Here is a 115,343-nt window from a genome sequence, read left to right on the forward strand (position 1 = left end):
CAGTTTTTTTAGCTTCTGCTATTTTGGCTTTAACCTCCTTAACCTTCATCTCTTGATGTTGATTTGTTTCGGCTAAAGCTGTCATTTCCTCAACAATTTCGGGAGGAGTGGAACGCCGGGAAAGTTCAAATAGAATCGTTGGGTTGTATTTAGCTAAGGATGGACGTTCATTAATGATAGAAGCCAACCGCATTAAACCTTCAATGGTGTCTTGGGAACAGTTAAGAGGAAGTTCATATTTGCAGAAGTACATGAACTTATTTTTAAAGCTTTTCTTGGCTTGAATTAAAGCGTCTCCTGCTTCCTTGATTGCCTCAACGCTTCTACGGGAACTACTGAAGAAAGCTTCTCCTAAGTTCTTGCTCAGTTCTCGCTGTTTTGGGGTGAGCAGAGCATAATAATCGTCTTTTGTTTGAGGTTCAATAATAAGTGCGGTAGTCATGAATTTGCTCCCACAAAATGTGCGTTTTCTGAATATTTCAAAACCTCTTCATCTGGGAATTTCCATAAGCCTTGTTTACCTAAGACTTGAGGAATAAATAATGGCTGAACTTCCTCAAGTTTCCAGGCGTAAGATTGTTCCCACCACCCCGTCATTCGTTCTAAGTTGTTAGGGGTAAAGGATGTTGTCGGAATACAGTCAACGAGTTCGCATTTGCAGACGATCGCAGCTATTGGGTATTCGGTGATGGGTAGAAGTAAGTTACCAATCGGGCGAAATTTTTCAGAAAGCTGTTTGATCAGGATTTTTCCCTGACGTTTAACGGGAGTTACCCCGGCGTGAATTAATAACGGCCCCCGATAATGGGTGTACCAATTGCGGGTTTCAAATTCCTTGATTCCGAGGGCAACGAAAGTTGCGAAAGGCTGCTGTAAAGTTAGGGCGTACATTTTGTTACCTGGTTAGTTTTTTGATGATCCACCCCCCTCCACTGATTCACCAAGGGTGAAAAGAGGGCATCGAGGAGAATTTGCTAGAATCCCTTCTGTGCAAGGTTTTGGGAGAAATGAGCAAATTCGTCAAAAATGAAAATGTGTAAAATCCAAATTTTTTCATTTTTAGGTGGATCAGTGGATCATGATGGCTAGAGTGTCGTCTGCGTAAGGGAAAAGTTATGATCCACCCCCCCTGGGGACTACCCCTTAACGAGAGGGGGGTGGATCATTTTGTGGGGATTTTTATCCGTCCTCTCCCGTTGGCTGTCTAACTGGATAAACGGCCAAGTAACCTTTTTCGTAAAAGTTGATCTTTTGCTGTTCACGCAGGAAGAACAGGGCATACCAGAATTCAAGGGTTGTCAATCCTAGTTCGTGTTGAAGTTCTGACGGGTAAATATGGAACATTTTCAGCCGTTCCTTTCTGTCGCCTTCCTTAGAAAGCCAAACTTCTAATTTCTTAACTGCGGTTTCAAAGTTTTTAGGCATTGTTTCGTCTGTTGCCTCTGCAAGCAAGGCGTTTACATCTGCTTTGTCTAAAGTGATCGCTAATTTCTCAAGTTCATTTAGATTGGTCATGTTCGTCTCCCGTCGCCTGGTTTAACTTGTTCATCAGCCGGGGGAGTGTGGTCAGCAATTGCACGGCCACTCCCCCGATTGGGTAAGTAACTAATAAATAGAAGCAGTATTAGCAGGAACCATAGGGTTAAGCCCCAAGCTCCAATCAAGATGGGCAAATAGTATTGATGTTGCATGGCACAAAACGAGGGTATGACCCCCGATGGGTGTTGGGTGTTAGTAGGAAGAAGATAGTGGCGGGTATGGTGTGGGTATCTTTTTGAAGGAAGCGGGGGGAAATATTCACCCCCGTTTTTTTTGGCAATTTGGAAAACTTTCAGTTGACAAACAAATCCGCATTTTCTCTACATCGCTAAACCTCCTGTTACAACCCCTCGTAAAAAGGGGAAAATCTTGATTACACCAACTCAGCAAATCCTTAACGCGGCATGGCTGAGGGGGGTAATTGTCGTCTACGGAGTCTAGTAAACCTTACTCGTTATTTTTACTCGTAAGGTTTACTAGATTTATGCTACTATGGTTTCAAGAAAAAAACAAGCAATTCAACGGGAGGGTACTAAAACGAACTTAAGACAGTTGCGGGAAGCCCTGGAGATGACTCAAGTGGAGTTTGCTGTAGCGATTGGCATTTCTCCTAGCACTGTAGGCAAGTGCGAACAAGGAATAACTGAGCTTTCTTTAGAGGCGGGTTCCATCAAACGACTGCATCTATTAATGCTCAATAAATTGGGGTACGGCGTTGAACGGTTGCCTGAATCCCTTAAAGCTGTATCTCAAGAGGAAATTTTCGTTTAATGGCTAATCAATGAGGGGAATTGAATTATTTAGTTTAATTCCCCTTTATCAACAATCAAATCGGAGTTAAAGTTAAAGAATGAAAGCTAAAATCATTTCAATTAGTTACACTTTTCAAAAGAATGATAAACAGTTTTCTATTTCCTATCAAGCTGAATTAGAGGACTGGGAGAACGAGAAAGAAAGCATTGATTTCTTAAAACAGAAATGTTTACAGGCTGCCGAAGAAGCGGGATTTAATACTAAAACCGATAGCGGGGAAGAACTGGAGGGATTGATAAACCGCAATCAGGAATTAGCAGAAAAAATTGAATCTGCCCAAGATACTTTCAGAAAAATAGCTAATGAGCTTAACGTTTACGAAGAAGACATAGCAAGTGTGACAGCAATTCATAAAGCTATCAACAATTTTAATTTGTACGAGGTTGGGATAGCTGCAAATGATTTTAAAAATTCTTATGAACATTTGGCTGATCATCGTCAAAACCTGCAAGAGCAAATTAATGATTTCATTAATGCAATGAATCAGTTTTTGCAAGAGAACCAACTGGCTATTCCGGTTGAGTATCAATTTAAACAAGCCCTGGTTGAGTTGAAGAAAATCAATGAGTGTTTATAAAAGATGTTGCGATAGTTCAAATTATTGAGGAGGAGAGAAATGAACTCAGTTTTAAAGCCACAAGCAATGGCACTTCTAATTACTTTGAAAGATGTTTTGAAGGAGATGGAACAGAAAGAAATTCAAGATTTGACAGGTTTACTTGCAGGAATTAGACATTTCATTAAAACAATAGAAACAGGAGAAGTAAAGTTTTCCATTCCAGAATTAATCTATCTGATAGACAACATGATCGGAAGTTGTGAACGGTTAAAAAACAAACTTCTTGATATTCGATGGGCTATCACAAATCAACGCCAAGAAATTTATCGTGAAAACGAAAATGAATAATCCTATTGAGTGTAACACTGATTCAGAGGGAGTTAACCCTAAAGATTTCAAAGAGGAAACCAGTGATTATATTGACGCTCTAACCCAATATCTGGAAGAGGAACAGTTAGATATTCCGAATAAGTACAAATTGGAAGAAGTTATGGAATTGTTAACCGATGTTGTTGATTATTTGTAAGGGGGTTTAGATGCTGACAGACCGACAAAGAGTCGCCTTAGAACTTTTTAAATTTGCAGTTGACACACCTCTTGGGCTTAGTTACATGGCGAGAAACATTGAAGGAACCAAAAAGCTTATTAAAGACGCTTTAACCGTTACTGATTTGTTTCTGGATAATTCTAGTTCCGAAGAGAAAACCAATGAAATTATCAGCCAGTTCCAAGCTAATAACCAACGGTTACAAGAGATAAACGATGCGTTATTGGATACCCAATATTCAGAACCAACAACAGGAAACTAAAGGCAACATGAACGATGAAGACTACCTAGGCATTACAGCCCTCGCACTTTCTACCCTTGCAGAATTAATGGTTGATAGTATTGACCCCAAAGATGTTCGTCCTGTTTTGATGGAGGTTTTAGTAAACGCATCTCTTAAATGGGGTACTGATACAAATTCGACTAAAGAAGACTTTCTGATTGAGGTTAAAAAGTCAATTGATGAAGTCCGGGCCTGGAGAGAAAAATACAAATCAATTTGTGCCGACTCAAACTAACGAGGTAAATATGAACACTGACCAAATGACATTAGAACAGCAACATGATGAATCGGAGAATGTATGGGAAATTAAGTACAAGTTGTTAAAGAGCAACTACGATTACATCTCCAAAGAAATTGACCAGAAAAGAGACAGAATTCTTGAGCTATCTCAACAACTTAAGGATCGGGAAGCACAGATTAAAAAGCTTACAGAAACGGTAGCTGAGTCAGAAATCAAGATTAAAGCCGTTCACAGTATTAGTCAAGTAACCGGGAAAACCAGCCTAACCCACGCCCAACGGAGAGCTATTGCCTGGGTTCAGGAAAGTATCTTGGCTGGAGAGAAGGTAGCCAACCCCAGTTTTTACGACGAGTTCTAAAAAATGATCCACCCCCCTCTCGTTAAGGGGTAGTCCCCAGGGGGGGGTGGATCATAACTTTTCCCTTACACAGTAGTTGATTCAGCGTTCATGATCCACTGATCCACCTAAAAATGAAAAAATTTGGATTTTACACATTTTCATTTTTACTCTGGTTCCCCTAAGAATGATTAATACACCTCTAACCCTTACCCCTTCTCTGTTAGAGGTGTTTTAGCAAAAAGCACTTTATTTTCGCGTTGTGCATTTTCCAAGTTTTTTGAGTGGGGGGTGGATCATGGATCATTTTCAAATCTGAGGAGCTAAATCATGCCAATGGATTTAAACCGATACCCGAAAAATTGGAGAGCGATCGCACTCCAGGTTAAAGAAGCCGCCGATTGGACTTGCCAGAATTGCGATCGCCCTTGCCGTCACCCCGGTGAAACATGGGATGAGTTAGAGAAACGGGTTGAGAATAATTGGGAGGTTTATGTGGAAATCGATACAAAGGAATTTGGAGTTGTGGAGGTTTCCAAATTCAATCGTTTCACCCTCACCGTCAGTCATCTCAACCACAATCCGATGGATTGCCGCCCTGAAAATCTCCGGGCATTGTGCAGCGTTTGCCATCTTAAATATGATGCCCGCCATCATGCCCGTTCTCGTTCTGGTAATAAATTACGGCGGCGGGAAGCTGTCGGGCAACTACAGTTATTTTCTTAATTGAAAAGCGGCTAGTCCCACTCGTAAAAACTAGCCGCTTATTTCTTACCCCACTGTCATGAGGTATTTCTATGTTGACACAACAACTGGAAACTTTAATAGAAAACTTAATGCGTCGTCATAATGTCCCCATTCTTTATCCTGGGGAATTTGGTTACAAAATGTTAGCGGCACGACTGATCAAGAAGGAAGTAAACCACTGGCTTAAATCAAATGGAGCGACACCCGATGTAACGGTTGAAATAGTCCGGTGTTGGTTTTATCGTAAGTTTCCCAGTTGGGTGATAGCAGTCTTAAATTCAGGAGACAAATAATGGATAATTTCTGGAATCCTCAAGAATATCGTCAAAACCTAATCAGAGTCATGATTAAACTCCTGACAGAAAAACCTGAAACGTTACATACGGTAAATGTAGAAAATGCTTATGCAGAATTAATAGTAAACAGAGATGAAGAAGGCAACGTAATAGAAGACGATTTTCTGGAAATGTAATTTTAAAATCTTGTGCAATTTAAACAACTTTGTAGACCCTCCAGTACGGAGGGTTTTATATTCAGTACGGAACCCAATTTTTTAGTACGCGACGTTTACTAAACCTTTACTGAACCTTTACGGAGCCTTACGGAATGAACGAAACCGTTTACTCACCCCAAGATTTAAGCGACATTGTGGGGATGAGTGTAGCTCATCTCACCCGAACAAAAGATGGGCCGATCGCACGAATTTTAGAAACTCATTATTGGGAAACAGACCGTATTTCACCCGATGGAAAATCACTCACCGAATATGGGCTTGATATCCTAGAAAATTATCTTTCTGAAGTTGGGAAAAGTGGTAAGGGGATAAATTACGAAACTTGGCAAAAAAGCCGACAAGAAAAGTTTGCTCCTAATGAATCCACAGCGTTAACAACTGCGGATCAACTACCCTTAATTCCCGTTTCTTCTTACACTCCTCAAGCTGGGGAATTTCACTTAATGCCCTTTAATTTGACTCAAGAGTTAGAAGTTTGGGCTACTCAACAAGCTAACGTTACCAAACAGAAAACCCTTGACTTTTTCAGACAAGCCGTGACAATTCCTGCGGTTCAAGGGATTGCTGAAGGTCAAGCCGAACTCAAAGAAATTCTTAGCAAATTAGGAGTATAAAAATGGGCTTACTCGGACGTTTTATGGGTGGCGGTTCAAAATCTAAATCTTCAACTGAGGGTTTTGACTTTACTCCTGGCTCTACTCAATCCATCTCAGGTCAGGAGTACAACTGGAGTTCTTACTATCAAGGAAACTTTGATAACTTTCAACGGATTACACCGGAAGAAGTGGAAGCGGCAGAAGAAACCGCCAAGGAAATGGAACAACAGGTTGGGCTGTACGGCCGGAAGTTTCAGGCAGATACCAGTAGCGTTGGGTCGGTTCGACGGATTCACAACAGCGAACAGGTTCATACTCGCAACCGGATTACTCAGATAGTCGGCGCTCGTGATCAGGCGATCAAAACTCAGGAGCATTTAGCTGAAAAGATTGCACCTCAAATTCATGAGCAGAACGAACGGCTCGGACTATCTCAAGAAAAGGGTCAAAGAAAAATTGCACAAATTTCTGAGCAATTCTCTAAACGGCGGGAAGCACTCGCTAATTTACGGGGGGGAATGTAATGAAACAGGCACGAATTTCTGATCTATTTTGCTTAGGTTTAATTGCGTTTAATCTGGCCCTTGCCATTCACTTTGCGGTTAACAACTGGATATTTACCCTGTTAATTATTGGGGTGAGTGTTCCAATATCTATCATCTTTCTGGTAGGGGCTGAGAATAAAGAAAAAACCACTGATGATGAACAGACAAAAATAATCTTTACCAGTGCGACATCAATAGTGGGGGGATTGGTGGCATGGCTCTTAATTTAAAATCTGATCCGATGATCTTCTGGATCATCATTGGGGGAATTGTTTGTACAGGAATAGGTATAAGCAAATGGGTTAAAATTTCCCCCTATAAAGATGCTCTAATCCCAGTTTTCTCGGTTTCAAGTGCAGCGTTGGGAGTTTGGGGATATCGCAGAAACCAACGGAATAAAGATGTTGAAATTTATCTCCAGTTAGCCCGTTCTGCTACCGATAATCAAGTTGCTGATGAAATCACCACGATTGAGGTGATTAACCAGAAACAACAGGAAATCAACCTAGGAGTTGAATTAGCCAAGTTAGAGGAAATCCAGTTAAACGTCAAAGCACGGTTAGAGGAATTCCAGTAGTTACGGCGGTGAACGATATTGTACAAAATCAAATAACTGTCAATCCTTAACGATTCCGAATTATTCGGAATCGCTCTTTTTTAATCCACATTTAGCGAATTACTCAACGCCTCCTGAAAGTCCTTGTCAATGAATGAGAGTTTGACATCGTAATACAGTGGAATTTTTTTAATCAGTTTTTTAGGGTCTGGAACTGAGATAGCGCCACCTAACCTTTTAAATTCTTCATATACAATTGAATTAATAGATACTCATCAAGTTGGGTCAATTAAGCGATCGCTAATAAGCTTTAACTAAAAAAATTTAGTTAAAGCTTAAAGTTATCTTTTATCGCCGTCGAAATCATCCATAGTAGGGGGCTGGTAGTCAGTAGTTTTTTCGAGATATTTAATCAGGGTATTTACTTTGATAGCCCAAAATTTATCGCGTTGACGTATTTCTTGCCGGACAGATTCGAGCCCCCCATTAATATCTTTATGGTTTTGCGTAATCTGGGATTGTAATCTTTCTTCCCACTGTGAAGCCTTCCAGACTGCAACCAGAATTACCATAATATTTGAGGCTAAAAGAAAGATTAAGTTAAAATCAGAAATTTTCATCATAGTTTGGGGTTTTGAATTTAAATGTTAAAATTGGCACATTACTATTCTAATTTTAGCAATAATGACGGATTTAGATTGGCAGCTATTCTTGGCAAACAGTATTAAGCAAGCCAAAAAAGTCACCAAAACCCGCGATCCCAAAGGAAGAAAATGGGCTTTCGCGGAATCGCCTAATTATCGGGTTTTTGAGACCTCCCCGTCGCAAAAACTCGACAAAGGCAAAACCTACCTAATTAGTGGCAGTGAAGCCACAATTATGCTCCAAGCTTCACTGATAAAGGCAAGTCACGATATCTTGGGGCAACGATTGGGTTACACCATTGATTTTGATCAGTGGTTTGAGGATTTTTCCCTAGAATTTAAGAAAAATCCGATAACTGGAGAGTACAGAGAAGGAATTATTATTACAGACGATACAGATTTAGCAGCTTTAAAATATTGGGGGGTTCCTTATGCAGAGCGCCCCAAATTTACATGGATTGAGCCATCACCAACAGCAACCGATAAACAATTAGAAGATTTTAATAAATTAGGCTATTCAGTTATTAAGTTTTGGAAAAATAGAAGTTTAGATGATAAATGGAGATTTGTTAGTGGAACGTTAACGGAAATCAGACAGCAATTAATAGATTTAATGAGAGTTGTTAGTGTTGGCTCTAGTAGCGAATCGGGCTACAGAGCAGAAACCATTAGTTTTGTCGGGCTTCCTAAAGTAGTTTTATATTTTAAAGAATTATCTTCTGATGTTGAGCCAGGTTATCTTGCTTTAGAATCAAGAATGAGTTTTAGGATTGTTGACAAAACCGACAATCCTAATTCTCCATTGCCAAAAATAACTAAGCAAGATGTAAGAAATCTTGCAATAAAAATTAGAGACCTTTTTGTTCTTCCAACCCCTTATAAAATTCATAGGGGGAAAGAAACAGTAAGTGTGAAAGACAAGAATAGGGGGTATGATGGATATATTTATGTTTATTCTCAAAATGACGGAATACAACTTTTTACAAAAATGTATGAAGCGCAAAATTTAATAATTGATTTAACAAAAATATTTCATAGAATAACTATTGACTCAATTAACGCTTATCCAATAACTCAACCAGATATTACGGTATTAGGAAAAAACATAAAGCCTAGCCGAACTCGTCCAGTAGGATATGTTCAATTTCATGAGGCTAAACTTTTTCTGAGTCGGCTAGACGCCCCAATTAGATTATGTGACGATATAGGGTATTTGTACAATGAATCAGATTAGAATCTTGAAAAAACCGTTTTGTAAACTAAGTAAACTGGTACAAGTTTACATAAAGTTGATAGGTATATTTTTTAGATGCTAGGGTAAAAGAGTAAACAACCCCAGAAGAGGCGCGAAAATGCCAACACTAGCAAATACTTCACTATTTACTTTTAAAGCAGGGGGAACGGGAAGCGCAACGGACTATGTTGTCCGATTATCCAATCGTTACAGCGACGCAATCGCAGCCATTTTAGGATTAACAAAAGTTGCATCTGGAAGTGCAGCTACAGGAATGCCAGTAACAGTAAATCAAGCTATTAGTGCCGGATTACTTATCAAGCTACGAATGAATTATCGAAAAAGTGGTGGGAAAAAAAGGGGAGCAGTTAACCTGGTTTGTGACTTAGAAAAAGTTCAAAATGCAGTCAGTTCTTTAACTGATATGGATTATGACGGCGGGAAAATTATTAGCGTTAAGGGGGTTCCCAGAGTTAAATATCGGTAATTTTTTTAATTTCACACTTTGAATTAATAATAGGAGACAAAATGGCGAAAAAAAGTCAAATCATGTACGCAGAATCAGGGACCGAAAAATTTTATTTTAAAGCCAGTATTGCCGACTATACGACGGAAGTTGCGGCAGCCTGCGGATTCACTTTAGCTCCTGCGAGTCTATTGCCACGTCCTTTGGTTGACCAATCTGAATTAGTCCGATGTGGACTGTGTACACGTCTTCAGGTTCGACTAGCTAATGGAGAAAACCCACCGACTACGGCCAGCCTTTTAGTAGCAGTAACAGATGCTAGTGCAGCAATGGCTTATTTTAATGCTGGAGGGAAAACCTTGCATAGTAAAACTGTTTTAAGTGCTAATTTCAAACGCGACAAATTCTACGTTTAATTAATTAATGCCATTTACCGATGCCTACGGAACTTGGCTAGAAGTAGCCACAAATCACGAACCGAGTACAACTTGGGCAATTTTTGACGAACCCACCCAAGATCACAAATTATTTAGGTTTAAATTTTCAACGGATTGGGATAGATGGAAAAATCCTGATATTGGGTATCGGTCCTTTGGCATCTTTAGGCATCACTATCATGATGATGGAGGCAATTTCAATTTAATTGGTGACACTCGCAAAATTTACCCAACGCAAGAACCACAACTCATTGAACTCCCCATCTTAACTTCGATTGTTGATAACCCTTGGTTTATCCGAAAAGCCGGATTTGTTCGCAAATTTTATGCAAATCATCATTGGATCGAAAACAATCCTACATGGGATTTAAAATGGAGCGTTACAATTGAATTATTCTTGAATTAAAAAAAGGAAAAACGATGGATTTAGACCCGCAAGATATTATTTTAGCCCTACCTGATGCCAGTATTATTAAATCTGGACTAGAGGCAATTGGTACAAATGTAGATGCAATGCAGCCTACAGATGAATTGCTGTATTTTGTTAAGGCTTACGAAGAATGTCAAACGGCTTACAATACCGGAACATTACCAGACATGACAACTGTACTACCAATGACCACAATTAATACTACTGTTGTCGGAGACGGAATCGAACGAACCGTAAAACAAACATTACAGTTTAAGCAAAACTTTACGGTTAATTCAATTGACCCCATCATCCTCTAAAATAGTAGGGGTAATCGTTGCCCCTACTATCCAATAAAGCAAAAAACCATCCCATCCCCGTCCACCCAGAAAAACATTAACAGCAAGTATATTAAAAATAGTTTCAAACGGCAGCTTTTCACCACCATTTCTTTAGAAATATGCTTATTACCCCATCTCAATATCCTCAATTTGCTGACACAAGCCTAGAATCTTTAACATTAAGTTTAGCGCGTAAAACTTTAGAAATTCAGAAAAACCCGGCGCTAAACTTAACGAATGACACAATTATTGACATTAAAGAAGATTTAACCAAAGAAGTAACAACCGTCACTCTTAAGGATTTACAAGCGACAATTGATAATGGGACTTTCTTAATTAAAAATTATTTTAATTATGATTTTACGGACGGGACTGGGATTTATCCTTTTAATCGGACAAGCTTAGTTGACGCTTTAATTCATGTTTTAATGTTTCAGCAAAAACAAGAATTAATTATTGCCCAAAACCCCGGTAGTTTGATGTGCATTGATTTTGATTTTGCGAATGTAACCGAGATGAATATGGCACAACAGCTACTCGTTAACGCAACCCTAACCGATTATCCGATTACCGTAACCAATGGTACGACTAATGTTACCGCCGCCAAACCTTATTTGATATAATATAAAAAGCATTTCTAAGATTCTAACCTCTAGGAGCCTAGGGGTTTTCGTTTTCAATTAGGCGTAACGGAACTCGAAATACTCCTCAACATCGTCCTCTATTACGTCTTTCATCCCGTCCAACATTCCCTCCACAAAGGATTTAATTCGAGGATCGGCAATACTGTCAACTTTAGATTCAACCCAGGTACTAATCTTCCAGTCTTTAATCTCGTTCTCTTTAGTATTTGGGTTCTCCTCGTCCCCCCATCCTTCAATTAAGCGTACAAAATCAGGATTGATTTCTTTTAAACCGGGCATAGATGCCACAGCTAATTTAACCGCACTTCTACCCTTCAAAAATGAAAATAAAAATCCAATCCGTTTCGCTGCATTTAGCCCTACCCAAGAAAAATTGGTTATTCCTTGTAAAAGTTCCTTGCGCTTATCATCGGCATATTCAGAATAAGCCAGCGCCAAGCCATTAATGTCGATTGTTACTTTCGGCGGCGACATAATACCCGTCAATACAAACCGCATAAAACTAGAGCCCAAAAACTGACCTGCTTGACCATAAAGCGAATCAATTATTGCCGTGATCTGCTTCCAAATTTCACTATCTGGGATATCAAAATTGAAGTCATAGATAATATCTCCAAAATTTAATAGACCCGACACCATTTGAGGAATTGTAACCCCCGTAACTTGCTGAATTGCGAATGAAGCTGCAAGAGCACTTCCAGCTAAAGCAAGATTTTTTGTTGCATTTAAAGCATTGTAAATAGGGGCAATAGGGTTGCCATTTTGAAGAACATACCCCGCGAAAACAGTGCCAGCCGCAGCAAAACCTCCTCCTACCGCCGCACCGATAACTATGCCAGGAAATCCTGCGAACGAACCTATCAAAGCCCCCGAAAAAGCTCCTCCTGCAATGTTGCTGACCAAAGTTGCTGTTTTGACTAACTTTGCCCACCAGCTATCCGAATTAGCGATGGCTTTGACGGCATCCTTAAAAAATTGGCTAATGCCAGCGAAAAAATTTTCATCCGGCGCTCTTTCCTTATCTGTCAAAGAAGTGCTCAGGGTTTCCCCTCTGATTTTGCTAATGTCTTCCGGTTTTAGTTCTGCTGCTGTCATAATAGTTATATTGCTTTATTTATTAATTATGCCAATAATTCCTGCTGGTTGGTCAGGATTGCAAACAGTGAATGCTATAGATACAGGAGGAGCAGGAAGCGGTAGCCCTATCTATCAATTTGCTAAAAGTGTCAGTTTGACAATTTTAGAGCTTGACACTTTTATTGATTTAGTAGGGACAAGCACAGAGCCAATAAATAGAGAATTATCCTTAGATATTGTATCGGGTGGGATTAGGCTTTATTGGAAGAATCTTGATGATACCTACGCATTAATTGATCAAAGTGAATTAATTTCTGAAGATCGCTTTACAGATACTTCTCTAGGGAAATTAGGGCTAGCTATTAAAGCGATTGAACCTAGTGAATTATTTTTTGCGATAAAATGGGATACTGATTTAGATTTTTATATTTACACAAGCACATTACTAGAGGATCTGATGATTAATCCACAAGTACGTCTTCTGCTAGGAACAGGAAACAATTACATCCCTAGAAACGTTAATGATTTTGATAGTGATCCAACACAGTATTTAATAAATCTTAACAAAATAAAAAATAGTGACACTAACACTACAGGATTTAAAATGTTCGATATTTATTGCTTTTATCCTGGAAAACCCATCACCTTTAACATTGTTAGTGATTCTAGTGTTGATGGCCTGGCTATGCAATTATTTGATCCTGTTAATGTTGCTGAAGCAATATTTGATGTTGCCAATGATGTAATTAATGCAGAACTAAATGATCTATCTAGCTCTTTTGTCGGTAATGTTACTCGAAGCGCCTATTTTATACCTGTAATAAATGATCAGATAACTGTTACACCTAATTTTTCGATACACTTAGGACGGTTTATAGGAAAAAGTCAAGTTACACATCAAAAAGATACTGTAATTATTCGAGATTATCTCCCCAATTCTGACCCGTCGATTGGCGGGGCGTTTGTTCTTACAGGGGAATTTTAAAATGTTAAAAAACATAATTAAATCAATAATCAATAGATTTAATAATAAACTTAAAAATATATCTATTGATTATCCTAAAAAGACACAAATTAGTAATAATGTTTTTATTGGCAAGAATACGGTAATCAGAAGCAGGGGGGGCGTAACAATTGGCAAGAATACTGTTATAGCTTGCAATGTAACAATCCTTTCGGCGAATCACGATTATAATCATGGATTACCTTTTTCTGATGATTACATTCTTAAGCCTGTAATTGTTGGTGATAATGTTTGGATAGGCACGGGTGTAATTATTTTACCTGGAATAACAATTGGTAGTAATGTCGTTATTGGTGCGGGTACTATTGTAAACAATAATATTCCCGATAATTACATTATTTGTAATGAGACAAAAATAAAAATTATTGGTACTAGAGAGAGTAAAAACAATGGATAAATTAGAGTTTTTAGGTGAAATTAAGTCATTGTGTATTCACGGGGGAATGCAAGGGGAATCCTTACCATCACCAATTTCAGATGATACAGCAGACGGAGGAAGATTATGGGTAACAGCACAAATCTATGATCCCAGACAATTATTGTTAGAATCAATTCCATTAGAACATATTGATCTAAAAACTTTAGTAGCAAGTTTAAAAATCGAATATCTACAAATACATTATGACTTTCCTGGCTTACCACAAATACCTTCTTCAAAGTTGGAGGCACTTGGTAATAAACGGGATTCTATAATAACTCAGCAAGCGAAAACTGTTAATTTCAAAAGAGAATATAACCCATTAACAGGATATGCTGTAGAGATTAAATTAGTTAAAGGATTTGTGTTTTCAGCGAGTAATAGATTTCCTTACGGCAGCGATAGATCATCAGAAGCATTCCAGTATTTACTGAAATTAATTAATTATAATAATGATTATCTTAGGGAGATGTACCCTTTTGATTCAAAATATTATAATCCACACCGAAAATGGGAAGACGAAAGATTATCAAAAGGATCGCAATTTTTTCAGACTGAATTTGCAGAAAATTTTGATACAGCATATCGCAATCACCCGATCAATGAATATTTATACAATGGTGGATTAGCTGGATTTTTAGATTTAATTCCCTATATAATGCCTAATGGAAATCTGATATTCAACAATCTAAATGAAGCCTATTATATTTCTACTGATATCTGCAAGTTAGGTACTACACCTAACCCTACCTATGGTTCACCCGTAGAGAATCAAATTATTATAAACGGGGGATTCAGTGGAACAGCACAATATAAAGAAAGAGAAAAAAAAATAGTACATGATCAATTAAAATCGATTAATATTCCTTTGACTCCGACTCCAGTTAGGATATTAGAAGAAACAGACAAAAGAGCATTAATTTATCTAACAAATAATACTGATAAAAAATTATTTTTTTCATTTGGGAGTAGTTATTTTACTACACCATTATCGCCATATCTGAATCCGGGAGATAGTTTTACATGGGAGCATGGTGAAATTATTTCACTAGGCGGCGGATCGCTAGGGTATTTAAAAACTTACGACAAAAGGGCATTCTTTACACTACCTTTATACGTTTTAGGAGAAGCACTCGCAAAAGGAACCGTGAACTGCGATCAATATGTATTCGATTATTAATTAAAAACTATGGTAATAACATCGCCGAAACTATCAGCAACCCCCCCGCCTAGTTCTAGTAATAATCTAGGATCAGGAAGAACAGCATCACAAGCTAAAAATTTAGCATCAGGAAAAGGTTTTAGCGCAAGTAATTTACAGCCTAAAACGGCAAGTCAAGCTAAAAACAATATTGCACCTTTTAAACGCCCACCGTCTGGCAATAGTGGCGGGAGTAGTAGATCATCTTCGTCATCCCTTAGTTCAAGTGCCAAATCCTCATCAGGATTATCAGGAGTATCTAAAGCAGTAGGAGCAACTCGTTTAGGGGTAAATGCTAAGGGTGATATAAGTTTGGGGTTAGGCTTTGGTAGCGTAGGATTAGGTGTTTCTGCAAAAGGCGATATCTCTCTAGGTTTAGGGGTTGTTTCTGTCACGATTGATCCCCGCGATGCTAATAATAGCGCGATAGGTTTTGGCTTCAATACAATGACAATTACAGGCACAAAAGAAGGATGTACTACTACACTTTTTTATAAAATTTTAGGACAAGTTGTTAATACAGAAACACGAGTAGATCCGGCTTGTAAAAACAGCGAGCCCATTACAGAACCCGATCCAAAAACTAAGGAAGATATTAAAAAAAATGATAAAAATCAACCTGATCCGCCTAATGATTCTGGGTTGTCTGGGTTATCTGATCCGATAGAAATTCCTGTATTTCCTGGTAAAACTTATGCAATTATGTATGAGGGTTCGGGAGAGACGGATTATTATAAAATGCTATCAGGAGATAGTACATATTGGTTTTTACCAATTGATGGAGGTGATAGCGCGCATACTGATGTAGGCGATAAAATTATTCCTATTTTTAATAAATTATCGCCTGAGACAAAAGTAGCATTTTATGAAGCTTTGGGAACAAGTTATACTTTTGCACCCTGGACAACACAGATCCACCAAGGACAAGAAACCTTTGTCCCTGAAGGGCAAAACAACGAGCATCAACGATATTGGTATGGTGAAGGAATCACTCATTGGCTGAGTGATTATGGGGGAAATACAAGGGAACCTAATTTTATTACCCCTTCATGGAATACTAGAGTATTTATGGTTTATGATAATCAGAATATGCAATGGTTTCTCAAAATAGACAATTATGACGGAATACCGAATAGGGTGAAATGGCTACCCGGAACACCAAATTTAAAAATAGTTGAGATACCATCAATCAAACCAAGGCAAAAATCTAATACACCTACAAGGACACCTGTTATGGATGAATGCTGCGAAGAAACTAAAGAAATGATTAATGATATCTATGAAATGTTGGGTGGGGATGATTTCCTTGAAAAAGGAATAGAAATCCCTAATCATCTATTTATCCCAGGGGGAAAAGATGATACGCAAGCATTGACTTACAATGCAATCCTAAATATTTTATTCAGAACATTAGATCATCGTACTTGTGGAGAGGTAGAAGTCTCCATCGCCGATAACAACATCATGAAAGAAGGCGATCAGCCTTTAACAATGAAATTTATCAATAATACGGCAGCAACAGGTAAAATAATAGAATTAAGCCAAAAACAAAATTCTGATTTAGTTGCTGTGCTAAATTTGTTAATGCGATTAAGTTGGATTAGTGTCCAGTTACTGAAGTTAATAAATTTAATTAATGGAACGGTTAACGCTATTACTAAATTTTTAGATGTTCCTATTCGGGAGAAAATAGAAAATGTTGAAACGCCTTTCGATATTTCATTAGGTCAGAAAGTCGGATTTGACCAAAAAAAACCCTCAGAGGATCAGCTTATTAAAACTTTAGATCTGGATAACCCAGAAAAAACCCTTAGCATTTTAGATAAATTCATGAATAATGCTAAAATACCATTGAAAATCAAAACCTTTATCGGGACAAAGGAAGGAGGAAATTTCTGGTGGATGATGAACAAAAAAGGTTGAAGATAATAATAATAAGGAATAAAAATGCCTAGAAAGATTAAATTATCAAAAAAAGATGATGTAATCGAATCGATTGAATCTTCTACTCCCACCCCCAGTAGCAGACGAGGTGCTAGATTAGCCAAAAAAGATCCGAAGGCGGCTCTAGCAGAAAGTATTGAATCGAAGGTTAAAGAAGCTGTATTGAAAATTGAGAAACATCGCGCAAATCAACGGGAAGATACTGAAATCGCTAATGGAAAAGGAGGAGGTGAAAATTTAGAATTTTTTGCGGATGATATCTCGAATGATTACGGGTACACAAAGAAAGATAGTAAACAAGCGAAGGAAAAACCCACAACAGATTTTATATTGCGTCCTGTTTCGGAAATGGATGTATATAATAGTAGAGATTAAAGATATTTAAACACCAGAGGAAATAATTATGTGGACAACATTTTCCAAACAATCAACGACTACACCCCAGAAAAACCTAGTTCCCGGTGATTTTGGCGCCGCATCAACAATCACGATTTCTGATAATGCTGACGGGGTAGAAATTATTCCAGCAGATGCTAGTAACAATGTCCGATTTGCTAATTTAAGTCTTGAAAATAAAGCCGATAGCAATGGTGATCCAATTTCAATTTATATAGGGATTGGATTTGATCCAACGCCTACCCTTTACAGCTTTGAATTATTAAGCGGACAGCAGGAATACGCGATGCAGATTAACGGGCAACAAATTAAAACCATTTGTGAGAGTGGTCAAACCATTAAAGCTAATATTCAACTAGCTAATGCGATTATTAAAAATTTATGACAAGTTGGAATAATTTCAATAACAAATCAAATTCAATAACTCCCTTTATTTCTGAAATAAAGGGAACCGCTTTAATTGGGCAACCTTCTGAAATAACGATTAAAGGATCAAACTTCATCCCAGATTCTCAAATCATCTGTGGCGCTGGGGAAATATCAAATGTTAGAATCTCTCCAGAAGAAATAATTTTTGATTGTATTGCGACGACTTCCGGTAGTTATCCGGTTGAGATTAGGAATAAGAATCTATCTAGCAATGATTGGAATAGACCGGCTAGTCCTATTCTGATTGCTAGAAATTCGTTAAATATTACTAATGGTTGGTTAGATTTCAGAACAGCTAATAGTGCAGGTTTTGGGGGTGTGACCAGTCACATAAACCAAATTTTAAGCACCAAAACTTTTAGCAACTCTGGTTATACTTTGGATGCTACCAGAGGATTGATTTTTAATAATTTTACTTTTACTGCTAATAGCCAAAATAATTATATTCAATTTAATTCTTTTTCATTTCCATTGTCTGCCAGTAAGCTTGAGTTATTCGTGAATTTTGAAACTACCTTTACAACAGTTTCCGCAAACAGATTAAGAGTCGGAATTGGCATACCTGCTAATAATAACATTTTAGCAATGAACACAGATTTCACAACCGGAAATTTATTGTTTAGTCAGAGATTTATATCGCCCTATATTGGAAACTCTGTACTCTATTTTGGGAGCGTGAATAATAACTTGTTAAATAATAATTTTTATTATTTAAAATTTATTTGGGATTTTATTGCCAAAAGAATTGAAATCCATAAATTAAGCAATAATGATTTAGAAGCAATGAACAAAATAGAAGAATTGCCTATAAATCTTTTAGGGAGATCTACAGAAAATTTAGGAGTGCCTCTTTTCAATTTTTATAATTCAGGATCTTTGAGTTCAGTTGTTGCAATGAAAATTGATTAAATAAAAATCCCCCTTAAATTTAATAAAGGGGATTTAATTTATTTCAGTAGGGTTAAAGCTTGCCTGATAGCGTTTTTAATTTTTCCCCCAGCATTAGCTTTTAAGGTTAGGCTATCCTCTAGGATATCCTTTACTTGTTGATTTATACCTGTATTCAGGTTTGATTGTTCCGTCGTACATATACTTGTATTCAGGTTTGATTGTTCTGTTGTAACTATACCTGTATTCAAGTTTTGTTTACCCTTATTCAACTCGGTTTTTAGGGTATTAGTCTCAAGGGTAGTGTTCAGTTCTTCATTCTGTTTCCTTAGCTCCTCAATACTTGTATTCAAGTTTATTTTAACAATTGCGATCGCAATCCCCCCGGTGTCCCATTCCGTCAAAGGGGGTTGTCTGTTGGGGGTGATTTTTAGAGAACTTGCACCAGTTGCACCAGTTCTGCACCAGTTCTGCACCAGTTGTTGCACCAGTTGAAGCCTTATATATCAAGGGTTTGCACCAGTTGCACCAGTTAGATATACAAATGAATAAAATTTAAACTCAAAATTCAAAAAAATATTACTAATATTCCTACTGCTGTGGCTACTGTGATTAAAGCGGCGCCTAAAAACCTGGAATAAGCGGTGGCACTGAATCAGTGGGGTATTTGGGGGGTTAACAATCCAGTTATCTCTGAGGCAATCCGGGTATTAAATAGAGTCCTAAGCTTCCAGGGTAATACTGTGGGAAAATTTAAACCCAGAATCCGAGAGACGCTGCAACAACTCAGAGCCAACGACTCACCCAGTCCTGAAATCTGACCGCAGTGGTTTGGCAGAACCGTAGATATAAATGATAGGGGCCTGTTGTTCCAGGCTTACTTATATTGTGTGGGGTAGACATTGAAAGTCTGGCTCTGACCGTTTCCGTTATCAAGTTTCTTGGGGGATTGGGAGAGCGATCGCTGTCGTTGTTGTTGGGATTAAAAATTGGGGTGAGGTTGACTGCCGTTACTCCGGCTATTAAATAAGGATTGACCATTATTGGCGGTGTTGTGTCTGGGGAATGGTGATGTCTAAAGAGTTTGAAAACAAGGTTTAGGGATTACCTAAAATTTGACTCGTCAGCTTGACTCGTGCGAGTCAAATACGAGTCAAATTCTGAGAAAGTTAAATTGTTAATCCCAATAATTAAAAACCCCTACGCCGTAGATAGGGTAGGGGTTAGAGGGAATGAATAAATATAGTGTTTTGTAAAGCGGGTGGCGGGAATCGAACCCGCATTAATAGCTTGGAAGGCTATAGTTTTACCACTAAACTACACCCGCAGTGCGTTTCACAATTTCTAACTATAGCATAAACTCCAGAAATGTAAACCCAGTTCCCAAACTTTTTTTGAGGACTGGGGAACACAGAGGGGAAACAACCTAAGACACGGAGGATTCAACAGTTTGCTTGGGTTTGAATTGCACCGTAAAATAATTGATCGCCTGTGTCACAAAGGACTGTAATAAACTGGCTTGTTGATTTTGCTGAAAGACCGTTTGCAGGGTTTTCTTGAGGTTATCCCAATTCAGGCTTGGATTTTCAGGGGCTTCTAACTGGATATCCTGCGCTTGGAAATACTCAATTAAACTCAACCCAGCAATTCGGGTTAAATAAGCCGCGCTGACCCCCTGAACTAGGCTTCCGGCGATAAACGTCACGGTATTACTTTTCAACAATGAGGTTAAAGTTTGGGTGGAGATTTCCACAAACCCTAATTTCAACATCTGAGTGCTAATCGTCGTTGCAACTTCTTGACCTTGCTGAAGGGAGAATTTTTGTTGATAAATCGCCCCTAAATCCATGACTAATTGAGCATTAACCGCCGCCGTTGCTAACATATCTAAAGCTGGAACTGGATTCGCTACTGTTGCCGCCGCCGCAATCCATTGATATTGTTCAATCAAAGGTAACGCCTGTTCTCGACGTAATTGATTAACAATTTCTTTCGCCTCTTGTCGCAACCCTAATGCTTCCCGATAGGTTGTTGCTAATACTAAAGCTTGTTGTTCTTGACTGACAATAAAATCAAGGTGTTTTGTTAACAAATCCAGAATCGGTGATTGCGCTTCTAGCCATTCTTGAACGGTTCCATCCTCTTGATGTTGACGAACTTTCACCGGATTTGGAGACGCGGCGATCGCAATAATATCATCCGAGGATAACACCCCAGTTAATGTGGTTTTTAACTGTTGCAAAATTACAGGTTGATCACCGACTAAATATTGATCTTGCTTATTCCACACTAAAATAACTCGATGGTAATTTGCCACCAGTCCAGAAAGAATTTTAAATTCCGGGTCAGTTAAATCTCCCCCGGTCACAAACAAAACCACATCCGCAGTCGTTAAATTGGGGATAGGAGAATTGAGATCGGTTGCTGAAACTTCTGTCAAACTTAAAGTTTGAGACTGTTGAGTCAGCCAGTCCGACTGCAACCGTTGTAACAAAGCTGTTTTTCCCACGCCTTTGTTACCCACCAGGGCGATATTTAGGTTTGTTCGTTGCAGATGAGTCTTGAGTTGTTCTGTTTGCTGCTGTAGGGCTTCTAAACGGCTGTCCTGAGTTGCCGTTTCAGTGGCTAGACGTTGGATCAGAGCTTGGGTTTGGGCGATCGCTTTTTCCACTAAATCCTGATTTAACGATTCTGGAGGGGGCGACAATTGCAGAGGTTCTGTCCCTTGTTGCTTCCACCACCACAGTCCGGCGCTTCCTAACGCTAAACTAAACAGCATCATTTGTCCGAATTCGGACGCTGAATGCTGAAGACTTTGCAACAGCCACAGACCTAACGAAAGTCCAATCCCTCCCATTAAAATTGGGCGTTCCAATTTAACTGCCATCTCATCCTCCGCCAACGTCATCAAACCTTAGATTTTCAGTGGGGTTGGTTTGACATAAACCCTAATTTCTATGGTACTTCGACTGTGGCAAGTTGTGGAATTTTAGCTCAAGATTATTAGAATGGATCTGTTTGTCAGAATCCCAGATCTTAATAAATCAGGCTAAACCGATTGAGGAATAAATTAGACTCTGAGAAACCAGGAATTGATTTTGAACCTCTATGAACAGGGTCAAATTTATGATTACCTTATCGCCCGATTTATGTGCAACAGAATCCTCTATTTTAACCCTTCTCAGTATCAGCTTAGATTATCTAACAGATGCTTGCGTTTGGCTAACGAAAGAGGCTCGAATTCAAGGTTATAATACAGCCTTTAAAGAGTTGGTTTTAGACTGTAGAGAAAATCATTCCTTTGAATTCAATTCTCTTGTGGATCTTTCCTTAAATGATTGTCTGCCCTTCACCCAAAACGGAAAACCGATTTCAACATCAACTTATCTTAACCCAGAAATAGAAAAGGGCAATCATTGTCCCATCAATTATGAACTACAACGAGGAGAAGAACTATTTTTTTTAAGGATTTCAGGAAAGGTTTTAAATCTTCAGGGACAGGAAATCATAATTTTATGGATTCGTAAAGGATTAGTAGTTTTAGGACGGAATATTACTGAGAAAAAACAAGCAGAAGAAGCGTTAAAAGCACGAGAATCTCAATATCGAGATTTAGTCGAAACCGCAAATTGTATTATTTTGAGATGGGATGCAAAAGGTAATATTAAATTTCTAAATAATTATGGACAAAATTTTTTTGGATTCCAACTTGAAGAAATTATCGGTCAAAATGTAGTTGGAACAATTGTTCCTGAAACGGAAACATCAGGACGGGATTTACAGGCTTTAATGGATGATATTTGTCATCATCGTGAAAATTATAGTTTAAATGAAAATGAAAATAGTTGTAAACAGGGTGAACGCGCTTGGGTTGTTTGGTCAAATCGACCAATTTTTAATGCCAAAGGTGAACTGATAGAAATTTTGTCCGTTGGAACCGACGCGACGGAACGGCGACAAGCTCAAGATGCTCTTAAACATTCTCTATCCTTACAACAAGCGACTTTTGAATCAATTCAAGAGGGAGTTTTAGCGGTTGATAATCAAGGTAATATTATTACCTATAATCGCCATTTTTTAGAAATGTGGTCAATTCATCCTGAGCTTTTTCAGGAACCCAATCATTATAAAAGAGTACAATATTTAGCGAATCAAGTTAAAGATTCAGAGATTTTTTTTCAACAGGTTAAGGAGTTATATTCTCAACCAGAACAAGATAGTTATGATTTATTAGAATTAAAGGATGGTCGCGTTTTTGAACGTTACTCTTGTCCTCAAAAGTTGGGTCAAACGATTATTGGTCGAGTTTGGTGTTTTCGAGATATTACTGATCAAAAACGAGCCGAAGCGGATTTAAAAGCTAGTGAAGAAAAATTTAGACGAATTGTTGAAACGGCTCATGATATAATTTATTTAATGAATGCCGAAGGAATATTATTATATATCGCGCCTAATTTATTAACATTAACTGGCTATTTCCCTCATGAACTTGAAGGACAACTCTTTACACTCTTTATCCATCCACAGGATATATCGAAAACTTTTACTGTCTTTCAAACGGTCATTACAAGCGGAAAACAAGAATTCGATATTGAATTTCGGGTTAAACATCAAGATGGAACCTGGAATTGGTATAGTTCAAATTGGTCTGTTTCTCAAGATGCTCAGGGAGATCAATTAGTGGTCGGGGTTTCCCGAAATATTAATGAACGTCGCCGTTTAGAAAATGAATTTATCTCTTTAGTCAGTCATGAATTAAGAACTCCATTAACTTCTTTAGTGGGGGGATTAGATTTATTAGCATCGGGACAGTTAGGACTGCTAACAGAACAAGGGAAAAATTTATTAAGCATTGCGATTAATAATACAGAACGATTAATTCGACTGGTGAATAATATTCTGGATTTAGAACGAATGAAATCGGGTAAAATTTCCTTACAAAAGGTTTACTGTAATTTAGCAGATTTAATGATTAAAGCTCAAGAAGCAATGCAAGTCATAGCAGATCAATCTCAAATTAAATTTGAGGTTGATCCGTTTGATTTTTATCTGTGGGTAGATCCAGATCGCATCGTTCAAATTTTAACAAATTTATTAAGTAATGCCATTAAATTTTCTGAACCGAAACAGAAGGTTTGGATGAGCGCACAAGTGGTAAAATTAAAGGAAAATGGCTCACAAATTTCTTACATTTGTTTGCAAGTTAAAGATCAGGGTCGAGGAATTCCTACTGATAAACTAGAAATCATTTTTGAGCGCTTTGAACAAGTGGATGCTTCTGATTCTCGAACCAAGAACGGGACAGGTTTAGGATTAGCAATTTGTCGCCTGATGGTTGAACAACATCAAGGAAAAATTTGGGCTGAAAGTCATTTAGGACAGGGAAGTATATTTTATGTGATGCTTCCTATCTGTTAAACTCACTCCTAGAATTAACTCTAAACAAATTCTCGATATTTTCTCGATTTTGAGTTAAAATATGGAGTTAACTCTGTCACCAATAAGGACGCAAACTAATCAGATTACAGGGATAAATGTTATGCTGAACAAACAAATTTTAATTGTAGATGATGAACCCGATGTCCGGGCGATCGCTAAATTAGGATTAGAACTAGGGGCAGGTTGGCAGGTGATTACGGCTTGTTGTGGCGAAGAAGCATTAAGCCTTGCTGCTAACCATCAACCCGATGCTATTTTATTAGATATGATGATGCCTGATATGGATGGCAGGGTGACACTAGAATATTTAAAATCTAATCCCCATACCCAAAATATTCCGGTGATTTTAGTGACCGCAAAAGCTCAACAGTGGGAACGAGAAAATTTTTCAGGAATGGAGGTAGCGGCTGTATTTGCAAAACCTTTTCGACCCTTAAAATTAGCCGAACAAATTAGTCAAGCTTTGAATTGGCTGAACTAGCATTGATAAAATAGTGGGGATGAATTTTAAGTTGTAATATCTTCCTAAATTTAAACATTTATTAACCAGAATCTAACCTAGATGGATCTGGTTTTCTCAAGTCAACTTCATGTTTCCCCCTTTTTACCCTCAGAACTGACGTACTAACCCCAAAAAACTGAGCTTTTTATTCTCTTCCTGAATCTGCCATCACTTCATTCTCTTAAAAAACTGGGTTTTTGCGACGGTTCTGACCCTAAAGAATTACAATAAAGGTTAGGTTTACCCGATCTGAAATCTTCAATTATGTCCAAATCTAAAAAAACCGAGCCAAAAATTACCAAAGACATCAATCTTAAAGCTCCTCAATATTATCTCAGCCGAGAACTGAGTTGGTTAGAGTTTAACCGTCGCGTTTTAGCAGAAGCTTTAGATCCTCGAACACCTTTGTTAGAACGACTGAAATTTTTAGCGATTTTTAGTTCTAATTTAGATGAATTTTTTATGGTGCGCGTTGCTGGAATTAAGCGACAAATTGAAGCTCAAGTGAATAAAGTTACTCCCGATGGTCGGACACCCCAACAACAACTCAATGCCATTCATGAACGGTTGTTACCGATGGTCACGGAACAGCATCAATATTTTGAACAACAGATTAAATCCGAATTAACTAAAAATGGAATCCACTTATTAAATTATATTGATCTCAATCAAGAACAACGAACCTATTTACAGCGTTATTTTGAAGAGGGAATTTTCCCGGTTTTAACGCCCTTAGCCATCGACCGCAGCCATCCCTTTCCCTATTTATCAAATCTGAGTTTAAATTTAGCGGTTGTTCTCAAAAATCCCGAAACCAAAGAAGAATTATTTGCGCGGGTGAAAGTACCGAGTTCTTTTCCGCGATTTATTTCCTTACCTAAAGAATTACGAGGACAAGCCAATGGGGAATTTGCGGCTTGGATTGGGGTTCCCATTGGTCAAGTAATTGCCCATAATTTAGAATCGTTATTTCCCGGAATGGATATTCAAGATTATTACATTTTTAGGATTACACGGGATGCTGATTTAGCGGTTCAAGAAGATGAAGCGGATGATTTATTATTAGCCATTGAACAAGAATTGCGAAAACGCCGCGTTGGAGGATCTGTTGTTCGTCTGGAAATTAATAGTTCAATGCCCGATTATTTACGCAGTTTATTAGCCGATGAATTAGAATTAGAATCAGAAGATATTTATACGGTAGATGGGTTAATGGGACTCCGGGATTTAATGTTTTTTCTCAGTTTACCCTTACCCGAATTAAAAGATAAACCTTGGAGTGCGGTTTTACCGCGTTGGATGAAGGATAGTGAAGATATTATTCCAACGACATCAGGAGAAGATGAAAAAGATATTTTTGCGATTTTACGACAAAAAGATGTCTTAGTGCATCACCCGTATCAATCGTTTTCGGCAACAGTTCAACAGTTTATTAATCAAGCTGCCCATGATCCGAATGTCTTAGCGATTAAAATGACTTTATATCGTACTTCCGGGGATTCTCCGATTATCACGGCTTTAATTGATGCGGCAGAAAATGGAAAACAGGTTGCGGTTTTAGTCGAAATTAAAGCTCGATTTGATGAAGAAAATAATATTCAATGGGCGAAAAAACTAGAACAAACGGGGGTTCATGTTGTTTATGGATTAGTCGGACTAAAAACCCATACTAAAGTTGTGATGGTCGTGCGTCAGGAAGCGGACGGAATTCGCCGTTATGTTCATATTGGAACCGGAAACTATAATTATAAAACAGCTAAACTGTATACCGATTTAGGATTATTAAGTGCCCGACCTGAACTGGGAGCAGATTTAACAGATTTATTCAATTTTTTAACCGGATATTCCCGTCAACAATCCTATCGGAAATTGTTGGTTGCGCCTGTGAATATGCGACAACGATTTTTAGACTTAATTGATCGAGAAACCGAACACGCTCATCAAGGTAAAACAGGTCGAATCGTTGCTAAAATGAATTCCTTAGTTGACCCGGAAATTATTGAAGCTTTATATGCAGCTTCTCAAGCGGGGGTGGGGATTGATTTAATTGTCCGAGGAATGTGTAGTTTGCGTCCCGGTTTAGAAGGAATTAGTGATAATATTAAGGTGATTAGTATTATTGGACGATTCCTAGAACATTCTCGGATTTTCTATTTTAATAATGGCGGACAGGAGGAGGTTTATATTGGTTCAGCCGACTGGATGCCCCGCAACTTAAATCGCCGCGTTGAAGCGATAACTCCCATTCAAGATCCTGATATTGCTAAAGAGTTAGAAGAGATTTTAGGAATTATGTTATCCGATAATCGTAAAGCTTGGGATTTACAACCTGATGGTCAATATATTCAACGTCGTCCTGCTGAAAATGCTCCCGAATTATGCGCCCATGATATTTTAATGGAGACGGCTTTAAAAAGTTAAGGATGATGAATTATTGGTTACTGAAATCTGAACCGGATGTTTATAGTATTGAGGATTTAAAACGCGATCACATTTCCCTCTGGGATGGGGTTAGAAATTACCAAGCGCGAAATTTCCTTAAAGAAATGCAAATTGGGGATCTGGCGTTTTTTTATCATTCTAATACTAAACTTCCCGGAATTGTGGGACTCGCTAAAATTATTGAAAATCATCTGATTGATCCCACTCAATTTGATGCTCAGAGTCCCTATTTTGACCCGAAAGCTATGCCCAATTCTCCGAGATGGTATACGGTGAAAGTTGAATTTGTGGAGCAATTTCAGCGTATGATTAGTTTAAATACCCTGAAACAAACCTTTAATTCTGAAGAATTTGGCGTTGTAAAACGGGGAAATCGTTTATCCGTCATCCCAGTTTTACCCGCCGTTGCAGAAAGAATTTTAAGGTTAAAATCATCGTGATTTCCGCCTTTCCACCCTATCTCTTCCTAGGGAGGATTGAAGAAAATTCCCAAATCAGTTACAATGATGTAGTATGTCAACATTACACTTTTAAATTTTGAGGCATTGATTCAAACAGAAACCCTAGATCTATTAGAATGGGAACGGTTATGTCGCCATTTATCCACCTTTACGGCGACAAAACTCGGTGCTGTGGCGGCGCAGCATTTACAGATTCCCACGACTGTACACCAAACCCTGCAACTGTTAGCTCAAACTAAAGAAGCTTACACCTTAGAACTGCGACAAACGGGTTTAAAATTTGAAGGAATTGAAGACATTGGCGTTTATTTAGAACGGGTAGAACGCCTAGGAATGTTATCAGGAAATGAACTGCTTAATATTGCAACGACTTTAGCAGGTGCAAGGCAGTTAAGACGTAGTATTGATAACCAATCTGATATTCCTATTTTAACAGACTTAATCTCAGAATTGCGAACCTATCCTGAATTAGAACAGGAGATTCATCGCTGTATTGATGAACGGGGAGATGTTGCCGATCGCGCCAGCCCTAAATTAGGAGAAATTCGGGGACGGTTACGCAGTCTTCGAGATCGAATTTATGGGATTCTACAAAATATTATTCAACGAAAATCTAATGCAGTTCAAGAACAATTAATTACCCAACGGAGCGATCGCTTTGTTATCCCTGTAAAAGCGTCTCAAAAAGATGCAATTCCAGGGATTGTTCATGATAGCTCAACCACCGGTTCAACCCTCTATATTGAACCGAAAGCCACCATTGATCTCAATAATCAACTCCGACAAATTCAACGGCAAGAAAAAGCCGAAGAAGAAATTATTTTACAAGCTTTAAGCGAACAAGTTGGAGCGGTTAAACCTGATTTAGAACGATTATTAATCATTGTCACTACTTTGGATTTAGCCGTTGCTAAAGCTCGTTATAGCCTGTGGTTAGAAGCGAATCCCCCCAAATTTATTGATGTAGAATCCTCAGAAGAGGCAACTTCAAATCCTATTAACCTCCGACAACTTCGCCATCCTTTATTAGTGTGGCAACAGCAACAGGAACAAGGCTTCCCTGTTATTCCCATTGATGTTTTAATTCATCCCAAAATTCGAGTTGTAGCCATTACTGGCCCTAATACCGGGGGTAAAACGGTTACTTTAAAAACTATTGGATTAGCAGCATTAATGGCAAAGGTGGGGTTATTTATTCCGGCGAGAGAACCCGTAGAATTACCTTGGTTTGAGCAGGTTTTAGCTGATATTGGAGATGAACAATCCATTGAGCAAAGTTTATCGACATTTTCCGGTCATATTCGCAGGATTAGTCGGATTTTAGCAGCTATTAATTCTCAAGGTGAGACGGAAGAAAAGACTCGATCTTCGAGTTTAATTCTATTAGATGAAGTGGGGGCAGGAACCGATCCAACGGAAGGCAGTGCTTTAGCGATCGCCCTTTTACAATATTTAGCGGATCATAGCTTATTAACTATTGCCACCACTCACTTTGGCGAACTGAAATCGTTAAAATATGAAGATGAACGGTTTGAAAATGCCTCCGTTGAATTTGATGAACAATCCTTACAACCCACCTATCGATTATTATGGGGAATTCCAGGGCGTTCTAATGCGTTAACCATTGCCAAACGTTTAGGATTAAACTCAGAAATTGTCGAACAAGCGGCGAGTTATGTCGGGGAAAGTTCCGAGGAAGTTAATCAAGTTATTGCGGGGTTAGAAGCCCAACGTCGTCAACAGGAAACCAAAGCTAAAGCCGCTAGTCAGTTATTAAAAGATACAGAACGTTTGCATCAGGAATTAGCCCAAAAAGCAGCCGCATTAAAACAAAGAGAACGGGAGTTAAAGCAAGTTCAAGAACAGGCAATTCAAGACACTTTAATTCAAGCTAAATCAGAAATTGCTAAAGTGATTCGGCGCTTACAACAAGGAACCCCAACGGGTCAAGATACCACCCAAGCAACGGAGGCTTTAAATCAAATTGCTCAACAGTATTTACCCTCTCGAAAAGAACCCCCTAAACCGCCGCCAGAGTTTAAACCGAAAGTCGGAGATCGGATTAGAATTCCCCGGTTTGGTCAAACGGCTGAGGTGTTAAGTGAACCGACTTCTGATGGTGAAATTACCGTGCGTTTTGGCATCATGAAAATGACTGTAGGGTTAGCCGAAATTGAGTCCTTAGAAGGCTTAAAACCGACTATTCCTAAACTTCCAGAACGGAAAAAAGAACCCACTCCTGAAAAGGAACAAAAACCAGAACAACCTATTGTTAGAACGTCTAAAAATACAATTGATCTTCGAGGAAAACGTACCTCGGAAGCCGAAATTGAACTAGATCGAATGTTGGGTCAAATTCATGATTTTGGAGCAATTTGGATTATTCATGGAAAAGGAACCGGACAACTGAGAAAGGGAGTTCATGAATTTTTGACCAACCATCCGTTAGTGGAACGATTTGAATTAGCTCCACAAAATGATGGGGGAATAGGTGTTACAATTGCTTATTTAGTAAATCGCTAATTTTTGGGTTTAACCACTAAACCCCTGTAGAGACGCGCCATGGCGCGTCTCTACGGCGACCCTTTCATTAAAAGAGGTTGTTGTACAATTCTTTCCCTGAGTCCATGCTAAATTCTGATGCTAATGATGAGCAAAAATCAAACCCAAATAGAGACGATTTAAACCTTGATCCCCAACCCGAACAATGGGGTGAAATTACGGTTAAAATTCAGTTATTATTATTAGCCATTGAAGCCTTAACCGGAATAGCTTTAGAAACGATTTTACAAGTCGGAACTCTGCTAAAAATAGAGGCTTTTGTTCCTGATCAAATTCAATTATTACAAAAACATTCAGAACAAAATCCTCTATCTATTGAAGAAATGCGATCGCTGGTTCTGATTATTTGTTATATTGCTCAACAGGATCAAGTGTTAATTCGCCGTGCATTAGGGTTAGTGGAACAAATGGCACATCAAAAAACAGAATTTCGTCAAGTCACCTTGCTGCGGGACTATTTAGATACCTTTAAGGACAGTTATCAACAATGGATGACCTCAAACCCTAAAACCCCCTTAGACCTTGATACCCTAGCCATTAAATTACTGATTGATTTATTATTTTATAGTAAACCCGATAGCCATGAACAATTATGGTTAACATTGATAGAGTCGCCAGTCTAGTTTATCCTTAATGGTTAAGATATTATGATGATTATTCGACGCTATACCCCCCCAACTTGTACCTTGGAAGTTCAGGCGAAACGTTCTTTTCTATCTCGTCTGAAACAACAACCGATTTTAGAACAGTTTAAATTCAAACTTTGCTTTGATGATCCGCGTTTACCCGATGCCGATCATATTACCATTGAAGGCGATCGCACCCAACTAGAAACCCTCTATACAGTTATTAAAAATTATATTCAAAATTTTCTTAATTTTTCTCCCAAATCTACTCATCAATCTGAAACTTTATCCCTTAATTATTCCACTGAAAATACCCCAGCTTATGTAATTTTTGACGGCGAACCTTCAGAAATTACCATTAAACCCGATGGCTTATTATATCATAATTTATTTTTAGGTAATTTATCCGATAATTCTGCCCAATCTTTAGTTCATTTAAGCGTTTTACAACTCTTTGATCTCGCCACCGCCTTAGACGAATATGCAACGGAAGCCGAACAATTACCGAATCTAAAATCCTTAGAAAAAACCACACCGGAATGGTTCAAAACGATTTTATTTATTATCATTTCTATTGGTTGTTTAACAGGTTTAATTAAACTGATTAATCTCTATCGCCAACCCCAAACTCAAACCGCCACCCAACCGTCCCAAACCGTTCAAATTCCGCCCCCTAATNCATTGAATTACCCACTTTAAAAAATGCACAAACCCCGATTATTTTAGAAGTTCCTTCTCCTGAAAAAACGGCTGAAAAACCGTCAAATCTTTCTGCTGAAAATTCTAATACTGATGAAGAAAATTATTTAGCTCAATTGAATAAACGTCCGCAAACAATTGCAGCAACTCGTCAACAAGATACCACCCTATTTGATCAAATTCCGCAAGTAGCAGAAGTTAGAAACTATTTCCAAAATATTTGGTATCCTCCTAAAAACTTAAAACGCACGTTACAATATAGTTTAACCCTTAATTCCGATGGTTCTTTGCAAAGTATTAACCCGGTGGGTCAACCTGCGGTTAATCGTCAAAAACAACTGGATTTCCCAGAAATAGGGAAACCTTTTGTGTCTCCTTTGGAGTCAGGAAAAACTCCTAAAATTCGGTTAGTTTTACAGCCGGATGGGAGTGTTCAAGCATTTTTAGAATCCTTGAATTAGGGTTTTATAGGGGTGTTTCCCAAAATTTCCCCGTTAATAAACTGTCTACATCCTGGGGAAACGGACAAACATCAGGAAATTCTGCATCATATTCAATTCTCATATTTTCCAAAGCTTCCTGATAGCAATCAAGATAAATTTCTTGTAAATAATTCCTCAAACTCGGTGAATCCTTTAACTGTTTTTTAATATCCTGTTGCGTTCGAGAAATAGTTACTTCCCAACCTCGATAACAATCGGGTAACGGAACATAACACCGTTTCAAAGCGTGTTCAAACAACGTTGTTAACCGACTTTCTAATTCTCGTTTATCCCGCTTCCCCAAAGATTCAATCTCCTCAATTAAATTGTCCCAATCTAAGTTTTCAATATTTCGAGATTTTAACTGATTAACGGTATCTTCAATCCACAGTGCAAAATCAATATCATAAAGTGTTTTTAAGGAAGTTTGGGTCATGATGATAACCTACATCTTAATCATAATTTAATTTTAACGCAGTTGAAATGCGATCGCCTGTTGTTGGGCTTTAGCCTATCTTTTTAGGGGCTAAAGCCCAACAACAAACTGTTTTCTTGTTAGCAATACTTTAATCAGGCTCCGCCTGCTGTTTATCGGAGGCGGAGCCTCCTGAATATGGTTCCCAGGTAGAACCAGGGAACTAGACAAAACCGGGCAAAATTATTCACTCCATCGCAGTTATAATAAGTTGTCACTTGACAATTTAAACACAATAAACTATAATTTATACAAGCTCAAACTTTTATGTCTAGGAAAAAACATCCTAAACCAGATATTGAAGAAGAGGAGAATTAACAAATGCCAAAATATGATTTTATTTTAACCTTTAATCTTCCCGATACTCCGGTCAATCTCGATCATTATTTAGAGACTTTAGCAATAGAAGGTTGTGATGATGCCTTAATTGGAATTGGGAAAAAGGGGAGAATTGCTCTCAACTTTATCCGAGAATCTTCATCAGCAACAGAAGCGGTTTATAGTGCAATTCGGGATGTTAAACGGGCTATTCCCCAGGCAGTTTTGATTGAAGTTAGCCCAGATTTTGTGAGTTTAACTGAGGTTGCTAAATTGCTTGGATGTACGCGGCAAAATATTCGTAATTTAATGATGAAGGATGAACTCAAATCTCCACAGCCTATCTATGGGGGAACTCCTTCAATCTGGCACTTATCCGATATATTGCACTGGTTATGTAACGAGAAAAATTACCGAAATAGAATTAAGCCGAATTTATTAGAATTATCTAAGGTTAATAAAGATTTGAATATTGCTAGGGAGTGGGAAACAGTTAATTCTGAAGAAAAGCAAAAAATGATTAAATTGTTTAGCCAAATTTCTGCTTAAGGTGGCGGAGCCTCCTGAACAGGGTTCTGTGGTAAAACTAGGGAACCAGGCAAAATTATCGAAGTTGTTGGGCTTCAGCCTATCTTTCTAGGGACTCAAGCCCAACAACCATAATTTTTTTGCTAGTATAATAGTTTATGATTAAAAACAATTCATACTGCGGAGGTGAAGCATGGCAGTTTTACAATTAGAAGACGGAACAACCTACACCCAACTCGATGAAATTCAACGAGAATTAGCTTGTTTGAATATTCATTTAAACCATTGGTCTGTGGGAACCGATGCTCAAGTCGTAGAATTAGTCAATCAACCTGCATTAAACGATGAAGAAAAAGAAGATGTTTTGCAAGGACTAGATCAATATTTTGAAGAATTAAAACAAAAAGTAGGTTATCAATCTCGTGATTTAATTGTGCTTAACCCGGATACTCCTAACCTAGAAACCTTATTAGCAAAATTTGAACAATGTCATATTCATGCGGATGATGAAGTGCGTTATATTATTGATGGAGAAGGAGTTTTTGGCTTTGTCCGTCCCGATGGAAGTCAAGTAGAATTAACCGTTGAAGCGGAAGAATATATTAACGTTCCTGCAAATACAGAACATTGGTTTTACTTAACAGAAACTCGGCGGATTAAAGCTGTTCGTTATTTTACTACAACAAAAGGTTGGACTCCTGAATATACCGATACAGAAATTAGAATTTTTTCCAGAAGACCGAAAAAAACCTTAGCTTTGAATTAATTTGTAGAGACGTTGCATGCAACGTCTCTACTGCAATGATAATAATTGCCAAAATAGAAAACCATGACCATTGAAGTAGATTATCGTTTTCCTCCTAATATTGATGCGTTTCGTCAGGCGAAAGTGATTGCTATTGGACAAACCGCAGGAACCTGGGACGAAAGATTTAGCCATCGAGAAGATAGTTTGCGATCGCATTTAGCCGAAGTCATTAACGTTAAAACCGATGAACAAGGTTATAATATTGCAACGGTTCGATTTCCTGAAATTAACGTTGAAAATGATATTTCCAGCTTGTTAACCATGATTTTTGGTAAATATTCAATGGCTGGAGTTGGTAAAATAGTTGCGGTTAGACTCGATAATAATTATGGTCAGTTGCCTAAATTTGGGATAACCGGAATTCGTCAACAATTAAATGTTGTTGATCGTCCTTTAATTATGGCAATCTTTAAACCCGCTTTAGGACTATCAGCTACAGATCATGCGACTATTTTAGAACAAGTGGCAACGGCGGGATTAGATATTATTAAAGATGATGAAATTATGGGGGATTTAGACACAGCCCCCACCCTAGAACGGTTAAGAGCTTGTCGCCCAATTTTAGACCAAATTAAACAAGAAACCGGACGCACGGTTTTGTATGCTATTAATGTTACTGGAAACGCCCAAACCCTATTAGAAAAAGCTCGAATTCTGGTTCAAGAAGGGGCAAATGCTTTGTTATTAAATGTTCTCACCTACGGTTTTTCGGTCTTAGAAGCCCTTGCCGCCGATCCAGAGGTAAATGTTCCCATTTTCGCCCATCCTGCCTTGGCGGGGGCGTTATGTGCCTCTGGTGATACGGGTTTTTCCTATTCCGTCGTCCTCGGAACATTGATGGCCCATGCTGGGGCGGATGCGGTGTTATATCCGGCCCATTATGGCAGTTTACCCTTTGATCCAATCGAAGAACAGAAAATTAGGGATATTTTGCGATCGCGCAACGTTTTTCCGGTTCCCTCGGCGGGAATTCACCCCGGAATTGTCCCCCAAGCACTCAACGATTATGGCCAAGATGTGATTCTCAATGCGGGAACGGGAATTATGGATCATCCCGATGGCCCCTCTGCGGGGGTTCAAGCGTTCTTTCAAGCGTTAGATTATTATCAGGCTGATCAATCTTTCAATTGGGAAACCTTACCCGACAGTGCCCTGCGTCGCGCCTTAGAAAAATTTAACCAATCGTAATCCCTTATAGGGGCAGGTTGAAAACCCTATGATTTGATCAATAATAAAATACAGAACCCAACCCCTCCCTAAGTCAGGATAATTCATCAATTGTCCCGACTGATAACTGATAACTGATAACTGATAACTGATAACTGATAACTGATAACTGATAACTGATTTCATGAACGATCCACGTCAAGCTTTAATTCATGCGTCTCGCCAATTTTATCAACTGGGTTGGATGGCGGGAACGGCTGGAAATCTTTCGGCTAAAATGCCCGATAATAGTTTTTGGATTACCGCCAGTGGTAAACAAAAAGGTAAATTAGTTGTAGAAGATTTTGTGAGAATTTCTTTAACGGGAGAAGTCTTAGAAAATCCCTCTCCTCAGAATAAACCTTCCGCAGAAACCAGTATTCATCAAGCGATTTATTCTTTATTTCCTGAAGCCAATGCTTGTTATCATGTTCATTCGGTGGAAGCAAAATTAGTATCCAATTTTATTGATCATGAACAACTGCCTTTACCTCCCATTGAAATGTTAAAAGGGTTAGGGATTTGGGAAGAAAACCCTAAAGTTTATATGCCTGTTTTTGAGAATTATTTAGAAGTTCCTCGCATTGCAGAAAATATTATTCAACGGTTTAAGAATACGACTCCTGATGTACCCGCATTATTAATTAGAAATCACGGAGTAACGGTTTGGGCTGCTTCTCCAGAAGCCGCCGAAAACCATGTTGAACTAGCTGAATATATCTTTCGTTATATTGTCGCAGCCCGTCAAGCTGGATTGAATTTTCAACATTGATTAATCTCAAGGGTTTGGTTTGTAAACACTATATACGAGTAGCAAAAACTGTCTTTTACAAAGACAAATGCTCAAACCTATCTATAGGGCGAACTTTGTTTCTTTCTGTTCCCCGTTCCCTGTTCCCTTCTATACATAAAAATAACCGGAATTTTCAATAAAATTTTTGCCCAATTGGAAATGCCAAATTTGGGTTTAATAGAAGTGGGTAAAGCCGAAAAATCGACGGGAATAAACCCAAAACGAGTATAGAAATTAGCCAAGTTTTGTCCTAGACATTCCAAATAAAGAGGTTTTGTAGATTCTTGAATTAAATGTTCCACTAAAATAGCCCCTAAACCTTTTCCTCGCCAAGCTCGACTAACCACCAAACTCCCCAATTCTTCAACATCACTAAACTGTCGCAGTTGTCCACAAGCTATAATTTGTTTATGGGATTCTATCACCCAAAATTGTTGCCAGCGTAATTGAGTTGGATCAAGCATATCCTTTAATACTAACCACAAAATTTTCAGGCTATCTTGGGGGGTTGCTGGACGTAAAACACAACCATCCGGTAAGTCAATATTGAGGGAATTTCGGTTAATTTTTTCAGATGTCATAGAGGATTTTATTATGTGTGGACGTTTTAGTTTAGTCTGTTCAAAAACAGCGATCGCTCAAACCTTTAATGTATCATCGGTTCCTGATTTTATCCCTCAATATAACATTGCTCCAGCCCAAACCATTGCTACCATTAGACAGGATTTAGAACAGCAAGAACGACAGTTTCAACTCATGCACTGGGGGTTAATTCCTCATTGGGCAAAAGATGAAAAGATTGGATACAAACTCATCAATGCTAGGGTAGAAACCGTTACAGAAAAACCAGCATTTCGGCAAGCAATTCGTTCTCAAAGATGTTTGATTTTAGCGGATGGGTTCTATGAATGGCAACATCAAGGTAAAACCAAACAACCTTATTATTTTCAGTTAGAGAATCATCAACCCTTTGGATTTGCGGGATTATGGGAACGTTGGAACAATCCTAACGGAGAAGAAAATGTTTCTTGTACAATTTTAACCCAAGCTGCTAACGAAACAGTTCGTCTTGTTCATGAACGAATGCCGATTATTTTATCTCCTACCGTTTATTCTCAATGGCTTGATCCTACTCTCAAAGATTCTGAAACTATTTTATCCTTGGTTCAACACAATCCTAACTTAAGGGTTTATCCGGTGAGTTCTAAAGTTAATCGTGCAACCTATAATCAACCGGACTGTATTTTACCCCTTGATGAAGCCGTTGAAATATTGTGATATTTCTGATTTTTATATCCCCGATTCTTTTAGTTTAATTAGACGTGGATTCCTCCTCAGCAGCCGTTCGTTGGGCGGTACTTTCCGGTCGCATTTGTACAAGGGGTTGATTAGGATTTTTTAGATCAAAATACATCATTTTGCTTTTATCTAATTTTTGAGGAACATTTCTCATCCGATCAATCACTCGTAACTGTTCAGGAAATTTAGAACTATAGGGGCCTAGATGAACTGTACCAATTTCTGTTTCCAGAATTAAATTATTGGGATCTTCCCAATTGATTTGCTGAATTTTCACAGGACTGCGAATTAGAGCTTGATAAACAAGTGACCAGTAGGGATGATATTGGTTAATATTTCCAATCACTTTCAAACTCGGTAATTGTTTGGATTTTTCTAATTCTGTATAGTTCTCCAACGGCATCCAATCCCCGGTCGCATCTAACCATCCAATTTGCTGATTGTTTCTATTATCAGAAACGTTTGAGGTGGGATAAGCAACTGCAACAGGTTGTCGTTCTTGAATATTGATCATTAAACTCGGAGGAAATAACTGACGAGTCACATTAGCTGAGGCAATTTGTCCCCGTGATTCTAGGCTTTCTGCTAAGGCTTGGGGTTGAATTTTCCACAGGGATTCGGGATAAGATAGGGGCAATAAAGAGCGAACCATTTGATCCGATAACAGTTGATTTCCTTCAACTTTGATTTGTTCGGGTTGGCGAATAAACCAGATGGGTTGATTAATCAACCAAAATAAACCTCCGGTCAAACTACTGACCGCCATAACTTGCCAAAGCACTTGAACTAATTTAATCCGCCGTTGACGCCGTAACTGCTGACGCCGACGTCCTAATTCATTCGTTGAAACAGATCCCAGATTGGTCATTGCTTGTTACCCATTTGCCAGGATTTCCACCTTATCACTGGTTTTTGATTCCCCATCATTTCAAGGTTTCGCAGATAATTTAACATATTCGCTCTCGCTGTGTCTGTGATCGGTTGGAGTTGAGCGATCGCTTTCTACCCTGAGATTAAGGGTTTATTTTGTGTATTAACTTGATTGTATTGTATTCTTAATCCTTATTTTATCTGTATTTTCACGCAGAAATTATTATAAACCTTTCTCGATGTAACTGTCCCCTGTCCCCCCCAATGACTGATCCCCCTCATCCTAAAACCTGCTTGCTATCGGTAAACTAAGAGTAAGAGTTGACCGTTAAATTGATACAGAGGTTAAGAGTCTAATTGTGATTGAGCTTGATTTAAGTAGATTCTATAAAGCGTGTAATCCCAGTAAGACCATTGACATGGCAAACCCGGAAGATCGAAAATATTACATCGATTTTTCATCTGTCCGAGGGAGTGATATCATCCGAGAATTGAGCCGAACTATTACTTTACTCTCCCATGATGAACCCACCTGTCAATTGTTTAGTGGTCATATAGGATGTGGGAAATCAACAGAATTATTTCGTCTTAAAGATCTGTTAGAGCGTCAGGACTATCATGTCGTTTATTTTGAATCTTCTCAAAATCTCGATATGGCAGATGTGGATATTAGCGATATTTTATTAATGATTGCTCGTCAGGTGAGCGAAAGTTTAGAAGCGACTCAAATTCGTCTGAAACCGGGATACTTTGCCAACTTATTTACAGAAATTTCTGAGTTGATGCAAACGCCCATTCAGCTATCTGCGGAAGCCGAATTATCCGTTGGAATTGCTAAAATTACGGCCAAAACTAAAGATTCTCCAAAATTACGGTCTCAGTTACGGCAATATTTAGAACCGCGCACCAGTAGTATTTTAGACGCGATTAATGATGAACTTTTGGGACGAGCTAATAGTGCGTTACAGGCGAAAGGAAAAAAAGGAATTGTCGTTATTGTAGATAATTTAGATCGGATTGATAGTTCTCCTAAACCTTGGGGAAGAACTCAACCGGAATATTTATTTGTAGATCGAGGTGAACAACTCAAACGTCTCAATTGTCATGTGGTTTTTACCATTCCCCTAACCTTAATGTTTTCTAATGATTATGATCGGCTTTCCAGTCGGTTTGGAGTCAAACCTAAAGTGTTACCGATGGTTCCCGTCCGTCTTCGGGATGGAGTGCAGAATCCCAATGGCATGATAAAATTACAACAAATGGTTCTAGCACGAGCCTTTCCTGATCTGCCACCAGAAAATCGTTTATCTCAGATTTCTGTTTTATTTGATAGTCCTGAAACCCTAGAGCGATTATGTTGGATTAGTGGGGGTCATATTCGACGTTTATTGATGTTGATGTACAGTTGTTTACAACAAGAAGATCCCCCTTTTACCCGTTCTTGTTTAGAGCAAGTTATTCAAGAATATCGAGATGATCTTTTAGGGGCAATTAACCATGAAGAATGGGAATTATTGTTAAGAGTCGTGAAAACTCAAAAAGTAACGGGAGAAGATGAATGTCAAACTTTACTGCGGAGTATGTTCGTTTTTGAATATCGGGATCAAGACGGTCGTTGGTTTGGAATTAATCCTGCTTTAACTGAAAGCAGTCAATACAAATCCTTAGTCAATTCCCTGAGTAAAAAAGCTTAAAATATGACTCTTCATTAATATCGTTAGCTATAGCAATCCTATTTGATTTGTATCCAAAATTTCTGCTCAAAAGGGAACAGCTTAACTGGGAACAGGGAAAAGGGGTAATACTTCTAGCTGTTTCATATCAGTTTTAAATGATTACAACCTATCCCTCTTCTGTCAGTCTCCGAGGAGTAAAATTAGAAAATAAACCAGATGGGTAGCTAGAAGGGGGATAGGGTAATGGATGNTGGGATTGCTATATCATTCTTTAAGTTTAAATTCAGGAATGATAGCTATTGAGTTGGAGAAAATTCGGTACAATATTGACTTCCAACTCGGCTGCGGTGATTCCCCTCCTAAAAAAGCCAATCCTGCTTTATGATGAAATGAATTCCAGAAGCAAGATCTCAAATATGGCTAAAGTTGGTTTACGAGGACGTTTATTTTTATCCCATTTATTAGTGATGTTAATTGGGGTAACATCCTTAGTGATTATTGGAAAAATATCTTCTCCTCGCTTTTTTGTCAGTAATTTAGAACAACTTGAAGGCCCAGGATTTCGGTTACAATATATTCGTACTCGTCTAATAGAAGGCTTTGAAATTGCTTGGAACCGCAGCACCTTTTGGTCAGTTTTAGCGGGAACAACTGCCGCCGTAGGGCTGAGTTATTGGTTAACCCAACGCATTACTAAACCACTCACCCAAATGGAAGAAATTACTCAGAAATTTGCCTCTGGAGAATGGTCAGAACGAATGTCTTTCAGCGATATTCCTGAGTTAAATCAATTAGCCTTAAGTTTTAATAAAATGGCTGCTAGTTTACAAAATGTTGAGAAAGAACGAAGAGAATTAATTAGTGATTTAACCCATGAATTAAGAACTCCGTTAACCATTGTTAGGGGATATTTGGAAGAAATAGCCGATGGTCATATTGAACCTTCTCCATTAATTTATCAACAATTAGCGAAAGAAACTAAACGCTTAGAACGATTAGTCAATGATTTACAAGAACTTTCAAAAGTTGAATCCGGCTATTTACCCATTCATCAAAAACCCGTTAATTTATATCCTTTATTAACATCTTTAGTCCAACGTTTTTCAGATCAACTCTTAGAAGAAGGGCCGACTCTTCAGTTAGATTCTAAACCTGATTCACCGCTAGTATTAGCAGATTTAGACCGAACTGAACAAATTTTAGTTAATTTATTAGGCAATGCGATTCGCTATACTGAAACGGGAACCATTCTTGTTAAAACAGGTAATGATTTAAACTTTTTCTGGGTTGCTGTTATGGACACTGGAATTGGTATTTCTCCAGAAGATTTACCCCATGTTTTTGAACGCTTTTGGCGGGCTGATCGTTCTCGTTCTCGGAATTCAGGAGGAACTGGAATTGGATTAGCAATTACTCGCCGTTTGGTAGAATTACAAGGGGGAAGAATTGCCGTTTCCAGTCGTTTAGGAGAAGGCAGTACCTTTCAATTTTGCCTTCCCTTAGCTAAATAATTCGTCGATAAAGCAGGGTTTATTTTTTCCCTATTAACCAATAGGTTCGCATTTCGCCTTTCCCTTTAATTAAAATTATCCCCCGTTCTTCAAATAAATAGTTTTCTTGAAGTTTTTGATAGGTGGTTTGACTGACTTGAATTTGTCCTGATAAACCATGAGATTCCATCCGAGAGGCAATATTAACGGCATCTCCCCATAAATCATAACTAAATTTTTTTAATCCAATCACTCCAGCAACAACTGGCCCTGTATTAATCCCAATTCTAAGGTTTAATAATTGATTATCTTGTTGGCGAAATTGTTGAATAATAGATTGCATTTCTAACGCCATTTCTGCGATCGCTTCTGCATGATCCAATCGAGGCATGGGAATACCACCCACCACCATATAAGCATCACCAATGGTTTTAATTTTTTCTAACTGATATTTATCTGCCAAACGATCAAATTCAGAAAAAATTTCGTTCAAAAACGTTACAATTTGTGTAGGAGAACGACGAGAAGCCATTCCTGTAAAATCCGTTAGGTCTGCAAATAAAATCGTCGTTTCTTCAAATCGATCAGCAATACAACCTTGCTCTTTTTTGAGCTTTTCAGCAATGGCAAAGGGTAAAATATTCAGTAATAATTGCTCAGATTTATCTTTTTCTAACCGCAGAGCCATTTCTGCTTGATTCCGTTCTAGGGTGGCTTGATAAATTTGGTTAAACATCGTTTTAAAGGTAGCAATGACATCACCGAGTTCATCATTTCTTTGAATTAATTGGGAATAAAATTTAGGTGCAGGTTTGTTATTAACAATAGCTTTTCCCGCTTCCATTAAATCTAATCGTAGTTTCAAAATTGGGACAATAACCGTTTTCCCTAAAACAAATAAAGTTGTTGAGGTGACAAAAATAGCAATAATTAAAACCAACCCAGCAATTCTTAAAATATAAGCGTAAATATCAGCATTGATGCTGGAAGCGTCATGACGAATAATCACAAGATATTTATTTTTGATCAGAAGTGTATTACAAGCAACATCATAGCGATCGCCTTGTTCTTGACGCAAATATAATGTTTCACCTTTCACCGCCTGTGCAAAGCTTAGAAGGGGGGGTTCACCAAATTCACCGATTAATTCTCCGGTATTTCGATAAACAGCACCGCCTAAAATCTCAGGATTCAAATAATGTAAATGACTTAATTGTTGTAGAAGTTCAGCATCGGATTGATAAGGATAGGTTTCAATCATCCAGGCAATTTTACCCGCCGACATTGTAGGTAAGCGTTTCAACAATTCCTGCTGACGTTGATACACTGAAGGAATTAGAATTAAAATCTCGACAAACACCAAACTCAAAAATACCCAAAGTGTGATGGTTGCAGAAAGTCGAGCATTTAGAAGTTTAAAAAATAATTTAAGTTGTTCACGCATAAATTGATGGCTCCTCTAAATATCTGTTTTTTTACAGGTAGATTGATAACTTTCGAGCTAATTCATTTTCTGGGCTCTCTTTTAAACGAATTATTAACCATAATTTTAGTTGGCTTTATTGGCAATTTAAGGTACAATTAATCTATCAATGCAAAATTGTCTAATTTGTACCCTCTGGAGTTGAATATTAACTATCCACAAAACTCACATTCCCAAAGAATGATCCAATGTTAAGACAGATTTAGTTAAAATCAGGATAATTTAACTTGAAATTATTTGTCAGCTATCGGGTTTTTAACTGTTGAGAGTTGACCGTTAACAGATAACAGACACCAGACACTAGACAACAAAATCAATATAACTAAGGTTAATCAATGACAATGGATCCCAATTCATCCTCGTCTCATTCCCAAGAAGTTCAGGAGAACCCTGAAAGCCTTAATGGTGGGGTACTTCAGCCACACGATTCCCCCCATCTACCCCCCCCCATGGAGGAAATACAACTGAATTCTGGGGAATCTTGGGAGATCGAGACCCAAAACCCAATTTTGGAGGATCATCCCAGTTCTGTATCGGGTTCAATCGTCGTGCTATCAGCGATGGCTTTGATGATTTTAGGGCTAGGAATCGATAATATTACCCTAGGATATGTCAGTGCTTTGGCAACATTGGTAGTTTCCCTGCGCTTGATCTGGTCAGGTTGGGGTAAAGTTTGGACAACTTTAATTCCAGCAAGCTGGCGTAGTTTAATTATTGCTTGTTTTGGGATTTTAGGCTCTTTAATTGGGTTAGTTATTTTTAGTAATGCTAACACCGCAAATGAAGTCAGTAATATTACGATTAATTGGGATGCAATTGGCGCTTTAGGGGATTTAGGAGGAGCATTAGGTCAAATTTTAATTGCGATTCTTGCCGTTTATGTAGCTTGGCGACAGTATATTATTTCCAGAGATTTAACGATTCAACAAAACCGAATTACTCAACAACAAACGATTGATGCTTATTTTCAGGGAGTCTCAGATTTAGCATTAGGAGAACAAGGATTATTAGAAGATTGGCCCCAAGAACGAGTAATTGCAGAAGGACGAACATCGGCGATTATTAAAAGTGTTGATGCGGAAGGAAAAGCCAAAATTCTGAGGTTTTTATCCCAAGCTAAATTAATTACTCCATTACAACGCGATCGCCATTTAGGACGTCCAATGTTAGATGGAAATGGCAATTATGCAGAAGATCGAGATCATGGGGTACGAGTGATTGATTTAGGGGCGATGTTAGCGGGTGCAGATTTATCTCAAACTGACCTCCGACGCACGGATCTCAGTGATGCGAATTTAGTCAAAGCTAATTTACAGGGATGTGATTTAGTTCGCGCTAATTTAGCCAGATCGATTCTCTATGAAGCCAATTTATCTTATACAAATTTGCGTGCTATCAGACTGTTTTATGGTTCGCCAGAAACAGCTTCTCCTCGCAGTAAAACCTTAATTCCTAATTTTAATACCGGAGAACATACAGGGGCTGTTGTGGAAAATGCTGACTTTACTGGGATTGAAAATCTATCAGAAGAAAATCGCTATTATTGCTGTGCATGGTGCGGTTCTAAATCTCGAAAAACCATCCCCGGAGGTTGCGAAGGAATTCCAAATAAATTAGATCGATAAGTTTTGGGGGTGTCGGGTATTTTCGGGAATCTTTCTTATTTTTTAATCATTTTTGCTAAAAAAACTTCAATAACTTCAGTCAACATTAAAGCCAAGGTTAATAGAAGTTCAATGATTAAAAATAAGGGAAGGAAAATGACTTGAACGATCCAGAGTATAACTTTCTTGCTTTGTTTCATTTGAGTTTGGGCGGTCATCATTCGCAGCGCTCGAACTAAAATTCGGATTAAGCGAATTCTATAGCTAATCTTGAGATCTTTAAACTTAGGATTATCAAATTGAACTTGACCCGAATTAAACAGTTGATTTAATGTTAAAATAGAGTCTTGGGTATCAATTTTTGAAAAGTTTAAATGGAGCCAAGTTAAACCACACAGTCGCCCTAAAATAAAATCCTGTTCTCGATATTTTTTATCAAAAAAACCGCCAAAAGCGTTGAGAAAATCCGATGCTAATAGTTCATCTGCATCCTTGGGTTCTTCTACAATCGGAGTTTTAAACAAAGAACGGAATTTTTGATAAAGGGCTTCCAGTTGCGTTCGAGCTTCTATATCCTCAATCAAACTAATTTGATTTAAAATTAAAGGTGTAATAGGTGAGAGTTGAATATGATGATAGGGGATAGCTTTTTCTAGGTCAGCTTTAATTTGAGAAAGTGTGTCTTCCGGTGAATGTTCTGATAACGTTTCTAAACTCGATAATATCTTTTCTTTATAATCCACTTGTTCATTAATTTGAACAATTTGTTTTAACTGCATCGCATCCTGTTGAATGGAGGGAATTTTCAATCCTTTAAACAACAAATCCAAAAGATTAAACTGATTCTTCTTCAAACTAGGTTTACTATCTAAATTTTCTAAAGAATAGGGAGAAACATAAACATACAATCGATCATCTCGCTCTGTTTTAACTTTGCGGTTAAATTCATGACTAAACTTAAGAAAATCTCGACCTTCTTCTTGAAGGAAAGACTCTGAATTCGGCAAAGAACTTAATCGAATATTCGCTTCTAAATCAATGGCTTTTAAAATCGGTAAATTATCTAAAATTCCCCCATCAGTATACCAAAATTTCAGATTTTCCTGGGGACAAAACATCGGTAAAGTCGGATCTAACTGTTGTTCACCAGATTTAGAACAAATTGTAAAATAAGCTGGACTTAAATTTTTTAAGTTATAACTTTTAATATTTGATCGATCTTCAACGGGAGGAAAAGCCAGAGGAAAAGCCCCAGAAATTAAACTACTATCAACAACTTTATTCCAGATTTTTTGTAAGCGATCGCCTTGACGATTTAACTCAGAATGAAACAAAAAGCGACGAGTTTCTGCATGATTAATAGCGGGAATTCCTGAATAATTCCGACATTTATTTTCATAGGTGACTAATAAACCTTGTAAGTTCGTAACCGTCATCACTAAAGCCAACGGTTGATGAATCTTAAGTTGGTCTGTATTTTGAGTAATTAAATTGGCAATATTTTTAATTCCTTTTTGAGATAATAAACTTTCATTCTCACTTTTAAATACATTCTTTAAAGCTTGACGGTAATCTTCAATGGCGAAAACCGTATCAATATCTTTCATATCCGCCCGTTCAACCCACGCTTGGGCTAATAAATTCTGAGCTTCATAGTCACTATCTAAAATCTCTCGATTTAATAAATAATAAGCCGTAATTGCTCCTGTCATCGCTCCCGCAGAAGCACCTGTGATCAAATCAATTAACAACGGAGCATTGTCTTTTCTGGCTTGTCTTACTAATTCAAAACATACCCCCGCCATATAAGCTCCGAGTGCAATTCCACCTGATAAATTCAGGGAAATAGGAACAGGGTTAGGAGAGGAATTTGTTAAAACCATAACAACTAATTGAGGATCACCAATATAAGAAAAGCACCCTTAAATACTCTAATAGAAAAACTCCAAAAAGTCAAGGATTATCGAAAAAAAGAAAAAGTATCTCCTAGGGTTAGCACTATTAATAATTAATGAAATCAGGTCGGCTTTTGAGCATGAGGATATATAATGTTAAAGGCGATGTCTGATACTTATACTGTTATAATGACCAATACACTAACTAATATTAACACCTTTATTGACTACGCCCGAACTTTGAAAGGTGACGAAAAAGGGGAGGCACAAGTATTTTGCGATCGCCTGTTTCAAGCCTTCGGTCATCAAGGCTATAAAGAAGCAGGAGCCGAACTAGAATATCGGGTGAAAGCTAAAGGGAAAACTACAAAATTTGCTGATTTATTGTGGCGACCTCGATTATTATTAGAAATGAAAAAACGGGGTGAAAAACTAGAAAAACACTATCAGCAAGCTTTTGAATATTGGTTGGAATTAGTGCCACAACGTCCTCAATATGTAGTGCTTTGTAATTTTGATGAATTTTGGATTTATGATTTTGATCTTCAGCTTAGGGAACCTGTAGATCGGGTGAGTTTGGAAGAATTACCTGCTCGTTTTACGGCTTTTAACTTTCTGTTTCGTGAAAATAAAAAGCCTTTATTTAATAATAATAAAATTGATGTAACTCGAAATGCTGCTAATAAAGTAGCTCAAGTTTTCAATCGTTTAGTAGAGCGAGGGGAAACCGTAGAAACCGCTCAACGGTTTATTCTTCAGTGTGTAGTGGCTTTGTTTGCAGAAGATATTGATTTACTCCCCAGAGGTTTATTCACTGAATTTTTAACAAATTGCCAGACAAATAAATTTAGTTCTTATGATTTGATTGGGGGTTTATTTCGACAGATGGGAAGTAATCGCCCTGCTCCTCAAGACAGTTACTATCACAATGTACCTTATTTTAATGGGGGAATTTTCTCAACTGTTGAACCCCTACACCTTACCCGAAGCGAAATTGACTTATTATTAGACGCAGCAACGGAACGTTGGTCAAAAGTGGAACCTGCGATTTTTGGCGGGTTATTTGAGTCTAGTATGGGTAAAGAAGAACGTCATGCTTTAGGTGCTCACTACACCAGCGAAGCTGATATTCAAAAAGTAGTTTTACCCACGATTACCCGTCCTTGGCGAGAACGAATTGAAGCCGCAAATACTCTAAAAGACTTACTGGCACTGCGGCAAGAATTAGTTAATTTTAAAGTCCTTGATCCGGCTTGTGGGAGTGGTAATTTTCTCTATGTTGCTTATCGGGAACTCAAGCGACTAGAAGCCCAATTACTCAGCAAAATTCATCAAAATTTTACCCGTGCTGCTAATACCATTGGTACGATGTCGTTAGTAAAAACCAGCCAATTTTACGGGATTGATATTAAACCCTTTGCAGTAGAATTAGCAAAAGTAACCTTAATGTTGGCTAAAAAATTAGCCCTGGATGAAGAAAATAATTTGCTAAATGTGGTACAGATGAACTTAGCATTAGACTTAGATCAGGCATTACCTCTTGATAATTTAGATCAAAATATTCGCTGTGATGATGCTTTATTTTGTGATTGGGAACCTGTTAATGTAGTCGTTGGTAATCCTCCATTTTTGGGTGGTAAACATATTCGTTTAGTTTTAGGGGATGAATATGTTGATCGCATTTTTGCCAAATTTCCTGATGTTAAAGATGTGGATTTTTGTACTTACTGGTTTCGTCTTACCCATAATCATTTGGGGGAAAATTGCCGTGCTGGTTTAGTAGCAACTAATTCTATTTCTCAGGGGAAAAGCCGTAAAGTTTCCTTAGATTATATTACTCAAAATGGGGGCTGTATTTATGATGTTATTTCTACACAACCTTGGTCTGGTGAAGCTAAAGTACATATCAGTATTATTAATTGGCTGAAAACTTCTGACAATCAAGAATTAACTTACCGGATAGATCATAAAATTGTCTCAAACATTAATTCTGCTTTGAAAGCCGAGGTTGATGTTTCTCAAGCCGTGCGACTGAAGGCAAATCTTAACTTGTGTTTTCAAGGTGTGATTCCTAACGGTAAGGGATTTATTGTAACAGAAAAAGAAGTACAACAATGGATTAAAACCGATCCCACAAATCAAAAAGTTCTCAAACTCTTTTCGATGGGTGCAAACTTAGCACAAAATCCTCACGGTAAACCTGATCGATGGATTATTGATTTTGATGATATGAGTTTAGAAGATGCTAATGAATACAAACTTCCTTTCAACCATGTTAAAACCAATGTAAAACCAGAGCGAGATACTAATAGAGACAGTAGGGCTAAACAACTTTGGTGGACTTTTCACAGAACTCGTGGCGAAATGCGAAAAGCTCTAGCAATTTTACCTTATTGTTTCGCAGTTCCTAGAGTATCGAAATGGGCAATTTTTATTCCATTTCCATCAAATTGGTTAGCCGGTGATAAATCAGTTGTTGTGGCTTCTGATGATTTTTATGTTCTTGGTATCCTAACTTCTAACGCTCATCGTATCTGGATGCACGCACAAAAATCCACACTTAAAGCAGATATTGCCTACACTCACAATACCTGTTTTGAAACTTTCCCTTTTCCTCAAAATTGCCCTGCAAAAACTAAAACTGAAATTCGAGTAGCAATGCAGGCTATTCATGACTATCGCACCGAACAAATGGAGCGCAAACAGTGGGGAATTACCCAACTCTATAACCAGTTTTTTAATGAATCTGCTAGTCAACTTGCTAAACTCCACGCTCAATTAGATCAACTTGTTTGTAAAGCCTACGGTATCAAAGCCAACGATGATCCCTTAAAGTTTCTATTAGAATTAAATTTAGAAGTCGCAAATCGGGAATCTCAAGGTTTATCTGTTGTCGCTCCAGGTTGACCACCTATTGTTAAATAAGGTGTTTGACAATACTAAACCTTGTAACAAGGGTCATAACTTACTGTTCCCTGTTCCCTGTTCCCTTCAAGATTGAAGTTTGGCTTTCGGACGCAAAAACTTCACAATCCCATATAAATCCGGGTCAGTTTTAGCTTCTTCTCGATAACGCGGATTAAAATCAATCGCCTGTTCTAAATGTTCAACGGCTAATTCCGTTTGACGTTGTTGAGCATAACTAATGGCTTTATTATAGTAAGCATCCGCATAATCAGGCTTTAATTCTAAGGCTCGATCTAAACTTTCTAACGCTTCTTTTCCCCGTTTTAACTTAATTAAAACATACCCTCGATAATTCCAAGCTTTAGAATTATCAGGATCAAATTCAATGGCTTTATCAAAAGATGTCACCGCATCAGAATAACGTTCAATGGCTTGTAACGCCATCCCCCGATTTAACCACGCCACCCCATCTTCGGGTTTTACTTTCACCGCTTGATCAAAGGCTTCAAAGGCTTCTTGATGTTTTTGTAATTTACCATAAGTTACCCCTAAATCCACCCAAGCTTGATGATAATCGGGTTTAATTTCTAAAGCTTTTTTATAGGATGCGATCGCTTCATTTTGTCGTTTTAATCGACTTAAAGCCATACCTCGATTTAGCCAAGCTCGATAATCAGTAGGTTGCAATTCTACGACTTGATGAAACGCGCCTAAAGCTTCTTCATAACGTCCTTCTGCAAATAAAACATTTCCCTGCTGAACAAAATCTTCAACATTTAAAAACAACTCTGGTTTGTTGGATTTTAACCGATCTAATTGCTCCGTAATCGTTTCAATTTTTTGCATCATTTCTGATACCGCCGATTCGACTAAATTCGTCGGAGAAATTGCGGCTAATTCCTTGAGAATTTCATCTTTTCTTGTTAAGGCTTCCGACTGCATGGCGACTAATTCTTTGTAAATTCCCGCTTTTTGAGTATTAGCATCCGCTTGAACTTCTGTTAACTGTTCGGTTAACATCGTGTCAAATTTATCTAATTTCTTAAAGGTAGAATCCTTGCGGGTTTGCAAATCTTCTCTTAACTGTTCAATCACCCCATTCACATCTTGATCAAACTTCTCTAACCGTTGGACAATACGTTCTTTTTGGGTTTTCCATCCCGCCTGACTATCGGCAATAATCGCAGCATAATCTGCTTCTAATTGTTGTAATCGTTGTAACTTTTCATCCACCTGGCTTTGGACTTGTTGCTGATAGGTTGCGAGTTGGGTTTCCGCTTGTTGTTCTAACTGTTGAATGCGTTGGAGTTTCTGCTCCATTTGTCCTTGAATTTTACCTTGAGAATCAGAAAGTTTCGTAACGGCATCATTGCCAAATTTCTCTAAATTTCTCAGTGCTAAATCAATTTGTTCCTGGGCTTTTTGTTCAGATTTAATCCGAACTTCCTCTAATTGCGGTGCGAAATCCGTTTCATATCGTTCTAAACGCGCAAATACCCGATCTTTTTGGGTTTCCGCCTGTTTTTGCAGTTGGGATAACTCTTGAGCTAATTCGGCTTCAATTTGTTGTAAATTCTTGCCAACGGTATTTTTTTGTCCTTGAACATCCGTTTGCCAACTCGATACCGTCTTTTTAAAGTCTGCACTAACTTGTTCTAAGGTTTGGAATAAGCGATCGCGTTGGTTTTGAACTTGATGTTGTAACTCCGATAATTGTGTGGTTAAAGCCGCTTCTGATTGTTTAAAATGCTCTAAAACTGTATTCTGTTGTTGATCCGCATCTTTTTGTAATCCTGCCAAATGATTACCGTAATTTGTTCCCAGTTTATCTAAATTTTGTAAGATTACATCCTGTTGATTACTGGCTCGATTTTGTAACTCTGCTAATTGTTTAGAAAATTCAATTTCTAAGCGATGAATTTCCTGTTCCGCTTCTTGCGCTTCCTGTTGAAACTCTTGGATCGCTTGTTGACGAACCTGGGTTAATTCTGTTAACCATTCCCCGATCTGACTGCGATGGTCTCCTAATTCATTCTGGAAATTATCAGCTTCTAAATGTAGATCTTGAGCAATTCGATCCGTTTCCTGAATCACCGCTTGCATTTGTCGATTTGCGGCTGCTATTTTTCCTTCTAAATCCCCTAATTCATTGAGATGATTTTTAACAATAATGGTGACTTCTCGGACAACAGACCGTCGCAATAACCATAACCCCACCAACGTTGCTGCTAATAATACCCCTAACAGCGCTAATAACAAATTAAACAGCGTCATAGTCTGTTTAAAGGCTCGTTGAGCTTCTGCTTGAACCTGTTCTTGTAAACGTTGCTGTTCTCGCAGTTGTTCGAGTTCCTTGCGATCCTTGGGGGACAGGGTTTCGGTCGGAGTTGTGGGTTTCGGTTCTGGAGACTTAGGCGGTTTAGACTGAGCAACGCTAACTCCCGCCGACAGTAATACTAACGTCAGGATAACGCTGCTGCGGGATACCCACGCCAAAAAATCAAGACGCTTATCAGAGATAGCCTCAGCATCAAACCGTTGATACTGTTGCGTGAATAGCTTTGTCTGTTTAACCAAGTCCGAGTTCTCCAACCCATCCTCTATAGTTTGACATATTTCGGGTTTGGGTTGACGGAAAATCAGTTATCAGTTATCAGTGTAAGAGTGAAGTGCTAATTAACTGTCCACTTCTTGATTGATGACTAATTATTAATTACTGATTTCCGATGACGCAGAAGGGTTAAACTTAATCCAAATAATCCTAATGATAAGGATACGGCGATGGCTGTGACTAAAATCATGGGTTGCGTCGCTTGGCGAACGGCGATCGCACAAAGTGCCCACATAATTACAAAGGGATAAGCTATTTCATCCCGTTCAATGATTAAAATAGCGGCTAATGTTCCCGCAATGACTAATAAAATTGCTGTCCAGAGTTCGGGTGAAATTCCTCCCCCTGTCCATTGCCAAGTTTCTAAAACTAAAGCGACATTAACAATCGTGGCAACAGTAATCCAAGCAAAATAAATACTAATGGGAATATCGACACACCAGCGTTCCTTTTTGGCAACTCTAACTTTCCCAATATTTAACCGTAAATATCCCACAATTAAGGAATTTAAAATAGCCAACATTGCCCCTAGGGACAGAAAAAACATTTGATATTGAAATAAAAATACCCAGATAATCTGGGCAATACAAGCTAAAACAATGGAAAAACCCAATTTTTGTAATCGAGGATTTTCACGGTTTTGAGGTAATCCTTGATAACCCGCAAACGCAAATAATCCTACATAAATTAAACCCCAAATTGCAAAGGCATAATTAGCCGGAATAATTTTAACATTCCTAAAAATAGTATTAGAAATTTCTCCAATTGTTAACCCATTAAAAGGAGCTATATTCGCTAATACATTAATTCCGAATGCGGCTAAAATTGCTGTTATATTTGCCCATTGTCTGACCGAGTTAAAATTAGAGTCCTGAGAATTAGTCTGCATTGCTCTTGGAAAATATAGCAGGGAATAGGGAACACGGAACAGGGAACAGGGAACAGCGATTGACTGTAAGCGGTGAGAGGGTTTGCTGGATTGAGGCCTGTCCTAACTATCATGCGTAGCTTTATAGCAACGGCTCTAACAAAAAAAATTGAGAGACACGATAAATCGCGTCTCTGAATCTGCTTTAATCGACTTTGAGCCGTTAACGATGAATGTTATTCAACGCCTTGAGACACCGAGGGACGAGAAATCCGACGGTTTAATTTAGGTTTAGAAGTCACTAATTGAGCTTCTTCCTCCGGAGCATCAAAGTCAGAATCTAGCCAACTGGGACGAGTTTGATCGTAGGCCAGTTGTAAGGCGGCGGCGGCGATCGCATGAGGATCGTATTCCTCACCCAATTGCGCCACAATCGGCAAGAAAGATGCCACCCGTTCACCGGATAACGCTTCCCGCACCCGTCCTTGCAGACGTTCAATATAACGGGCTTCAATTTGCGAGCGCTTAGGAATGGATAACACCGTAAAGTTATGGCGCAAATGACGCTCGATTAACCGCAGTTTCCGGCGATCAATCGGTTGAATCAGCGTAATCGCAATCCCATCCCGTCCGGCGCGACCTGTCCGACCAATGCGGTGAACATAACTTTCCGCGTTATCGGGTAAATCGTAGTTAATGACGTGGGTAAGATGATCCACATCTAATCCTCGTGCTGCAATGTCGGTAGCCACAATCCACCGCACTTGACGACGGCGGAAGCGTTGCAGCAGTCGTTCCCGTTGGGCTTGGTTCAAGTTGCCATGATATTCATCCACACTATGACCCGCCGATTGCAGGAATGTGGTTAATTCCGCAGCGGCTTGTTTTGTGCGGACAAAAATAATCGCCGATTCTGGATCTTCTAATTCTAAAATCGGTTGCAACGCCCGGGCTTTTGACCAGCCACGCGGGGCCATATAAGCACGCTGTTCAATGCGTTTGGGAGTGGCTTTGGGATTTTCGGCTTTAATGGTGACTGGATTTTTCAGGAATTTCTTCACCAGTTTCCAAATCGAAGGCTCCATCGTCGCAGAGAAAAACGCCGTTTGACGTTCTTCCGCTACAGATTCAAGAATTTTTTCCACATCTTGAATAAAGCCCATGCTTAACATTTCATCGGCTTCATCCAACACTAACCACTTAATCCGGTTTAATTTTAGATCGCCGCGATTGAGTAAATCTAAAATCCGTCCCGGTGTCCCCACCACAATTTGAACGCCTTGTTGTAAGCGTTGAATTTGTCGCTCAATGGACTGACCGCCGTATACGGTTAACACATACAAGCTGCGATCATCGGTCATTTTCCGAATCGCTTCTTTAACTTGCATGGCCAACTCACGAGTTGGGGTCAGGATTAACGCTTGTACGCCTTTCGCACTTGTGTCTAGTTGCTCCAGAATGGGCAATGAGAAGGCGGCTGTTTTGCCCGTCCCGGTTTGAGCCAGTCCCACCACATCACGTCCAGACAATATATGGGGAATTGCTTCGACTTGAATGGCGGTTGGTTCAGTAAAGCCTATTGTTTCCAGATAACTCGCTCGTTCTTCGGAAATTCCTAAGCTTGCAAAAGATGGACTCATTAATTCTCCTGTCTATGTGTTTTAGCCCGGTTCCTTCCATTGCCCTATTCAATCGAGACACTTGTACTCTGATGCAGAGGTTTATTGGTTTTGCTATAACGCTTGACGTAGCTCTCTACAGAAGTCGAGTTACGTTGTCTCAGGGGCATCTTGGAACCTAATTACATTCCAAGGTCTTCAAAGTTCCTGAAGTCACTCTTAGTCACAACCTTTGGGGTTGTCTAGTCAATCAGACCCTTTAATAGACCATCTCTCTCTAGGATAACGCTTAATATTCAGAAACATTACAACAAATTTCTTAAAATTTGCCGCGTTTTCTTTAAATTGGCTGACGGTTGAGGGTTAACCCTCAATTGACAACCTATTCTAAGACGTACCCATAGAGATCATAAATATCGGCGTCGGTGATTTGGACTTTGATCAGTGAACCTAAACGAGCCTCGCCTTCAATATAGACTAACCCGTCTACTTCCGGGGCGAAACGGGATGAACGACCGATGAGTTCCCCGGTTTGCGGCTGTTGTTGTTCAATGAGAACATCCACCACCTGTCCGATAGATTTTTGATTTTGTTTCAAGGAAATGGGTTGCTGTACCTGCATTAAGGCATCCCGACGCGCATCCATAACCTCTTGTGGCAGTTGATTGGGTAACTGATAAGCCGGGGTTCCTTCTTCGGGAGAGAAGGTAAACACGCCAACGTGATCAAATTCGTGACGTTGCACAAATTCGCGGAGGTGTTCAAAATGCTCCTCAGTTTCCCCTGGAAAGCCAACAATAAAGGTGGTACGCAGTACCGCATCTGGGATGGCGGTTTTCAGTTTTTCAATAATCTGATCGTTGACTCGTCCTTGCCAAGGACGGTTCATCGCCCGTAACACATCGGGGTGTGAATGTTGTAGCGGTAAATCTAAATAAGGTAAAACGTTCGGGGTGTCTTGAATTGCTGCAATTACTTTTGGGGTTAGCCCCGTTGGATAGGCATAGTGCATCCGTATCCAGGGAATATCAACTTTTCCTAATGCCCTTAATAATTCTGCCAGTTTGGGTTCACCGTAGAGATCCAGTCCGTAGTTGGTGGTAATTTGGGAAATGAGTATTATTTCCTGAACCCCTTGATCGGCTAATTGTTGGGCTTCAGTAACAATTGATTCTATAGTACGCGATCGCTGGTTTCCGCGCAAGTGGGGAATAATACAAAAGGCGCAGCGATAGTCACAGCCTTCTGCAACTCGCAAATAGGCAACCCCTTCACTGGTGGTGCGGTAGCGAGGAACGGTTTCATCGGCAATATAGGTGGGTTCAGCCGAAATTTCGGTGACTCGTTCTCCTTGTTCGACCCGTTTGATGACATCGACAATTTTATGATAATCTCCAGTTCCCACAACAGCGACAGCTTCCGGGAGTTCGTCTAACAGTTGTTCTTGGAAGTGCTGCGCCATACAGCCTGTGATCACAATTTTTTTCTTGGCATCTGCTAATTCTACTAAGGTGCGAACGGATTCTTCCCGCGCGGCTTCAATAAAACTACAGGTATTTACAATAACGTAATCGGCTAATTCTTCGTTAGAATCGACTTGATAGCCTGCTTGTACCAGTAAACCGAGGATATGTTCGGAGTCAATGCGATTTTTTTCGCAACCAAGGTGAGAGATCGCAATCGTTGGCTGAGTTGCCATTCTAATAAAATTCTATCTAAAGATTACACAACCAGGCTTATATTATACCACATCTTTTAATTGTTTACTCAAACTGTCATCAACATTATAATTCGTAGGGTGTGTAAGCGCAGCGCACGCACCCCTAGAGAGATTAACTTGAAAGGTTTAAGAAATATACCCGAAATCCACTTAGGAGAATACTTGCACGGGGGAATAAATTACTTCTCTGGACGGATGACATCAATCAACTCTTTCTCCAAAGATAGATTTATGAGTTAGGCTTGATTATGCGTTGTCTATTCTGTCCTTATCAATTACATCAAGATAAAACCGCAGCGTTCCAACAGATTACCGATATTATTCATCTCCTTGATTCCGCGCAAGATGCCTCGGAAGATGCCACGGCGAACCATTTAATTAATGAAGCAGTTGATCGGTTATATGATCTGAGAATCCATACTAATAATTCAGGAACCTGTGTGGAACAGTGTTCTCTTTGTCCCTATTAAAATATATTCTTCCTCCTGATAATATCAATCACTGCTTTCGGTGGCTTTCAACGGAATGCAGTAGGTTTTTGATTATTTTTGCTAATATAGAGAAATTGAAATTGACTAGGCGATCGCATTTTTAGCGATATTTTCTCAAAAATCAGGAGGTTTAGTGTGTTTTTCAACCGACTTTTATTACTCGCAACTGTTTTATCTTTAGGTGTGGTTGTCCCTGCACCCGTCAACGCGCAATCTGTTCGCGAACCCCAATTACAATTATCTCAACAATCGGTTCCTGAGCAGAAACGTCAACTCATCAAGGAATTAATTGAACTGACAGGCGGTGAACAAATGTTTCGCAATGTCAGCCAAATTACCTCTGCACAAATGCAACAAGAGATTAATGGAATTTTACAATCGATTATTCCTGAATCATCAGGGATTTCGGAAGCCAAGAAAGAAGAAATGATTAATAAAATCAATCAAGATATGAATCGCATTGTTACCCAATTTAATCAGCGATTAATGGAAGAGCTTGATTTTAATAAAATTATGGAAACAGTTTATTATCCCCTTTATGATAAATATTTTACCGAAGAAGATTTGCAAGCGATGATTGATTTCTATAAAACCCCAACGGGTCAAAAAACAATTAGTGTGATGCCAGAGTTATTGGTAGAATCGATGCAACGAGTCTCTCAAATTATTCAACCTCAAGCCATTCAAATTTTTAAAGAAATATTTGAACAAGAAGTCGAGCGTTTTAATTCCAAATAAGCGGAATATTGATTAAAGGGACTGTTATGGTTGGTATGGGGTTCATCTTTTGATGAACGGGTCATCGGATACAGATGGAAACCCGGGTTTCTCTTAGAGAAGCAAGATACATTTTAAACAAAGTATACTTAAGGTGGGATAGCCAGCCAGAAACAAAGACCTATGAATTCCTTATTTTTGAGATTTGCAACATTTGGACTGTTCTCTGTTGGAGCCTTGATTTATGTCCCGGTTGCCAACGCCAGTTTATCAAAAACAATTTCGATTTTACCTCAATCCTCAGTTCCCTCTGCCGATTTTATCTCCAATTCAGGTGATTCCCGCCTTATTTTGGCTCAAGATGCAACGGAAGAAGAAACCAATATTCATGTGTATGAAAAGGCTAGTCCGGCTGTCGTTTCCATCGATACGGAAAAAACCAATGGCAGTGGAACGATTATTAGTCCCGATGGTTTAGTGTTAACGAATGCCCATGTTGTCTCTAGTGGCGGAACTGTCACCGTTACCTTAGCCGATGGCCGTAAGTTAGAAGCGGATGTCATAGCTTTTGGAGAAGATGGACTTGATTTAGCGGTTGTGAAAATTCGCAATGGGAGCAATTTACCGACTATTCCTATCGCTAGTCCGAATTCGGTGAAAGTCGGTCAACGGGCCTTTGCTATTGGTAACCCCTTTGGTCAATTCCAAAACACCTTAACGGTGGGAATTGTTAGCCGCCTGGATAAAGAGCGGAATTTAATTCAAACCGATGCCGCCATTAATCCCGGTAATTCGGGTGGCCCCTTACTCAACAGTGCTGGGGAATTAATTGGGGTGAATACAGCGATTTTTACACGGGGTCAAGGGGGGGGTAATATTGGCATTGGTTTTGCGATTTCCGTTGATAAAGTCCCCCCATTTTTGCAAGCTGTTCGAGAGGGACGGGCACCTCGCACCGCTCCACCAGAAACTCCGGCTTTTGAAACTCAAAATGCTAAACAAATTGAATTAAACGGCCCGGAAGTTACAGATACCTTGAAACAAGGAGATAAAGTTTTACCCGTTGATAATAGTTTTTATCATGTTTATGCTTTTACGGGAAAAGCGGGTCAACAAGTCACTATTGAAATGAATAGTAAGGAGGTTGATTCCTATTTAATTTTGTTAAGTGAAGATGGAAGTGAATTAGCTCAAGATGATGATAGTGGGGGAGAGAAAAATGCCAAAATTAGTATCACTTTACCGACGGATGGGACTTATATTTTATTAGTCAATTCCTACGAAGCGGGAGAATCGGGTTCTTATCGTTTAAAGTTGAAAGCAACTGCATTTTCACCCAATGATCCTACAAAAGGTCTGATTTTAAATCAAGAAGGAGAATTAGAAAATAAAGACTCGGTATTATCATCCGATGGCAGTTTGTATGACGAATATACCTTTGATGGACAGCAAGGTCAGTCTATTTTGATTCGTTTGGAAAGTCGGGATTTTGATCCCTATTTAGCATTATTTGACCCCCAGGGAAACTTAATTGCTGAAAATGATGATGCGAGTCGGTCAGAGAAAAACTCATCCATTCGAGTTACATTACCTGCAACGGGTCGGTATCGTGTAGTTGTCAATGCTTATGATAAAACGGGTCGAGGTCAATATTTATTAACGGTTCGTTAACTCCTGCATGATTCTATCTCAAGTCATCACCCAAATAGGGGGGATTGACATAGACTAATGCTGAGGTGAAATCTGGTTCTGTTCCCCGCTACGCTGAGGTTTTTTATGCAAAAAATGTTAATTTGGACAACAACAATGGGTGTATTGGTTTTCCTTCAAACACCATTGTTGAATGTTCTGAATATTTCTAAAATTGAACCCTGGAGAGGGTTAATACCTGAAAACGTTTTAGCTCAGGAAACACCGACTCCCCAGCCTTCAGTAAGTCCGAGTCCTGTACCGGAGGTTGAAGAAACACCTGCACCCAACCCAACCCCAACTCCTCAACCGTCTCCTACTGAAACACCTCCGACACCGACTCCTAATCCAATATTGTTAGATAAGCAAGGGGAATTGCAGGAAGGAGATAAGGTTTTACCTTCGGATAAAAGTTTGTATGATGAATACACCTTTGAAGGACAACAAGGTCAACAAGTTACGATTTCTTTAGAAAGTTCTGAGTTTGATACTTATCTAGCGGTTTATACCCCAGACAATCAATTACTGCAAGAACATGATGATATTAATCAAAATAATTCCAATTCTCAAATTACAGTTACGTTACCGAAAACAGGAACCTATCGGGTGATTGTTAATGCCTATGATAGCAAAGGAAAAGGAAAGTATTTGCTTAAAGTTCAGTAAAATTTAGAGACGTGCAAAGGCGCGTCTCTTCTTCTTATAAGGCAATACTTTCTAACAAAACCCAGTGACGGTTATCAATAATTAATTGACTCACTTGTTCAAAGATTCCGCGACAATGATTGGTACTTTGTAATGCTAAAGCTTCATTTTTAATATAAACGGTCATTTTGGTTTCATTAACCGTCGAAGTTGCCGTATCAAACACCACCTCAGCAATAACTAATTCTTGTACGGTGACTTGCCCTAAAGCTTCCCGTGCAATAATTGAGCTTGGGGTTTGATAAGTGATCTCCAGATTACAAGATTCTAGGATATCAATCATCATCGGTCGTAGATCTTCAATCCCGACATTAACAATAAAAAATCCAGTGTAGCGGGCCATAGAGAACTCCAGAGGTGCAACAGGCAATTTTGAGTCTAAAAAATTGAGGGTAAATTTAACCTCAGTGATTAAACCATTTCAACATCATGGTCTGGAATAGACCTTATCATATTTAGAGAAGGTTTGAAATATCGGACGATCATTATTGATTTCAGGGGGAGGCTGTCAGCCGATGCGGGGAAAATTAATTGTTTTTGAAGGGGTTGAAGGGGGCGGAAAAACAACTCAAATGCAGAGGATTCAGCTTTGGTTGCAAACCGTGACGGATGCACCTGTGGTCATGACCCGCGAACCGGGGGGAACTGTCTTAGGCCAAGAGTTGAGACGTTTATTATTAGAATATCAGGGGGAAGAACCGATTCAAGATCGGGCAGAATTGTTGATGTATGCTGCCGATCGCGCTCAACACGTTGAGGGGTTTCTTAAACCGTTATTATATCAGGGAACGATTATTTTATGCGATCGCTACACAGACTCAACTATTGCTTATCAAGGCTATGGTCGAGGTTTAGATTTGAGTTTAATTGAACAATTAAATCAAATTGCCACCCAAGGTTTAGAGAGTGATTTAACGTTATGGTTAGATGTGGATGTGGAACTAGGACTTGCCAGAACTCGCGCTAGAGGCAAAATGGATCGTATGGAACAAGCAACTCTGGAATTTCATCAGCGTGTAAAGCAGGGATTTCAACGATTAGCTGAAACTTATCCAGAGCGCATTATAACCATTGATGGAACTCTAAAGGTTGACGAAGTGACCGAAAAAATTCAATGGATTTTAAGTCAAAAATTAATAGAATGGGGATTCAGGGCTTAATTAATACCAAATGAATACTTTTTTTGCTCGGTTAATTGAACAACAACCTGCTATTGAGTTGTTAACACAAGTAGTAGCCCAAAATCGTATTGCTCCCGCTTATTTATTTGCGGGGGTGGATGGTATTGGTCGAACGTTAGCAGCGAACTGTTTTATTGAATTTTTATTTTGTCAAAATCCTGATCAAAAACTTGATGAAAAACAAATTCGTTCTCGAATTCAACAAAGAAATCACCCGGATATTCTTTGGGTAGAACCCACTTATTTACATCAGGGAAAACGTCTGTCTGCAAAAGAAGCCGCAGAAGCGGGAGTGAAACGGAAAGCACCACCTCAAATTCGCATTGAACAAATTCGAGAAATTAGTCAATTTTTAAGTCGTCCTCCTTTAGAAGCATCTCGATTAATAGTAGTAGTTGAACACGCAGAATCGATGGCAGAATCCGCCGCCAATGGATTATTAAAAACGTTAGAAGAACCTGGGAAAGCAACGATTGTTTTAATTGCACCGGGAATTGATTCGTTATTACCAACATTAGTATCTCGGTGTGCAAAAATCCCGTTTTATCGGTTAACAGATGAAGGCATGAAGCAGGTTTTAAAACAACAAAACTTAACCGATATTTTGTCCCATCCTGAAATTTTAGCAATGGCGCAAGGAAGTCCCGGACAAGCGATTTCTCATTGGCAACAATTACAAACTATTCCAGAAGAATTTTTAAATAAAGTTAAAAAACCCCCCTCTAATTTAAGAGCAGCTTTAGAGTTGGCTAAAGAAATTAGTCAAACCTTGGATAGTGAAGGACAATTGTGGTTAGTGGATTATTTACAACATTGTGATTGGCAAAACCAACAAAAAAAGGGAATTATTGATGATCAATTTTTAAAACAGTTAGAAAAAGCTCGAAAATATTTATTAAATTATGTTCAACCGCGATTAGTTTGGGAATGTACGTTAATGAGTCAATTTTTATAACATTTTTTTATGACTGAAATTCTGGCTGACAAACAATTTCGTTTTCTTCTCAAACCTAGTGGTAATCTTAAATTAGCAAGGGGATTAAGATTAACTATTGCATTATCGGTTTCCCTCGCCGTTGGACAATTAACAGGTCATCCTGATGTCGGTTTTGCGGTCGGAATTGATAGCTTATTTTTTCTTCTGAGTGATGCGGGGGGATTTTATTCAACCCGGGCAATTTCTCTACTATTTACGATTATAATTTCTACGGGATTAGTTACGTTAGCAACCTTAGTTTCAAATATCCTATTTTTAAAATTAATATTAACATTTTTTAGCTTATTTTTTGCCGGGTATATTGCTTTATTTGGACATCCTGGAGTTTTGTCGGGAATTGTGATTGGGTTATTTACTTTAGTAACCTTATATTTACCTGCTGGAGGTTGGGAAACTGCCAGTGAAAGAGCGATAATTTGTCTGATGGCGGGAGGATGGACAATGATATTATGTTTAGGAATTTGGCCGTTAAATCCCTATCTCCCCTTAAAAAAATCTATTAGTCAATGTTATCAAGCTATTGCAGATTATATTAATCCGGGTAAAAATTGTTCTCCGACAGAAGAATTAAAACGGGTGAGTCAACTTCGAGAAACTTTACAAAATGCGCGTCAATCCTGGGCATTAAACCGTAAATTAAGGTTAGGAAATACGCCATTAGGGGAAGCGGTTATTATTTTAGTTCAGGATGCTGATCATTTAATTACATCCATTGTCACCTTAACTGAATTAGTCCAACTTCATCAACATGATCCCCAATTTATCACCGTTGGTCTTTTAGTTGATGATGCTTTGGAGAAAATAGCTTTATTTTGTCAAAATTTAATTAAACTTTTATGGAATCAATCGGTTTCTGTTGATAGTTCTAATTTAAAACGTATTGTAATGGCGATCGCACAACAAAAACAACTACAACAACAAACGATTGGCAATCAGGTTGAAGATTATCCGGCTTTAGTAGTTATAGAACGAATTGTTTCAACCTTAGAAACGATTATTCGTCAATTAGATTGTACAGCTAAGACCCTCACTCAAATTAGAAAAAATCAATCGATTAATCACCCCCAAAAAGCCAAAATATTATCCGCAGAAACGGAAACTTTATCCCCATTTAAAATTATTTCTGGGTTAGAACCCTTGCGAGATAACTTTACCTTAGATTCTAGCTTTTTTCGTCATGGGTTACGGTTAGGAATTATGACAACCATTGGGGTTGCTATTTATAGTCTAGCTGAACTTCCCCAGGGAAATTGGTTAACAATCACAATTTTAGTCGTCCTACAACCTAATTTTGGTGGAACGTTTCAACGATTTTTCCATCGAATGTTTGGAACAATTTTAGGCTCAATCATTACGCCTATTCTTTGGATAAGTATTCCCAATCCATTAATTTTAGAAAGTATTAATTTGGGTTCTATTATTTTGGGATTTTCTTTAGTTCCCTTTCATTATGGTTTAGCTGTATTTTTTATTTCTATTTTTGCCATTGGATTAGAAATGAGTAAAGATGGGGGAAATTGGCAAGTAGCAATGGTTCGTTTTCTCTGGACTTGTGTAGGTGCTGCGTTAGCATTTGTCGGTGCATTTGTGTTGTTTAGATCCCAGGAAAAAGAACAGCTATCCGCTAAATTAATTAAGGCAATTACAGCCTCCAATGATTATTTTAATACGGTTTTATCAGTTTATTTAGGAACCGCACCCGATGATTTAAACCGAATAACCAAACAACGACAAAAAACCCGTTTAGCTTATTTTAATGCTCAAGCGGCATTACAGCAGTTAAGTAGTGATCCCAATACCTCCACTGCGGAAATCGAACCGAAAATGACCTTATTAATTTATTTGCATCGGTTTAGCCGCTCTGTCAGTGTTTTATTAGCACAATTAGAACATTTTACAGGGACTGAACCCCATCCTGAATTAGCCACTTTTGTTGAACAAGTGAATCAATTTTTTGATCAATTAGTTAATGCCATTTTAACCGGAACTTTACCGCCAGCCTTACCCAATTTTGAACCTTCTATCCAAGCGATACAAAACCATTTACACGCCTTACAAGCAACTCGCCTACAAGAGTTTGCACGAGAGCAAAACTATACCCCTACCCGTCAAATTTTAAAAGATTATACAATTTTAGGGATTGAACTCAATCAAATGCTTGATTCTCTTAATTCGATTCATTCAACGATGATTCGTTATTGAAAAACCCCTCAAAAAGCAGTGAGGGGTTGATCATTTTAAAGCATTAAGTTGTTAACATTTTGATTTGAAATTAGTGCAGCCATTCAGGTATTGCTTCTTCTTTCGTGTTAGTGCGACGTTCAGGGGTTTCACGCACAAACTTGAGGTGAACAGAACGGGTTTGCTCTCCATCCGCAGCAACGGCGAAAATGGGGAAATCGAGTAAACCGTCTTGGAAGGACATTTGTAACCGGAATGTACCATCGGGGTTAAGTTTGATGGGGCGTCCGCCAATGGTTAAGTTTGCATCGGGTTCGGTCGCACCATAAATAATCAGTTCAGCATCAGCGACTAACCAGAACTCGCGAGGACGTATCGGTGGCATTGAAGAACCCATCCCAATACCGGACATTCCCATACCGGACATGGTATAGCCTAATCCCGCACCGGACATACTCATTCCAGCACCAGACATGGTTTGTCCTACACCGGATTGAGTGTAACCTACACCAGATTGAGTGTAACCTACACCGGATTGAGTGTAACCTACACCAGATTGAGTGTAACCTACGCCAGATTGAGTGTAACCGACACCAGATTGAGTGTAACCGACACCAGATTGAGTATAGCCCACACCAGACTGGGTATAGCCCACACCAGACTGGGTATAACCCACACCAGATTGAGTGTAACCGACACCGGATTGAGTATAGCCCACACCAGACTGGGTATAACCCACACCAGACTGAGTATAGCCCACACCGGATTGAGTATAGCCCACACCGGATTGAGTGTAACCGACACCGGATTGAGTGTAACCCACACCGGATTGAGTATAGCCCACACCGGATTGAGTATAGCCCACACCGGATTGAGTATAGCCCACACCGGACTGGGTATAACCTAAACCGACCCCGGACATTCCGATACCAGACATAGTTTGACCGATACCGACACCGGACATAATTTGTCCAATACCTGATTGGGTATAACCTACGCCGGACTGGGTATAACCCAAACCTGCGCCCGACATCCCGATACCAGACAGGGTTTGACCAATACCTAAACCTGCGCCGGACATCCCGACACCGGAAGTGGTGTAACCTCCGCCGGACTGGGTATAACCCAAACCTGCGCCCGACATTCCGATACCGGACATAATTTGCCCAATACCCGCACCGGACATCATTTGTCCAACACCGGACATTCCGACACCGGACAGGGTTTCACCCACTCCAGAAGCCCACATTCCCACACCCGAAGGGAAGATGAAGGAACTCACAGTCTCTTGGGGTTTGACGACTTGGTGCATGGAACCAAACAGAGAACCGGCAATGCGTTTGGCTTCTGCTTCCCTGGATAACCCAAATAAATCGTCGTGAACCCCAGCCAGAACATAGGTTTTGCTGGGGACAGGGAATTCATAAAAGGTTTTCCCTTGTAATTCTTCGTCCCAAGAAACGGTAATAAATTGATCGTCAATCCATTCTGCGGGATAAACCGGAGGAATACGAGTTGCAGCAGAACGCGCTAATCCTAACCAACGGCCATCAACACAGCGATAACCAATTTCAACTACATAGTCGCGGTCACTGACAGGAACTGGTAAATACCATTCCCGTGCTAATTCATCACAGGGATATTCTTGAATACTGTGGGGACTTTGAGACTCTAACTCAATATCGGTAACATCATAGATCCGTAGAGCGAGTTGTTGTCCACCTTGACGCCGAAACATTTCTTTGTGTTCGTTAGAGACATCCCAGTAGGCATAGGCCCATTCAGGATCTCTGGGCATCATGACGATTTGGCTGTCACCATATCCAATCGGTAAATCCACTAACCCCTCATCTACTGAGGATAAGGAATCATCGATCTGATAGTTTTGACTGACGACGGAAAACTTTGCGACTTCCACTTCTTCTTGTGCCTCCAATGCGCGTGATGGATTAGGGGTTCCAAACTTTTGACTTTCGATTTCTTGAATAGCTTCTAAAAGCTGAGATTTACGCATTCGGCTATAGCGAGAAATGCCATATTCACTTGCGACCTTGCGGAGTTGCCGGAGGGTCATATCTTCTAAAGGTGGACGTTCCTTTGGCATAAAAGGGTGATCTCCATTGGTTTAAACAGCAGATGGATAACTCTGTAGAAATTCTTCGGGATCATGGGGATCGCTTGATTACTGACCATGTTGCAGAAAATATTGAATTTGGTCAAGGGGTAACTAGAGGTATTGATGAGTAAATATACACAGTTTTAATGGTTTTGGGGATCATTATGTCATGAAACCCTGACATTTTGAGGAAAAAAAATCCTCTTTGGGATCAAAGAGGGAAACCGGGATCGGAAATAAATTAGCGGATTACTTGCCAATCTTCAATTCGCCATTCGCCATCCTTGCGAATAAAGCGATATTGAATTTGCAAAGAAGCATTTTCAGTATTTTGGAGTTGACCTTGGCTGTAAAATTGAGCCTGCTCATCAACATCCGCATAAGCAACAGCTTGATTCGGATTGGCTTGATCCATCTGCACTTCAGTAACTTTCACACTATGTTTGTAGGTGCGATGGGAACCGTCTTGTTTCATTGTTTCTGTCATCCCCACCCAACGAGCTAGGGCTGGATCAACTAAAATTTGTCGCAATCCTTCGACTTGATGTTCAGGCCCCATAGCCGCCGATTTCACCGACAACCATTGGTTAAGTTTGGCTTCAGCCACTTCCGGGGTAATTTTTTCGGGTTCTGCGGTTACGGGTTTGGGTTCGGGAATGGGTAAGGGAGGTTGGTTTAACTGCACCATTGCTTGTTCCCCTTTCAATTTCGGCCCAGACCAGCCCAAAACATCTGCTAAGGCTCCAAAAACGAGGGAGAGTAAAAACCACAGTAACCAAAGCCCCAGCAATCCCCCTACACCCAGAATTAACAACCGACGCCATTTACTCGCATCATTTTTCCGTTGAATACGACGGAGGCTACTGCTATTCGCTGGGGGAGGTGCAGTGGTTGGTGTTGGGGTGGGCGGGGTAGTCCCCGATGATGTAGGTTCAGGAACCGTAGAAGGCGGAGTTTCCTTGGATGTGGAAGAACTGCGACGGGAAGATTCAGGTTTACGACTTCCCTGTAACGACGTTGAGGCAGAACTTGTTTCAACGGAAGTCCGAATACTCGGAGGGGGAGGGGCGGACAAGAGGGGGGCAATGGATTCGTTAACCTGAACTCCTGACATTTCCGAATTCACAGGAGATCCCGTTGTCAGGGGAGACTCTAGGGACGTGTTGGTCAGTTGAATATTTGTGGGGGTTGGGCTGGATTTTGACGTTGTGGACTTGGAGGCGGAAGTTGAGGGTGTACCAGGACGACGAGGCTGAACCACAACCCACTCATTGGAAGGGCTGCCCGTTTCATTTGGTAGGGCTTCGAGATAAGCTTGGACATGAGGATCAGCAAAATAATCTTTTAAAGAAACCGACTTATCCAGCAAATCCCGAAAATGCGGAAAGACCTCATCTTGTAACCAACTTTCCGCGTAGAGACATAATCCCGGTAACAAATCAGGGGAATTCTGGGAATTTTCTCGGATAAAGGCAATAGGTTCCCGTTCCTGACTTAATTCCAAAGAACGACTAGCTTCTTCCGTTTGCCCCAACAATAAAGCACAAACGGCTTTTTCTAAATGCACATCTTGCCGCCGTCCTAACTGCATCAGCATTAATTTGGCTTTGCGAATCAAGGCGGGTTGAGCTTCAGCAAAGCCTTGGGCAATTAAGGCATAAACCGCTAAATAGGTGGCAACGGCAGAGGGGCGACGAGCTTCGGCTTCAAACAACCCTTGTTGTTCAGTGGTGGTCATGTAGCGACGGAGTTGCTGCACAAACCGCAGGAAGTCTTCGACCCCTAACCCGGATTGATCCTCCCCTTGACCATCAATGCCACCTCTTTCGTGAAGCATTTCCCGCAGGAGTTGCAATCCTTTGCGACGTTCTGTGGCTTTTTCTAAGGGTAGTTGGAGTAATTCTAAAATCCGGTAGGGACGGAGTTTGTAGAGATCCGTTTGCATTTCACCTCTCAAACTGGCAAACAAGCTTTCTCGTAGTAATAGATTTTGTCCAGCCTCTAAGGAAGAAGCCGCATTTTCATATTGTCCTTGTTGCCATTGCTCCCGACCCAATTCTAAATAGGCTGAGGTAACGGTCAATATAATATCAGGAACAATCAGAGCCGGATCACCAAAACGACCATCTTTGAGGCCAATACTGCCATTACTAAGATAGGGGTGACATAATTTCACCACTAATTCATATTCCCCTAATTCATGGAGCAGTAATAAAGCCCCCACAAATTGTTTATCCTCGATCTCAATACTCGGTGTGTGAGAGTCGATGACGGGTTCTAACGCCGTCCCTTGGCTGGCGACACGTTTGCCAAAAGTGGGAGTTTTAACTTCTGATTCGGGTTCGTAGGTTTTGGCTAAAAACCCCATATCATAAGCTTGACGTTGATCGGCATCCGATAGAACTGCATACGCCTCATCAATCAATTGCTTGCGTGCGGTGATCGCCTGATCAGAATACTCCCGTCTAGGAAGTTGCAAAGTGCGATCACGGTGCGCTTGCTTAAGTTGTTCAGGAGTTGCTTGAATCGGTAAGCCTAATATTCGGTAATAATCGAGTGGAATACGCACGGGCCACTTCCCCAACGGTGAGAAACTGATGTAGCTATATTAGCAGGGAATGGGTATAGGGCAAGAACAGGGGGGTGAGGTGGGACAGTTGGGGTAGGAAAAAAGAGCATGGGAAGCAAGGTAGGGCTATTTTGAGTCTAAAATTTAATGATTATGGGGTAGATATATCTTGCCAGAAGGGTTGTTCATTTCCGAGACGAGTGGTATTTGTGGCACTGTAAATATTACCTTGTAATTCTTGATAGTAATCATCCTCTAGGAAATCAACATTAATTCCAGCTACGGCAACCCGGCGTTTAAAATATTCTTGGGTATAGTCTCGCCCATCAATTAAGGGCCCTTTGGGATTAGAAACTAATAATTCACCATTCACATAAACACAATTAATTAAATTCGGCCACCACGCATACCCACTATAACTAAAGATTGCCGGAATTTCAATAATTTGATCAGTTCTCAGATTAAATTCTTTTTTGAGTTGATTAATTAGAGGATCGATTTTTTGCTTTTGTAAATTCTGATTATGTTGCATCAATAATTGATTATTTAAAGCTGCCCTGACAGTGGTTTGAGTGCTTAATTCTCGATTAATTGCGGCTCCTTCATAGCCTTGTTTTTCCAGGTCTTTGAGGAGTTTAATGCCTTCCCCTGGACTGGCAATTAACATTAAAGGTTCACCGGAGGGACTGGGAATAAAATTAATAATTTCATCGACATGACGCACCATTAACCAAGAGGTATCAATCGCAACGGGATCACCTTGAATTTTTTGGGCTTTTAAAAATTCAAGAACTTCGGGATTTAAACTAACATTATCGGCTGTACCATAATAAATTCTGCCTAATGGATATTTCGGTAAAGCGGGAGTGACGGCTAAATTATTATACCAATCTGCCCATTGATTAAATACATCTAATTGGCGGGGTTTACCGACTTCAAACCAGCCAAAATTTTGATTCATTAAAGATTGAGCATAATCATCACTTTCTGTACTCCGGTTTCCTTTTAAAACAACGGGATATTCCTTTAAACCTTCAGTATTCGGAAATTGAACATAACCAATTTCTTGAGTTCCTTTCATCCATAAGGTTGCCCCTGGTGTCACTTTAACATTAGCTCCGGTTTTTTCAACGATTGTTTTTACCTCTTGAACAATGGCTTGATTGTCACCGCGATCGCTAATATGAACTTCAGAAACCGGTGCAGTATTGGGAGACATAATCCAAGGGGCTACACCCATTGAAATGGTATCTGTCGCCATGATAATTCCCTGTTTACGGGCGGTGGCTTTTAAATTAATTAAACCTGACCAATTTTGATTGGCAAATTGTTTCGCTTCTACCCCTAAAATAATATCTGAACTAAATTCTAAAGGGGTTGTACCGGATAAATCAACGGCTTTCCATCCGGTTGAGGTTTTTTGGAATAAATTAATATAAGGTCTTGCTGCTTCATCAACACTCATCAATAATTCTGAACCGTTATAATCTTGAGAGACTTTAAAATGAACTATAGCTAAATCCTTTTCATCTTCAGCCCCATTCACCCCTTTTTCTCGCCAGTCGGGTAAGCCATCACGATCATCATCATCATTATTAAATAAGACTAACGGCCCAACGGATAAAGACCATTGTTCTGGGCGTTGTTCATCGACTTCATTAACAACACCATCTCGGTTTGTATCTCCATACAGTTTAAACCCTGGAAATTGAGGATTAGCGGTGGAAATGGGGGAAATCGTTTGCGGTTTTTCAGGTTGTTCTTTTTGGGATTGTTGGGCTAACGCTCGTTGATAAGTAGCGATCGCTAAATACCCTTGATATTCTACAATTTTATCAATAGCTTTAGCACTTAAAAAAGATTCTCTGGGAATTTTTCTTAAAGTATCAATGGCTTGAACCCATAATTGTTGTGCTGTTTCCCAATCTTTAACCGTATGGGTTTCGGGTTGTTTACCAAAGGTTGCCGCTTCCGTAGCGATTTTAATCGCTTGATTCCAAGTTTCTAGGGTTGTTTCTTCAAATTTAATTTGGGTTTCAACTTGACGATTTGCTTTAACTAAGGTTTCATATTGTTTGAGTTGCAGTTGATATTCCCAAGCTTCTAAATTACTATTAATATCGGGAGGATTTGAGATTTTCTTTAATTCCGCTTGAATGCGCTCGCGCAGTTGATATAATTCAGCTAAGGATTTCGGTGTAATTTCGATGGTTTCAAAATTAGGATTTTTGCGAGTATCGGTTTCAAACCCTTGCAATTGCAGTCCTGAATCGTTAATGTGATACTCTAAATCCAAATCCGTTGGTGCGGACTGAGCGAAAGTTGGAGGGGCGGGAACTAAAATAATTCCAACGACTACACCGAAAGCATTAATTAAAGCAACAGCAATGTAGCGCATCCAGTTCATGATTCATCCTCAGCTATCCTGATTGATTGTACCTGAAATTTGCCTCGCTGTTGATAGGGGTGAGAGAAAAATTTAACAACTTCTCTGAGGATGCAACGCTAAAGTTAGTCCGGGGGCTATTCTACACGTTTAGAAGAAATTGTTTTTTTTAGCCAATTCCTAACAAATTATCACTAATATCAACAATATTAATACTATTTTTAACACTATTAATATCGGTGGTATTAGCGACAACACCGAAAATATTTCCCGTTGTTGTTTGACGAATAATAATTCCTTGGGATGTTCCAGTGGCGAGTAGGAAATTGGCAGTTTGATCAAAAGTTTCCAAGGTAAGTTCTTCGGAGGTTAGATTAGCAACAATCAAAATTTTATCGCCTTCTACGGCATTAAAATCAGTAATTAAATCGGCTTGAGTGGGGTTTAGAGGAACTTCTGCGGGGTTTGCACCTAAAATAAATATATCAGCATCCGTACCCCCAGTTAAAATATCAAAGTCTAAATCTCCGATTAAAATATCTCGTCCCCCACCTCCATCTAAACTATCTTTTCCTTTTCCTCCTCTTAATAAATCTTCTCCATCCCCTCCCATTAAGAAATCATCTTCACGATTCCCATTAATAATATCATTTCCACTATCACCTTTGAGGGTATCATTTCCCTGACCGCCTCGAAGTAAATCAATGCCTTCTGCACCGGATAATTGATCATTTCCTGTGTTTCCATTCATGACATCGGTTTGATTAGAACCGACTAAAATATCATCTCCTGCTAAGGCTAATATTCCGCCTGGATTATTGATTGTCCATTCTGGTAAAATCAAGCCACTGGGTTGTTGTGGGAAATTAAACGTGTTGGGGGGTGCTAGAACGTCAATATCATCTGTTAATATAAATAATTGTGAGGATTGTCCTGATAATTGAGTTAGGGTTTTATAACTGCTTAAAATATTAATATCGGTTAGAATTTGACTGGGTTTAACTTCCAAAGTTGGGGCTGTATTCAGAGTAATTTGAGGGTTTTGTTCTAATAATTTCTGAACCCAAGGTTCTGCAATGGGCAGAATAGTGTTAAATAAAGGTTCATATTGGGGAAAAAATGTGAAAATGAGGGGTTCAGCAACAGGCCAAATTACATTACTGACAAAATTAATAATTTTTTTAAACATATCCAGAACATCCGAAGTGCGACTGATAAATCGGTTAGTTATCTTAATTTTGCACTTTTATTTCCTAGAATTCAGGATAAATTTTTAAGAAGAATTGAAAGCCAATCAAAAAATAGAGATACATGAATTTGTATCTCTTAAATCAGACTGATTAATGTTGGCGATGCTACTCTGAAAAATCGGTTTCTGAATGTTCCCCTTGATTAAACCAGAGTAACCGAATTCCTAAAACTCCAAACCCAATAGCAGCAGCAATTTTAACAAGATGGGTCGGTAAAACTTCTGCAACCCCTTGTCCCACCATGACTCCTAAAAAACTTGCTAATAATAGGGCTGCGGCTGTACCCAAAAAGATCGGACGGGGGGATTTTGTACTTCCACTTAAAGCGATCGCTGCTACTTGACTTTTATCCCCTAATTCTGATAAAAAAACCGTGATAAAACTCAATCCTAATAATTGAAAATCCATAGATTTATTCTAATTTTATGAGTGTAAAACTTCCCAAATTAATAATGCAGAAATCAATAATAAACTGCTTCCGGCTGCCCGTTCCAAGGTTCGGGGAGAGATGCGTGTAGCTAACCATTGACCCAGTAAAACCCCTAATAAACTGGTTAATACTAAGGCACTTCCTGCACCTGCAAAAACAATCCAAGGCGCATGAGATTCTGCCGTCATTAATAAAGTCGTGAGTTGGGTTTTATCTCCAATTTCTGCTAAAAAAATAGTAATAAAAGTGGAAACAAAAATTTTCCAAGTCTTGGGACTGACTAAATTTTGAAAGGGATTGGTCTTTTTGGCAGAACTAGCGGATGTAGTCAGTCGGTCTTCCTGAACGTTAACAAGGATAGGGGATGAACTCATAGGTTGAGGGTCGGGGTATTGAGCAAGACTATATCATAATCTTTTCATATTTTCCCCAATCCCGCAATAGACAAACGAGGAACGCTTTTCGGGTTAGCACTCAACTGCTTGATTAAAACGCTCCATTTCCGGGGAAGAATCCCCATACACCCCTTCAATTTGTTGTTGACAACAATCAATGGCAAAATCGTTTAACTCTTCCGGTTCGATGCCATATAATTCTTGAAAAACATCCGGTTGTACCCGACAAAATCGAGGGCGTTGATCATAGATTTTGCATTCTCTGGCTTCCGCATCAAAATGAATGCACCATCCATCTTCCCCGACTAAACTTAAATACAGTTGTAAGTTCTCTGGGGTTAAATACTTTTCTAAGTCAGGACGTTCGCCAGGGTCGAGATGACAGCACGCCCCACATTGTTTTACACAAAGCCAATTTGCCATTATTCCGGTTTTGATTCAGAAGGAGAATTAGAGTCCGTTGGTTTTTGGGCTGCGGCTTTTAAATCTGGGTTGGGAGGATGGGGACGAACCAAAGCCGGAGGGGTGGTTTCCTCAGCTTCAGTGACTTCGGCGGACGTTTCAGGTTCGGACACTATAATAATTTCCTCAACGGTTTCTGAGTCTGCGACATCGACAACCACAGATTCCTGGGTGTCTTCAATAATAAGATTCACCTGTTCTGCGGTAATTTCAACTACAACTTCCACCTGGGGTGTCGAAATTTGTTCAAAGGGTGAAGGTGTGGGTTTCTCAACGGTTTCCGTCGCTTCTGGTTCTGTTGAGGGTTCGGTTTCAATTCCAACAACTTCTGCAACATTAGGGGTTGAAGAAACCGTTGTTTCTATATCTTCAAATTCTGCAAATTCTGAGGCTACAGAATCAGCCTGACTCGATGGCGTTGATTCCACAACCGTTGAAGTCGAGGGCGCAGAATCAGGTTTAGAAGATTTAGCTGTAGTTGTCGGTTTCGGGGTTTTGACTTTGCGTTTTTTATTGAATAATCCTGTTAAGTTACCAACCCAACCCGATACCATTCCAGCAATTTCTGGGATAGATTTCTGGGGTTTAGCAACGGTTTTTGACGGCGTTTTTCCTGAAGAAATCGGGGTTTTTTCCTTTGTTTTCTGAGGTGTTTCTACCGGGGAGGGAGTTGGTTCAACACTGGGGGGAACTGCGATTTCCTCAACAGAAACTTCTGCTTCGGGAGTGACAGCAGAAATCGGGGGTTCCTCTACAACGATATCATCCTGAACTGCTGCGACATCAGGAGCGGTTGCAATGATTTCTGGTTCAGGTTTGGGTTCCCCTCGGGTTTCTACAGGGGGTTCAGGAATAACAGGATTAATTTTAGATGCAGGTTGAGGAGGATTAACAATATTGACCGGGGGTTTAGATTGAGGTGAAATCACCGGAGGTTGAGGACTTAAAAAGCTGTTGAGTCGTTCTTTAACATCCGCCGGAATGGGGGTTTGTTGGGCTACAGGGGTTCCGGCTCGGCGTAGCATCAGAGCTTCCCATCCAAACCAAACTAATAATGATACACTCGCCACTTGGCCTAAAAGCACGGCCCCTGTAATTCGTCCAGCACAGGCCCAGAGCACCAGTGCATAAAACAATCCGACTCCACTCCAGACAAAATCACTTTTGCGGTGAACTTCTGGAAAGAAGAAGGCCGCCATATAAAGGGCAAAACTTCCTAAACCCACTGCGATCGCTAGGATATACGCCAGCATTTTTCCCTCCCACTCTATCAAGGAACCTGTTATGGAGTTATTTTACCGTTAACTGTTAACGGTTAACAGAATCTAGGGAATGGTGTTGGCTGTAGGCAGTTAACAGCCACTGTCCATTGTCAATGGAAACCTGTTGTGATTTGAATCACCAATTTTATGTGAATTATATCATAAATACAGATTGTACGGAATCATACAGACAGGATGTGTTGTCTTATTACTATAGATATAGGTAGAGAATAGGGTGCGATCAGAAAGTGATTTAGGGGGGAGTTAATCATGTTAGAAAAATTATTGTTAGCCGCTTTTGTGACCTTGGCTCTTCATTTACAGTTTGGTGTCAACTGGTTAAGCTCTAAACCAGCATCCACAACAGGTGTCGCACTGCAAATCGATATGGGAAGAATTGTTCTGTCCCAAAAAATTATTAAGTAGAGTCTGTTGGGAGAAACTTTAGCTCCAGATAAAAAGATGCCTCTATTGCTCAATTGAGGTTCCCTAAAAACTAAGTGAATTTGCATGAATTTTTTCTCATCAACCCTTCATCGCTCGTTCACCTTCAAGGGTTACTATCATCAATAGAGTTCGTGATTGTTGCATCTATCTTTACTATTACTGGAGTTTTAGTTAACCATGTTTTCCTCCGATTGGAAAGCTCATCGGAATCCATCTCCTACTCCAGATAATCCTAAACTCGTTCGATTAACCAGTGATGTTGAATGGATTCAATTAATTGAAAATGCAATATCAGATAATCGTTGTGCTTTATATCTTCAGGATGTTATTTCTTTAGCAGAACCTGATTCTCGACGATATTATGAAGTTTCTGTACGATTATTTGATCCCAATGGTCGGGTGATTCCTCCCTCAGTTTTTCTTCCGGTGGCGGAACGATATTATTTACTACCTGATCTGGATCGTTGGTTGGTTGAGAACCTTCTGGAATCCTTAGCTAAAATTGAGGCTGACCTACTCAATAACAGTTCTTTTGCGATTAACTTATCGCGACACAGTATCAATAAAGTTGATTTTGTTAGTAGGATTCATCAACAATTAAAACAATTAGATATTTCTCCTGAAGTGATTTGTTTTGAAATCAATGAAACAGTTGCTTTATCTAATTTAGAAATTGCTTCTGATTTAATTACCTATCTTCAAAGTTTAGGATATTACTTTACTTTGGATGATTTTGGTCGAGGATTATCTTCCTTATCTTATCTCAAACATCTGCCTGTAGATTATATCAAAATTCCGGGGATTTTTATTCGGAATATGCTGAATGATTTAACAGATAGAAGCATTGTTGAAATGATCCATTATTTAGCCCAAAAAATGGGATTAAAAACCATTGCTGAAGATGTAGAAACTGAAGCGATTTTTCAAAGCGTTAAAGCTCTGGGTATTAACTACGCTCAAGGTTACTATCTCAGCCGTCCCCAACCCTTTGAGAAGGTTTTACGTTCCGAGTAAAGAATAGAAAATCATTCTGATGTGTCTTAGAGTTCTAGCTTCTTGAAACTCCTCGTAATGTTAACCCATAATCTTTGATTCTCCATTTTACCCTTCACTCAGAATTGAGATTAATCTTGATATAGCTGATAAAGTTTAGTAACTTCCTGTTTAAATCGTTGTCGTACCGCATCCGGTGCCACAATTTCACAATCTGGGCCATAGCGAAACACCTCCCGAATTAACCAAAACGGATTCACAACCCGTCGCACCACCTGACGCACCTCACCCAAAACCTTGTTTTCCAGATCGTCCGGTTTCGGTTCATAGGCATTGACTAACCATTTTTTAAAGTGTAAGTACACTTTTATAGAATCCAGCGATTCGCGCCATTCTCCCTCAATCGGTAAAATTCCGTTAATTCGGTCTAACCTCAAACATCGATTGTGATGGAGTTCTGGCCCGTCTTCGCTATCTTCGGTTTCATCACACCATATTTGTAAGTAATAGCGTTTCTCATAAAAGCAGATTTCAGCATAACGGGCGGTGTACTCCATTTGCTGTTTTTGAGAGTTGGTATAAACAACGTGAAACGGCTGTTTTCGGGCAATTTGCTGATCGACTAAAATCCGCCATGCTTGAGTGGGTTGACTGACTTTTTGGAGGAGAGACTGACGCAAAGGAGCTTGTAAGTTGCCTCGGTTGACCAATAGGGATAATAAAATCTGAGCTTCCTCTACAGAACCCGAATCCACTAACACTTCCGTTGCTTTTTTTAATGCCTTGACCTGATTGGCATCGAGGGTAAAGGGTTGTCCGACTTCGAGTTGGGAAAGGGCGATCGCACCAATTAACCCCGATGCACTGGGTTTATCACCCCATTTGATATCCAGGCGTTGGGCGATGTCTTCGAGCTTTTCTTTGGTTCCAGGGGGGACAGACAGGGTTAGGGTTTCTTTTTTTCTGGGCATTTTCAAAAATAATTACAAAATGTACTTGCAATTTATAGATGAGTGTGTGATAGTAGTAGATGTCAATACATTCTAGTCTCAAACAGGAAAGTTTAATTGTGGATACCTACTCTATCACACTCAAGCCTGTTTATTCCTGTCCCGCGTCAGAACCGTTGCAGGGGGTGACGTTACCGCCCGGTTGGACATTAGCTTGGCATCAAGCCGAAACCTTTAAAGCGTTGAGTGATCCGAATATTGATGTGGTTTTCAATACAGCCATGACGGGGGATGGTAAAACATTGGCGGCTTGTTTAGATGTACTTCTTGGTAACGGTTCAGCAATGGTGCAGTATCCAACAAATGAATTGGCTCGTGATCAAGAAATACAAATTCAAGGCTATGTTGAAAAATTCAACCCCTTTCCTCTACCTCGCATTGGTCGTTTAAGTGGTGCAGAGTTAGAACTTTATGCTGAGAATGAAGGTGTGAGAAAAAGTGCTGTCCTCGAAACACATACCAGTCAACGAGAAATTTTACTGAGCAATCCAGATATTCTTCACTACTTACATCGGGGTGCTTATTTAATGCCCAAAGATAGCCCTGATAAGCTGTGGGGAAGAATTGATGAAGACTTTGATCTATTCATCTTTGATGAATTTCATGTTTTTAATGCTCCTCAAATTGCCAGTGTGATCAATACCTTGTTATTAATTCGTTACACGAAGCGACAGAAAAAGTTTTTATTTCTTTCAGCAACCCCCAATCAAGAATTACTCACACGCCTTAATAAAGTTGGGTTTCGGTGTGTAGAAATTAATCCGATTGATCAAAATAAGTATGTTTTTCCAAGTACCATTAAAGAATGTCAGGAACTTGAGGCACAAAAATGGCGTAAAGTATCCAGAGAAATTAAACTGAATTTTATTTCATTAGAACCTTCAACAAAAGCTTCTGAAAACTGGTTAAAAGACAATCAGCAACTAATTTTAGATTATTTCCAAAATAATCCAGGGAGTAAAGGAGCGATTATTCTCAACTCCATTGCTGCTGTCAAGCGATTAACCCCAATTTTTACTGAATTTCTTAAACCCTATGGATTAACAGTTGGCGAAAATACAGGTTTATCAGGAAAGGGGCAAAAAGAGCGATCGCTTTCAACTGATTTAGTTTTAGGTACTAGCACAATTGATGTCGGTGTTGACTTTAAAATTAACTTTCTGATTTTTGAATCATCCGATACCGGAACCTTTATTCAACGGTTAGGACGGTTAGGACGGCATGATGATTATGAAAAAGATGGTAAAAAAATAGCCTTTACTAACTTCACTGCTTATGCTCTAACTCCCAATTTTCTAGTCGGTAGTTTATTTTTAGAACAATCAGCACCGTTAGAAATAGGTGGAACTTATGATAGAAAATATTTCAACGAGATTTTGAAAGATAAATATTATAAGATTAATGACTTTAGCAAATATTATTCTCGTTGGGGTGCGGTTCAATCTGTCATATTGTGTGGAAAAAATGGATTAGGTAATGATTACATTAAGCGAAGTTATGCAGGAAGCCAAGAAGCCTTTAAAACAGCGTGTGAAGAAGTTTTTGAGACAAAATTCGGTAGAGTTGCAGGTTGCTTAAGACGATGGCGAAGTGAGTGGCAACAATTTTCTGGTCGAGATGGAAATCCTATCGCGGATGAAGCAGCTAGTTTTCGGGGATCAAGTCCGCTTCAGTGTGGTATTTATGACTTAACTGAAGCCCATGAAATTGATCGGTTTAAAACCTATGATTTACCTGGAATTATCAGCAATTTAGAAATTGAAGTAATCTCTAAAGAAGCTTTTTTGCGATCGCTTCACCAAACCGCAGAACGTCGTAAGCAACCGATACCTAAAAGTCGATTTGAATACTGTTTGGCTTTTATGAAATTGCATAATTATCGAGAAGAACGTTTAAATTGGCGATTGACTTACCCAGGAGATCTACAACCGATTGCAGACGCTTGGAAAGTTCAAGTTTTATTAGGAATTCAAGTATGGCAACCTCAAAACCGTTGGATTAGCGAAATTAATAAAAGGCTGAGAACAAAACCCTTAGTCAGTTATGTTTTGCCAATCCCAATGATTGAGGTTCGTAAACGTTTACGTCTTCCTATGCACTTTCAAATTTATGAATTAGATGAAACAGGTCAACATGATCGCAATGCCATCTATTCCGTTGCTTTTGGTCAGTCTGCATTACTGTTAGAAACCCTCGCCTATCGGTTCAAAAGTCATGGAGGTGAATTATGGATTTGTTAGCGTTTCGATCCCTGATAGGGATTATAGGAAGGCATCAGCCTCTGCATATAGTGGCGGAAATTTCAATCCCTGATAGGGATTACAGATCGCTCAACCCAGCTTGGCAAGCGATATTGAAATTAACTTCCCACTGTAAGTATACACAATCTATGCCACCTATGGAAATTGCATGGTCTTCCGTTACTAAATATATAAATGATGTGTTATCATCCCGATATGGTTGGCATCATCCTCTGGATATAGTGACGGCGATGGTTGGACGCCATTTATGGCCTTCTGACGACTCCTTGCTTTTTCTGGAAAAGAAGCCACCCTTTATCCAAACTAAAGGAGTGTCTCAATCATGTATAAACAACTGGAACTGTTTGACTTGCGACCCTACACCTGTAAGGAGTCTGCTACAAAAACCTATCCAGTTCAGCCAATGGAGGAAATTTATCAATGCTGCGAGTACCAACAACTTGAACTTGATCTATTCCCACCGCAGTGTTGAAACAACTCTTTCAGAGTTAATTAACGTTTCTAATTAAAAGCTAATAGGGTTGAGGCGTTATTCATTCCTCATCCCTATTTAGTAGTGGCTTTCATGAAAAGTTTTGGTTACTTTTTGGAGAAACAAAGCAATGAAAAGAAAAAATAAAAAATCTGAGCAGGAAATACAGCAGTTATCGCTGTTTGATGAATCTGAGTATATAAGTGGTAATGAAATTAATCAAGTTGACGAAGAATGGTCGCCAGATGATGATTATGGAGAAGGACTTGAACAAAAAAGTCGTCCTATTGAAACACAACCTCCTGAATTAATTCCCCTTAAAATCTTGAAAGACGCAATTAAGGCTCAAAATCCTGATGATGTCGTTATGCAGGACTTGAGTGAGTATGTATTATCAAACTTATTGCGAGTTGGTATAGGAGTAACTGCAAAAGGCGGAAAATTTTTTGACAAGATTGATGAAAAACGAGAAGAGACGGGGGAACCTCCAGTTCGGCGAGATCATGCTGGAGATCAATCTCTTAACACTCATTTACTGAATGGATTATTCCCAGCTAATTTAATTGAGCAACGTTTGGAACAACTTGATACAACAGTGCAGCGTTTTGTAAAAGAACGAGAGCGGAGACTGGCGATCGCTGGATTTATTCTACATGATTTCGAGAAATTTGATTATCAACGATTTCCCAATATGCCTGAGCAGTATAAGGCAGTTCCAAAAGATCAGATCCGTGATTTATCTTTGGAGGAACATCGAGAAATCATTGATATTCTTATTAAAGAATTAAATCTTGACCGATTTCTATACCCGAATCAACCAGAGGAATATCAAAAGCATATAGATGATTTACTTTATATTGCTTATAATGCTCAAAAACGTCATGATACAAACTTAAATACTTCAGAATTTGGATTAAATAAACTCACACTCAAAGGCAAGCAACCTAAAAGTTTAGCTGACCTTGCCTATTTGGCAGATTCTCTAGCTTCTGTGATTAAACATCCACAGGATATAGATGTTCCCAAGCTACAAGAATTAATTCACTCTTTAAGTGATGGGCAACTAAAATTTACTTATCACCGCATTGCAGAAAATCGAGGGGTGCTGACGAATGTTATTAACAATGCCTTAATGGATGAACATACTGGACTCAACCGTAAAGATTGTCAATATTTTCCCCCGTTTTGCCATTACTATGAACCCTTGCTTTATCTCCCCACTGGGATCATTTATCTTCAACATAAAAATGCACCTCCAATTTCAACAGAAAACCTGCCAGAAAAAGTAATTGATAAGATCAAAAATCTTTGTATAGAGGAATTAAAACAACAACAAAAAGGTTTTGTCCGAGAAGGTAAAGGGATGAAATATGCCGAATATTATGATCTATTTTTTGATGATATTGCTTTGATGAAAGTCGCTCTTGATGCCACTCGTAACACTATCAAAAGCAGTAAAGCTCAAGATCGCAGTCAAAGCCTTCAGGAATTCCAAAAAAAAGGAGCATTATCGGCTCAATACAATTTTGAATTTTCTAGTGATGTTCGGATTGATCAATTAGCAGAGTTTGGGGATTTATTGACTCGAAAAATTTGGTCTGATAGAGTTGCGAAAATTATTGATGAGAATAAGAAAAACAAGACCAATAAGGCAGGAGGAACTGTTCAACTGCCTGATGATCTGAATTCTAGTGATCAATTAGTTTATAAAATTGTCGAATTTTGGAATTTAGGTGAATATTTACCTGCTGTTCAAGAAATTCAGAATATTAATGGAAAACTGAAAGAACTAAAACTTAAAGGTAATACAGGCGGTCTTCCTTTAGAATGGTATTATTTAGCAGCTAAGTATATTGAGCATCATCCCAGCTTAGAAGATATTCAAACCACAGGAGATGATTTAATTACTTACCTTGCTGAACTTCTAAATCCTATTTTACAACAAAATAAATCAGCGAATGACGGATGGGAAGATCTGCGCTTATGGCTCAAACAAGTGGTGATGTTACCTACTGGAAATAAGACTCAAACTGATCAGTTTCTAAAAGAACTAAAATACTATCAATCAGCAAAACAGCCTGGACGGGGTAAGCAGCTAATTTGTTCAATTTCTCATTCTGCTTACACTGTAAAAGAACAAATGGAATCTGCTGTTTTATTTACACCCCAAGTTTATACTAATAAACAAATGCTGGGCGGTTCTAATGCTAAACGGAATATCTCTAGTATTGCTCAAATCGAGTTGATGTTGCGTCAAATTTTAATGAGCAAAACTCAAGCAGTCGGAAAAAGCTTTGAAGATGGTAAATATCGCTATTTGTACTTTTATCCGACCTATTATTTTACTCCTGAAACAAATTGTTTTTTAGCAAAAGTCTATGATCAAATTGTTCAAACTCGCTTTGATACAGGGATACGGAATCACTTCATCAGTCAAGATATGCAAGCCGATTTTTCTTTAGAACGTTATCAAAGCGTAGATTTGTTTAAACTATCTGAAGGAAAAAAATCAACAACAGATGAGAAACAAGAAAGCAAGAAAAGCTTAATTTTCAAACTGAACTATCCTGAAGAACAACCTTTAACATTTTATTTCATGGCATTACCACCTGAAAAGCGAGGCAAAACTGAACCGACGGATACAGAATCTTGGGTTATGCCAACTTGGTTAGCATTCGCATTTCCTATGATTTTAGATGTCAAAACTGTTGTTTCAGAATCTCCAATTCCACCATTCACCGATGGGACAGAATTTGAACAAACAGTATTTTTAGATAGTGCGCCTCAAGCCTTCCGAGTTTTAACTCAAGAAGAACGTTTTCGTTTGGATTATATTCTGGAAGGATGGGAGAAAAAGCAATCTAAATATCCTGCACCTTTAAAAGTTTTAACGGCTGCTTATGCAATTAATTTGGATGTTAATGCTCGACAAACTAAAAAAGGCTATAACCCCAACTGGGGAAAACTATCTGAATTGGCGCGAGACTTTGAAACGAGTCCTCTTTATGTTTTTACTTATCTAAAAAATTGGGTACGTTCTCAAAATCTCGATACTCCTAGCAAGGCTAAAATTCGACTCTATGCCTATCAATTTTATCCTTGCTTCGATCCCCATGTTGAATACAACTTTGAATTAGAGGATTGGACTATGACTGAGCAATCAAAACTGCACCACCCTAAAAAATTAACAGAGTTATATCGCAAATTCTATCGAGCGAAATCCACCAAAGGCAAACCCACAAAAGCAAATGCTATTTTGAAACCGATTGATGAGGCGGCTGATGTTATTTTGAAAGCTGAATTAAGCTGGTGTCAAGGTGAAGCAATGGTTGATGCTGTTGCCGCACGACTGTTTAGTTTAATGAATCGAGTTCACAGTTCCACCGCAGAAGGGCGATGGGTTTTCAAAAATAGTGAACGAGATCAGGAAAGAGAGACGATTTTAGATTTTGCTCGATATTTTGTTCTGGAAGTTTTTGAAGGAACATTTAAAGGCGATCGCGCTCGTTTAGCAGGTCGTCAACTTAATCTAATTCGGGATACTTGCGAATTTATATATCGCCTAGAAGATGATAAAGAATATCGAGCAAGAAAACTATCTAATGATGATTCAAAAGGAGGTGATCCGCAAGAAGAAGAATAATTTTTTTATTTGCTAGATTCTGTTCATTCAACCACAATTCTTGGAGATTTACTATGACTTTTCTGAAAACCGTTAACTCTAAAAAGTTCTTTCAAGCCGAAATCCCCTACAAACCAATGGGCAAATATGTACATTTCCTCACAGTCCGCGTTACCGAATCTTATCCTCTTTTTCAAACCGATCAAGAACTAAATAAAGCTAAAGTTCGAGCAGGTTTAAAACGGGAAAATCGCGCTCCCATTAGTCGCTTAACCATGTTTAAACGGAAACAGTCAACCCCAGAACGTTTAGTTGGTCGAGAACTGTTGCGAAATTATGGTTTAATGACGGCTGAAGAATGCGAATACAATGTCAGATTTGCAATGGATAATCCTGATTGTATTATCTATGGATTTGCCATTGGTGATTCGGGTTCAGAAAAGTCAAAAGTCGTTGTTGATACCGCTTTCTCTATCACCCATTTTGACGATTCCCATGAATCTTTTACACTCAATGCTCCTTATGAAAATGGAACAATGGCTGCAAAAGGCGAAAAAAAAGAACTGGGACAAGGAAAAAATAGCCCAGGCAAATTAGATGGAGAAATTGGGAGTACAACATCTCGAATTAATCAGCAAGATCACATCCGCCCCCAAGTTTTCTTCCCTAGTATTATTACCCTCAAAGATCCAACTGAAGCCAGCTTTTTGTATGTTTTTAATAATATCTTGCGTACCAGTCGCTACGGCGCACAAACAACTCGCACAGGTAAAATGCGAAATGAACTGATAGGAGTCGTTTTTGCTGATGGGGAAATTACCAGTAATCTTCGTTGGACTCAGGCAATTTACGATCAATTTTCAACAGAAATCCTTCAATCTCTCGAACCTTTAGATGAGGATGATGTTATGGAATATGCTGAAATAGCTATCAAGAGTTTGTTACAGGATGAACCTATTGTTCATACTGATTTTATTGGTAACGAGTTTCAGACCTTACTTCAGGAAGTTAAAGCTCTGACAAGTCAGGAAGAATCTCTTAAAGCAATTCTACAAAAAGCAGATGCAGAAGCTAAACAATATGCTTCTGATCATATTAAAGGCAAGAAAAAAGCTGAAGTGTAACGGAGTCGAACTAATGACAATTCTCTATCGTTGCACAATAGAACTGCATGATAGCCTTTATTTTGCCACTCGTGAAATTGGGCGACTCTATGAAACGGAACCCATTCTGCATAATTACGCCCTTTGTTATGCCTTGGGTTTAATTGATAACCCTTCCTATCAAACAACGGTTGCTGAGGAAGATTCCTATCGTTATTTCTGTCCTGAACAAGTTCCGAAATACGCCGAACATTTAACGCCTCTGAATCAACAGGGAATTTATGTAACTCCAGCCCGAACCGTTAACTATACTGCGGTTCTCAATACTTGGAAATATGCCAATAATAACTATCATGTTGAGATGGAAAAAACCCAAAAGAATATTCCCAGTTTTGGCAGAACAAAGGAAATAGCCCCTGAAAGTCAGTTTGAGTTTTTTATCATTACTGAAAAATCGTTGAAACTGCCAAAATGGATTCGGTTAGGAAAATGGGCAAGTAAGGCAGAATTAACAATGGAAGAATTACCGTCTTCTAAACAAGATCGAGAGAGAGAATTTATTTTTTCCTATCCTTTGAATCCTTTGGATGTGATGTTTACTCATCAAGTTTTGAGTTATGACACGATTAATATGCCTCCGGTTAGTTTAATTCGTAATGTCAGAATGCGAGGGGAATATTACAGCGTTCAGATGAGGAAAGAAACGTTAAAAATTCCTGCCCAAATGCAATACCGTTTTCGTTAACCTGTAGGGTGGGTGACGCATTAATCGATCTTAACTTTTGTTTTTTCTCACCCACCCTACAACTTACTAAGGTGAAATTATGCCCCATAGTCTTGTTCTCAATTTGTTGCCACTTTCTGCTATTCCTCCTAACTTTTTAACGGGACGACATCTTCATGCGTTATTTCTAACATTAGTCAGTTCTGTTGACCCCGAATTAGGAACTTATTTACATGAACAAAAAACCGATAAAGCGTTTACCTTAAGTCCGTTACAAATCAGCAAAACGATTCATCAGAATGTTCTGCAATGGCAACATAAGAAACCGATTTCAAGCGAAACTCCTTGCTGGTTAAGAATTTCTTTATTGGATGATAATTTGTTTAGTCATTTGAGTGGTTTATGGTTAAATCTTAATCCTAAAACACCTTGGCATTTAGGCCCTGCTGATTTACAAATTACCAGTATTTTAGGCACACCTCAATCGACTCAACCTTGGGCTAATTTTTCATCCTATCATCAATTGTATGAACAAGCATCTGATGAAAACCGCCAAATAGAATTGATTTTCTGTACCCCAACAGCCTTTCGTCAAAGCAATTTTGATTCTGCTTTACCCACGCGAGATAGTGTGTTTGGGTCGTTATTAAGACGTTGGAATCAATATAGCGGGATTCCTTTTGAAGATACTTTAATTGAACCTATTTTTCCGAGTTTCTTCAATATTAGAACGGAGATTTTAGCGGATTCTCGCAGTAAATTTATTGGCTGTGTGGGAGTTATGAATTTTAGAATTTTGGGAGATGTAGACCCAATGGTTATTAAACAGATTAATACCTTAGCGGATTTTGCTCTGTATAGCGGTGTCGGACGGAAAACACCGATGGGGATGGGAATGATGAGGAGAATTAAGAATTAAGAATTAGGATTTAAAGCAGTAGTGCGAGTGTCCTCACTCGCTAATTCAATCAACTTCTTGCGATCGCTCTTACTCGCCAACTCGATCAACAATTTTTGTTAATTTTTAACCACAATTTAGGTGAAATTATGGAAACCATTGATTATATTCCGATTTCGTCTTTGAATCATTTTTCCTATTGTCCCCATCGCTGCTGGCGAATGTTTTGTGCAGGGGAATTTGTTGATAATCAGTATACCATAGAAGGAACGAGTTTGCACGACCGTGTTCATAATTTTGGAGAACAAAATCGTGATGAAATTTGGCAAGTTCGGGCGGTTTGGTTGAAATCTGAACGTTATAAATTAATTGGAAAATCGGATTTAATTGAATCACAATCGGGAGAATTTTACCCCGTAGAATATAAACGGGGACGCAAAGGGGAATGGGATAATGATGAAATGCAGGTGGTAGCGCAAGCGTTATGTTTAGAAGAAATGACGGGTAAAACTGTCACAAAGGGTTATATTTATTATGCTCAATCTCATCAACGTCAACCTGTGGAAATTTCCTCAATATTACGAGAACAAGCAATTAATATTATTGATCAAGTTTTCGCTCTTTTACAAACGGGTCATCAACCTTTAGCAAGTTATCAAAAACGCTGTAAAGGTTGCAGTTTGTATGAATCTTGTTTACCGAAAATTGCTGCAAAAGTTAGTCGGTATCAAGAGGTGATTGTTTAAGGTAAATATTGTAGTGCGAGCGTCCTCGCTCGCTAGTATTTACTTTATAGATCATAGACAGTAATTCTGTTGCGTGCGGTTCGCTTACACAACCTACTATTTTTTTGAGGTTAATACAATGGGAACGGTTTATGTTACGGTTAATGATTCGTTTATTGGTAAAACGGATGAACGGTTAACGGTAAAGGCGGATAAGAAAAATGTTCTGGATGTACCGTTAATTAAGGTGGATGGAATTGTGATTTTAGGACGTTCAACGGTGTCTCCTGCGGTGGTTCAGGAACTTTTAGAACGACATATTCCGTTAACATTTTTAACAGATACGGGGCGTTATTTAGGACGATTAGAACCAGAAATGACCAAGAATATTTTTGTGAGAAAAGCGCAATGGGAAGCAGCCGGAGAGTCGGAAAAGGCGTTACATTTAGTCCGGGGGTTTGTGCGGGGAAAATTGAAGAATTATCGGATGATTTTATTGCGACAAGGACGTAAATATTCTGAACTGGATTTAGAGGCTGCTTTGACTCGGTTGGATAATGCGATCGCTCCTATTTCTTATACGAATAATATTAACTCTTTACGCGGTTTAGAAGGGGCGGGAAGTGCGGCTTATTTTGGTGCATTTGATCAGTTAATTCGGGGAGATGGCTTTAGTTTTAATTGTCGTAACCGTCGCCCGCCAACTGACCCAGTTAATTCTTTACTGAGTTTTGGTTATTCTTTATTGTGTCATGATGTGCAAAGTGCAGTTAATTTAGTGGGGTTTGATCCTTATTTGGGTTATCTTCATGTTCAACATTATGGTCGTCCGAGTTTAGCGTTAGATTTAATGGAGGAGTTTCGACCGTTAATTGTGGATTCAATGGTATTGAGTGCAATTAATTTAAAACAGTTGACTCCTGATGATTTTACCACAGAACCGATTAGCAATGCGGTGTTAATGTCTCCTGAAGGACGGCGAACGTTTCTGAAATTATATGAACAGAAAAAACAATCTAAGTTCAAGCATCCGGTGTTAGGTAAACAATGTACTTATCAAGAGGCGTTTGAACTTCAAGCGCGTTTATTAGCTAAATATTTGATGGGTGACATTGAAAAATATCCGCCTTTGGTGTTAAAATAGTTATGTTTGTTGTGGTGTCTTACGATATTTCTGAGGATAAACGCCGCACTAAGATTCATTCGATCTTGAAATCCTATGGTCAATGGATGCAATATAGTGTTTTTGAGTGTGAGTTGACTAACACGCAATATGCTAAATTGCGATCGCGTCTCAACAAAATTATTAACCCTGAAACCGATAGTATTCGCTTTTATTTCCTTTGTGCTTGTTGTCAGGGTAAGGTTGAACGTATCGGCGGCGAACAGCTACGGGATGATACGATTTTCTTTGCTGAGTTGCGCTAACCTGTGGCTGTTGGGAAAAGGAAGGGTAAAATTATCGCTGAAACCTTTATCTGTTCTGGTTTTGAACTCGGTTGGTTGTCTTGGGAGGTTGGCGCAATTTTTGGAAGCTATACCAATCAAAGGTTTCAGCATTTTTTTATTTTTGCCTCTTGCTAAGTCGATGGCTGAAATGGTATATTCTGATCAGGTTAGCGCGATCGCACCTCGAAAACTAAATACACTAAGGGTTTCAGAAGCCTGCGGTTGAAATCAGCTATAATCCCTATCAGGGATTGAAACTCTGCTGATGCCAAATGTTCACCAAGCTGTAATTCAAAAGAGTTGAAATCAGCTATAATCCCTATCAGGGATTGAAACAATAACAAAATTAATGTTTCCCCTGATTACAGGTTGAAATCAGCTATAATCCCTATCAGGGATTGAAACCAGGCAGTTAACGTGCATATTAAAATCGGAATGCCGTTGAAATCAGCTATAATCCCTATCAGGGATTGAAACTTGTGATTCACGCTTTTCCATAGGGGCATCTATTATAGTTGAAATCAGCTATAATCCCTATCAGGGATTGAAACCCCGCTTATCTTCTGGGAGTGCTTTTGCCATTTCCCAGTTGTTGAAATCAGCTATAATCCCTATCAGGGATTGAAACGATTGGTATCTACTGACTCTGATAGTTGATAAACCTTATTAGTTGAAATCAGCTATAATCCCTATCAGGGATTGAAACGGGATAAACAATTTTATTCAAACCACCAACCCAGGTTGAAATCAGCTATAATCCCTATCAGGGATTGAAACAAGTTAATGATTCGATCTATCTAGTTGAATAGGAGGTTGAAATCAGCTATAATCCCTATCAGGGATTGAAACTCAGCACTAAAAGAAGAATTCGATGTTTTAAACGATTTGTTGAAATCAGCTATAATCCCTATCAGGGATTGAAACCACACCACAGTAGACACTACAGAATTAGAGGCAAGGTTGAAATCAGCTATAATCCCTATCAGGGATTGAAACAGCTACGGTTTCCGAGTCAATTCTCAGAACTCGGTTGAAATCAGCTATAATCCCTATCAGGGATTGAAACTATTTGATATTGCTTAATTGCTATCACCAAACCGAGTTGAAATCAGCTATAATCCCTATCAGGGATTGAAACCCTTCATTCGTTCCGGTCTTTTTGTCAATATTTGATGTTGAAATCAGCTATAATCCCTATCAGGGATTGAAACTGTCCCCATCGCATTTTTCTTTTTTGTTTGCGGTTGAAATCAGCTATAATCCCTATCAGGGATTGAAACCATTGGCGTTCATGTAAAAACACGATACCTCCAGCAGAATGTTGAAATCAGCTATAATCCCTATCAGGGATTGAAACAAAATATCCATATTATCTAGATCAGAATTTAGTTGTGTTGAAATCAGCTATAATCCCTATCAGGGATTGAAACTATTCGATGTTTGACCCACGCCAAGCCATCGAAAGGTTGAAATCACCTATAATCCCTATCAGGGATTGAAACGGTATAATTGAAAAATCCCTAAAACCTTAATTGTCAAAGCGTTACTGATGAAGAAATTGTAATTGTTTCCTGTAAATTTCACTACTGAGCCCCTCCTTTTGGACTCAGTAGCTTAACTAGGGTTTATTTGTCGGTTTTGGGTTTGTAAGTTGAAGCAACGTAGAGTTCCTTTAACTGTTTTTGGTCTACGCCAGAGGGTGCATTTGTTAATAAACAACCCGCTTGTTGAGTCTTCGGAAAAGCGATCACATCTCGAATTGATTCCTCTCCCGATAATAACATCACTAATCGATCTAAACCGTAAGCAATACCGCCGTGAGGAGGAGTTCCGTATTCAAAAGCTTCTAATAAAAAGCCGAATTTATTGTAAGCTTCCTCCATTGTTAATCCAATGGTTGAAAATACCTTTTCTTGAATCTCTCGTTTATAAATCCGTAGACTACCACCGCCGATTTCATAGCCATTTAAGACTAAATCATAAGCTTGCGCTCTGGCGTGGGGTAAATCATTAATATCATCGAGATGGGGAGAAGTGAAGGGGTGATGTAACGCTTCTAACCGTTTTTCGTCTTCATTCCATTCAAACATGGGGAACTCAACAATCCACAATAAATTAATTTTATTAGCATCAATGAGTTCCAATTCTTTAGCCATAAATTGACGCAGACGGTCTAGGGTTTTATTCACCGTTGCAATATCTCCCGCCCCAAATAACAGTAAATCTCCCGGTTTTGCATTTGTCCGGGTCAGAATTTCCTGTTTTTGTTCGTTGCTTAAATTGTCTTTAATTGCGCCAATGGTATCAATCCCATCTTCTCGAACGCGAATAAAGGCTAACCCTTTTGCTCCCGCCTCACACGCTTCTTTAAAGATATCTCCACCGGGTTTAATTCGCATATTAGAAATGGCTTCATTTCCCCCAGGAATCGGTAATATTTTAACAATTCCGCCCGAAGCAACAGCCCCAGAAAACACTTTAAAGCCGCAATCTTTGACAATATCAGAAACATCGACTAACTCTAAACCATAGCGAGTATCCGGTTTATCACTTCCATAACGTTCTAGGGCTTCTTTATACGTTAAACGGGGGAAGGGAAGGGGAATTTCAACGCCTTTAACGGCTTTAAAAATATGAGCAACTAAGGCTTCATTTAACGCCAGAATTTGTTCCTGGGTCATGAAGCTCATTTCCATATCTAATTGGGTAAATTCCGGTTGTCGGTCGGCGCGTAAATCTTCATCTCGGAAACACCGGGCGATTTGATAATAGCGATCAAATCCCGATACCATTAATAATTGTTTGAACAGTTGGGGAGATTGGGGTAACGCAAACCATTCCCCCGGATTAACTCGACTAGGAACTAAATAATCCCTAGCCCCTTCGGGAGTTGAACGGGTGAGAATGGGGGTTTCTACTTCAATAAAATGCTCTTGATCTTCTAAGAAACGTCGCATGGCTTTAACGACTTCATGACGCAATTGTAAGTTGCGGGTCATGCGTTCTCGACGTAAATCTAAATAGCGATATTTGAGGCGTAAATCTTCTCGAACGCTTTCGGTTTCTGAGGCGGAAATTTGGAAAGGTAATTGTTTTCCGAGTGCATTGAGAAGTTGAATCTGATCGGCGTAAATTTCGATTTCCCCGGTGGCTAATTTGGGGTTGAGGGACTCTGGGGGGCGTTGGGAAACTCGCCCGGTAATTTTAACAACATATTCATTCCGCAGACTCTCGGCGGTGTTGTAGGAGTCGGGGGTGCGTTCAGGATCGCTGACAATTTGAACAATACCCGTGCGATCGCGTAAATCTAAAAAGATTACACCACCATGATCGCGGCGTCGATCAACCCATCCGCAGAGGGTAACAGTTTCGCCAATATCGGTAGATCGGAGATTGCCGCAGTAGTGGGTTCGCATGACTCTTAATGAAAGTTAGACTAAGGTTTAAATTAAATCAGGGCAACTTATCAGTATAGATTAAAGACCGTCACCCGTCATCCATTAGTTATTTGTTAAAAGTCAACCCTAAACGATTAACAGTCGTAGGGGTAAGGTAGGACGCAAAGTCCGTCAACTTAACCCACGTTAGCCCTGAACTCAAGTTCGGGCTAAAAGCGATCGGCATCTAAAGATGACTCAGATCATTCTTCATTAACCCGTTTTAACGGGTTTTAGCGTAGAGGGGGTTACATGGCGCGTCTCTCTACTGAAATTGATTTCAAGGCTTTTCAACTTAAGTTGACACTGATGACACAAGCCCCTACCCGTCAATCGTCAACACTCTATCTATTCTGGGTTTACAGGTAAACAAACGGTGAATAGGCTACCCTGACTTATTTTCGATTGAACGTGAATCGTGCCTCTGTGGGCTTCTACAATTCGTGAAACTAAATGCAATCCTAAACCACTTCCCGCTCGTTTATTATTTCCTTGGCGGAATCGTTCAAAGATAATCGCTTGATCTTCGGGAGACATCCCAACCCCGCTATCTTCCACTTCCAAAATCACTCCATCGGTGGGTTGATCTTGGGTATCGAGGAAAATCTTCTTGCGATCTAAACGAATTTCTATCGCACCCATATCCGTAAATTTAATCGCATTTCCCACTAAATTTGTCACCACCCGTCTGATTTCTAACGGATCACCCATAATAATCGGTGAGTCTGTTAAACAATTGCTAATCGGATTAAATTTAAGGGTTAATTCTTTTTCTTGAGCTAGGGGAGTCAGTTCTTGAATGACCTCTTGAATAATTTTCCCTAAATCAAAAGAGGAAAAGGTTAAGGTTTTGCGACCCGCTTCATACCGATAAACCTCCAGTAAAGTATTTACCATTTGTAATAAATTTTGATTACTGTTGATCATCGAGGTGATCGCGTCTTCAATGGTCGGTGAGATCTCTCCTAAAGCCCCCTGAAGAACCAAATGTAACATCCGATCTGCCGCGACTAGAGGAGTTCGCAGATCATGGGTGAGACGGGAGACAAAATCCTCCCTTTGGCGGGACATCGCCATCTGTTGATCAATGCTATGTTTAAGTCGAAGCAGCGATCGCACCCGTGCTAAAAGTTCATCAACCTCAACAGGTTTGCGAATAAAGTCATCTGCCCCTGCATCCAAGCCTTCGACCACACTGGAATGATCATGGGCCGTAATTAACAAAATGGGAATAAACGGAAGATGGGGATTAGTCCGAATCCGCCGAGTAACTTCATAGCCATCAATTCCCGGCATCATAACATCGAGTAACACTAAATCGGGAGGGTCGGCGTTAATAGAGGCTAATGCTGAACTTCCATCAGACTTACAGACAACTTCGTATCCTTCTTCAGCTAATATTGCCTCGATTAAAAATAGGTTATCCGGGGAATCATCAACGGCCAGAATTCGATCACTAGATTTTAAAGGGGGGGCAATAAAAAGGGACATGATTTTGAAAAACGTGTTTTTTACGCCAACTAAGTTACAAGATTAATCTTGTCGAGCACATTTGTTATTGATTTTAACAAAAAATCTGTCAATAATAAAGACAATGAGATCATTAAGGGAAAATCAACCATGAGTGAAATTCGTGTTGTCCTTGTAGAAGACCATGATTTGACACGGGTAGGCTTACGAACTGCCCTACAACAAGAAAATAATATTCAGGTTGTTGGGGAGGCGGCTAATGCTAAGAGTGGTTTAGAAATTCTTAAACAGACCCAGCCGGATATTGCCATTATTGATATTGGTTTACCGGATATGGATGGGATTGAATTAACTCAAAAATTTAAACAATATATCTCTAATGGAGGAGTTCGAGAAACAAAGGTTCTAATTTTAACGATGCACGATAATGATGATGCTGTTATGGGAGCCTTTGCTGCGGGTGCAGATTCTTACAGTGTTAAGGATGTTAGCATTGATAAACTCAAGGATGCTATTTACACAACTTTTGAAGGAAATGCTTGGATTGATCCGATCATTGCTCGCACTGTTCTGAAGCAGGCTAAGAAAAAACCACCGGAGGTTGTAGCACCTAGCGATATCAAAACTGTAACCATTAATGCGGTAGAAGCGGAATATCAAGATTTTCTGCAATCTTGCCCTTTAACTGAACGAGAATTAGAGGTTTTGGAATTGATTGTTGCTGGACGTAGTAACGCTGAAATTGCCGAAAAACTCTATATTACTGTGGGAACGGTTAAGACTCATGTTCGCAGTATTTTAAATAAGCTTTGTGCTGATGATCGCACACAGGCAGCAGTTCGTGCTTTACGTTCAGGTTGGATTGAGTAAGATTTTTTGATTGAGTTTAAGTTAGAATGAAGAGTTTTTTAACTATATTTTATTTGTTTTTTATAAAGTTACTAAAAAATGTTCTTCATTCTAACTATTTTCTGTCCTTTAATTTTCTATTTTTTGCAAAATACAAAAAATATTTTATAATTTTAATTATAACAAAAACTACTTTAATACAAATTGTTTAATTATCTAAAATAATTTAATTTATTCTTATCATAAAATGACAGTAAAAATGGAGACTTTATCTTTGCAAAATTTTATAAAATAAACAGGGTATAAATCAATTTTAAAATATTAGAAATATTTTTATTTTATGGCGACATTTAAAAATAGTATTAAAATCATTAAAAACAGTAAAAATATTCTTTAAATTATCCAATTTAAGGGTTTATTGATAACAATAACTTTGTGGTTTTAACGATCATAATTTTAAAGCATAAAAATTTCTCCCTGATTAAATTAATTTAACCAATACCCCAAAAAGTATCAGCTTTAACAGGATTATATTGAGGAAAATAATTGAAATTACAGGCAATAATTCTATAGGCTCATCCTTTTCTAGGTAGGGGAGATATAAAAATAAAATTTTTATCCTTTGTTGAAAATAGCCTGAAAATTTAAAAGCTTGAAGATCATTTGATTTTCACAAAAGTTAACTGATCAATGAGCCTTAAATTTTGAGTTTAAAATTTTAATGTTCATGGCAAAACTTACAACCTCAAACCTGTAAAACAGCAAGGTTGCTTAATTTAGAGAGGTTAACCCAATCAGCACTTAAACCACAGATTTAAACCGGATAAAACTAAAATCCTGTTCCCTGTACCGTATTTCCTCTTTCCGATTCGCTTAAGCTAAACAGAAAATTGGAAATATTGTTTAAATTTTGAGAGGGGGATTCTATCTTTCACTACAATTAAGGCAAGGATATGCTCCAGCCTGCTTAATTCACCAGGGGTTAAAACGCAGTTAAACTTACAATTTCCAGGGTTAATCCAGAGAATAAGCGATAACGCTTTGTAGCTACCTCTACCGCAAGATACATTTGTGCCCAATAGCAGGGTAAACCGTTGACGACATTCCGGGTAGCTATGTTACAATTGTTACCAAATAACTCCAGACTCAAAAGTAAAGTTGTTAACTTTAGCGAACTTAGGAATAAAGGATTAAATTCTATAAAAAATTAGAAAAAACTGAACATTAAAGTTTTTAAGGTTTAGTTTGTTAATCGTTTAAAAAAACACAAGTAGGATTTACATCATCAGACAGATAACGGTTATTCTGACTGGGGTTTACGATGTAACTTACAAGGGGGTTAACTTCCCCACGTTCTTAAAATGTACTAGAAATAGTATGTAAAAACAATCAATTCTGAGTTGAGATTAAATATTGGGAAAATAAGAAGATTTTAAGACTGTTTTTATCTCTAACAGTTCTAAAATTAACTAATTTTCACAGTTCCCTATTTTGCGGAATGCAAGTCAAAACTTATTCAATTCATTAAAAAAATTTTTCATGTCTACATCCTGGTCAAATTTTAATTCGTTGCCCTCAACAACAATTTTAGTCGTTGATGATTCGCCTGATATTTTATTTTTAGTAGAAGCTATTCTACAAGGGGCGGGCTATCATGTTAAATGTGCTGAAAATGGCTATATTGCTTTAGATCAAGTGAAAGACTCTCCTCCCGACCTGGTTATTGTCGATGTGATGATGCCCGGTTTAAGTGGCTATGATGTCATTCAAAGAATTCGCCAAAATTCGGAGTTAGCTTTTATTCCAATTTTAGTCATGACGGCTTGTAGTTTTTTTGAAGTTAAACAGGAATCAAAAGGAGAAGCTAATGGTGTCATTTATAAACCCATTGATATTGATGAACTACTGAATCAAGTCAATATGATGCTCAAAATCAAACAAAAAAAGACTGAACATCAAAGGTGCTCGACGTTCAGAGAAAAGTCTGCTTAATCAATTGAATCTAAATCAATGTTAGCTGGAGCGGAATGAAATTTCCTCTTGCACAAAGACTTGAACTCGATTTAAACACTGTTGCAATTTTTCAACTAATTCCGTTGCACCCTCTAAAGTTTGTTCTTGAGCGAGATCTTCAAGTTGTTTCGCGATTTCTGGCATTTCTAAGACTGCTGCACTCGCACTTGAACCCTTCAACGCATGGGCCTGTTGTTTTATGCCGCTATAATCTTGATTCAGGATAGCTTGATGCAAATTCTGAATTCGGATTTGAGCTTGTTCGATGAACAAATTCAGCAGCCGGTGTTGCAGTTGAAGATTTCCTTTGAGTAAACGATTGAGACGTTCTAAATTGACAGGACTTTCGGCAAATGTCAAGGCACTCATAGGATTTGATTCTAAGGTAGAGGTTTCAAATGCAAAAGCAGGGTGTCGATCAGATGAATTCACCGACTGTAGAACCGAAAGACTCGGATCAGGGTCTGAGAGTTTGCAAGAACTCCAGCGCTGTAATATTTTTCCCAGAGCATTCAATTCTACAGGTTTACTAACATAATCATCCATTCCCGCTTCTATGCAACGTTCTCGATCCGAAGACATGGCACTGGCCGTGAGGGCGATTACGATTGGCTGTCGATGAATCAGGTCAGGATGCTGGCGTAAGCGCCGAGTGGCTTCATAGCCATCGAGAATAGGCATCTGACAGTCCATCAGAATCAGATCGTAATCTTTATAGGTTAATCGCTCTAAAACACTTTGTCCATTATTGACTAAATCGGCATCATAACCCAAAAGTTTAAGTTGACTCAAAATCACTTTTTGGTTAATCGGATCATCTTCTGCTAAAAGGATTTTCAGAGTATGAGCTTGCAGGTTAAACCGTTGATCGCGATTTTGAAACGATTCTATGCGATGGGTTTGATGCTGCCATTGATGTAGACGAGTTAAAATAGCCGGAGATTTCAGATTTAGGGTCAAAACCAAGGTTTGTAAAAAACGTAAAGGCGCGACGGGTTTTAATAAATAGCTATAATCTCCTAAATTAACCACTTGTTCCGCGCGATCGCGTTGATTGAGTTTACTCATTAAAATCATTTTAGTCGAGGATTTTTCATCACAATGATGTAAAGCCCGAACTAATTTAACCCCTTCTCGATTTAATAAAGGTAAATCAATTAAAATAATATCATAAGGATTACCTTTTTCAAGGGCTGTTTTCCAAACGGTTAAAGCCGTGTTTCCATCCTCGACTTCATCAATCTGAATTCCCCAAGTTTGAGCAAAGGAACAGATAGACTCACGAACTAAAGGATTACTATCAACTACTAATAATTTCACCTGTTCCAACTCTGGAACTCGGTTTGAAGCAATGGTTTCAGCTTTCGATAATTCTACATTAAACCAGAAATTAGACCCTTCACCTAAAGCACTTTCAAACCCAATTTCACCCCCCATCAGATCCACTAAATGTCGGCAGATAGATAGCCCTAACCCCGTCCCCCCATATTGACGGTTGGTGTTAGAACTTGCCAAAGAAAAGGGTTGAAAAATTTGAGCTTGTAAATCTTGAGCAATTCCAATTCCTGTATCTTTAACAGCAAACTTAACTTTGATTCTATCAGAATAGTTTGCCAATATTTTAAGCGTTAATATAACGTTACCTTTTTCGGTAAATTTAATCGCATTACTAATTAAATTCAGTAGAATTTGATGCAAACGTAAAGCATCACCCTTGAGTTGGCGGGGTAAATCGCTATCAATTTGGACAATTAACTCTAAGTTTTTTTCTTCGGCTTTGACCGTTAATAAATCAATCACCGTTTCCAGACAGCTATCTAAATCAAAATTGACCGTTTCTAAACGAGCTTCTCCCGCTTCTAGTTTAGAAAAATCCAAAATTTCATTAATAACCGTCAATAAATGTTGAGCACTACAATAAATCGTTGAGGTATAGTCCCGTTGTTGGGGAGTTAGTTGAGTCTCTAAGAGTAATTCAACCATCCCTAAAACCCCATTCATGGGAGTACGAATTTCATGGCTCATTTGAGCCAGAAAGTGAGATTTATGCCTAGCTGATTCTAAGGCGGCTTCCCGTTCTTCAATCAGTTGACTAATGGGTGTTGTTGCTAAAATTAAACCGCCGATTTTACCCGGCTTTTTATACCAAGGTTGAATCACCCAACTTTGTTGAAACTGGGTTCCATCCTCTCGTTCCCAAGTATCTTCTCCTTGAGAAATTGTTTCCCCTTTGAGTGCTTGTTGATGAGCTATTTTCCAGTCTAATTTGATATCGGGAAAGACTTCATAATGGCTTTTTCCAAGCAAGTTTTGATCTTCTAAGTTATATTGAGACAGCCAAATTTGAGAATAGGCTAAATAGCGCATTTGGGTATCAAAAATGGCGATCGCAATGGGAAATTGGAAAATCAGATCTCTAATCTCTACTATCCTCTGTTCCCAAACAAAGTTCGCATTTTCTACATAGCCATGCAGAAGTAAACCTTTAATTTTACCTTGGGGGTTTAACCAAGGATTAATATTCCAGTGAATTAACCCTTCTTCTGCATTCGCCAGTGAAACTAACTGTTGAAACTGAACGGATTTTTTTGTAGTTAAAACATATTCATAATGAGTTATCACTTCTGTTTCCATCGAGGGCGGAACAAATAACTTTAAGTAATTTTTACCCCAAACTTCATGACGTTGATATCCATAATGTTTTGCTGCACTAAGGTTCCATTGTTGAATGCAGTAATCAACGGATAAACCGATTACCATACAGTCAAGGTGTTCAATCATCGACTGTAATTCAGTTAAGCTCGCTTTCCAGCCCAAGGCTAGTTGTCTTTGTTGCCAAGCCCATCCTAAAGCAACTAAAACTAAACTGGTGAAAAAGAAGTATAAAATCACAACTGTAGGCTCACCGAATGAGTAAAAAAGGGGAAACAGGAGCTAACATACAGTTCAAGTCAATTAGGTATTTTTTGACCAAAGCTCCTAAAGTCTAGCCCAGGAAATTGTAGAATTGTTCGCCCGATTCAATTGGCTTCATAGACTGACTAAGATTAGGATTCCTAGAAATCTAAAAAATACCTTAACACAAATCAATAGAGTTTGGATGTACACGGTGTAACACGACTCAACTTCCAAAAACCTCGGATGGGAAATTCAGTTGAAATCAAACTAAACTCATTGATACCGAAAGATTAACAGTTGAAATCTGAGGGATGATCTGCAATTCATGGAAATTCGTTTACAGGAATTTAATCTATACACAACAGATCTAGGTAACTGAGTCAGTTACCTAGACAAAATTTATCAATTCGATTTTATAGGGCTCAACACCGGAACAAAACCCAATTAATGTTTATCGATCTCTTCTTTGACCGCATCTTTAACATTTTCCACCGTATGTTGTGCAGCAGCTTCTGTTTGCTTCATTTTTCCTTCTGCTTTATCTTCAGGATCGCCCGTAATATTTCCAGCCGCTTCTTGGACTTTTCCTTCTACATTTTTTAAGGTGGCTTTTCCTTTTTCTTCAGTGCTCATGATTATTGGTTTCTCCAAAATTAAATGGCTTAACTGTCTTGAGAATTAAATTCCGATTCAAAACAGCATTTATTAACTTTCTAAACAGTAATCAATTTTTATTGTTGTTTCCATCTATCCTCGGATGGATTAGTCCATTTCCTGGGTATTATTTAGTTCTGTAGGGTTTAATGTTAGAGATCGCTTAGGTTTAAATTCCCCGATTCTAATTCAGGATTAACTTGTTTTTGCAGTCTATCTTTCTTTAGGAAGATTTAAACCCAAAACAAGCAGATTCATAAGTTATAAATTCTGAGAGTTCTCTCACAAGGTAGATGTTTGGAATAAACAGACTCGTTTGAATAGGAAAGAGATTTGCAAATTAAAAAGGAGGTTTGAAAGTATGCCTAAGTTAAATATTGGTTTAACTGAAGAGCAAATGCAAGGGGTTATAGAATTATTAAATGCAGATATATCCAATATGTATCTGCTCTTAATCAAAACTAAAAAATACCATTGGGATGTGGTTGGGCCGCAATTTCGTACCCTACATCAACTCTGGGAAGAACATTATGAAGCCTTAACCGAAAATATTGATGCAACGGCGGAACGAGTTCGGACATTAGGGGGTTATCCGGTTGGGACGGCGGAAGGATTTTTAAAACTGGCTTCCATTGAAGAACACGCTGGAGATCTTCCAAACACAACCGAAATGGTTCAACGATTAGTGAATGATCATGAGCAAATTATTCGCAATCTTCGTGAACATATTGATCAATGTGCAGAAGAATTTCATGATGCAGGAACAGCCGATTTCCTAACAGGATTAATGGAGCAACATGAACAAATGGCCTGGATGTTGCGTTCCTTTATTGAAGGGGAAGGTTTAGAGTCTAATGGTAGACGCTCTAATGTCAATCAAAAAGCTGTTGCAGCCAGTGTGATGTAAAAAAATTTGACTTAAAAACGGTCTTTAAATAGTTATCAGTCCGCAATAAATCGCAATTTATTATCAAATTTTGAGTGAATTATTATCGCTCATTTAACACAATATAACATGAATTGTTCATTGTTGACTGATAACTATTTATTCCCAATCTTGCTCATTCAAGCTTTAGGAAAAAATCAATGGTTCCTTTAAACGATGAAAATCCGATCCGAATTACACCGATTGTTACTTATATATTAATCATAATTAATGTTCTGGTTTTTTTCTATGAACTGAGTTTAACTCCTCCTCAATTAGAAAAATTCTTTCAGTTGTATGCCGTCGTTCCTAATCAACTCAGTGCCAGTTTTGATGGGGTTTCTGTTGATCAATCCGTCCCCGAACCTTTTACTTTAATTTCCTCTCAATTCCTTCATGCTGGAATTATGCACGTCGGTTTTAATCTGTTATTTTTATGGATTTTTGGAAACAATATTGAGCAGGAATTAGGACACATTAAATTTTTAATTTTTTATATCCTTTGTGGAGCCTTGGCGGTTTTGACTCAATGGTTTTTCTCTCCTCAATCTTCGATTCCTTCTTTAGGAGCCAGTGGAGCGATCGCCGGAGTCATGGGAGCTTATATTCTCAAGTTTCCCCAAGCTAAAATATTAACCTTAATTCCATTAGGATTCTTTTTCTATACGATTCGAGTTCCTGCCATTTTTTTCCTAGGATTTTGGTTTGTACAACAAGCCTTTAATGGATTAATTTCATTAGGAGTTCCTGCTAATGTGGGAATGCAGCAAGGCGGTGTTGCCTATTGGGCACACGCTGGCGGATTCGTTTTCGGGGCAATTCTGGGGCCGTTATTAGGCTTATTTTCCCGTCCTTCCCCTGGAAGATATAACGAATATTGGCAGTAAGTTTAAATGATTTACAGATTGTATAAAGTTTTTTCTATATTTTTTTAAGATCTCTATTCAGCGAGTCTGGGTTGAGATCTTTTATTGTATTCAAAATAAGTTTAACTCTCGAATGTGGTAATTTGTCATCTGAGCTTAGGAATGCTAAAATACCTCATAATAAAGATGCCAATGGAGAATTGAGAAAATGCTATTTGCGCCCGTTGAAGAAAAAATGTGGGAGAAATCTTCCTCAAAACGTCAAAAAAAAATGTCGGATGGAGAAATTAATGATAAATACTCCTCCCAAGAAAACCGCATCCTAACTGAAATTAATCGTGAAAAGCTGCCTAGCTTTGCTGAGGCTTTAAAAAAAAACGGATATATGAATGTACAGCCCGTTTACCAAAGAAGACCTCGATGGGATGACAAGATGAAGTCACGATTAATTGAGTCATTCCTAATTAATATCCCTGTTCCACCCATTATTCTGTTTGAAATAGATTACAATTCTTATGAAGTCATGGATGGTCAACAGAGAATTACAGCAATTAAAGAGTTCTATGAAAACAAACTCAAACTAACAGGACTCGAACTTTGGCCAGAAATCAATGGACGTACTTATGATCAACTTCCAATTAAAGTTAAAGCAGGAATTGATCGTCGATCCATCTCATCTATTGTTATTATTGCAGAATCAACTTCTGATCCTGAAACAGCTTTGTTCCTCAAACAGAAAAGTTTTGAACGTTTTAATACCGGAGGCGTAGATTTAAGTCAGCAGGAAGTACGGAATTGTTTGTATCATGGGAAGTTTAATTCATTATTACTAGAATTATCTCGTAATCCTATCTTTACTCAATCTTGGGGAATTCCTATCGATGAAAATGACCCTGATTTATTAAACAATAATCTTTATAAAAAAATGGAAGATGCAGAATTAGTGCTTCGTTTCTTTGCCTTGAGAAATGTAGACCATTTTCAACGAGGAATGGAAGGATTTCTTGATCTTTATATGATCAAAAGTTCAAATTTTTCTGATGAGGATATTTTAATCCTAAAGGAAGTATTTTTAAAAACAATTAATCTAGCTTACCAAATTTATAACGATAATTTATTCAAACCCTTTGATCCAAAATCTAGGACTTGGAAGAAAGATTCCTATAAAGCTTATTATGATGCGGTCATGGTTGGATTTAATCGACATTTGGATAAAACTAAAATTTTAATTGATCAAAAAACAAAAATTATTGAAGAAACCCAGAAACTCTTTGAACGGGAAGAATCACGTCTTTTAACAGGAGGTGGAAAAAGTAAAGCAGAAATTCAACAACGAATCCAAATCTTTGATGATATGCTATCGCAGGTTATTGGAGAATAGCTTGCAATGTTTGAGAATCTTTTAGAAACATCCAGTATAAAAATTGCAACTGTTCGTGCAATGCTCCAGACTAATGATAGACTTAGGGCAATTGTTTTTGGAAAACAAAGTTTAAATAAAGATCCATTGCCGGAAAATAATGATTTTCTGGAATTGGCTCAAGAATTTCCTGGAGAAATTGAATGGAAAATCTATGACCACTGTGCTACTGTAATGCGATTGTACGCCATTTATGAACGATTTGTTGAAGATTTAATCTCCGAATGGTTACAACTTTTACCTGAGTTAATTTCCAGTTATTCCGATTTAGATGAAACAATTCAAAATACCCATCGAGAGGGAATAGGACGATTATTAATATACCCGAAAAAGATACGATTTGAAGACCCTGAAAACCAAAATCTATCTATTTATTATAAAAAAGTGGTTCAAGGGTTTTTGGCTGCCCTTAGTGATCATGAAAAATACGAGTTACTTCCTGAAATTTTTATATTCCATGAACAAAATTTAAGAAAGGATGCGTTAGTGGAATTATTCACTAAAGCGGGAATTGAAAAGGCTTGGGAATGGATTATTCACCATCGACAGATTAAATATTTTATAGAGCAAGTCCGAGGAAATCAAAATACCGCCGAAGCAGAACTTAAACAATTTATTCACTATCGGAATAAAGCAGCACATGGATCAATTAATGAAATTTTAGGAATTCAAGAATTGCTATATTTAGCAGATTTTGTCGAAGCATTATGCCAAGCTTTAGCTGAATTAGTAACTTATCAAATCCTTTTAAAAAAAGTATCCATTGGACAAGCTCAAAAAGTTGGACGAGTTACGGAGTGGTTTAAAAAGCAAAAAGCAGCCATCGTAATAGTAGAGAATATAACTTTATCTGTAGGAGATAAGTTATTTCTAGTAAATGAAGAATCCTCTTATTGTTCTTTGACGAGAATTGAGAGTATTCAAATAGACAGTCAACCTAGAAATGAAGTTAAAATATCTTCTCCTACAGAAGTGGGATTAAAGTTTAATATTGATACTCGAAAAGGATTTAGCCTGTATCTAATCAATTAAAGTTACTACTTCTAATATTTCCTGAAGGAATAGAAGCAATTAATTGACGAGTATAAGCTTGTTTGGGATGGCGATAAATTTCCTCGGCGGTTCCCATTTCTTCAATTTTTCCTTGATTCATTACAATCATGCGATCACTCATAAATTTAACCACACTTAAATCATGGGAAATAAAAATATAAGTGAGATTAAATTCCGCTTGTAACTCTTTCAATAAGTTCAATACTTGCGCCTGTACCGACACATCTAACGCAGAAACAGATTCATCGCAAATAATAAATTTAGGGTTCAATGCTAACGCTCTGGCGATACAAATTCGTTGGCGTTGTCCGCCAGAAAATTCATGGGGATAACGTCGCATTAAATCAGGATTTAACCCCACTCGTTCTAATAAGTAAGCGACGCGATCGCGTTTTTCTTGAAACGTTTGTCCTACTGAATGAATAATTAACGGTTCCATGACCGCATCCCCAATGCTGATTCTAGGGTCAAGGGAACTAAAGGGATCTTGAAAAATAATTTGCAGATTCCGTCTGACCCAACGCATTTTTTGATTAAATTGTTGTTGATTTTGGTAATTTTTAAACCCACTAAATATCGAGGTTTCTAACGGAGGAGCCGTAATATCCTGACCTTCAAAAAAGACTTGACCACTCAAAGGTCTAATCAGTTGTAAAATCGCTCTGGATAAGGTACTTTTTCCGCAGCCTGACTCTCCTACTAATCCTAATGTTTCCCCCGAATAGACATCAAATGAAACATCATTAACCGCCATTAATAATCGTTTGGTTTTTCCTAATATTCCTGGGATTTTAAACGCAACTCTTAAATTTTTAACCGATAAAAGAGGTTGATCTGAGGGTAAACTAGATAAAAATGCCTTAGATTTTAAAGCAATATTATTATAACTTTTAACAGGTTCTACTAAAGTCTTTTCTCGGATTTCTACCTCTCCATTATCCAGCGTAATAATATCCATAAAATCAGCCACCGTTGGTAAACGTTCAGCCGGAGTATCTAACGTTGGACGACAAGCTAATAATCCTTTTGTATAGGGATTTTGAGGGGTTGTAAAAATTTGCTGAATTGTTCCAGATTCAACTATTTTCCCTTGGAACATCACCGCCACTTGATCCGCAATTTGAGCTACAATTCCCAAATCATGGGTAATAAAAATCATCGCCATCCCTCGGCGTTCTTGTAATTCTTGAAGTAAATCTAATATTGTTGCTTGTACCGTCACATCTAACGCCGTTGTCGGTTCATCTGCAATTAATAATATCGGGTTACAAGAAATTGCCATTGCAATCATCACCCGTTGCAATTGTCCCCCCGATAATTCATGGGGATATCGATCTAACATGGCTCGTTTTTGAGCATTAATTTGTTGAATCACTTCCCGTTTTCGGCTCCGTTTATCTTGTAATTCCTGGGGAGAACGAGAGATTGATTGATGTTTTTGTGCTTCTAACGCTTGCTGCATTAATTCATCATCACTGGGGAGTAATTTCACTTCCTGTAATAATGATGCGGCTTTCCACATCGCCTGTTTTGGAGAAACCTGTTCATGCTGCATAATGGCTTCTGTTAATTGAAACCCAATGGTAAAAACGGGGTTTAAAGAGGTCATGGGTTCCTGAAAAATCATGGAAATTTGACCGCCTCGATAGGTTTGTTTTTGAGTCGGTGAAAGTTGCAATAAATTAACAGGTTGGGAATAGGGACTATAATCTTCAGATTCAGGAATTTGAAACTCAATTTCTCCCTCTACTTTCGCGGTGGCGGTGGAAAGTAACCCCATAATTGCCAAGGCGGTCACGGATTTTCCTGAACCGGACTCTCCCACAATTCCTAACGTTTCTCCCCGTCCCACCTGAAAGGAAATTCCATCAACGGCGGTAACAGTCCGTTCATCGGTGTCAAACTCAACCCGCAGATCATTCACATTCAGAACAACATATTGCATGGAAGTTACCGCCTCTATACATTTCTATATCTTGAATCAATTTAACAGAAGATCGGGGAATAGGGGATAGAATGGCGTTGGACAAACCCGAAAGGATTGCATCAATGCTAAAATCCGAAAATAGAAAAAATAGCGACTTTACTCAATTATGAATATTAAAGCTATTGTTCACGAAGCTGAAGAGGGAGGGTATTGGGCAGAAGTTCCTGCACTCCCTGGATGTGTGACCCAAGGAGAAACTTGGGAAGAAGTGATGAAAAATCTGCAAGAAGCGATACAAGGTTGGTTAGAGGTGGCAAATGAAAGTCTAAAGGAAAAAGAAACTGACCGCATTGTGGAAATTGCAGTATGAAATCAATTTCTGGGAAAAAATTTTGTAAAATCTTGGTTAGAAAAGGCTGGATTTTAAAAGAATCAAAGGTTGAGTTTAACTTATTCTTAAGGAAACTTTAAATGATGTTAACAGATTATATTTATGCAGCCATGAATCGAGCAAAATATGAGATCTTAGAGGATGGGATATTTTATGGAGAAATACCTGACTGTCAGGGTGTTTGGAGTAGTGGCAAAACCTTAGAAGAATGTCGGGAAAATTTACAAGATGCGTTAGAAGGATGGATCATTTTAGGGTTACGTTTAGGTCATCAATTACCGATTTTAGATCAGATTAACTTAAATTTTGAAAACGAGGTTGCTTAATGCCACCATTTTCTGCAATTAAATGGAAAGATTTTGTGCGTTATTTGAAACTAGCTGGTTTTCAAGGGCCATATCCTGGGGGAAAACATCAATATATGATTAAGGATGAAGTCAGGTTAACTATTCCTAATCCTCATCAAGGTGATATTAGTAAAAATTTACTGAGTCGGCTGTTACGTCAGGCGAATATTAGCCGAGATGAATGGGAAAAACTATAATAAATTGCCCTAGATAGTCAGTGAGTGAGGACGCGGATACTGGATTATCATTCAAGGTTAAGCGATCACTTTCTATTATATCTTAATTCCCTAATCTGTTATCCCCTCAACTATTTTGATTTCTGCTTCTGTTAATCCATATAATTGATAAACCAGTTGATCAATTTTTGTTTCAAAATTCTTAACATCTTCCTCTTGAGGATTAAGACATTTTTCAACAAGGTTTGTTATGGCTTGACACTCTGATTGGCTGGAGGTGGGAATAGGGAAATCTTTCATAAATATTGAGCTTGGTTCGTAGAAATCCCCCTGTAATTTTGATAGTAAATTCTGAAACAAAAACCCCACAACCCTAGAGTTAAGAACTGCGAGTAGAAATTTATCATTGGTAGGAATAATAAATGCTTTCTGATTTGTGTAATAGCCTAATTCATCCCAAGCAAATTCATTAATCTTACAAATATTTGGATAAATAATTTTAGATTCTTCAAATTCTTTCCAGTAAATACAAGATCGCAATTCCCAAAAGAATTTACCTTGATCGCATCTTTTAATTAAGGCTTCCTTAAATTGATTAAAATATTGATAAATCGCAGGGTATGTGTTATAAAAAATCTTTTCTGCTTCTTTTTCTGGTTGATCAGACCAAGGATGTTTTTTATTTTCAGAAGACTCAATTTTGATCAAATATTGATCAGCAAAATCTACTCGCCATCTTTTAACATCACGACCACGCAGCAAAGGTTTAATAACTTCCGCAGATGAAGAATGTTCAGCGATTAATTTATCTCTTGTTTGGCGATCAATGATAAAAGCCTCGTTAAATCCTGTTTTAATACCATAATAAAATCTACCATTTACATATTCTCCTAACGGTGTACCAGTATTTTGCAGTTTCGCCAGCAAGTCCAATACCTGAGAAGATTCTAGTCGCCAGCCATCAGATTTTAAGTTTCTCTGAGGAATTATCAAACTATCCTGCTCTAAAACCGTCACAAATTGTGCAATATTTTGTTTTTTTGTTAGATCCCATGATAAAGCTTTTAATTCATTCGCGTCAGATTTAAATTTACTTAAAGAGATAATGCTAGGATAAGCGATCGCTTCTTCAAAAACCGGAAAATCACCGAAATCGATTAAATGATAAATCGTTGTTTTATCTGTCAAAAGTTGACGTAACTTTTCACCATAACCTGCTCTCAAATATTTATTAGAGGAGATATAAATTAAATTACCTTTTGCTTTTAATATATGCAAACCTAATTCATAAAAGTAAACAAATATATCACTAATACCTGTATAACATTGATAATTTTTCTGTAAAATTGCCTTAAATTCCTTAATCTCTTCTTGTCTAATATAAGGCGGATTACCTATCACAACATCAAACCCAATAAACTTTCCTGTATCATCCAAAACTTCAGGAAACTCAAACCGCCATTCAAACGCATTTTCATAAATCTTACCGCTTTCGATTTCCTCAATTTCCACTCTTAACTTATCAATCTCATTATTTAACTTAGCAATTTTCCTTTCCCGTGCTTTCTGTTCCGCTTTAGTTTCCTCAAATAATAAAAGTTGATTCTCTAATTTATCAATTTCTCCCTCTAACTGTCTTAACTTCGTTTTCTTGGGGTCAGTTCCTTGAAGGGTGGTTTTAAAATTACCTTTAATGGTATTCATAAACTTTTCCATCTCTCGCTTTTGCTGTTTATTCTCAGCATGACGATAGGTTTCAACCGCATTTTGATAAGTTTCAATATCAATTTTATTTTTCTTTAATGCTGGTTTTAAATCCGCATCCAAAGGAAACCGACTAATTAACGAGTTACCGCATTTTATATTAATATCAATATTCGGTAAAGTTTCCAATTCCGTGTAATTACTCTCCACTTTATAATAGGCATTTTTTAACAATTCTATCCATAACCTTAACCGACAAATTTTAACCGAGTTCGGGTTAATATCTACCCCAAATAAACAATTTTCGATAATCGTTTGTTTTTCGTGAAATAAAGTTTCTTGGATACGTTGACTTTCTTTATTTTGAGGGGTATATTTAAACGGTTGATTATCTTCGTCGGTAATGATTAATTCATCATTTTCTACCGTAATTTGATATTCTTTTAATCGCTTTCCCTCTTGATCTTGTAAAATCTTCAAATCATGCTTAATGGCGATCAGTTCGTTTAACGCTGACACTAAAAAATGTCCTGACCCCACCGCCGGATCACAAATTTTAAGACGGTTGATAATTTGATTTGCTTCGGTTCTATCTTCAATTTTATCATACAAATCATCCAATGTTTGACAATTCCAACCTTTAATTTCATTAAATTTCTGAACAACCGCTTTCCGCAGAGTTTCTCGACACATATACATGGTAATAAAACCTGGGGTAAAATATGACCCATCTTTATAACCGTTAATTTTCTCGAAAATTAATCCTAAAACCGACGCATTAATTAAGGTTTTTTGTTCCTCTTGAATTCCTTCTGACCCTTCGCTACTAAAATCATAAGCATCCAGAAACTCAAATAAATAGTGTAGGGTGTTGAGTTCTCCCGTCCGTTTATTTCCGTTAGCATCTTTTAAAACCGTTGATGAAAAAATCGGGAGTTTTTCTTCTCTAAGATTACTAATAACAATAGTTTGATGTTCAAGTTCAGTGGGTTCAAACAGGGAACTATTCAAATAAGGAACCTGAGAAAATATTCCTGTTAAATCCGGTTTTCGTTCACTGGATTTAACCGCTAAGACTTGGAAAAATAACCGATCTAAATCACCCAAATCATGAATTTTATTTGTATTTAAAAAAGCAAAATCACGATTTCCTTTATGGTAAGTGATTAATTGAGATTCTAATAATTTTAAGAATAAAATCCGGTTGACCCAAGTAATCGATAATTCTAACGCAATATTAAAAAGTTTTTCGGGTTCAGTTTCTCCAAATTGTTCGGGGTTTTCCAGTCGAGAAATTTTATCTAAACTATCGAGTTGTAAAATAGCATTTTCAATCAGTGAACCCGGATTTTGTTTATCTTTGGGTAGACGTTGGATTAGTTTTTTATTCTTTTCTTTGGTTTCAGTTAAACCAATAATATACAGTAATTCACTATAAAACCCTTTATCTAAAGTATTACTATCATTCGCAATGGGTAATTTTAATAAATGTTGAGGAGACAGTAACTTAAATAAAGCAATCAATTTTTCATCATCTTCAGGGTTATTATTTCTAACAAATTGTTCATAATCTCGAATATCAAAATAAGTAAATATTATTTCATCTTTAATAGCTTCAATGGCAGGTTTAGCAATTTCTTTATAGAAAAAATCCGTTGTTTTACCCGTTAAGCGTCCGGCTTCAAAATCTTCAAATTGTTGAATTAATGGTTTATTTTCACAAAAATATTTTTCAAAACTCTGAGCATCAAAAATAAACCATTCATAAATATTAGTAATAATTAAATATTTAATTTCTAGGTTTTTATTGTTAATTCGTTCTCTTAAAAAATATAAAACTAACTCTTGTAAAGCTTTAGCATTAAGGTTTTCAACCTTCACCATTTCAGCTTTATTTTTGGGTTTTTTAACTTCTAAAATAATACCGACACTGCTTTTAGACTCTTTTTGATTGTGAATAACCAGATCATTTCGTTCTTTAGTATTAATAAAATAGTTAGGACTATAATAGGTATTTTTCAGGAAATCAGCCATGAGATTTTTATGAAATTCTTCTGACTCCTTTTCATTAATGTGATCAAGGAGATTAATCAAATTAGCTTTAAATTGTTCAATATCGCTCCTGCTGACTTTAACTTTCAGAAACGCTTTATTTAATGCTTCTCTGGGTTGTCTGGGGTGATTGTTCATGCTCAAAACCTCAAGAAACAAGACTGATCATCGTTCCCAGGCTAAAGCTTGGGAATGGTTCAGGGGATTCTACCTCCAAATTAATTCTATTGTATGGGAGGCAGAGCCTCCTGATGAGCATTTCTAGGTCGAACCTAGAAACGAGGGAAACATCTACATCCCAGAGAAACCGGGTTTCTGCGTTGATATGGCTAACCTACCCAGAAACCTGTTGAGAAACCCGGTTTCTGAATATATAGAGTCAATTCCACAATGTAACGAAATATTACAATAATGCCGTCATAGAGGTATAGCGTCTTGACATCTGAGAAGGGGTTCGTTATCTTGAAATACATACCCGGGTACACAAGTTCACTGTCCTATGCAAAATAAGCAAAAGGTAACTCTCTATCTCCCGCCTGAACTGCACCGCAAATTAAAAATTAAAGCGGCAGTTGAATCAGAACCGATGTCATCCATTGCTGAACGAGCCATTGTTTTCTACCTGACTAATCCCGAATTGGTAGACGAAGTGGAGACATCCTACGGACAAACCCATCGGGTTTACTCCTGTCCAGATTGTTCCAGTTCCATTGTCATGAAGGAAGGGGAATTGACCTCATTAAGAGAACAACCCAGTGTCCTATCCGATGATGAACTCCCCGTCCAATCCGTCAGAGATGTTGAATCGACAACGGCCCAATCGGGAGAAGAAGAACTGGTTCCCTGCTAAATCCCTGGCTTCGATGCTGGCGCGAGTTGTGTTCAGAATCGGACGTTAGGAATCGGAAATTCTGTAAACGTTACACCGTCTCTATTGGATCGAGGACTATGCAAGAAGAACTTAGTATCTTAATTGAAGCCCGATATCCTCTGATCTACCTCGTCACCTCTGAGGAAGAGCGGTCTGAGCAGGCTATCGCCAAAATCGCGCAAGCCAAACGCCAGAGAGAGGTTTATGTGTGGACAGTTACTCGTGGCTTAGTCAAATATGATCAAGCACGAACAGCAGTTCAGTCCAACACCGTTTCCCCTCAAGCGGCGATTGAATGGGTGATTCGACATAGAGAGCCTAACGTAAGCGGAGGTATCTATATTTTTAAAGATTTGCATCCCTTCAAAGATTCTCCTGAAGTGACCCGGTGTTTACGGGATGCGATCGCAAGCTTCAAAGGCACAAACAAGACGATCATCTTGATGTCGCCGATTCAATCCATTCCCATCGAGCTAGAGAAAGAAGTTGTGGTTCTGGACTTCGCTCTGCCCGATATGAAGGAACTCAATCAAGTGTTAACGGCCCAACTCGAACAAGCCCGGTCTCGACGTTTAACCACCGAAGGACGCGAAAAACTGCTCAAAGCAGCATTAGGCTTAACCCGGGATGAGGCTGAGAAAGTCTACCGGAAAGCTCAAGTCACCGCCGGACATCTCACTGAAGAAGAAGTTGATGTTGTTCTCACTGAGAAAAAGCAACTGATTCGACGCAATGGAATTTTAGAATACATTGATGTCGATGAAACTATCGATTCAGTGGGCGGTTTAGAAGAACTCAAGCGGTGGCTGCACCAACGTTCCAACGCTTTCACTGAACGGGCACGGGAATACGGTCTGCCTCAACCCAAAGGAATGTTAATCTTAGGGATACCCGGATGCGGAAAGTCCCTGATTGCCAAAACCACTTCTCGATTATGGGGATTACCCTTACTCCGATTAGATATGGGTCGGGTGTATGACGGTTCAATGGTGGGACGTTCCGAAGCCAACCTGAGAAACGCTTTAAAAACGGCTGAATCTATTTCCCCGGTGATTCTATTTATCGATGAATTAGATAAATCCTTTGCCGGAAGTGCCGGAAGTGCGGACTCAGATGGCGGAACTTCTAGCCGGATCTTTGGATCATTCCTCACCTGGATGCAGGAAAAAAGCTCTCCTGTATTTGTGATGGCAACGGCGAACCGCGTTGAACGTTTACCCGGAGAATTCCTCAGAAAAGGCCGATTTGATGAAATCTTCTTTGTAGATCTCCCCACCAAAGAAGAACGCCAAGATATTTTTAGAATTCATCTGTCCAAACGCCGTCGGGAAATTGAACGCTTCGATTTAGAACAACTTTCTACCGTTTCCGAAGGCTTTTCTGGAGCAGAAATTGAGCAAGCCGTAATCGCTTCGATGTACGAGGCTTTTGCTCAAGACCGCGAGTTTACGCAGCTTGATATCATTGCCGCGATTAAGTCCACTTTGCCCTTGTCCAAGACCATGAACGAACAGGTCACCGCACTACGAGATTGGGCAAGACAGCGTGCACGTCCGGCTGCGTCCTCCGTCGCTGAATATCAGCGCATGGAGTTCTAAAAGCTTACTCCTAGTCCAAATAGGAGGTAAGGCTAGTCCCCAAAATAGGCTAGCAGTTCCCAAAAAAAAAGCCGTCCCCTGATAAAGGCGGCATTGATTCTAACCAAACCGTTGTTGTTTCGTTTTCAGTTCCACGGAGGATACCTAAATGTCTCACTTTAGCACACTGCGTACCAAAATCACCGATTCCGAAATCCTGAAAGCTTCTCTGCGTGATCTGGGCATTAGCACCAAAACCAGTGCTGATGTTCGGGGTTACAATGGCCAACGGGTTCGTGCCGACTTGGTTGCAGTCCTTGAAGGCGAATATGATCTGGGCTGGTCTCGCAACAGCGATGGTACCTACGATTTAATTGCTGATCTGTGGGGTGTTGCTAAAAAACACAACCAGACCGAACTGATCAACTCCATTAATCAAAAGTACGCCGTTAACAAGACCTTAGCTGATGTCAAACAGCGCGGTCTGCAAAATGCCAACGTGAAATTGGTCGTCCAAAAATAGTTGGTCAAAGCGTTCCCAAGCTGGCGGGTTAACCAAATTTACACGGGTTAACCCGTTTTTCTATTTGCAACTGGATCAATTTATGAGATATCTTAGTAATATTCATCATAGTGGATCGGTAATCTACTACTTAAAAAACGTAGCGAATTCTCATGCAAACTGAAGCTTTTAGCGAGCTTTTTCCACTATTCAAGGGGGCCAATCCTGAAACATTAGAATGGCTACTATCCGTTGCTGTCAAACATGAATATCCCGCCGACCGGGCTGTTGTCATGGAAGATGCTTGGGGAAATGCCGTTTATTTTGTCGTTTCTGGATGGGTGAAAGTCCGTCGCTTATCTGGAGATGAAGTGGTGACATTAGCCATTTTAGGACACGGAGATTTTTTTGGAGAAATGGCGATTTTAGATGAATCCCCCCGTGCCAATGATGTTATCGCCCTATCATCAGTCCGATTAATTAGTGTTTCTGCCCAACGCTTTATCCAGACGTTGTTTAAAGATCCCCAACTTCATCATCGAATGTTGCAATTGATGGTGCGTCGTTTGCGCCAAACCAACCAACGCTATCAAATTCGTCACCGACCTCCAGCCGTAAAACTCGCCAATACCCTCGTAGAATTAGCTGAAAATTACGGTCAGCCCACTGAAAAAGGGGCAGATATTTTTAATATTCCCTTCCAAGATTTAGCGGATGTTACAGATATTTCTTTGGAAGAAACAAGCAAAATAATGGATAAAATTATGAGTAAAGGCTGGATGACTATTGATGAAGAACGGCAAGTGATTCATTTGCTCAATCTCAAACATTTAAACCATCTTGCCAGTCAATAAAGCCGAAACTATTTTAATAGATAGGGAATAGGGAATAGGGAATAGGGAAAATAGAATGAACTCCCTGTTTTCTATTCCCTATTTCTTGGATAAACTTATTTTTAATCACTCAAAATTATGACTGAAGCAACTCAAACTCGTCCTGATTCTTTGACTAAGGTTACTCCTGTTTTACAATATTGGGTGGGAATGCCTCAACCCGAATCCCATTTATTTGAAATTAAGTTACAGATTCGAGGAGATATTCTTTCATCCTCCCCCTTAGCGTTAAAAATGCCCGTTTGGACTCCAGGGTCTTATTTGGTGCGGGAATATTCCCGACATTTACAAGATTGGGGAGTTTGTGATCAGGACGGAAACCCCTTAAAATGGAGAAAAGTTAGTAAAAATCATTGGCAAATTCACTCGAAATCGGCAACAGAAGTTAGAGTTTCCTATCGCATTTTTGCTAATGAATTAAGTGTTAGAACCAATCATTTAGATTCATCTCATGGTTATTTTAATGGGGCGGCTTTATTTCTGTATGTACCCGGATATGAACAACACCCGATTCAAGTTACTATAGAACCCCCTAAAAATTGGATAGTTACCACAATTTTACCAACGGTTT

At 38.7% G+C, this 115,343-nt stretch carries 108 protein-coding genes, 1 tRNA gene and 1 CRISPR repeat array (2 of these 110 running past the window's edge); of the genes, 75 read left to right on the plus strand and 34 right to left on the minus strand.

Annotation, left to right across the window (positions count from 1 at the left end; translation table 11 throughout):
- From PL9214_RS11095 to PL9214_RS11105, 3 genes are all read right to left on the minus strand, one after another.
- Nucleotides 1-442, minus strand: partial view of a hypothetical protein gene (locus tag PL9214_RS11095; protein ID WP_072718879.1) — the 5' end (the start) only. It extends 737 nt beyond the left edge of the window; only the first 442 of its 1,179 coding nucleotides appear in the window; the start codon lies at nt 440-442; its stop codon lies off the left edge, out of view.
- On the minus strand, nt 439-891 hold the full coding sequence (locus PL9214_RS11100) for an ASCH domain-containing protein (RefSeq protein WP_072718880.1): 453 nt from the start codon (nt 889-891) through the stop codon (nt 439-441). The genes PL9214_RS11095 and PL9214_RS11100 overlap by 4 nt, the downstream gene beginning before the upstream one ends.
- Nucleotides 892-1,179: 288 nt before the next feature.
- Entirely contained in the window at nt 1,180-1,515 is a 336-nt protein-coding gene (locus tag PL9214_RS11105) for a hypothetical protein (protein ID WP_083579974.1), read from the minus strand.
- A gap of 516 nt (nt 1,516-2,031) precedes the next feature.
- On the opposite strand from PL9214_RS11105, the gene PL9214_RS11115 reads away from it, so the two are divergent.
- The 14 genes from PL9214_RS11115 (at nt 2,032) to PL9214_RS11180 (ending at nt 7,298) form a co-directional block, all read left to right on the plus strand.
- Entirely contained in the window at nt 2,032-2,310 is a 279-nt protein-coding gene (locus PL9214_RS11115) for a helix-turn-helix domain-containing protein (RefSeq protein WP_072718882.1), read from the plus strand.
- Between the two features lie 79 nt (nt 2,311-2,389).
- Nucleotides 2,390-2,929: a hypothetical protein gene (locus tag PL9214_RS11120; RefSeq protein ID WP_072718883.1), complete on the plus strand. Its 540-nt coding sequence runs from the start codon at nt 2,390-2,392 to the stop codon at nt 2,927-2,929.
- A 39-nt stretch (nt 2,930-2,968) separates the two neighbouring features.
- Nucleotides 2,969-3,259 (plus strand): hypothetical protein, encoded by a 291-nt coding sequence (locus PL9214_RS11125; protein ID WP_072718884.1) that lies wholly within the window; start codon nt 2,969-2,971, stop codon nt 3,257-3,259.
- On the plus strand, nt 3,252-3,437 hold the full coding sequence (locus tag PL9214_RS11130; RefSeq protein ID WP_072718885.1) for a hypothetical protein: 186 nt from the start codon (nt 3,252-3,254) through the stop codon (nt 3,435-3,437). The genes PL9214_RS11125 and PL9214_RS11130 overlap by 8 nt, the downstream gene beginning before the upstream one ends.
- 85 nt (nt 3,438-3,522) lie before the next feature.
- On the plus strand, nt 3,523-3,720 hold the full coding sequence (locus PL9214_RS11135) for a hypothetical protein (RefSeq protein ID WP_139295035.1): 198 nt from the start codon (nt 3,523-3,525) through the stop codon (nt 3,718-3,720).
- A 7-nt stretch (nt 3,721-3,727) separates the two neighbouring features.
- On the plus strand, nt 3,728-3,976 hold the full coding sequence (locus tag PL9214_RS11140) for a hypothetical protein (RefSeq protein WP_072718887.1): 249 nt from the start codon (nt 3,728-3,730) through the stop codon (nt 3,974-3,976).
- A 10-nt stretch (nt 3,977-3,986) separates the two neighbouring features.
- Nucleotides 3,987-4,340, plus strand: a complete 354-nt coding sequence (locus tag PL9214_RS11145) for a hypothetical protein (protein ID WP_139295036.1) — start codon at nt 3,987-3,989, stop codon at nt 4,338-4,340.
- A 309-nt stretch (nt 4,341-4,649) separates the two neighbouring features.
- Nucleotides 4,650-5,045 (plus strand): hypothetical protein, encoded by a 396-nt coding sequence (locus tag PL9214_RS11150; RefSeq protein WP_072718889.1) that lies wholly within the window; start codon nt 4,650-4,652, stop codon nt 5,043-5,045.
- A gap of 71 nt (nt 5,046-5,116) precedes the next feature.
- Nucleotides 5,117-5,359: a hypothetical protein gene (locus PL9214_RS11155; protein ID WP_072718890.1), complete on the plus strand. Its 243-nt coding sequence runs from the start codon at nt 5,117-5,119 to the stop codon at nt 5,357-5,359.
- A complete protein-coding gene (locus PL9214_RS11160) occupies nt 5,359-5,538 on the plus strand; it encodes a hypothetical protein (RefSeq protein WP_072718891.1) in 180 nt (59 codons plus the stop codon). The genes PL9214_RS11155 and PL9214_RS11160 overlap by 1 nt, the downstream gene beginning before the upstream one ends.
- Nucleotides 5,539-5,672: 134 nt before the next feature.
- On the plus strand, nt 5,673-6,194 hold the full coding sequence (locus tag PL9214_RS11165) for a hypothetical protein (protein WP_072718892.1): 522 nt from the start codon (nt 5,673-5,675) through the stop codon (nt 6,192-6,194).
- A 2-nt stretch (nt 6,195-6,196) separates the two neighbouring features.
- Nucleotides 6,197-6,700: a hypothetical protein gene (locus tag PL9214_RS11170; RefSeq protein WP_072718893.1), complete on the plus strand. Its 504-nt coding sequence runs from the start codon at nt 6,197-6,199 to the stop codon at nt 6,698-6,700.
- Entirely contained in the window at nt 6,700-6,951 is a 252-nt protein-coding gene (locus PL9214_RS11175; protein WP_072718894.1) for a hypothetical protein, read from the plus strand. The genes PL9214_RS11170 and PL9214_RS11175 overlap by 1 nt, the downstream gene beginning before the upstream one ends.
- On the plus strand, nt 6,936-7,298 hold the full coding sequence (locus tag PL9214_RS11180) for a hypothetical protein (protein ID WP_072718895.1): 363 nt from the start codon (nt 6,936-6,938) through the stop codon (nt 7,296-7,298). Before PL9214_RS11175 ends, PL9214_RS11180 begins: the two co-directional genes overlap by 16 nt.
- Nucleotides 7,299-7,618: 320 nt before the next feature.
- Here the strand turns inward: PL9214_RS11180 and PL9214_RS11185 are convergent, their stop codons facing one another.
- A complete protein-coding gene (locus tag PL9214_RS11185) occupies nt 7,619-7,900 on the minus strand; it encodes a hypothetical protein (protein ID WP_072718896.1) in 282 nt (93 codons plus the stop codon).
- A 61-nt stretch (nt 7,901-7,961) separates the two neighbouring features.
- Between PL9214_RS11185 and PL9214_RS11190 the strand changes: the two genes are divergently transcribed.
- The 6 genes from PL9214_RS11190 to PL9214_RS11215 all read left to right on the plus strand — a co-directional run bounded on the left by PL9214_RS11190 (nt 7,962) and on the right by PL9214_RS11215 (nt 11,431).
- On the plus strand, nt 7,962-9,155 hold the full coding sequence (locus tag PL9214_RS11190; RefSeq protein ID WP_072718897.1) for a hypothetical protein: 1,194 nt from the start codon (nt 7,962-7,964) through the stop codon (nt 9,153-9,155).
- Nucleotides 9,156-9,273: 118 nt separating this feature from the next.
- A complete protein-coding gene (locus PL9214_RS11195; RefSeq protein ID WP_072718898.1) occupies nt 9,274-9,642 on the plus strand; it encodes a hypothetical protein in 369 nt (122 codons plus the stop codon).
- A 41-nt stretch (nt 9,643-9,683) separates the two neighbouring features.
- Nucleotides 9,684-10,037 carry a hypothetical protein gene (locus tag PL9214_RS11200; protein ID WP_072718899.1) on the plus strand — a complete coding sequence of 118 codons (354 nt, stop codon included), beginning with the start codon at nt 9,684-9,686 and terminating at the stop codon, nt 10,035-10,037.
- A 7-nt stretch (nt 10,038-10,044) separates the two neighbouring features.
- Nucleotides 10,045-10,464, plus strand: a complete 420-nt coding sequence (locus tag PL9214_RS11205; protein WP_072718900.1) for a hypothetical protein — start codon at nt 10,045-10,047, stop codon at nt 10,462-10,464.
- Between the two features lie 14 nt (nt 10,465-10,478).
- Complete coding sequence (locus PL9214_RS11210; protein WP_072718901.1) at nt 10,479-10,787, plus strand: hypothetical protein; 309 nt, start codon at nt 10,479-10,481, stop codon at nt 10,785-10,787.
- Nucleotides 10,788-10,927: 140 nt separating this feature from the next.
- Nucleotides 10,928-11,431 carry a hypothetical protein gene (locus tag PL9214_RS11215; RefSeq protein WP_072718902.1) on the plus strand — a complete coding sequence of 168 codons (504 nt, stop codon included), beginning with the start codon at nt 10,928-10,930 and terminating at the stop codon, nt 11,429-11,431.
- Between the two features lie 57 nt (nt 11,432-11,488).
- Here PL9214_RS11215 and PL9214_RS11220 read toward each other — a convergent pair whose 3' ends face one another.
- Nucleotides 11,489-12,547, minus strand: coding sequence for a hypothetical protein (locus PL9214_RS11220; protein WP_072718903.1), 1,059 nt, complete (start codon nt 12,545-12,547; stop codon nt 11,489-11,491).
- Nucleotides 12,548-12,575: 28 nt separating this feature from the next.
- Here PL9214_RS11220 and PL9214_RS11225 point away from each other — a divergent pair, with 28 nt between their 5' ends.
- The 7 genes from PL9214_RS11225 to PL9214_RS11255 are packed head-to-tail and all read left to right on the plus strand — an operon-like array spanning nt 12,576 to nt 18,850.
- Nucleotides 12,576-13,514 carry a hypothetical protein gene (locus PL9214_RS11225; RefSeq protein WP_072718904.1) on the plus strand — a complete coding sequence of 313 codons (939 nt, stop codon included), beginning with the start codon at nt 12,576-12,578 and terminating at the stop codon, nt 13,512-13,514.
- Between the two features lies 1 nt (nt 13,515).
- A complete protein-coding gene (locus PL9214_RS11230) occupies nt 13,516-13,950 on the plus strand; it encodes an acyltransferase (RefSeq protein ID WP_072718905.1) in 435 nt (144 codons plus the stop codon).
- The gene (locus tag PL9214_RS11235; protein WP_072718906.1) at nt 13,943-15,151 is read left to right on the plus strand and encodes a hypothetical protein; all 1,209 of its coding nucleotides are present in this window, start codon (nt 13,943-13,945) and stop codon (nt 15,149-15,151) included. Before PL9214_RS11230 ends, PL9214_RS11235 begins: the two co-directional genes overlap by 8 nt.
- Before the next feature lie 9 nt (nt 15,152-15,160).
- Entirely contained in the window at nt 15,161-17,095 is a 1,935-nt protein-coding gene (locus PL9214_RS11240; protein WP_072718907.1) for a hypothetical protein, read from the plus strand.
- A 24-nt stretch (nt 17,096-17,119) separates the two neighbouring features.
- Complete coding sequence (locus PL9214_RS11245; protein WP_072718908.1) at nt 17,120-17,491, plus strand: hypothetical protein; 372 nt, start codon at nt 17,120-17,122, stop codon at nt 17,489-17,491.
- A gap of 28 nt (nt 17,492-17,519) precedes the next feature.
- A complete protein-coding gene (locus tag PL9214_RS11250; protein WP_072718909.1) occupies nt 17,520-17,897 on the plus strand; it encodes a hypothetical protein in 378 nt (125 codons plus the stop codon).
- The gene (locus PL9214_RS11255; RefSeq protein WP_072718910.1) at nt 17,894-18,850 is read left to right on the plus strand and encodes an IPT/TIG domain-containing protein; all 957 of its coding nucleotides are present in this window, start codon (nt 17,894-17,896) and stop codon (nt 18,848-18,850) included. The genes PL9214_RS11250 and PL9214_RS11255 overlap by 4 nt, the downstream gene beginning before the upstream one ends.
- Before the next feature lie 38 nt (nt 18,851-18,888).
- Here the strand turns inward: PL9214_RS11255 and PL9214_RS11260 are convergent, their stop codons facing one another.
- The 4 genes from PL9214_RS11260 to PL9214_RS11270 form a co-directional block, all read right to left on the minus strand.
- The gene (locus PL9214_RS11260) at nt 18,889-19,182 is read right to left on the minus strand and encodes a hypothetical protein (RefSeq protein WP_139295037.1); all 294 of its coding nucleotides are present in this window, start codon (nt 19,180-19,182) and stop codon (nt 18,889-18,891) included.
- Nucleotides 19,183-19,615: 433 nt separating this feature from the next.
- A complete protein-coding gene (locus PL9214_RS30585; protein WP_139295038.1) occupies nt 19,616-19,870 on the minus strand; it encodes a hypothetical protein in 255 nt (84 codons plus the stop codon).
- A 215-nt stretch (nt 19,871-20,085) separates the two neighbouring features.
- Nucleotides 20,086-20,156, minus strand: a tRNA-Gly gene (locus PL9214_RS11265).
- Nucleotides 20,157-20,255: 99 nt separating this feature from the next.
- Nucleotides 20,256-21,716: a slr1306 family protein gene (locus PL9214_RS11270; RefSeq protein WP_072718912.1), complete on the minus strand. Its 1,461-nt coding sequence runs from the start codon at nt 21,714-21,716 to the stop codon at nt 20,256-20,258.
- A gap of 239 nt (nt 21,717-21,955) precedes the next feature.
- On the opposite strand from PL9214_RS11270, the gene PL9214_RS11275 reads away from it, so the two are divergent.
- The 8 genes from PL9214_RS11275 to PL9214_RS11310 all read left to right on the plus strand — a co-directional run bounded on the left by PL9214_RS11275 (nt 21,956) and on the right by PL9214_RS11310 (nt 32,021).
- The gene (locus PL9214_RS11275) at nt 21,956-24,247 is read left to right on the plus strand and encodes a PAS domain-containing sensor histidine kinase (RefSeq protein ID WP_139295039.1); all 2,292 of its coding nucleotides are present in this window, start codon (nt 21,956-21,958) and stop codon (nt 24,245-24,247) included.
- A 121-nt stretch (nt 24,248-24,368) separates the two neighbouring features.
- Nucleotides 24,369-24,749 (plus strand): response regulator, encoded by a 381-nt coding sequence (locus PL9214_RS11280; RefSeq protein WP_072718914.1) that lies wholly within the window; start codon nt 24,369-24,371, stop codon nt 24,747-24,749.
- Nucleotides 24,750-25,034: 285 nt separating this feature from the next.
- On the plus strand, nt 25,035-27,191 hold the full coding sequence (gene ppk1, locus PL9214_RS11285; protein ID WP_072718915.1) for a polyphosphate kinase 1: 2,157 nt from the start codon (nt 25,035-25,037) through the stop codon (nt 27,189-27,191).
- Nucleotides 27,192-27,196: 5 nt separating this feature from the next.
- A complete protein-coding gene (locus tag PL9214_RS11290) occupies nt 27,197-27,652 on the plus strand; it encodes an EVE domain-containing protein (protein ID WP_072719121.1) in 456 nt (151 codons plus the stop codon).
- A gap of 105 nt (nt 27,653-27,757) precedes the next feature.
- Nucleotides 27,758-30,196: an endonuclease MutS2 gene (locus PL9214_RS11295; protein ID WP_072718916.1), complete on the plus strand. Its 2,439-nt coding sequence runs from the start codon at nt 27,758-27,760 to the stop codon at nt 30,194-30,196.
- 104 nt (nt 30,197-30,300) lie between these two features.
- Nucleotides 30,301-30,858 (plus strand): DUF3038 domain-containing protein, encoded by a 558-nt coding sequence (locus PL9214_RS11300; protein ID WP_072718917.1) that lies wholly within the window; start codon nt 30,301-30,303, stop codon nt 30,856-30,858.
- 27 nt (nt 30,859-30,885) lie between these two features.
- Complete coding sequence (locus PL9214_RS11305; RefSeq protein ID WP_439331534.1) at nt 30,886-31,560, plus strand: DUF4335 domain-containing protein; 675 nt, start codon at nt 30,886-30,888, stop codon at nt 31,558-31,560.
- Nucleotides 31,561-31,676: 116 nt separating this feature from the next.
- Nucleotides 31,677-32,021, plus strand: coding sequence for a hypothetical protein (locus PL9214_RS11310; protein WP_072718919.1), 345 nt, complete (start codon nt 31,677-31,679; stop codon nt 32,019-32,021).
- A gap of 4 nt (nt 32,022-32,025) precedes the next feature.
- Here the strand turns inward: PL9214_RS11310 and PL9214_RS11315 are convergent, their stop codons facing one another.
- Complete coding sequence (locus tag PL9214_RS11315) at nt 32,026-32,478, minus strand: DUF29 domain-containing protein (protein ID WP_186440340.1); 453 nt, start codon at nt 32,476-32,478, stop codon at nt 32,026-32,028.
- Nucleotides 32,479-32,838: 360 nt separating this feature from the next.
- Here PL9214_RS11315 and PL9214_RS11320 point away from each other — a divergent pair, with 360 nt between their 5' ends.
- From PL9214_RS11320 to mtnB, 4 genes are all read left to right on the plus strand, one after another.
- Nucleotides 32,839-33,384: a helix-turn-helix transcriptional regulator gene (locus tag PL9214_RS11320; protein ID WP_072718921.1), complete on the plus strand. Its 546-nt coding sequence runs from the start codon at nt 32,839-32,841 to the stop codon at nt 33,382-33,384.
- A 172-nt stretch (nt 33,385-33,556) separates the two neighbouring features.
- Nucleotides 33,557-34,129, plus strand: coding sequence for a 1,2-dihydroxy-3-keto-5-methylthiopentene dioxygenase (locus PL9214_RS11325; protein ID WP_072718922.1), 573 nt, complete (start codon nt 33,557-33,559; stop codon nt 34,127-34,129).
- 63 nt (nt 34,130-34,192) lie between these two features.
- Nucleotides 34,193-35,359, plus strand: a complete 1,167-nt coding sequence (locus tag PL9214_RS11330; RefSeq protein WP_072718923.1) for a RuBisCO large subunit C-terminal-like domain-containing protein — start codon at nt 34,193-34,195, stop codon at nt 35,357-35,359.
- Between the two features lie 163 nt (nt 35,360-35,522).
- A complete protein-coding gene (gene mtnB / locus PL9214_RS11340; protein ID WP_072718925.1) occupies nt 35,523-36,149 on the plus strand; it encodes a methylthioribulose 1-phosphate dehydratase in 627 nt (208 codons plus the stop codon).
- A gap of 77 nt (nt 36,150-36,226) precedes the next feature.
- On the opposite strand, the gene PL9214_RS11345 is transcribed toward mtnB, so the two are convergent.
- Nucleotides 36,227-36,751 carry a GNAT family N-acetyltransferase gene (locus PL9214_RS11345; RefSeq protein ID WP_072718926.1) on the minus strand — a complete coding sequence of 175 codons (525 nt, stop codon included), beginning with the start codon at nt 36,749-36,751 and terminating at the stop codon, nt 36,227-36,229.
- A 13-nt stretch (nt 36,752-36,764) separates the two neighbouring features.
- On the opposite strand from PL9214_RS11345, the gene PL9214_RS11350 reads away from it, so the two are divergent.
- On the plus strand, nt 36,765-37,448 hold the full coding sequence (locus tag PL9214_RS11350) for an SOS response-associated peptidase (protein ID WP_072718927.1): 684 nt from the start codon (nt 36,765-36,767) through the stop codon (nt 37,446-37,448).
- Between the two features lie 34 nt (nt 37,449-37,482).
- On the opposite strand, the gene PL9214_RS11355 is transcribed toward PL9214_RS11350, so the two are convergent.
- The gene (locus PL9214_RS11355; RefSeq protein WP_072718928.1) at nt 37,483-38,337 is read right to left on the minus strand and encodes a cell division protein FtsQ/DivIB; all 855 of its coding nucleotides are present in this window, start codon (nt 38,335-38,337) and stop codon (nt 37,483-37,485) included.
- Nucleotides 38,338-38,698: 361 nt separating this feature from the next.
- Here PL9214_RS11355 and PL9214_RS11360 point away from each other — a divergent pair, with 361 nt between their 5' ends.
- Both PL9214_RS11360 and PL9214_RS11365 read left to right on the plus strand, forming a co-directional pair.
- A complete protein-coding gene (locus tag PL9214_RS11360) occupies nt 38,699-40,033 on the plus strand; it encodes a P-loop NTPase fold protein (protein WP_245824234.1) in 1,335 nt (444 codons plus the stop codon).
- 398 nt (nt 40,034-40,431) lie between these two features.
- Nucleotides 40,432-41,526 (plus strand): sensor histidine kinase, encoded by a 1,095-nt coding sequence (locus tag PL9214_RS11365; RefSeq protein ID WP_072718930.1) that lies wholly within the window; start codon nt 40,432-40,434, stop codon nt 41,524-41,526.
- Between the two features lie 19 nt (nt 41,527-41,545).
- On the opposite strand, the gene PL9214_RS11370 is transcribed toward PL9214_RS11365, so the two are convergent.
- The gene (locus tag PL9214_RS11370; protein ID WP_072718931.1) at nt 41,546-42,949 is read right to left on the minus strand and encodes an adenylate/guanylate cyclase domain-containing protein; all 1,404 of its coding nucleotides are present in this window, start codon (nt 42,947-42,949) and stop codon (nt 41,546-41,548) included.
- Nucleotides 42,950-43,323: 374 nt separating this feature from the next.
- Between PL9214_RS11370 and PL9214_RS11375 the strand changes: the two genes are divergently transcribed.
- Complete coding sequence (locus tag PL9214_RS11375; RefSeq protein WP_083579975.1) at nt 43,324-44,613, plus strand: pentapeptide repeat-containing protein; 1,290 nt, start codon at nt 43,324-43,326, stop codon at nt 44,611-44,613.
- Nucleotides 44,614-44,648: 35 nt separating this feature from the next.
- Here PL9214_RS11375 and PL9214_RS11380 read toward each other — a convergent pair whose 3' ends face one another.
- Complete coding sequence (locus tag PL9214_RS11380) at nt 44,649-46,475, minus strand: patatin-like phospholipase family protein (RefSeq protein WP_072718933.1); 1,827 nt, start codon at nt 46,473-46,475, stop codon at nt 44,649-44,651.
- A gap of 201 nt (nt 46,476-46,676) precedes the next feature.
- Between PL9214_RS11380 and PL9214_RS11385 the strand changes: the two genes are divergently transcribed.
- Nucleotides 46,677-49,394, plus strand: a complete 2,718-nt coding sequence (locus tag PL9214_RS11385; protein WP_072719122.1) for a class I SAM-dependent DNA methyltransferase — start codon at nt 46,677-46,679, stop codon at nt 49,392-49,394.
- 84 nt (nt 49,395-49,478) lie between these two features.
- Here PL9214_RS11385 and PL9214_RS11390 read toward each other — a convergent pair whose 3' ends face one another.
- The 4 genes from PL9214_RS11390 to rimO form a co-directional block, all read right to left on the minus strand.
- Nucleotides 49,479-51,971 carry a tetratricopeptide repeat protein gene (locus tag PL9214_RS11390; protein ID WP_083579976.1) on the minus strand — a complete coding sequence of 831 codons (2,493 nt, stop codon included), beginning with the start codon at nt 51,969-51,971 and terminating at the stop codon, nt 49,479-49,481.
- Nucleotides 51,972-52,096: 125 nt separating this feature from the next.
- Nucleotides 52,097-52,894, minus strand: coding sequence for a TspO-related membrane protein (locus PL9214_RS11395; RefSeq protein ID WP_072718934.1), 798 nt, complete (start codon nt 52,892-52,894; stop codon nt 52,097-52,099).
- A gap of 215 nt (nt 52,895-53,109) precedes the next feature.
- Complete coding sequence (locus tag PL9214_RS11400) at nt 53,110-54,513, minus strand: DEAD/DEAH box helicase (RefSeq protein WP_072718935.1); 1,404 nt, start codon at nt 54,511-54,513, stop codon at nt 53,110-53,112.
- A gap of 361 nt (nt 54,514-54,874) precedes the next feature.
- Nucleotides 54,875-56,191 carry a 30S ribosomal protein S12 methylthiotransferase RimO gene (gene rimO, locus PL9214_RS11405; protein ID WP_072718936.1) on the minus strand — a complete coding sequence of 439 codons (1,317 nt, stop codon included), beginning with the start codon at nt 56,189-56,191 and terminating at the stop codon, nt 54,875-54,877.
- Between the two features lie 269 nt (nt 56,192-56,460).
- On the opposite strand from rimO, the gene PL9214_RS11410 reads away from it, so the two are divergent.
- The 4 genes from PL9214_RS11410 (at nt 56,461) to PL9214_RS32275 (ending at nt 59,775) form a co-directional block, all read left to right on the plus strand.
- The gene (locus PL9214_RS11410; RefSeq protein WP_072718937.1) at nt 56,461-56,682 is read left to right on the plus strand and encodes a hypothetical protein; all 222 of its coding nucleotides are present in this window, start codon (nt 56,461-56,463) and stop codon (nt 56,680-56,682) included.
- A 156-nt stretch (nt 56,683-56,838) separates the two neighbouring features.
- The gene (locus PL9214_RS11415) at nt 56,839-57,441 is read left to right on the plus strand and encodes a DUF2059 domain-containing protein (protein ID WP_072718938.1); all 603 of its coding nucleotides are present in this window, start codon (nt 56,839-56,841) and stop codon (nt 57,439-57,441) included.
- 162 nt (nt 57,442-57,603) lie between these two features.
- Nucleotides 57,604-59,091 (plus strand): DVUA0089 family protein, encoded by a 1,488-nt coding sequence (locus PL9214_RS11420; RefSeq protein ID WP_072718939.1) that lies wholly within the window; start codon nt 57,604-57,606, stop codon nt 59,089-59,091.
- A gap of 105 nt (nt 59,092-59,196) precedes the next feature.
- Complete coding sequence (locus tag PL9214_RS32275; protein WP_083579977.1) at nt 59,197-59,775, plus strand: PPC domain-containing protein; 579 nt, start codon at nt 59,197-59,199, stop codon at nt 59,773-59,775.
- Between the two features lie 34 nt (nt 59,776-59,809).
- Here PL9214_RS32275 and PL9214_RS11430 read toward each other — a convergent pair whose 3' ends face one another.
- The gene (locus PL9214_RS11430; protein WP_072718940.1) at nt 59,810-60,157 is read right to left on the minus strand and encodes a hypothetical protein; all 348 of its coding nucleotides are present in this window, start codon (nt 60,155-60,157) and stop codon (nt 59,810-59,812) included.
- 172 nt (nt 60,158-60,329) lie between these two features.
- Between PL9214_RS11430 and tmk the strand changes: the two genes are divergently transcribed.
- Genes tmk through PL9214_RS11445 form a run of 3 tightly spaced genes read left to right on the plus strand, consistent with a single transcriptional unit; the run spans nt 60,330 to nt 64,194 of the window.
- The gene (tmk, locus tag PL9214_RS11435; RefSeq protein ID WP_072718941.1) at nt 60,330-60,974 is read left to right on the plus strand and encodes a dTMP kinase; all 645 of its coding nucleotides are present in this window, start codon (nt 60,330-60,332) and stop codon (nt 60,972-60,974) included.
- Nucleotides 60,975-60,984: 10 nt separating this feature from the next.
- Nucleotides 60,985-61,950 carry a DNA polymerase III subunit delta' gene (locus tag PL9214_RS11440; RefSeq protein ID WP_072718942.1) on the plus strand — a complete coding sequence of 322 codons (966 nt, stop codon included), beginning with the start codon at nt 60,985-60,987 and terminating at the stop codon, nt 61,948-61,950.
- 9 nt (nt 61,951-61,959) lie between these two features.
- Nucleotides 61,960-64,194, plus strand: coding sequence for an FUSC family protein (locus PL9214_RS11445; RefSeq protein ID WP_072718943.1), 2,235 nt, complete (start codon nt 61,960-61,962; stop codon nt 64,192-64,194).
- A 70-nt stretch (nt 64,195-64,264) separates the two neighbouring features.
- On the opposite strand, the gene PL9214_RS33050 is transcribed toward PL9214_RS11445, so the two are convergent.
- From PL9214_RS33050 to PL9214_RS11485, 8 genes are all read right to left on the minus strand, one after another.
- Complete coding sequence (locus PL9214_RS33050) at nt 64,265-66,277, minus strand: DUF4912 domain-containing protein (protein WP_072718944.1); 2,013 nt, start codon at nt 66,275-66,277, stop codon at nt 64,265-64,267.
- A gap of 253 nt (nt 66,278-66,530) precedes the next feature.
- Nucleotides 66,531-68,858 carry an IMS domain-containing protein gene (locus tag PL9214_RS11455; RefSeq protein WP_072718945.1) on the minus strand — a complete coding sequence of 776 codons (2,328 nt, stop codon included), beginning with the start codon at nt 68,856-68,858 and terminating at the stop codon, nt 66,531-66,533.
- 151 nt (nt 68,859-69,009) lie between these two features.
- The gene (locus PL9214_RS11460) at nt 69,010-71,265 is read right to left on the minus strand and encodes a protein-arginine deiminase family protein (RefSeq protein ID WP_072718946.1); all 2,256 of its coding nucleotides are present in this window, start codon (nt 71,263-71,265) and stop codon (nt 69,010-69,012) included.
- 148 nt (nt 71,266-71,413) lie between these two features.
- Nucleotides 71,414-72,433, minus strand: a complete 1,020-nt coding sequence (locus PL9214_RS11465) for a calcium-binding protein (RefSeq protein ID WP_072718947.1) — start codon at nt 72,431-72,433, stop codon at nt 71,414-71,416.
- Between the two features lie 166 nt (nt 72,434-72,599).
- A complete protein-coding gene (locus PL9214_RS11470) occupies nt 72,600-72,902 on the minus strand; it encodes a TMEM165/GDT1 family protein (protein ID WP_072718948.1) in 303 nt (100 codons plus the stop codon).
- 15 nt (nt 72,903-72,917) lie between these two features.
- Nucleotides 72,918-73,298, minus strand: coding sequence for a TMEM165/GDT1 family protein (locus tag PL9214_RS11475; protein ID WP_072718949.1), 381 nt, complete (start codon nt 73,296-73,298; stop codon nt 72,918-72,920).
- A gap of 93 nt (nt 73,299-73,391) precedes the next feature.
- A complete protein-coding gene (locus PL9214_RS11480) occupies nt 73,392-73,742 on the minus strand; it encodes a YkgJ family cysteine cluster protein (RefSeq protein WP_072718950.1) in 351 nt (116 codons plus the stop codon).
- Nucleotides 73,742-75,034, minus strand: coding sequence for a Ycf66 family protein (locus PL9214_RS11485; protein ID WP_072718951.1), 1,293 nt, complete (start codon nt 75,032-75,034; stop codon nt 73,742-73,744). Before PL9214_RS11485 ends, PL9214_RS11480 begins: the two co-directional genes overlap by 1 nt.
- A 279-nt stretch (nt 75,035-75,313) precedes the next feature.
- Here PL9214_RS11485 and PL9214_RS31210 point away from each other — a divergent pair, with 279 nt between their 5' ends.
- The gene (locus tag PL9214_RS31210) at nt 75,314-75,469 is read left to right on the plus strand and encodes a QAALIT motif small membrane protein (protein ID WP_186440341.1); all 156 of its coding nucleotides are present in this window, start codon (nt 75,314-75,316) and stop codon (nt 75,467-75,469) included.
- Nucleotides 75,470-75,667: 198 nt separating this feature from the next.
- The gene (locus PL9214_RS11490) at nt 75,668-76,504 is read left to right on the plus strand and encodes an EAL domain-containing protein (protein WP_072718952.1); all 837 of its coding nucleotides are present in this window, start codon (nt 75,668-75,670) and stop codon (nt 76,502-76,504) included.
- A 110-nt stretch (nt 76,505-76,614) separates the two neighbouring features.
- Here the strand turns inward: PL9214_RS11490 and PL9214_RS11495 are convergent, their stop codons facing one another.
- Entirely contained in the window at nt 76,615-77,454 is an 840-nt protein-coding gene (locus PL9214_RS11495; RefSeq protein WP_072718953.1) for a helix-turn-helix transcriptional regulator, read from the minus strand.
- Nucleotides 77,455-77,513: 59 nt separating this feature from the next.
- Here PL9214_RS11495 and cas3 point away from each other — a divergent pair, with 59 nt between their 5' ends.
- From cas3 to cas2, 8 genes are all read left to right on the plus strand, one after another.
- The gene (gene cas3, locus PL9214_RS11500; RefSeq protein ID WP_186440342.1) at nt 77,514-79,733 is read left to right on the plus strand and encodes a type I-D CRISPR-associated helicase Cas3'; all 2,220 of its coding nucleotides are present in this window, start codon (nt 77,514-77,516) and stop codon (nt 79,731-79,733) included.
- 623 nt (nt 79,734-80,356) lie between these two features.
- The gene (gene cas10d, locus PL9214_RS11510; protein WP_072718955.1) at nt 80,357-83,869 is read left to right on the plus strand and encodes a type I-D CRISPR-associated protein Cas10d/Csc3; all 3,513 of its coding nucleotides are present in this window, start codon (nt 80,357-80,359) and stop codon (nt 83,867-83,869) included.
- Nucleotides 83,870-83,922: 53 nt separating this feature from the next.
- Complete coding sequence (cas7d, locus tag PL9214_RS11515) at nt 83,923-84,972, plus strand: type I-D CRISPR-associated protein Cas7/Csc2 (protein ID WP_072718956.1); 1,050 nt, start codon at nt 83,923-83,925, stop codon at nt 84,970-84,972.
- A gap of 13 nt (nt 84,973-84,985) precedes the next feature.
- Complete coding sequence (gene cas5d, locus PL9214_RS11520) at nt 84,986-85,696, plus strand: type I-D CRISPR-associated protein Cas5/Csc1 (protein WP_072718957.1); 711 nt, start codon at nt 84,986-84,988, stop codon at nt 85,694-85,696.
- Nucleotides 85,697-85,775: 79 nt separating this feature from the next.
- Entirely contained in the window at nt 85,776-86,594 is an 819-nt protein-coding gene (cas6, locus tag PL9214_RS11525) for a CRISPR-associated endoribonuclease Cas6 (protein WP_072718958.1), read from the plus strand.
- Between the two features lie 128 nt (nt 86,595-86,722).
- Complete coding sequence (gene cas4 / locus PL9214_RS11530; RefSeq protein WP_072718959.1) at nt 86,723-87,319, plus strand: CRISPR-associated protein Cas4; 597 nt, start codon at nt 86,723-86,725, stop codon at nt 87,317-87,319.
- Between the two features lie 118 nt (nt 87,320-87,437).
- The gene (gene cas1d, locus PL9214_RS11535; RefSeq protein WP_072718960.1) at nt 87,438-88,442 is read left to right on the plus strand and encodes a type I-D CRISPR-associated endonuclease Cas1d; all 1,005 of its coding nucleotides are present in this window, start codon (nt 87,438-87,440) and stop codon (nt 88,440-88,442) included.
- A gap of 2 nt (nt 88,443-88,444) precedes the next feature.
- Nucleotides 88,445-88,726: a CRISPR-associated endonuclease Cas2 gene (gene cas2 / locus PL9214_RS11540; protein WP_072718961.1), complete on the plus strand. Its 282-nt coding sequence runs from the start codon at nt 88,445-88,447 to the stop codon at nt 88,724-88,726.
- Between the two features lie 242 nt (nt 88,727-88,968).
- Nucleotides 88,969-90,249: direct repeats of the CRISPR family, unit length 37 nt; unit sequence GTTGAAATCAGCTATAATCCCTATCAGGGATTGAAAC.
- 123 nt (nt 90,250-90,372) lie between these two features.
- Here cas2 and aspS read toward each other — a convergent pair.
- The gene (gene aspS, locus PL9214_RS11545) at nt 90,373-92,163 is read right to left on the minus strand and encodes an aspartate--tRNA ligase (protein ID WP_072718962.1); all 1,791 of its coding nucleotides are present in this window, start codon (nt 92,161-92,163) and stop codon (nt 90,373-90,375) included.
- 369 nt (nt 92,164-92,532) lie between these two features.
- Entirely contained in the window at nt 92,533-93,675 is a 1,143-nt protein-coding gene (locus PL9214_RS11550; protein WP_072718963.1) for a sensor histidine kinase, read from the minus strand.
- Nucleotides 93,676-93,804: 129 nt separating this feature from the next.
- Between PL9214_RS11550 and PL9214_RS11555 the strand changes: the two genes are divergently transcribed.
- Nucleotides 93,805-94,524: a response regulator transcription factor gene (locus PL9214_RS11555; protein WP_072718964.1), complete on the plus strand. Its 720-nt coding sequence runs from the start codon at nt 93,805-93,807 to the stop codon at nt 94,522-94,524.
- Nucleotides 94,525-96,042: 1,518 nt separating this feature from the next.
- The gene (locus PL9214_RS11560) at nt 96,043-96,495 is read left to right on the plus strand and encodes a response regulator (RefSeq protein WP_072718965.1); all 453 of its coding nucleotides are present in this window, start codon (nt 96,043-96,045) and stop codon (nt 96,493-96,495) included.
- Between the two features lie 21 nt (nt 96,496-96,516).
- Here PL9214_RS11560 and PL9214_RS11565 read toward each other — a convergent pair whose 3' ends face one another.
- Together PL9214_RS11565 and PL9214_RS11575 are read right to left on the minus strand one after the other, a co-directional pair.
- Nucleotides 96,517-99,408 carry a response regulator gene (locus tag PL9214_RS11565; protein WP_083579978.1) on the minus strand — a complete coding sequence of 964 codons (2,892 nt, stop codon included), beginning with the start codon at nt 99,406-99,408 and terminating at the stop codon, nt 96,517-96,519.
- A 450-nt stretch (nt 99,409-99,858) separates the two neighbouring features.
- Nucleotides 99,859-100,047 carry a CsbD family protein gene (locus PL9214_RS11575; protein WP_072718966.1) on the minus strand — a complete coding sequence of 63 codons (189 nt, stop codon included), beginning with the start codon at nt 100,045-100,047 and terminating at the stop codon, nt 99,859-99,861.
- A 382-nt stretch (nt 100,048-100,429) separates the two neighbouring features.
- Between PL9214_RS11575 and PL9214_RS11580 the strand changes: the two genes are divergently transcribed.
- From PL9214_RS11580 to PL9214_RS11595, 4 genes are all read left to right on the plus strand, one after another.
- Nucleotides 100,430-100,975, plus strand: coding sequence for a Dps family protein (locus PL9214_RS11580; protein WP_072718967.1), 546 nt, complete (start codon nt 100,430-100,432; stop codon nt 100,973-100,975).
- A gap of 179 nt (nt 100,976-101,154) precedes the next feature.
- Nucleotides 101,155-101,880 carry a rhomboid family intramembrane serine protease gene (locus PL9214_RS11585; RefSeq protein ID WP_072718968.1) on the plus strand — a complete coding sequence of 242 codons (726 nt, stop codon included), beginning with the start codon at nt 101,155-101,157 and terminating at the stop codon, nt 101,878-101,880.
- Nucleotides 101,881-102,067: 187 nt separating this feature from the next.
- Nucleotides 102,068-103,240, plus strand: coding sequence for a GmrSD restriction endonuclease domain-containing protein (locus PL9214_RS11590; protein ID WP_072718969.1), 1,173 nt, complete (start codon nt 102,068-102,070; stop codon nt 103,238-103,240).
- Between the two features lie 6 nt (nt 103,241-103,246).
- The gene (locus PL9214_RS11595) at nt 103,247-104,311 is read left to right on the plus strand and encodes an MAE_28990/MAE_18760 family HEPN-like nuclease (protein ID WP_072718970.1); all 1,065 of its coding nucleotides are present in this window, start codon (nt 103,247-103,249) and stop codon (nt 104,309-104,311) included.
- Here PL9214_RS11595 and PL9214_RS11600 read toward each other — a convergent pair.
- Nucleotides 104,304-106,277, minus strand: a complete 1,974-nt coding sequence (locus PL9214_RS11600; RefSeq protein WP_072718971.1) for an ABC transporter ATP-binding protein — start codon at nt 106,275-106,277, stop codon at nt 104,304-104,306. The two genes, PL9214_RS11595 and PL9214_RS11600, sit on opposite strands and share 8 nt — an antisense overlap.
- Before the next feature lie 148 nt (nt 106,278-106,425).
- Here PL9214_RS11600 and PL9214_RS11605 point away from each other — a divergent pair, with 148 nt between their 5' ends.
- From PL9214_RS11605 to PL9214_RS11615, 3 genes are all read left to right on the plus strand, one after another.
- Nucleotides 106,426-106,629 (plus strand): type II toxin-antitoxin system HicB family antitoxin, encoded by a 204-nt coding sequence (locus PL9214_RS11605; RefSeq protein ID WP_072718972.1) that lies wholly within the window; start codon nt 106,426-106,428, stop codon nt 106,627-106,629.
- 101 nt (nt 106,630-106,730) lie between these two features.
- Nucleotides 106,731-106,976 (plus strand): type II toxin-antitoxin system HicB family antitoxin, encoded by a 246-nt coding sequence (locus PL9214_RS11610; protein ID WP_245824235.1) that lies wholly within the window; start codon nt 106,731-106,733, stop codon nt 106,974-106,976.
- Nucleotides 106,976-107,194, plus strand: coding sequence for a type II toxin-antitoxin system HicA family toxin (locus PL9214_RS11615; protein ID WP_042152033.1), 219 nt, complete (start codon nt 106,976-106,978; stop codon nt 107,192-107,194). Before PL9214_RS11610 ends, PL9214_RS11615 begins: the two co-directional genes overlap by 1 nt.
- A gap of 90 nt (nt 107,195-107,284) precedes the next feature.
- Here PL9214_RS11615 and PL9214_RS11620 read toward each other — a convergent pair whose 3' ends face one another.
- Nucleotides 107,285-111,067: a DUF7149 domain-containing protein gene (locus PL9214_RS11620; protein WP_072718973.1), complete on the minus strand. Its 3,783-nt coding sequence runs from the start codon at nt 111,065-111,067 to the stop codon at nt 107,285-107,287.
- A 361-nt stretch (nt 111,068-111,428) separates the two neighbouring features.
- Between PL9214_RS11620 and PL9214_RS11625 the strand changes: the two genes are divergently transcribed.
- The 5 genes from PL9214_RS11625 to PL9214_RS11645 form a co-directional block, all read left to right on the plus strand.
- A complete protein-coding gene (locus PL9214_RS11625) occupies nt 111,429-111,779 on the plus strand; it encodes a slr0373 family blue light stress response protein (protein WP_072718974.1) in 351 nt (116 codons plus the stop codon).
- Between the two features lie 98 nt (nt 111,780-111,877).
- Complete coding sequence (ycf46, locus tag PL9214_RS11630; protein WP_072718975.1) at nt 111,878-113,398, plus strand: stress-responsive protein Ycf46; 1,521 nt, start codon at nt 111,878-111,880, stop codon at nt 113,396-113,398.
- Nucleotides 113,399-113,546: 148 nt separating this feature from the next.
- Nucleotides 113,547-113,900, plus strand: a complete 354-nt coding sequence (locus PL9214_RS11635) for a DUF1257 domain-containing protein (RefSeq protein ID WP_072718976.1) — start codon at nt 113,547-113,549, stop codon at nt 113,898-113,900.
- 152 nt (nt 113,901-114,052) lie between these two features.
- Complete coding sequence (locus PL9214_RS11640; protein WP_072718977.1) at nt 114,053-114,733, plus strand: Crp/Fnr family transcriptional regulator; 681 nt, start codon at nt 114,053-114,055, stop codon at nt 114,731-114,733.
- Nucleotides 114,734-114,850: 117 nt separating this feature from the next.
- On the plus strand, nt 114,851-115,343 hold the start of the coding sequence (locus PL9214_RS11645) for a M61 family metallopeptidase (protein WP_072718978.1). It continues 1,295 nt past the right edge of the window; only the first 493 of its 1,788 coding nucleotides appear in the window; its start codon is at nt 114,851-114,853; its stop codon lies off the right edge, out of view.

Origin of the sequence: Planktothrix tepida PCC 9214 (assembly GCF_900009145.1) — a bacterium.
GTDB lineage: Bacteria > Cyanobacteriota > Cyanobacteriia > Cyanobacteriales > Microcoleaceae > Planktothrix > Planktothrix tepida.

Coding starts and splice junctions, on each gene's coding strand:
- PL9214_RS11100 (WP_072718880.1), bottom strand. CDS start 891: ATGTACGCCCTAACTTTACAGCAGCCTTTCGCAACTTTCGTTGCCCTC.
- PL9214_RS11105 (WP_083579974.1), bottom strand. CDS start 1,515: ATGACCAATCTAAATGAACTTGAGAAATTAGCGATCACTTTAGACAAA.
- PL9214_RS11115 (WP_072718882.1), top strand. CDS start 2,032: ATGGTTTCAAGAAAAAAACAAGCAATTCAACGGGAGGGTACTAAAACG.
- PL9214_RS11120 (WP_072718883.1), top strand. CDS start 2,390: ATGAAAGCTAAAATCATTTCAATTAGTTACACTTTTCAAAAGAATGAT.
- PL9214_RS11125 (WP_072718884.1), top strand. CDS start 2,969: ATGAACTCAGTTTTAAAGCCACAAGCAATGGCACTTCTAATTACTTTG.
- PL9214_RS11130 (WP_072718885.1), top strand. CDS start 3,252: ATGAATAATCCTATTGAGTGTAACACTGATTCAGAGGGAGTTAACCCT.
- PL9214_RS11135 (WP_139295035.1), top strand. CDS start 3,523: ATGGCGAGAAACATTGAAGGAACCAAAAAGCTTATTAAAGACGCTTTA.
- PL9214_RS11140 (WP_072718887.1), top strand. CDS start 3,728: ATGAACGATGAAGACTACCTAGGCATTACAGCCCTCGCACTTTCTACC.
- PL9214_RS11145 (WP_139295036.1), top strand. CDS start 3,987: ATGAACACTGACCAAATGACATTAGAACAGCAACATGATGAATCGGAG.
- PL9214_RS11150 (WP_072718889.1), top strand. CDS start 4,650: ATGCCAATGGATTTAAACCGATACCCGAAAAATTGGAGAGCGATCGCA.
- PL9214_RS11155 (WP_072718890.1), top strand. CDS start 5,117: ATGTTGACACAACAACTGGAAACTTTAATAGAAAACTTAATGCGTCGT.
- PL9214_RS11160 (WP_072718891.1), top strand. CDS start 5,359: ATGGATAATTTCTGGAATCCTCAAGAATATCGTCAAAACCTAATCAGA.
- PL9214_RS11165 (WP_072718892.1), top strand. CDS start 5,673: ATGAACGAAACCGTTTACTCACCCCAAGATTTAAGCGACATTGTGGGG.
- PL9214_RS11170 (WP_072718893.1), top strand. CDS start 6,197: ATGGGCTTACTCGGACGTTTTATGGGTGGCGGTTCAAAATCTAAATCT.
- PL9214_RS11175 (WP_072718894.1), top strand. CDS start 6,700: ATGAAACAGGCACGAATTTCTGATCTATTTTGCTTAGGTTTAATTGCG.
- PL9214_RS11180 (WP_072718895.1), top strand. CDS start 6,936: ATGGCTCTTAATTTAAAATCTGATCCGATGATCTTCTGGATCATCATT.
- PL9214_RS11185 (WP_072718896.1), bottom strand. CDS start 7,900: ATGATGAAAATTTCTGATTTTAACTTAATCTTTCTTTTAGCCTCAAAT.
- PL9214_RS11190 (WP_072718897.1), top strand. CDS start 7,962: ATGACGGATTTAGATTGGCAGCTATTCTTGGCAAACAGTATTAAGCAA.
- PL9214_RS11195 (WP_072718898.1), top strand. CDS start 9,274: ATGCCAACACTAGCAAATACTTCACTATTTACTTTTAAAGCAGGGGGA.
- PL9214_RS11200 (WP_072718899.1), top strand. CDS start 9,684: ATGGCGAAAAAAAGTCAAATCATGTACGCAGAATCAGGGACCGAAAAA.
- PL9214_RS11205 (WP_072718900.1), top strand. CDS start 10,045: ATGCCATTTACCGATGCCTACGGAACTTGGCTAGAAGTAGCCACAAAT.
- PL9214_RS11210 (WP_072718901.1), top strand. CDS start 10,479: ATGGATTTAGACCCGCAAGATATTATTTTAGCCCTACCTGATGCCAGT.
- PL9214_RS11215 (WP_072718902.1), top strand. CDS start 10,928: ATGCTTATTACCCCATCTCAATATCCTCAATTTGCTGACACAAGCCTA.
- PL9214_RS11220 (WP_072718903.1), bottom strand. CDS start 12,547: ATGACAGCAGCAGAACTAAAACCGGAAGACATTAGCAAAATCAGAGGG.
- PL9214_RS11225 (WP_072718904.1), top strand. CDS start 12,576: ATGCCAATAATTCCTGCTGGTTGGTCAGGATTGCAAACAGTGAATGCT.
- PL9214_RS11230 (WP_072718905.1), top strand. CDS start 13,516: ATGTTAAAAAACATAATTAAATCAATAATCAATAGATTTAATAATAAA.
- PL9214_RS11235 (WP_072718906.1), top strand. CDS start 13,943: ATGGATAAATTAGAGTTTTTAGGTGAAATTAAGTCATTGTGTATTCAC.
- PL9214_RS11240 (WP_072718907.1), top strand. CDS start 15,161: ATGGTAATAACATCGCCGAAACTATCAGCAACCCCCCCGCCTAGTTCT.
- PL9214_RS11245 (WP_072718908.1), top strand. CDS start 17,120: ATGCCTAGAAAGATTAAATTATCAAAAAAAGATGATGTAATCGAATCG.
- PL9214_RS11250 (WP_072718909.1), top strand. CDS start 17,520: ATGTGGACAACATTTTCCAAACAATCAACGACTACACCCCAGAAAAAC.
- PL9214_RS11255 (WP_072718910.1), top strand. CDS start 17,894: ATGACAAGTTGGAATAATTTCAATAACAAATCAAATTCAATAACTCCC.
- PL9214_RS30585 (WP_139295038.1), bottom strand. CDS start 19,870: ATGGTCAATCCTTATTTAATAGCCGGAGTAACGGCAGTCAACCTCACC.
- PL9214_RS11270 (WP_072718912.1), bottom strand. CDS start 21,716: ATGGCAGTTAAATTGGAACGCCCAATTTTAATGGGAGGGATTGGACTT.
- PL9214_RS11275 (WP_139295039.1), top strand. CDS start 21,956: ATGATTACCTTATCGCCCGATTTATGTGCAACAGAATCCTCTATTTTA.
- PL9214_RS11280 (WP_072718914.1), top strand. CDS start 24,369: ATGCTGAACAAACAAATTTTAATTGTAGATGATGAACCCGATGTCCGG.
- ppk1 (WP_072718915.1), top strand. CDS start 25,035: ATGTCCAAATCTAAAAAAACCGAGCCAAAAATTACCAAAGACATCAAT.
- PL9214_RS11290 (WP_072719121.1), top strand. CDS start 27,197: ATGAATTATTGGTTACTGAAATCTGAACCGGATGTTTATAGTATTGAG.
- PL9214_RS11300 (WP_072718917.1), top strand. CDS start 30,301: ATGCTAAATTCTGATGCTAATGATGAGCAAAAATCAAACCCAAATAGA.
- PL9214_RS11315 (WP_186440340.1), bottom strand. CDS start 32,478: ATGACCCAAACTTCCTTAAAAACACTTTATGATATTGATTTTGCACTG.
- PL9214_RS11320 (WP_072718921.1), top strand. CDS start 32,839: ATGCCAAAATATGATTTTATTTTAACCTTTAATCTTCCCGATACTCCG.
- PL9214_RS11325 (WP_072718922.1), top strand. CDS start 33,557: ATGGCAGTTTTACAATTAGAAGACGGAACAACCTACACCCAACTCGAT.
- PL9214_RS11330 (WP_072718923.1), top strand. CDS start 34,193: ATGACCATTGAAGTAGATTATCGTTTTCCTCCTAATATTGATGCGTTT.
- mtnB (WP_072718925.1), top strand. CDS start 35,523: ATGAACGATCCACGTCAAGCTTTAATTCATGCGTCTCGCCAATTTTAT.
- PL9214_RS11345 (WP_072718926.1), bottom strand. CDS start 36,751: ATGACATCTGAAAAAATTAACCGAAATTCCCTCAATATTGACTTACCG.
- PL9214_RS11350 (WP_072718927.1), top strand. CDS start 36,765: ATGTGTGGACGTTTTAGTTTAGTCTGTTCAAAAACAGCGATCGCTCAA.
- PL9214_RS11355 (WP_072718928.1), bottom strand. CDS start 38,337: ATGACCAATCTGGGATCTGTTTCAACGAATGAATTAGGACGTCGGCGT.
- PL9214_RS11365 (WP_072718930.1), top strand. CDS start 40,432: ATGGCTAAAGTTGGTTTACGAGGACGTTTATTTTTATCCCATTTATTA.
- PL9214_RS11370 (WP_072718931.1), bottom strand. CDS start 42,949: ATGCGTGAACAACTTAAATTATTTTTTAAACTTCTAAATGCTCGACTT.
- PL9214_RS11375 (WP_083579975.1), top strand. CDS start 43,324: ATGACAATGGATCCCAATTCATCCTCGTCTCATTCCCAAGAAGTTCAG.
- PL9214_RS11380 (WP_072718933.1), bottom strand. CDS start 46,475: ATGGTTTTAACAAATTCCTCTCCTAACCCTGTTCCTATTTCCCTGAAT.
- PL9214_RS11385 (WP_072719122.1), top strand. CDS start 46,677: ATGACCAATACACTAACTAATATTAACACCTTTATTGACTACGCCCGA.
- PL9214_RS11395 (WP_072718934.1), bottom strand. CDS start 52,894: ATGCAGACTAATTCTCAGGACTCTAATTTTAACTCGGTCAGACAATGG.
- PL9214_RS11400 (WP_072718935.1), bottom strand. CDS start 54,513: ATGAGTCCATCTTTTGCAAGCTTAGGAATTTCCGAAGAACGAGCGAGT.
- rimO (WP_072718936.1), bottom strand. CDS start 56,191: ATGGCAACTCAGCCAACGATTGCGATCTCTCACCTTGGTTGCGAAAAA.
- PL9214_RS11410 (WP_072718937.1), top strand. CDS start 56,461: ATGCGTTGTCTATTCTGTCCTTATCAATTACATCAAGATAAAACCGCA.
- PL9214_RS11420 (WP_072718939.1), top strand. CDS start 57,604: ATGAATTCCTTATTTTTGAGATTTGCAACATTTGGACTGTTCTCTGTT.
- PL9214_RS32275 (WP_083579977.1), top strand. CDS start 59,197: ATGCAAAAAATGTTAATTTGGACAACAACAATGGGTGTATTGGTTTTC.
- PL9214_RS11430 (WP_072718940.1), bottom strand. CDS start 60,157: ATGGCCCGCTACACTGGATTTTTTATTGTTAATGTCGGGATTGAAGAT.
- tmk (WP_072718941.1), top strand. CDS start 60,330: ATGCGGGGAAAATTAATTGTTTTTGAAGGGGTTGAAGGGGGCGGAAAA.
- PL9214_RS11440 (WP_072718942.1), top strand. CDS start 60,985: ATGAATACTTTTTTTGCTCGGTTAATTGAACAACAACCTGCTATTGAG.
- PL9214_RS11445 (WP_072718943.1), top strand. CDS start 61,960: ATGACTGAAATTCTGGCTGACAAACAATTTCGTTTTCTTCTCAAACCT.
- PL9214_RS33050 (WP_072718944.1), bottom strand. CDS start 66,277: ATGCCAAAGGAACGTCCACCTTTAGAAGATATGACCCTCCGGCAACTC.
- PL9214_RS11460 (WP_072718946.1), bottom strand. CDS start 71,265: ATGAACTGGATGCGCTACATTGCTGTTGCTTTAATTAATGCTTTCGGT.
- PL9214_RS11465 (WP_072718947.1), bottom strand. CDS start 72,433: ATGTTTAAAAAAATTATTAATTTTGTCAGTAATGTAATTTGGCCTGTT.
- PL9214_RS11470 (WP_072718948.1), bottom strand. CDS start 72,902: ATGGATTTTCAATTATTAGGATTGAGTTTTATCACGGTTTTTTTATCA.
- PL9214_RS11475 (WP_072718949.1), bottom strand. CDS start 73,298: ATGAGTTCATCCCCTATCCTTGTTAACGTTCAGGAAGACCGACTGACT.
- PL9214_RS11480 (WP_072718950.1), bottom strand. CDS start 73,742: ATGGCAAATTGGCTTTGTGTAAAACAATGTGGGGCGTGCTGTCATCTC.
- PL9214_RS11485 (WP_072718951.1), bottom strand. CDS start 75,034: ATGCTGGCGTATATCCTAGCGATCGCAGTGGGTTTAGGAAGTTTTGCC.
- PL9214_RS31210 (WP_186440341.1), top strand. CDS start 75,314: ATGTTAGAAAAATTATTGTTAGCCGCTTTTGTGACCTTGGCTCTTCAT.
- PL9214_RS11490 (WP_072718952.1), top strand. CDS start 75,668: ATGTTTTCCTCCGATTGGAAAGCTCATCGGAATCCATCTCCTACTCCA.
- PL9214_RS11495 (WP_072718953.1), bottom strand. CDS start 77,454: ATGCCCAGAAAAAAAGAAACCCTAACCCTGTCTGTCCCCCCTGGAACC.
- cas3 (WP_186440342.1), top strand. CDS start 77,514: ATGTCAATACATTCTAGTCTCAAACAGGAAAGTTTAATTGTGGATACC.
- cas10d (WP_072718955.1), top strand. CDS start 80,357: ATGAAAAGAAAAAATAAAAAATCTGAGCAGGAAATACAGCAGTTATCG.
- cas7d (WP_072718956.1), top strand. CDS start 83,923: ATGACTTTTCTGAAAACCGTTAACTCTAAAAAGTTCTTTCAAGCCGAA.
- cas5d (WP_072718957.1), top strand. CDS start 84,986: ATGACAATTCTCTATCGTTGCACAATAGAACTGCATGATAGCCTTTAT.
- cas6 (WP_072718958.1), top strand. CDS start 85,776: ATGCCCCATAGTCTTGTTCTCAATTTGTTGCCACTTTCTGCTATTCCT.
- cas4 (WP_072718959.1), top strand. CDS start 86,723: ATGGAAACCATTGATTATATTCCGATTTCGTCTTTGAATCATTTTTCC.
- cas1d (WP_072718960.1), top strand. CDS start 87,438: ATGGGAACGGTTTATGTTACGGTTAATGATTCGTTTATTGGTAAAACG.
- cas2 (WP_072718961.1), top strand. CDS start 88,445: ATGTTTGTTGTGGTGTCTTACGATATTTCTGAGGATAAACGCCGCACT.
- aspS (WP_072718962.1), bottom strand. CDS start 92,163: ATGCGAACCCACTACTGCGGCAATCTCCGATCTACCGATATTGGCGAA.
- PL9214_RS11550 (WP_072718963.1), bottom strand. CDS start 93,675: ATGTCCCTTTTTATTGCCCCCCCTTTAAAATCTAGTGATCGAATTCTG.
- PL9214_RS11555 (WP_072718964.1), top strand. CDS start 93,805: ATGAGTGAAATTCGTGTTGTCCTTGTAGAAGACCATGATTTGACACGG.
- PL9214_RS11560 (WP_072718965.1), top strand. CDS start 96,043: ATGTCTACATCCTGGTCAAATTTTAATTCGTTGCCCTCAACAACAATT.
- PL9214_RS11575 (WP_072718966.1), bottom strand. CDS start 100,047: ATGAGCACTGAAGAAAAAGGAAAAGCCACCTTAAAAAATGTAGAAGGA.
- PL9214_RS11580 (WP_072718967.1), top strand. CDS start 100,430: ATGCCTAAGTTAAATATTGGTTTAACTGAAGAGCAAATGCAAGGGGTT.
- PL9214_RS11585 (WP_072718968.1), top strand. CDS start 101,155: ATGGTTCCTTTAAACGATGAAAATCCGATCCGAATTACACCGATTGTT.
- PL9214_RS11590 (WP_072718969.1), top strand. CDS start 102,068: ATGCTATTTGCGCCCGTTGAAGAAAAAATGTGGGAGAAATCTTCCTCA.
- PL9214_RS11595 (WP_072718970.1), top strand. CDS start 103,247: ATGTTTGAGAATCTTTTAGAAACATCCAGTATAAAAATTGCAACTGTT.
- PL9214_RS11600 (WP_072718971.1), bottom strand. CDS start 106,277: ATGCAATATGTTGTTCTGAATGTGAATGATCTGCGGGTTGAGTTTGAC.
- PL9214_RS11605 (WP_072718972.1), top strand. CDS start 106,426: ATGAATATTAAAGCTATTGTTCACGAAGCTGAAGAGGGAGGGTATTGG.
- PL9214_RS11610 (WP_245824235.1), top strand. CDS start 106,731: ATGATGTTAACAGATTATATTTATGCAGCCATGAATCGAGCAAAATAT.
- PL9214_RS11615 (WP_042152033.1), top strand. CDS start 106,976: ATGCCACCATTTTCTGCAATTAAATGGAAAGATTTTGTGCGTTATTTG.
- PL9214_RS11620 (WP_072718973.1), bottom strand. CDS start 111,067: ATGAACAATCACCCCAGACAACCCAGAGAAGCATTAAATAAAGCGTTT.
- PL9214_RS11625 (WP_072718974.1), top strand. CDS start 111,429: ATGCAAAATAAGCAAAAGGTAACTCTCTATCTCCCGCCTGAACTGCAC.
- ycf46 (WP_072718975.1), top strand. CDS start 111,878: ATGCAAGAAGAACTTAGTATCTTAATTGAAGCCCGATATCCTCTGATC.
- PL9214_RS11635 (WP_072718976.1), top strand. CDS start 113,547: ATGTCTCACTTTAGCACACTGCGTACCAAAATCACCGATTCCGAAATC.
- PL9214_RS11640 (WP_072718977.1), top strand. CDS start 114,053: ATGCAAACTGAAGCTTTTAGCGAGCTTTTTCCACTATTCAAGGGGGCC.